The organism is Natronobacterium haloterrestre, from assembly GCF_900112205.1.
Lineage (GTDB): Archaea > Halobacteriota > Halobacteria > Halobacteriales > Natrialbaceae > Natronobacterium > Natronobacterium haloterrestre.
In genome coordinates, this window is sequence record NZ_FOKW01000005.1 from 113116 (window position 1) to 225434 (window position 112319).

The following is a 112319-nucleotide window of genomic DNA, read 5'->3' on the forward strand; positions in this document are numbered from 1 at the left end:
TCGAGAACGCCGCCGAGGACGGACCGGTCGAGGACGTCCGTGCCATCGACGGCGACCTCGTCGGGACCGACGCCGGCGTCTACCGCGTCCACGACGGCGCGCTCGACCACGCCGGCCTCACGGAGGTCCGCGACGTCGCCGCGGCCGGCGAGGGCGCGCCGCTGGCCGCGACCGACGAGGGGCTGTACAAGCTCGGCAACGGCTGGATGGAGATCTTCGAGGGGCCGTTCGACGCCGTCGCCGTCGATCCGCGCTCGAGTCCGAGGTCGATCGAACGCGCCCACGCGGTCGCCGGCGACCGACTCTACGCGTTCGAGGACGGCGAGTGGGCGGAAGCCGACGCGGGAGCGGAACGGATCGTCGGCGTCGCCTACGGGGATCGGGTCTACGCCGTCACCGAGGCGGGGACGGTCCGGGTCGCGGGGCCCGAGTCGGAAGCGCCGAATCACGAGGAAGGCGACACCGATAGCTGGCGCGACCGCTCGATCGGCGTCCGCGACGTGACCGGACTGGCAGTTCGCTGACGTCTCTCGACCGTCTCGGCCGCGCTCGCCGATTGGTCCGATCGGCGTCTGACGTAGAATTAATGGCCCGGGGCTCTCGAGGAAGGGACGTATGGCGGAACTATCACGTCGACGCCTGCTCGCCGGTACCGGGACCGTACTCGCCGGCGGACTCGCGGGCTGTTCGACAGAGGAGGGAGAGACCGAGGGTACGACCGACGGGGACGAGGACGGGAACGGAGACGACCCCGGAGAAGAACCCGGGGCGGAAACCGAAACCGGGACCGAAACCGAGACCGAGAACGGGAACGACGACTCGTCCGCCTCCGACGGAACGATCCTCGGCGACATCCGTATCGAAAACGTCGACGACGGGAGCCACACCGTCGACGTAGTCGTCGAGTTCGGCGACGAGATCGAACACTGGAGCACCCACGAACTCGAGTCGGCCGACGGCACCGAACTCGAGCGCGACTGGACGACGGAACCGGGCTCGTTCCGGGTGACGGCCCGCCTCGACGGCGACGACCCGGTCCAGGTCGATCCCGAGACGTGGAACCGGTCGCCCTGTCTCGGACTCGTCGTGCTGGTCGACCGCGACGGCGAGTTGACGGTACTCGCGGACGCGGACGGCGAGCACTGCGGCGACGACGGCGGCGATGGGGACGGGAGCCAGCCGTTCGACGGCGACGACTGACCTGCCGCCGGCTGTCACGCGTCTCGAGACCGACACGGCACGGGCCGGGGAACCGCACCCGCACGGGCCGGGGAACCGCGACGGAAGCCCCGTCGAACCGCCGTGGAAGAACGAAAACGGGTTTAGGTCCCGCGCTGTGGGACCGAGTATGATCGTCAGCGGATCCGCGTCGCAGGCGCTGGCCGCCGCGCTCGCGGACGAACTCGAGGTACCGCTCGCCGAAGTCGCGTACGACCGGTTTCCCGACGGCGAACTGCTCGCGGCCGCGCCCGGCGTCGCCGAGGCGGATCCGGACCGGGCGGTCGTCGTCGGCTCCACCGTCTCGAGCGACGCCCACCTCGAACTCCTCCAGTTGCAGGACGCCGTTCGCGAGGCCGGGGCCGACGAGGTCGTTACGGTCCTCCCGTACATGGGCTACGCGCGCCAGGACGAGGCCTTCGAGCCCGGTCACCCCGTCTCCGCGCGGGCGGTCGCCCGCGCCGTCTCGAGCGGGACCGATCGCGTGCTGACGGTCAACCCCCACGAAGAGGCCGTCTGCGAGTTCTTCGAACCGACGGCGACCGCCGTCGACGCCGCGGGTCGCCTCGCGGAGCCGCTGCCCGCGGATCTCACGGATCCCGTCTTTCTCTCTCCCGACGCGGGCGCGATCGGCCTCGCGGAGACGGTCCGCGACGCCTACGGCGAGGGCGAAGGCGAGGTCGACTACTTCGAGAAGACCCGCCACTCGGGCACCGAAGTCGAGATCACGCCCAGCGACGTCGACGTGGCCGGACGCGACGTCGTCGTCACCGACGACATCATCGCCACGGGATCGACGATGAGCGAGGCCGTCGGCGTCCTCGGCGAGCGCGACGTCGGCCGCGTGTTCGTCACCTGCGTCCACCCGCTGCTCGCCCGCGACGCGTACGCGAAGCTCTCGCGGGCCGGCGTCGAGGCGATCTACGGCACCGATACGATCGAACGCGGCTCGAGCGCCGTCTCGGTCGCGCCCGTCCTCGCGGACCGGCTGTGAGTCGCTCGAGCGGCCCGGACGGAGTCGGTAGTTGGGAACGGCCACGGGCACGGGCACGGGCACGGGCCTAAACCGTTAAGTGGTCACCGAACCCTGGCTCAAATACTGGCAGACACCGCCGTCTTCCCCCGAAAACAGTACCCCTCCCGCGACCGGCGGGCGATCGACGACCGAGCCGAACAGTCGGTCGGATCGGGACGGACAAAAGCGAGGGATCGAATGCACGGGATCGTCCACAAGACCCTGAAGGAGTACGTCGTCGACCGGGCCGGTGAGGACGCCTGGGACGCCGTCGCCGAGCGGGCCGGCCTCGAGTCGACTCTCTACCTCCCGGTCTCGCGTTACGACGACGCCGACGTCGACGACGCCCTCGACGCCCTCTCGACGCTCGCCGACGAAGACAGGCGCCGGGTCGAACGCGACTTCGGTCGGACGCTCGCCCCGGAACTGCTCTCGACGTTCGACGCGCACGTCCCGACCGACGGCGACCTCGTCACGCTGCTGACGACGCTGGAGACGGCCTACGAGGAACTCGAGGCCGGGGTCGACGACGTCACGCTCCCCGACGTCGCCAGTCGCCGGACGGACGGAGGACCGGTGATCGTCACCTACCGATCGCCACGAGAGCGGGGGTACTGCTGGCTGGCCTACGGGATCCTCGAGGGGCTGGCCGCGACCCTCGACGCGGACGCGACCGTGACGAAGACCGACTGTGCCGACGGCCGCAGTGACGGTGACGGTGACGGTGGCGGTGGCGATGACGATGACAATGACGGCGACGGCAAGGACGAAACCGGAAGCGACGCCTGCCGGTTCCGGGTTTCAGTCGCGTAACGAGCGACGCCCCAGTACTGCCTGCTACTGCCGCCCGAACGCGACCAGCCCTGCGAGAACGGCCGCGAGCGCCGCGACCGAGACACCGACGCCGAACCCGGGGACTTCCTCGAGTTCGGCGAGCGGCAGGCTCCCGACGGTCACCGTCACGACGCGGTCGCCGACGGCGACCTCGTGGCGTCCCTCCTCCTCGAACCGGACCTCCCGAGTTATCGTCGCGGTCTCGCCGGTCCTGACGGCGACAGGTGCCTCAGCGACGACGCCATCGTGGGTGCGGACGGCGACGAACGCCGCGGCGGGCCGGTCGTCGGCCGGTTCGACCGTCGCCGTCACTGCGGCCGATTCGCCGGGGTCGATCTCCCGCGGCTCGAGGTCGAGGTCGGCGACGGCGACGCTCGAGGGCGCGCGCACGATGACGGTCGTCGTCTCGGAACCGACCCGGAGCTCGTACGTGCCGGGTTCGGGCGGCGTCCACGAGAGCCGTTCCGTGGCGCGCTCGCCCGTCTCGAGGCTCCCCTGGGCGCGGTCGACGGGCACGCCGTCGACCTGTAGCGTGGCGTCGTAGCTCCCCGCGCGGTCCCCGACGTTTGCGACCTCCACGGGGACGGCGACGGTCGTTCCGGCAGGGACGGCCGCGAGCCGACCCTCGTCGGTCTCCCAGCGCTCCCAGGGTTCGCCGTCGACCTCGAGCGGCGGGTCGGCGTGGCCGTAGTCGATCGCCGGTACCGGTTGGTCGAACGCCGCCTCGTGTTCGGCGCGGCTCCACGTCCCGGGAACGGCCTTGGTTTCCGCGTAGCGTTCGGCCGCCTCGCGGACCGACTCGTCGCCCGCCTCCTCGAGGGCCGCATAAAAGTCAGCTGCCGCGATCCGGTCGTTCGCCGCGCGGGCATTGAGCGTCCGGAAGACGTCCGTGAGTGTGCGGTCGCCGTCGGTCGCCACCCGGAGCCGTCGATCGATCTCGCCGTAGACGAGCGGCCCCTGTACGTAGTCGGTGTGGGGGTCGTCCCAGCTGCCGGGTTCCGCGAGGATCCCGTCGGCGTACGGCGACCGCTCGCCGCGCTCGAGGAAGCGTTCGAACTCCTCGAAGCCGATCAGTCCCGTCCCGAGGGCGACCTGTGCCGCGTGGTACTCCGCCTGGGCCTCGACGAGCCACGTTGCGTCGGTTGCCGTGGCGTCGGGCGAGCCGGCGTAGGCCTGTCGGACGTGGACGTACTCGTGGAGCCAGACGTTGTCGGGTTCGTCGAGGGGCGCGTCCGCGCGAACCCACGCGTCGGCGTCGCCGTACTGGAGGCCGCGCGAGCCCCAGTCGACGCCGGTCGGAGCCGCGACGACGAACGTCTCGTCGGGCCGTTCGCCGACCGCGAGGCGCTGACTGCCGGCCGCGAGCGTCTCGAGGACGTCGTCCGGCGCCTCCTGCAGGTCGGCCGCCGCGGGGACGACGAGCCGGAGGCGCTCGCCCTCGACGAGTCGCTCGTACTCGGTCACCTCGCCGAAGACGGCGACGTCGCCCCCGGTCGCCCCCGAACCGTCGACCGTCGCCGACGACTCGAGGCCGACCGGCTCGCTCCCCTGTGCGTAGACACGAAGCTGCGGGACCGGGACGATCGCCCAGTCGCCGGCGTCGACGAAGGAGTAGCCATCGTCGCGCTCGCTGACCGTCGGCGACTGGCGGTCGTCGTGGCCGGTCCGGTTCGCAGGTAATGTCACCAGAAGCGACGGTGCGGCCGTCTCGCCCGTCCAGCGGTACACACCGTCGGCGGTCGATTCGAACCCATCCGCCGACCGGACCGTCGCCTCCGCCGTCCCCTCGAGGTCGAGGTCGACCTCGACCTCGGAGACCGAGTCGGGCACCGAAAAGCGGATCTCGGCCTCGTAGGTCGGTTTCTTGGGTATCTGTCGCAGTTCCGTCGTGTAGGAAAGGACGTCGCTCGAGCCGGAAACCGACGGGGTCGAGGAGTCGGGGTCAGGGTCGGGGTCGGGGCCGACGTGTTCGAGTTGCTGTGTTCGATCCGTAGCGCCGACGCTTGCCCCTGGCGAGGCCGATCCGGTGCCGAGAACGACGCCGCCGATACCGGCAGGGAGAGACGCCACGAGCAGCGCGACCGCGAACACGACCCGGTAGTTCACGGACGTATACTCGAAACTGACCGTCAAGTCTCTTGTGGGGTTTGTCCGCCAGAGAAATCGATGGTGCCGATACGTCCGGCAGCCCGTCGATGGCCGGCAGGTGACGTCGTGGACCGTCACCGTCTATAAAAACGTGAACGACTCGAGGGGCGACGGCGCTCGAAAGGACCGGCATTCCCGGATCCGATCGGGAGTCGCGCAGTTATCCCGGTTTTCCGGCCGAGTGACCACGAGACCCGAAACTCGAGGAGAGAGGGACGGAGAAAGGGATAGCCGCTATCAGAGCCTTAAAAACGATCTTGAACCGTTCTACCCGGCGAAAGCGACCGAACGATCGTCGGCCCTTTTTCCCAGCCGTGAAACGTGACGATCATGACCGAAAAGCAGTCGAACCCGAATCGCGATCGAGCAGACTGGTCGTTCGATCACGGCGTCGGCCGCCGGACGTTTCTCGCCGCCGGCGGAGGCGTGAGTGCGACGCTACTCGCCGGTTGTAGCTCGGACTCGGGGAGCGAGTCGGCCGACGGCGACGACGAAACCGACGGATCCACGGAAACCGACGACGATGACGGTGCCGCGGGGACCTTCCGGTTGCTCATCAGCGACATGCCGGCCGACATCGGGGATTTCGACAGACTGGACGTTGCCCTCGACAGCGCCCGTATCTTCGATGGCGAGGGCGAGGACGCTGAAGAGGAAGACGATGAAAGTGACGACGCAAACGAAGGAGAAGACGAACGCGACGGGGAAGAGGTGGACGACGAGAACGAAGAGGAAAACGATACTGCGAACGGCGAGGAGGAAGAACGCGACACGGAGAAAGACGACACCGAGGACGCGGACGACGAGAAAGAGGAAACGGAAGACGACGAGGAGCGCGGGTTCTACGTCGTCGACCTCGAGGGCGCGACCGTGGACCTGACGCAGGTCGTCGGCGACAAGGCGATGCCGGTCGGCGAACTCGACCTGTCGGAAGGGACCTACCAAAAGATCGAACTCCACGTCGCGGACGTCGAAGGGATCGTCGACGGCGACGAAGCCAACGTGAAGGTCCCGTCCGAGAAACTACAGCTCACCAAGCCGTTCGAAGTCCGCGCCGGCGAGTCCGTCGACTTCGTGTTCGACATCAACGTGGTCAAGCGCGGGCAGGGGAACGACTACAACCTCACGCCCGTGATCTCGAAGAGCGGAATCAAGGGAGAGGACGTCGAGGTCGAAGAGGTACCCGAAGGCAGCGAGTCCGAGGCCGAAGACGGCGACGAGGAAGCCGGGGACGAAGGCGACGGCGACAACGACGAGGGCGACGAGGGCGACCAGGACGACGAGGACAACGAAGACAACGAAAACGAGGAAACCGACGAAAAAGGAAACGAATCGGAGACGGAAGACGGCGAAGGGAACGACGGAACCTGACGTCAGTCGCCTCGAGTCTCGCAAGCCAAACGCCGTAACCGCACCGGCATCGGGCACTCGAGCTTTTCTCACCTCGTTCGCTCTGCGAGCGAACCGCTCGGCGCAAAAATCTGGACCAAAAAACCGCCGCAGTTCACTCGTCGGTGATCAGTCCGACGCTTCGGCGGCCGCCAGCGGCTCGACCGCGATTTCCATCGTCACGCCGTCGACATCCCACTCCTTGCGGTGGCCGTCGTCGTCCTCGACCGCGCGGAGTTCGTCCGCACGGACCTCCTCCCGGATCAGGTCCTCGCGCTCGGCAACCAGGTCGGCGACGCGGTCGTCGTCGATCTCGAGGTCCAGCGCGATCCGTTCCTCGACGTCGAGTTCGAGGTCCTTTCGCATCTCCTGGACGCGGCGGATGACCTCGCGGGCGTAGCCCTCGCTCTCGATATCCTCGGTCAGCGAGGCGTCGACGTAGGCGACGCCGCGGTCGTCGCCGTTCAGCCCGAACGCGGTGCCGGCGATGTCCGCGGGCGTCTCGGTGACGAACGAGACCATCGACTCCTCGATCGACTCGCCTTCCTCGAGGACGTCGGAGACGGCCTCCTCGAGCAGGTCGAGGTCCGGCTCGTCGATCCGGGCCTCGTTTAACGCGTTCATCACCTGTCCGGCGCGGTCGCCGAAGGCAGGGCCGAGTTCGCTCATGTCCGCCTCGGCGCTGTACTGGAGTTCCTCCCAGCGGTCCTCCGCGGAGACGAGTTCGATCTCGCGGGCGTTGAGCCGTTCGGCGAGCAGGTCGGTGTGGCGCTCGACGGCCTCGGCGACGCGGTCGTCGTCGGCCGCGACGACGACCCGCGGGACGGGCCAGCGAAGCTTGCGACCGGCCTGCTGGCGGGCGTTCGCGCCCGCCTCCTCGATCGCCCGCAGGAAGGCGACGTCCTCCTCGAGTTGTTCGTCGACCCAGTACTCCTCGATCTCGGGCCAGTCACACATGTGGACCGTGTCGTGTTCGGCGTCGCCGGTCAGCGTGCCGTAGATCTCGTCGGTGATGAACGGCGCGTACGGCGCGAGCAGGGCGACCGTCTCCCGCAACACCCGGTAGATCGTCGCGTAGGCGGCCTCCTTGGAGGCGCTGTCTTCCTCCTCCCACATGCGCTCGCGGACGGCCTGGACGTAGAACCGGGAGACGTCCTCGACGACGAACTCGATGAGGGCGTCGACGGCCTTGTCCTGGCGGCGGTCCTCGAAGTGCTCGGTCATCTCGGCCTTCGTGGACTGCAGCCGGGCGAGCACCCACTCGTCGATCAACTCGAGGTCCCCGTCCACGTCCTCGAGCGTCGTCTCCTGGGGATCGAAGTCGTCCAGCCGCATGTACGGCAGCGGGAACCGGAAGACGTTCCACAGCGTCCGGAGGTGGTCCTCCATCGTCTGCATGCCGTCCCAGGAGAACCGCATGTCGTCGCCCTGCGGGTTGTTCGACAGCAGGAACAGCCGCATGACGTCCCGGCCGTGGCGGTCGATCGCCTCGTGGGGGTCGATGAGGATGTCCTTGGACTTGCTCATCGCGCGGCCGTCGGGCATCAGCGCGTGGCCGTGCATCAGGACCTCCTCGTAGGGGATCTCGCCGAGCGCGGCCGTCCCCATCCCGAGCTGGGACCAGAACCAGCCACGCGTCTGGTCGTGGGCCTCGAGGATGAAGTCCGCGGGCCAGAGTTCCTCGAACTTGCTGTCGTCCTCGGGGAAGTCGAGCGTCCCCCACGACGCCACGGAGGAGTCGAGCCAGACGTCGAAGACGTCGGGAACGCGGGTGTAGGTCGTGCCGTCCTCGGTGATCGTCAGGTCGTCGACGGTGTCCTTGTGGAGGTCGACCTCGTCGGGGTCGACGTCCTGGTCGACCCGTTCGGCGAGTTCCTCGCGGTCGCCGATGACGATGCGGTCCTCGTCGTCGTCACGGCCCTCGGGGGTCCAGACGGGAAGCGGGATACCCCAGTAGCGCTGCCGGGAGACGTTCCAGTCCGGCGCTTCCTCGACGAAGTCACGGAAGCGGTTATCGCGGGCCCAGTCGGGGTGCCACTCGCTGTCCTCGATGTTCTCGAGCAGTTCGTCCTTGACGTCGGTGATCGTGATGAACCACTGGTCGGTGACGATCTGGATGATCCCCGTGTCACAGCGCCAGCAGTGGCCGTAGCTGTGGTGGACGGTGCCCGACGCGAGCAACGCGCCGTTGTCCTCGAGGTCGGCGATGATCTCGTCGTCGGCCTCTTTGACGAACTGGCCCTCGTACTTGCCGGCCTCGTCGGTGTAGACGCCGTCGCTGCCGACGGGACAGAAGATGGGGAACCCGAGTTCGCGGCCGCGCTCGAAGTCCTCCTCACCGTGGCCCGGTGCGGAGTGAACGAGCCCCGTACCGTCGCCGCCCGTGTCGACGTAGTCGGCGGCGTAGACCTCGCCCGCGCCCTCGTGGTCGGGGTGGTCGGGGACCTCCTCGGCGAGCGGGTGGTCGTACGACCAGCCGATCAGTTCCTCGCCGGTCAGTTCCTCGACGATCTCGTAGTCCTCGTACCGACCTTCTTTGAGGACCTCCTCGTGTTTGGCCTCGGCGACGTACAGCAGTTCCTCCTCACCATCTTTCTCCGCGCGGACGCCGACGTAATCGCCCTCCTCGTCGACGGCGACGAAGGTGTTCGCGGGGATCGTCCACGGCGTGGTGGTCCAGATGACGATCGAGCCCTCGCGGTCGGCGAGGTCGAACTTGACGTAGACGGAAGGGTCCTCGACGTCCTCGTACTCGACTTCGTTGTTCGCGATGGCCGTCTCACACCGGGGACACTGCGAGATCGAGCGATGGCCCTTCTCGACCAGGCCCCGCTCGGCAGCCTTCGAGAAGCCCCACCAGGCGGCCTCCATGTACTCCGGACGGACCGTCTTGTACGGATCCGACCAGTCCATCCAGACGCCGAAGTCCTGGAAGTCCTCCTGCAGGCCCTCGAGTTGCTCTTCGGCGTACTCCTTGCAGGCCTCGATGAAGTTCTCCTCGCCGTACTCCTCGATGTCCTTCTTGTTCTCGAAGCCGAGTTGCTCCTCGACGCGGGTCTCGATGGGGAGCCCGTGCATGTCGTAGCCCGGCCGATCGGTGACGTCGTACCCCTGCATTCGGAAGAACCGGAGGTAGACGTCCTTCAGCGTCTTGTTCCAGGTGGTCCCCATGTGGGCCGACCCGGAGGTGTACGGCGGCCCGTCGACGAAGAAGAACGATTCACCGTCGGAGCGGTGCTCGACCGTCTGCTCGTAGGCGTCGACGTCGTCCCAGTAGTCGAAGACCCGCTGCTCTAGAGCGTGCGGATCGTACTGGTCGTCGACCTCGCCGAATCTGCTCATAGGTGACGTGATTCGCTCCGAGACTAAAGGAGAATCGGTCCGTGCGCTCTCGAGTGGCACGTGCGCTCGCCGCGACCGTCACCGCGGCAGCCGTCAGGCGGACCCTGTCGACGGTACCGAAAGCGAGAGTGCAAGCGCCACCCCGGCGACGGCCGCCAGCAGGAGAAACGCCTCGTCGAAGTAACCGGCGTCCGCCAGCGCCCCCACGACCGTCGGGCTCCCGGCCCCGATCAGCATGTAACCGGTCCGCAACGATCCCAGGCCGGTCCCCTGGACGTCCTCGGGCAGGGCGTTCGTGAGATACGTGAGCGTGATCGTCCCGTAGCCGAGGACGCCGCTGGCGAGCGCGGTGATCGCGGTCAGCGCGGCGAGGCCCTCGACGAGCGGAAGCAACGCCATCGCGGCCGTGATCGCGAGGAGGACGACCGGCAGCGAGCGGCGCAGCCCGCGGGCGTCGTACGCTGACCCGGCCAGCGGCTTCACGAGCGTCCCGAGCGCGAAGAAGCCGCCGAACAGCACCGTCGCGGTCGTCGGCGCGATCCCCTTCGCCTCGACGAGATACGTGGGGTAAAAGCCCGTAAACGCCTGCCAGACGCAGTATCCGAGCGTCTGAATTCCCGCGACGGTCAGGACCGCCCGCCCTCGCAGGGCACCGCCGATCCTGCGAAGGGTCTCGAGGAAGCCGGGCCCGCTCCCGTTCGAGGGCGACGCGGACCCGCCGCTCGCGCCGTCGCCCGGCACGGTGAGGTGGATACCGACGGTCGCGAGGAGAAACAGCGGGATCGCGGCGGCAAAGCCCAGTTCCCAGGCGAGCGCGACCGCGAGCGCGCCGGCAAGCGGGGGCAGGAGGGTGTTGCCGAGATCCCCCGCGGCCATCGTCAGTCCGATCGCGGTCCCGCCGTGGTCGGGGTAGTTCGTCGTGAGGATCGTGAACCGGGCGACGCCGTACAGCGCGGTCGCGAAGCCAAACAGGATCGTCGCCGCGAACAGTACCGGGACCGAGCCCGCGACGACGACGAACGTCAGCGCGACCGCCGAGACGCCGGTGCTCGCGACGAGGACGCGGCCGCCGCCGATCCGATCGTCGAGGACACCGCCGGGGAGCTGTCCGAGCGCGTACGCCACCCAGAGCGCGGTGATGAGCAGTCCCGAACGCGTCAGGTCGAGGCCGTAGGCGGCGCGCAGTTGGGGCAAGACGGCGGGGTAGATCATCCGGACCCCGAGCGAGAGGAACCAGCCGCCGGCGACGGCGACGAGGATCGGTCCCCGGCCCTCGCTCCAGAGTTCGGCCCCGAGGCGGCGAAGTCGCCTGGCCCGGTCGGCGACGTGCGTCGGTATCGGCGTCGACATCGATGCGTCGGTACTCGCGCTCCGACCGCATTGTATGCACCGGTGGCGGAAGTTCGCGTTCGCGTTCGCGTTTGCCGGTCCCGGTTCCCAACTCCCCGGGCCGGGGATCGCTCGAGAACGGCGGAAACGCACCGCGTCAGCCTACGTCGGATTCCGGTCGGGAGAGCGCAGACCACGGTACCTCGAATCGGCGGCCCCTCGCGAACGCTCGGGTGGACGAAGCGGCGGTTCGACTCGAGGGGAAAGCTGTGCGGAAAATCGAGTACGGGCTCGCGGTCGTTGCCCGGACCTTACCGGAGCGCGACGACCCGTGCGAGGATCTTCTGGTAGGCGATCCCGTAGACGCCGGCGTAGAGCATGACGCCGCCGATGGCGGCGAGCCACAGCGCGACCATCAGTTCGCCGGAGCCGTAGTGCTGCAGGCTGGTGTACTCCGCGAGTGCCCCACCCGCCGTAAGCAGCGCCGCGGCGGCGGTATAGAGGAGTACGGACAGCGATTCGACGAGGAGTTCTGACGACATTATGCGGTCAGAGACGCTCGGCGAAGGTAAATTTATCCCCTCGAGCGGGGAGCAACGTCACTCCGGCGGAATCGTCATTCGAATCGAACCGACCCACATAAACGCCTCCGAGCCCTGGCGTCGTCCGTGTCTCCGCGCGACTCCGATCCCGACTCGAGGGGGAGCGGCCGACCGGCCGACCCGGCCTTCCCCGACGACCAGGGACTCGAACTCGAGCCCGACTGCACACGGTGTCCGGCGCTCGTCGACGCCCGCGAGCGCATCTCGTGGGGGAACGGCCCCGAGGACGCGAGCATCGTCGTCGTCGGCGAAGCGCCCGGTTACGGGAACCCGGACGCCGACCGCTGGAAGGGCGGCAACTGGACGGGGAAGGCCTACACCTCGCGTCACTCCGGCCGGCGGATCCGGCGACTACTCGAGCGCGTCGGCTTCGGGGACGACGCCTACTACACGAACGCGGTGAAGTGTTTCCCGAGCGAGCCGCGCAGCGTCCCGAAATCGGCGAGCGGGGAAACCGCGAGCCACGACCCCGACGATCCGACGACGAACCGGGAGCCGACACCCGAGGAGCGCGCGAACTGTCGACCGCACCTGCTACGGGAACTCGAGATCCTCGACCCAGCGACCGTCCTCGCGACGGGGAAACACGCGACGAAGACGGTGCTCGCGGCGGAACGAGCGGCGGGCGAGGACGGCGAGGACGGCCCGCAACTCGAGGGGTTCGTCGATAGCGTCCTCGAGCCGATTCGCTGCGACGCGCTGGGCGTCCACCTCGTGCCCGTGCTCCACCCCTCGTACCAGGACGTCTGGATCGGCCGCCTCGGTTACGAACCGGCGGAGTACCGGGCCGCGATCCGGGACGCCCTCGAGGAGACGACGGAACGGGCAGAAGAGTCGTCGTAGCCGTCCCTACGCGACGGCCGAAACGAGGGTGTAGAGCAGCGCGAAGAACGTAAACCACAGCAGCGTCCGGACGAACAGCATGCTGTAGACGTCCGGCACCGGTACCATCGCGTGGAACCGGCGCTCGGCCTCGAGAAACGCACGAACGGCGGCTTTACTGCGATCGATCACGGTGCTAGTTGCTTTCGGACCGGTAATGAACGTGTCGAGGGCGGGGCGTTCGGCCGGCAGGCCGCCGTCGCGAGCGAGCCACGTAGCTGCCCCAGTCGCCGCGCAACCGACGGGGACGGGACCGATTCCCCGCGCGAGCGGATAAAGCGGGTAACCTTCTTACGCCGAGCCGACACACACTCGCGTATGAGTACGATCTTCAGCCAGATCGTCGAGGGTGAGATCCCCGCACGCGTCGTGTACGAGGACGAGAACACGCTTGCGTTCCTGGACGCGAACCCGCTCGCGCCCGGGCATACGCTGGTGATCCCGAAAGACGAGTACGAACGGCTGGACGACGTCCCCGAGGACGTCGCCGAGGACCTCTACGCGACGATCCACCGGATGGTCCCGGCCGTCGAGGAGGCGGTCGACGCCGACGCGACGACCGTCGCGTTCAACAACGGCGAGGCCGCCGGCCAGGAGGTGCCCCACGTCCACTGCCACATCGTCCCCCGGTTCGAGGGCGACGGCGGCGGCCCGATCCACGCGGTCGCGGGCGACCGTCCCGACCTCGAGGACGACGAACTCGACGATATCGCCGCGGATATCGAATCTCGAGCCTGAACGCAGCCGCTCGAGTCAGGCCAAGAGAAGACGCCGATCGGCGCCGAGCGAACTCGAGTCTGCGCCGTGACCGTTTTGTCCCCTCGCTGCGAGCACCGAGTATACGATGCCCCTCGCGAGCCTCGTCGCCCGCTTTCGCAGCCACCCTATCGCCACAACCCTCGAGCTCGGCAGCGTCGTCGTCTGTCTCGCGCTGTTCGTGACTACCTTCGCCCTGCTTCTGAGTGGCGCGCCGGCGACGGGAGCGGCCGGCGCGCGGACCGGCACGGCAGAGACCGCCTGGCTCGCGGTCGTCGGCGTGGGGGCGGTCTTCGTCCTGTTCTGGACGGCACTGGTGCCCCTGTACGAGCGGCTGGTTTACTGACCTTACAGCACCGTGCCGAGCAACAGATCCCCGTAGAACAGGCCGACGACGAGCCCGAGGAACACCGGCACCAGGAACGGCGTTCCCGGCGAGATCCAGACCGTCTCCGTCTCCGGATCGGCGACGACCGCGAGCCCCTCGCGGAGTTCCGCGGGCGTCGTTCCGTAGGCCGTCCCCTCGATGTCCTCGAGGAAGGCGTCGGCTCCCCAGGGATCGTCGTAGTCGTGGTCGTAATCGCCGTCCTCGCTATCGGCGTCCACGTCGGGAGTCGGCTCGCCCTCGAGGGCTGTCTCGCTACCGCCGTCGCTTCGCACCTCGGCGGTGACCGCACCGTCGGTCGGCGGGTTCGGCTCCTCGGGCAGGGTCGCCGGATCCCGGTAGTGCCCGGCGTTTTCCCGGAGTTCGGTGAGCGAAAGCCCCCGCCACCGGAGGTACATCCGCAGGGCGTCCAGGTCGAGACCGCCACGGGAGACCCCCTCGGGCGTCTCGAGCAGGCGGCCGTGTCGCTCCGGCAGTCGGTCGACGGCAACGGGCCAGCCGACGAACATCACGGGCGCGATCCGGCCCGCGGCCGCGTTCCGGACCGCGAGCGCGATCGGGATCAGTATCGCGACGAGGACGGCGTTCGTCAGGATCGTAAACGAAAACGACCCGATCGGCGTCGTCGCGACGGGAAAGGTAACGGATCCGACCGTATACGCCGGGAACGTCGGAAAGAGAAGCGCAAGCGCGAGCAGGGCTTTCGCGTCGGCCCCGCCGAAACCGCCGAACCACCAGAAGAGGTAGGCGATGGGGACGACCAGCCCCAGGCTGATCGCCGCCGGGACGAGGAACTCGTGGCTCCAGGCGTAGCCGCCGGCCGCTCGAGCGATGCGAGCCTCCCAGGCGAGCAGGGCGCCCCCGAGCAACGCGAGCGGGATCCAGACCCCGCTCGAGACGCGCCTGGTCTCGATGTCCCGGATCGCGACCCAGGCGAAGACGGGGAGCGCGACGAGTCGCAGGAGGTCCGGTCCCGTAGCCGAGACGAACGCGAGTGTCACGTCTCTCACTCTCGAACGCGGGGGTGTTATCCTTTCGGCCTCGCCCTCGCCCTCGCCATCGACTACGAGTTCGACTTCGCCCTCGCTCAGCGCGGAGTAGTCGAACTCGAAAAGCAGACGACGATCGGGAACGGAAAAACGGTAGAGCTACCGCTTCGAGACCGGGCGAGCGATAAAAAGCGGTGCGCGTCAGTTTAAATGACGCGGTTCTGCAGGTAGTCGAGGTGCTTCGCGTTGTAGACGATCTTGACCTCGTCGGTTTCGGCGGAGCCGATGCAGGTCAGGCGGACGTTCTTCTCCTCGACCTCCTCGTCGCTGAGGATCTGCTGCATGTCCATGTCGATCTCGCCCTCTTTGACGATGGCCGCACAGTTCGCACAGGCACCTGCGCGGCAGGAGAAGGGCCAGTCGTAGCCCTGAGCCTCGGCAGCCTCGAGGATGTACTCGCCCTCGTTGACCTCGAGCGTGCCGTAGTCCTCGTCGCCGAGGCCGGCGTCGGCCGCCTTCTCGAAGAGGTCGTCGTCGTCCATGTCCCAGCCCTGGTCGTCCAGCACTTCGTAGTTGAGGTATTCTACCGTGGGCATCATTTGGCGGTTCGAGGCCCGTACTGGTATAGCTTGCTGTTCAGTCTTCAATCGTTTTTAACACAAAATCGGCGTTTGAACGGCCTCAGCTGCCAACGGACACCAAATGACGGGTTGGGGTTCGATGACACGCGGCGAACGGTCACGTCGGCGCGCTCAGAAGCCAAAGATCGGCACGAACTGGAACGTGAGGTACGCGCCGACCGTCGAGATGATCGGGACCACGTTCTGCATCAGGATGACGCGGGCCGTCGTCGACGGATCGAACAGGTCCGAGGCCTTCGGGATGTCCTCGGGTTCCTCCTCGCCGATTTCGGGCGAGCGTTCCCCCTCCTCTTCGACGGTAAGCGCGCCGACCGAGACGCGGGTCTCCTCCTCCCCGCGGGCAGCCTCGGAGATGGTCGTCGTCCGGGTCGCTCGTCCCCAGCCGAGACCGACGATGCTCATCGTCGCGATGACGACGAAACTCGCCGGGATCCCGATCGACGAGAGGAAGATGACGATCCCCGAACTGATGACCGCGACGACGATCGCCGCCGTCAGCGGGAGGTTCGTGATGTCGTTGCCAAGCGTATCGAGCGTTCGTCGTGCGATCGTGAAACAGCCGACCGCGACGGCCGCCGACCCGATGAGGATCAACACCAGCATATCGGGATCGATCCCGTAGATCAGCTCCGGCCCGCTCGAGGCCTCCATTCCGAGCAGCGCCAGCATGTCAACGTCGGCGCCGTAGATCGGTGCGATCGCGTTGGCGATGTTGCTCGTGCCGGACGAAAAGGCCATCAGACAGCCGATCGCGACGACGACGAACGCGCCGGTGACCTCCCGGCGGTCGGCGTTCGGTCCGAACTGGAGTCGGGGGACGAGCCCGGAGCGATCGACGGAGATCATCCGTTCGCCGTCGCGGCTCCCCTCGATGGCGACCCACTCGTTGATCCGCGGGTAGAAGTACCGGCCGACGACGCCGGCGACCCAGAAGCCGAGGATCGGCGCGACGATCCACCAGACGACGATTTCACCGAGAACGTCCCAGGCGAGTTCGCCGGTCGCGAGCCCGAGCGCGGCGATGGCACCGACGGCGGTCATCGACGTCGAGGCCGGGACGCCGGCGTAGTTGCCGACGAACAGCGCACCTCCGATGAAAAAGAGGACCGCGACGTTCGAACGGAGAGTGAAGATCTCGGTGGAGTGGACGAGGTCCTCCCCGAGGGTCGTCACGACCTCCGGACCGATCGTCACCGCCCCCACGAAGAAGAAGATCGACATCAACCCGGCTGCCATCAACTTCGTGATGACGTTCGCACCGACGGCCGGTCCGAACGCGGGTCCCGTGGTCGCGCCGCCGATGTTGTAACCGACGAAGATCGCAACCAGAAGCCCTACGATAAGGAGTACTTCAGTCACAGGTGGAACTCACGCGAGCGGACCGTAAAAATGGCTCCGTTCGCTCACAGCAGGGGTCCCCGGTGAACCTCCGCGCTCGAGTCCGCGGCCGACTCCGGGCTGGGACCACAGTCACCCGGTCGATGTCCTCTCGAGGCCCGTGTGGTGGCGTACCAGGCCGAAGGTCTCCCGTCGCCGTACGTAACAAAGGATTTCAACTGAGCCCACCGTACGTTCCAGTATCATGTATGGCAGCTGGGAGTCTTGTTCCTGTGGGGAAAGCGTGCGACGAGACGGGCCGGCGACCGCGCCGACTCGAGCCGGGCGAACCGTGAGCCGACCGACCGCCTCTGGGGCGAGCGTGACGGGTGAGCGGCGACGATGCTGAACCCGGTTCGTGTCGACGCGGCGGTCGACCTCGCCTACGGTGCCTTGATCGCGCTCTCGATCGTGCTGATCGCCCTTCTCGAGACCGACATCGGACTCGCGTTCGGGATCGGCGTGTTCGTGTCCTACGTCGTCCACGTCACCTGGAAGATGGCGCGGTTCGACCCGGACTGGATGACCCGGGCGGTCGAAGAGACGGTCGGTGAGACCGTCGAAGAGACCGTCGAGGAGCAGGTCGAGGGCGTCCAGGCCCAGGTCGACGAAACGGTCGAACAGACGGTCGAGGAAACCGTCGGCGAGACCGTCGAGAAACAGGTCGAGGAGGTCCAGGCCCAGGTCGAGGAGACCGTCGAAGAGACCGTCGAGAAGCAGGTCGACGAGGTCCAGACCCAGGTCGAGGAAACCGTCGAGGAGACGGTCGGCGAGACCGTCGAGGAGCAGGTCGAGGGCGTCCAGGCCCAAGTCGAGGCCGTCGAGGAACGCGTCGATCGCCGGCCTCGAGAGGATGAGGTCGAAGAGATCGTCGAGGAGTCGGTCGAAGAAGAGGGAACGGAGGGAACGGAGGGAACGGAAGAAACGGAAGAAACGGACTCGTAGCGGCCGCGGATCAGCGGACGATCGTCACCGGCACCGGCGCGCGTTTCGATACCGTTTCGGCGACGTTTCCGACGAGGAACCGGCGCGTTGCCCGGTTCCAGTCCGCACCGTGGCTGCCGAGGACGATCGCATCGTAGTCGTCGGCGCGGTCGATGATGTTCCGGGCCGGGTGGCCGATCCCGACGACCGTCTCGATTTCGCGGTCCCGGTCCGCCGCAACTTCGCGGGCGCGTTCGATCACCGGTTCGGCACGGTCGTCGGCCGCCTTCTCGAGGTCGTCCTCGAGCGACAGGCCGACAGCGTCGCCCATCATCATCGACGGGACGCCGACGATGTGAAGCACGGTGATCTCGGCGTCGGGGTAGTTCTCGAGGGCGTACTCGAGGGCGTGTTCGGCGTGGTCGGAGTCGTCCATCGGGACGAGGACGCGGGAGATCATGGGTCTGGATCGTGAGGGAGTTCGTCGGCCAGTGACGTAAGTCCTCAGCCACCCAGTCGGGAGAGGCCTCAGGCGATGCCCGGCAGGACGGTGAAGAAGCCGTAGGCCAGGATCGTCGACATGGAGGGGCCGATGATCCACATCGAGACGTACTTGACGATCGCTCGAGGGTTGAAGAGGTCGTCCCCGCGGAGCACCTCGTCCGCCTCCGGCTGGCCGATCCTGGGGGCGGTCTCGCCGACCTTCTCCTCGGAGACGATGGCTCCCAGTTCGATCTCCGCGTTACCCACGTCGCGGGTGACCGCCTCGCGGACCGTCACGGGGCGGGTCGCTCGCCCCCAGCCGATGCCGACGATCGTCATCACCGTCGCCATCACGAGGCTGATCGGGATGCCGGCCCACGAGAGGATCGTCGTGATCGTCGAGGCGGTGACCATGACGAAAAGCGCCGCGAGCAGCGGGATATCGCTCAGTTCCCCGCCGACGGAGTCCATCGTCCGGCGGGCGATGGTGAACCCGCCGAGGCCGATCGCGAGCGTGGCGACGATGATCGCGGTGTCCGCCCCCAGCCCGTCGACGGTCCCGACCAGCGGCGCGGCGGCGTTGGGCACGTTGCTCGCGCCGGCGCTGAAGGCCATGTAACAGCCGATGACGAAGACCGCGATCGTGGTGCCGAACTCCTGGCGGGTCGTGTTCGGGCCGAGCGCGGGCGTCGGGACCGTGCCCCGGCGCTCGAGTCGAAGCAGCGGTCCCTCGGACTTCTCGATGTCGACCCGTCGGTTGACCCAGGGATAGATGTAGCGACCGATCAGCACGCCGATCCAGAGGCCGATGACCGGGGTGACGATCCACCAGGTGACGATCCCCGCGACCGTGGCGTAGTTGAGAGTGCCCGTGGCCAGTCCCAGCCCGGCGATCGCGCCGACCGTCGTCATCGACGTCGGGACGGGGACGCCGAAGACGTTGGCGACGAGCATCCCCAGGCCGATGAAAAAGAGGACGGCGACGCCGGCCGACAGCGTGAGATCGACCGTGACGATCCCCTCGCTGAGCGTCTCCATCACGTTCCGGCCGACGGTCCACCCGCCGAAGAAGACGAAGAAGGTCATCACCGCCGCAGCGGTCGTCTTCGTGACGATTCCGGCACCGACCGAGGGGCCCCACGTGATCCCCGTCGAGGAACCGCCGATGTTGAACCCGACGAAAATCGAAGCCGCGACCCCGACCAACAACACCGTTTCGACCATCGGCGGATGGTATACCGCCGTTCGTAAATAAACATGGGACTCAGGTACACTATCAGTCCGACGGGAAGGCGATGCCGGTCGCCCCGCCCACGTCGACGGGCGCTCGTCGACGGTGGGAAACTGATTCCGGGTTCGGGTTCGGGTTCGGGACCGGAAACGCCGCGAACGACGGGCGGACCCCACTGACCGACGGTCAGAGCCCGAAGATCGGCACGAACTGGAAGGTCGCGTACGCGCCGACCGTCGCGATGGCCGGGACGACGTTCTGCATGAGGACGACGCGGGCCGTCGTCGCCGGATCGAAGAGGTCCGACGCTTTCGGGATCCGCTCGGGTTCCGCCTCCTCGCCGATCGGCGGGAGTTCCTCGCCCTCCCGGTCGTCTGACAGTGAGCCGACAGAAACCGGCGCCGACTCCTCGCCGCGGACGGCGTCGCCGACCGTCATCGGTCGGGTCGCCCGACCCCAGCCGAGGCCGATGATACTCATCGTCGCGATGATGACGAAACTCGCCGGGATGCCGATCGCGGAGAGGAAGATGACCAGCGTGGCGCTGACCGTCGCGGTGATGATCGCCGCCGTCAGCGGGAGTTCGGTGAGTTCGTTGCCCATCGTCTCGAGGGTCCGGCGCGCGATCGTGAACGTCCCGATACCGACCGCGAAACAGCCGATGACGATCGCGGGGTTCATCTCGAGTTCGCCGCTGCCGACCAGCGGCGCGACCGCGTTCGCGATGTTCGAGGTGCCCGAACTGTAGGCCATCAGACAGCCGATCACGATCACCATCACGACGCCCCCGGCTTCGCGAACGTTCGTGGTGTCGCTCAGGGCCGGTACCGGAACGATCCCCGAACGATCGACCTCGAAGAGCGGGCCCTCGCTTCGCTCCAGCGCGATCCGTCGATTGAGTTCGGCGTAGAAGTACCGACCGATGATCAGCGAGACCCAGAAGCCGATGAACGGCGAGACGATCCACCAGATCGCGATCTCGCCCATGACCGCCCAGTTGAGTTCGCCGGTCGCGAGGCCCAGCCCCGCGATCGACCCGACGGCCGTCATCGACGTCGACGCGGGCACGCCGAAGAAGTTCCCGATGAACAGCGCGACCCCGATAAAAAAGAGAACGCCGACGCTCGCCTCGAGCGTGAAGACGCCGGGATCGCGAACGAGTTCCCGCCCGAGGGTGTCGACGACCCGCCGACCGATCGTCCACGCGCCGACGAAGAAGAACACCGTCATCAGGCCGCCGGCCAGGGTCTTCGAGATCGCGTCGGCACCGACGGCGGGCCCGAACGCGGGGCCGGTCGTCGCGCCGCCGATGTTGTAGCCGACGAAGACGGCGACGAGGATCCCGGTGAGAAGCAGCGTCGTAGTCATCCGTGGAGGGGTGAAGTACACCGGTGTTCGTGCTGTCCGACGGCGGGCGGCTTTACGGCTCCCGGCCGGCGAGTTCGTTTCGTCGACTCCACTCCGGGGTGGTCCCCGGCGTCGTCTCGCGTCGGCCGGGACGCTCGAGTCGCGGTCGTTCGGCCCCCAGCGGGACGCCGATCCAGGGTCGGGTATCGTCGCCCGCCCGATCGCGCGTCGATCGGCGACCGTCGAACGCTGCCGGGTTCACCCGTCGGACGTCTCTTCCCTCTCATCTGTCACCGTTCCCTCGAGTAGTTCCTCGATCTCGTCCTCGCGCGGCCGCCGATCGATCCGTTGATCGACGGTCTCGATCCGTTCTTGAACCGCGTCGACCTGTTCGCCGACCGTCTCTTCGACCGCCTCCTCGACCGTCCGGGTCATCCAGTCCGGGTCGAACCGGGCCATCTTCCAGGCGACGTGTAACGCGTACGAAACCAGCACGCCCAGTCCGAACGCGAGTCCGACCAGCGTTCCGACAGAGACGATCAGGAGGATCGAGACGAAAATCAGGACGCCGTAACCGAGGTCGATGATCGCATCGACGCGACGCGGGTTCATCGTTCGGTCACCCCTCCGAGACGATCGCGATCGTGGGACCGCGTTGGGTTCGGTCGATCCCCTTACTCATGACGCAGTGGCAGTTCATCGGACCGCGTAAAATCAGTTTGGGACGCTGTCGTCACTGTCTTCCGGCGACGAACTCCGTCGTTCGGGACGGGTTCGTCGCGACTCCTCGCCGGTCGACGGCCCGTGATCCGACGGAGGGAGATTCGTCGACCCCCGCCGGGCGGGCGTGCCGCCACGACGAGAACCTCCCTCGAGCGAACGCCGTTCAAACGCCCCAGAAGAACGCGATCCCGAGCACGGTCACGACCGACAGCAACAACTGTAGCGGCGCGCCGATCCGGAAGTAGTCGCCGAACCGGTAGCCGCCGGGACCGTAGACGAACAGGTTCGTCTGGTAGCCGATCGGCCCCAGGAACGCGGTGCTCGCCGCGAACGTCACCGCCAGCACGAACGCGAAGGGGTTCGCGCCGATCCCCGACGCGGCGGCGGCCGCGACCGGGATCAGAAGGACGACGCTCGCGTTGTTGCTGATGACCTCCGTGAGCAGGCCGGTCATGATGTAAAACAGCCACAGCACGACCAGCGTCGGCAGGAACCCCGCCGTCGAGACGACGAGCCACGCGATGTAGGCCGCCGCGCCCGATCCCTCGAGGGCGATCCCGAGCGGGATCACGCCCGCAAGCAGGAAAATGACGTCCCACTCGACGGCGTCGTAGAGTTCGTTCGGGTGGAGCACGCCGGTGACGACCATCGCGACCACGCCCGCCAGCGCCGACAGCACGATCGGATAGATCTCGAGCGCCGCGACGGCCACGACGCCGATCATGATGGCGACGGCGATCGGCGCCTTGTCGGCGCGGTACTCGGGCCGGGGCGGTTCCCGGGCGACGATCACGTCGTCGCGCCGGGAGAGCCGATCCAGTGCGTCGGGCGGGGCCTGGACGAGCAGGGTGTCGCCGACCTCGAGTCGCCGGCCGACGATCCGGTCGGTGACGAGTTCGCCGCGGTGGCGGAGGCCGAGGACGGCGGCGCCGAACTCCTCGCGGAACCGCTCGAGGTCGAGGCGTTCGCCGACGAGTCGGGAGTCGAGCGAGACGACCAGTTCGGTGACGATGCCGTCCTCGTCGCCGTTCCTCCCGGGGCTACCGCCGTTCGAAAGCTCCGATGCGGCCGTCAGTCGGCCGACGAGTTCGGCGCCGGGAACGTCCTCGAGAGCCTCGATCGCGTCCCGGTCGGTCCGGACGACGGGTACGTCCCCCTCCCGGAGGCGGGTCTTGCGCCGGGGTGCGACCGAGCGGTCGTCGTCCCGGACCACCTGGACGACGTCGACGTCCGGCCCGAACGCGTCCGTGGCCTCGCCGACGGTTTCACCGACGAGCGGGGAGCCGGGGACCACCGCGACGTCGGCGACGTAGTTGCCGAGGTCGTACTCCTCGAGGTAGTCCGCCCGGGCGGGAACCCGCTCGGGTAGGAGGTAGTGGCCGACGAAGATCAGGTACAGCGAGCCGACGACCACGACGACGATCCCCAGTTGCGTGAACTCGAACATCGAGAACGCGCCGAGTTCGGGGTACTCGTCGCCAAGGCGTGCGCTGATGTCGCTCGCGAGCAGGTTCGTCGATGTGCCGATCAGCGTGAGCATGCCGCCGACCTGGGAGGCGTACGACAGCGGGATGAGGAGCTTCGAGGGCGAGGTGTTGCCCCGGTGTGCGACGTCGGTGACGACGGGGACGAGCAGGGCGACGACCGGCGTGTTGTTGAGAAAGCCGGAGACGGGGCTGGTTACGACCGTCGTCGCGAACAGCTGTTTCCGGACGCTGTCGCCGGCGTAAGACGCCATGCGGCGGCCGAGTTCCTGGACGAGCCCCGTCCGGGCGACCCCGCCGCTCAGGATCAACATCGCGAGCACCGTGATCGTTGCCTCGTTCGAGAAGCCAGAGACGCCGGTCGCCGGATCGACGCCGGTCCAGGGCTCGAGCACGACGAGGACGACGATCAGCAGGATCGCGGTGACGTCGATCGGGAGCCGCTCGGTGAGAAACAGGACCAAGGCGACGAGGACGACGCCGAAGACGACCAGGGCGTCGGTCGTCAGTTCCGGCCGCGTCGCCGCTTCCTGAGCCAGGACAGCACGAACCGCCATCGACTCGTTCGACACTGGCGGGACATGTAATAATTCTGCACGAAAGTCGAACAGTGTCGAACCGATGGGGGTTCCGGGATCGTCGCCTTTACTCGCGTCGGCCGCGCTCACTCGAGTATGAGTCAGGAAGACCCGGATGCGGATGCGGACGCGGACGCGGACGTATACGTGAACGCGGACGCGGACGCCGACGTGGGCATCGGCGAGGAGTTCGACGTCATCCCCGCCGTCGACGTGAAATCGGGGGAGGTCGTCCAGCTCGTCCAGGGCGAACGCGGCACCGAGAAGACGTACGGCGATCCGGTCGAGGCCGCCCGGCGGTGGGTCGAGGCGGGCGCGGAGACGCTGCACCTGATCGACTTGGACGGCGCGTTCGAGGGCGAACGCGAGAACGCCGACGCCATCGACGCGGTCGTCGACGCCGTCGACGTCCCGGTGCAACTGGGCGGGGGCATCCGGACCGCCGCGGACGCCGTCGATCTGCTCGAGCGCGGCGTCGATCGCGTCATTCTGGGCACCGCGGCGGTCGAAACGCCCGAGATCGTCGCCGAGATCAGCGACGACCACCCCGGGAGCGTCGTCGTCAGTCTCGACGCGAAAGAGGGCGAGGTCGTCGTCGAGGGCTGGACCGAGGGCGCGGGGATCTCGCCCGTCGAGGCCGCCGAGCGGTACGAGGACCTCGGGGCCGCGGCGATCCTCTTTACCAACGTCGACGTCGAGGGGAAACTCGAGGGCGTCGCGACCGACCCCGTCCGGGAACTGGTCGAGGCGACCGACGTACCGGTGATCGCCAGCGGCGGCGTCGCGACCCTGGAGGACGTGCGAGCGCTCGCGGACGCGGGCGCTGCCGCCGTCGTCGTCGGGAGCGCACTGTACGAGGGGGCGTTTACGCTGGGGGAGGCGCGGGCCGCGCTCGAGGACTAGACGCGACGGGCCGCCGCCCTCGTCGGAGACGAACGCCTTCTTACGCCCGTAGCCCGTACCCGCGGTCGTGCACCCGCGAGATCGCGACCGGGTCGTGCTCGCCGCGGTCGTCTTCGCCGTGCTCTTCTCGCAGCTGTTGCTGTATCCGGGGATCGCGACGCTGGTCGACGCGCTGGGGGCCGACGCGACGACCTCGCCGTTCGCCGAGACCAGCCTCGACGCGAGCATGTGGTTCCTCGTCGCCGAGTTCGGCGCGTACGTCGCCTTCGTCGGCGTCTGGGGGGCCGCAAGCGACGTGGTCGGGCGACGGACGCCGTTCATCGTCGCCGGGGCCGTCGCCGGTGCGGCCGGCTACGCGACGCTCGCAGCCGTTCCGACGATCGGAACGATCCCGTTCGAGGGCGTCCTCCTGTTGCGGGTCCTCCAGGGGGCGACGACCATCGGCGCGTTCTCGCTGACGATGACCATGCTGATGGACCTGGGCGGCGGCCACGGCCGAAACATGGGCGCGGCCGGGATCGCCATCGGCCTCGGGGCCGCACTCGGCGCGCCGGTCGGCGGCCAGCTGACCGAACGCCACGCGCTCGCCCCGCTTCTCGCCGCCGCGACGCTGCTGCTCTGTGTCGGCGCGCTCGTGACCGTCGTCGAGGACCGCTCCCCGGACCGTCGCCGTAGCGCCCGGGCGCTGCTCGAGGGCGTGCGTCGGCGGCCGACGCTGTCGATCCCCTACGCCTTCGGCTTCGTCGACCGGATGACTGCCGGCTTCTTCGCACTGGTCGGAACGCTGTACTTCCAGGAGACGTTCGGGCTCGGTGCCGGGGCGACCGGCCTCCTCCTGGCGTGTTTCTTCGCGCCGTTCGCCCTGTTACAGTACCCGATGGGGGCGCTGTCGGACCGGATCGGGCGAACGATCCCGATCGTCGTCGGCTCGCTGTGTTACGGGCTCGGCATCCTCGCCGTCGGTGCAGCCCCGACCGTGGGGATCGTGGCCGTCGCGATGATCCTCGTCGGCGTCCTCGGCGCCCTGGTCTCGCCGGCGACGATGGCGCTCGTGACCGACCTCGCCGACGAAGCCGAGCGCGGGGTCGCGATGGCCGGGTTCAACCTCGCGGGGAGCCTCGGCTTCCTCGGCGGGTTCCTCGTCGGCGGCACCGTCGCCGGCAGCTACGGCTACCACCTCGCTTTCCTCGCCGTCGGCGGCCTCGAGATCGGGATCGCGATCGTCGCGGTTCCTGCCTTCCTCCGGCTGTCCCTCGAGAGGGGGACGGGCGGCCGGAATCCGAAGACTGGGTCCTGAGCCGATCGGTTCGGCGACCGATAACTCGGTTACGTACTGCTATTGTCGTCTCGGTTGACATCCAATACGTGTTCGTGGCGAAACGAGGGGTAATCCTTGGTATGAGTGCGCATATCGACGTACAGATGGAGGGTGGCAATTTTTATGTATTCGCCCCTAACAGCAGAGCGATGACACGAGACAACGCGATTTCGCGCCGAACGGCGATGAAGATGACCGGTGCGGCCGCCGCGACCGCACTCGTCGCCGGCTGTAGCAACGACGAGGGCGGCGACGGCAGCGACGATGGCGGCGACGACGGCGGCGACGGCGGCTCCGACGGGTACGAGATCGAGCCCGGCACGATGATCGAACTCAACGCCCAGACCGCCGGCTGGGAAGGCATCGCGCCCAGTCAGATCGAGGGCGAGCAGAACCCGACCCTGATCCTGCAGGAAGGCGAAGACTACGAGATCGGCTGGCCCAACGAGTCCGACGGCTCCACCCACAACATCGAGATCCGCGACGACGGCGGCGACGTCGTCGACGACCTCTCGACCGAAGAGGACAACGAGCCCAGCGAGGACCAGGTCCTCGAGTTCACGGCCAGCAGCGAGATGGCCAGCTACGTCTGCAACCCCCACGAGACCACGATGATCGGGGACCTCGTCGTCGAATAACGCCGGTCATCGACCCGTTCTTTGCGGCTTTTTCGCCCGCCCCCGAAATCGCGTGAGCCACCGGTCCGTCGGTGATCGCGTCGTCTCCTCCCGTTTTGACGGTTTTCGAACTCGAGTCGGTCACAGCGGCCGCGTTCGACGGTCCGCCGTCGCAGCTACTGTCGCCATCACAACTCCCATACCCTCTCGCCGCGCAGTTGAACGTATCAGGTGGTTTGTGTGACCGACAAACGCGAATACACGGGCGACTACCCCGACAAGAAGTTGTACATACCCGGCCCGACCGAAGTCCGCGAGGACGTCATCGAGGAGATGAGCCAGCCGATGTTCGGCCACCGGATGGACCGGATGACCGACCTCTACACGACCATCGTCGAGGACACCAGGGAGTTCCTCGGCACCGACAACGACGTGATCGTGCTGACGGGGTCGGGAACCGAGTTCTGGGAGGCGTCGACGCTCAACCTCGTCGACGAGAACATCCTCGTCCCGACCTGCGGGAGCTTCAGCGAGCGCCACGCCAACGTGGCCGAGCGACTGGGCAAAACCGTCGACCGACTCGAGTACGAGTGGGGCCAGGCGATCAAACCCGAGGACATCCGCGAGGCCATAGAGACGAGCGACAAACACTACGACGTGGTCGCGACCGTGATGAACGAGTCCTCGACCGGCGTCCGGAACCCGATCGAGGAGATCGGCGACGTCGTCGCCGAGTACCCCGACACGTACTTCGTCGTCGACGCGGTGTCGTCGCTCGGCGGGGACTACGTCGATATCGACGAGCACAACATCGACGTCATCTTCGCCTCGAGCCAGAAGGCATTCGCCATGCCGCCGGGGCTGGCGATCTGTGTCGTCAGCGACGAGGCTTACGAGCGCGAACTCGAGAAGGAGTCGGCGTCGTGGTACGGCGGCTTCCAGCGGTGTCTCGACTATTACGACCGGAAGGGCCAGACCCACTCCACGCCCGCGATTCCGATCATGCTGGCCTACCGCAAGCAGATGAAGTACATGCTCGAGGAGGGCCACGAAGCGCGCGACGAGCGCCACCGCGAGATGGCCGAGTACACGCGCGAGTGGGCACGCGAGCACTTCGATACCTTCCCCGAGGAAGGGTACGAATCCCAGACCGTGAGCTGTATCGAGAACACGCAGGGGATCGACGTCGCCGAGACCATCGAGGCCGTCTCCGAACAGTACGACTACGTCTTCTCGAACGGCTACGGATCGCAACTCGGCGAGAAGACGTTCCGCATCGGTCACATGGGCGAACACGACCTCGAGTCGATCAAGGCACTGACCGACGCTATCGAGGACGTCGCCGGACTCTGATCGGTCGGCTGTACGCTTCGTCCACCCGTTCGAGCTTCTTCTCGACGTTTCGTGAGGAACTGGTCGGCCGTATCGTCGCACTGACCGTCTTTCCCGCTCGAGCGACTCGAGTGACTCGAGCACACTTTCGGCCCCAGTACCGAGTATAGACATCGTCGCCACCGCCGAGTGACGACGGCGTCCGCGACGAAACGATCGACAACTGTATCGAATTGTATAATCAGTTCGTTATATTGAGAAACGATGACGTGGTAATGATTACGTGGTCAGATAGGCTCTCTATAGCAAAAATTAATCCATGTTCCATGGTAGCATGTATCCATTCCTACCAGAGATGTGAAATGTTTTTATAGCCCGATACCGTATTTCGAATCGAGACAGGTAGCTCCCCGTCACGGGGCGCCACTCAGCACCCATGAGACAGCAACCACGCACCCCACGGACCAGCATCGTCAGCGAACCACCCTCGGCGTCGGCGACGATCGGCGGCGGAGTCGCGTTCGTCGCGCTCGTCATCGCCCTGCTCTGGGCGGTCAGTTACCCCGTCCTGGCGGCCTCCATCGCTCTGGTCGGCGCGGCCGCGGTCGGCGTCGTCCGCACCGGCGGACGCGCCCTCGCCCGTCGCCTCCACGGACGGATCACCGAACTCTCGATTCCCGGCGTCGCGACCGTCCGGATCAGCGTCTCCCCGAACTGATCGCGGTCGACGACCGCGGTCGTCCGTCTCCATCCATCCCTTCCATCCATCCCATCCATCTCCTGCCGTTTTCAGTACGTCACAGCGACCAGCGAACCGCCCGAGCACTCACGACGGGGTCGAAAATCGACGACGCCAGCGCTGCTGACCTCGAGAAGACGGTGAAAACGGAGTTCGATCGGGAGTCGTTACTGGATGTGGCCTTCTTCCCGGAGCTGGTCGGCCTCGCTCTTCTCGTAGCGCCAGGTGATGTCGGCCTTCTCGTCCTGCCAGTCCCAGGGCTCGACGAGGACGACGTCGTCTTCACGGATCCAGATTCGCTTTTGCATCTTGCCGGGAATGCGCGCAGTGCGTTCTTTCCCGTCGGCACAGCGTACTTTGACCCGATTCGCCCCGAGCATGTCGGTAACGGTCGCGAACACCTCGTCGTCGTCCGGCATTCGGAGGTTCTTCCGACCGTCGTTACCGTCCTCGCTCATGGCCCGGGGTTCGCGTTCGAACGGTTTAACCCTTTATCGATTTCGCCGGCCGAATCGCCGGCTGTCGCTGGCAAACGCTAGCTCGCTCTCTCTCGGGATCGAGAGTCGACGGAGACGGCCGACGACCGCCCGGAAGCCCGCCAACACCGAATCCCGGACTTCCGGAAGGCTCCCCGATTCCGGACGGAAGCCGGGAAACCACGCCGTTTATTTCCCTGCCCTGACCACTCGAGCGTATGCTGGACAAGCTCGGTCCGTTCGGACTCGTCGGTATCCTGGTGTTGCTGGCCGGAATCGGACTCATCGCGTACGCGAACTACGTGATCGCAGCCGGCATCGCGCTCGTACTGGTCGGCCTCGGACTGGTCGTAAAGTCGCTGGTCTCGAGCGTGCTCCAGAGCTTCGGAATGATGTAGCGCCCCCACGACCCGTTTTGCTGCTCCGACGCCTCGAGTCCGCGGCCTGACGGCTCTCTTTCAGATATCGAACGTCAGCGCGAAGTTCGCGAACTTGGCCGCCGTCGCCGCCGTGGTCATCAGTTCGACGACGTCCGCGTCCGTGTAGCCGAGTCGTTTCAGCTCGTCGAACTCTTCTTCGGTCACGTCGGCCGGCGACTGGACGCTTTTGACGCCGAACTCGATCGCCACGCGCTCGGCCTCCGGAAGTTCGTCCTTGCGGTTCTCGAAGTCCGCGGCCACGTTGAACCGCTCCGGATCCAGCTCCTCGAGTTCGGCGCTGGTCGTGTGCCACGCGATGCAGATCGACGCGCCGCGCTCGTGGGCGACGGCCGCCCCGAGCAGTTCCTTGAACCCGCGGCTCAGTTCCCCGTCGGCGAACACCTGTCCCTCCTCGGCCCACCAAATTTTGAACGTCTCGGGGTGGTGTGCGAGGACGCCGGTGAAGGAGAATCCCCAGTCCTCCTGGCCGTCGTACTTCTCGGGAACCTCCTCGTCCTCGAGCGCGCCGAGGATCGCTTCGGCACGTTCCATGTTCGCCTTCGCGGCTTCGGGGGCGTCCTCGAGGATTTCCTGGACGCGTGCGGGGCTTTTCGGTTCGACGCGCGGACCGGTCGCGTGCGGGTTGTCGATCGCCATACGGCCGTCATTTGGCGGGAGTCGACGTAAACCGGGCGTCCGCGGTGGTGCCGGCCGCGATCCGCGACGCCACCGAACGCGGATATCGGGTCACGACCCCGGAGAGGACGCTCCAGCGGCGCTCTCGAGGAGAGAAGACGAGTACGGGAAAGCTGCAAGTATCACCGTCCGGCCTGACAACGGATGAGGACCGCTGGAACGCCTTCAGACCTCGTTGTCGCCCGCCCGGTGTTCGCTGATCAACTGGTCGACCATCGCCGCCTTCCGGTCGCGGCGGCGCTCCTCCGCCCGCTCGTGCCAGTCGTCGATCACCGCCTCGACGTCCTCCTCGCGGGCCACGGCGAGTTCGTCGACCTCCTGCATCGCCACGTCGTCGGCCGGCCCGACCGGGATCTCGGCGTCGAAGAGGATCTCGTCGGCGATGTCGGAGAGCCCGCCGTTCTTCAGGATCACGCGGGGTTCGAAACCGGCGAGGAGTTCCGCCGTCGACCGACCCGCGCCGCTGGCGTCCCGCAGGTAGACCACGTCGCCCGGCGCGATGCCGTACTGCTCGTCGGCCTCCCGGATCGCGCCCTTGGTGAACTTCTCGACCACCTTGACCGGGACCAGCCCCTCCTTCTCGGCGGAGACGTCGCTGAAGTTCGAGTGATCAAGTTTCCAGAGGGCCTTCATCCGATCGACCTTCTTCTCGAGTTCCTCGACCTCCTCGCGGGCCTCGTCGCGTTCGTACTCGAGGCGCTCGGCCTTCCGCCGGTAGCGGGTCACCTCGCGGTTGCGCCGGACCTCCTTGCGCTCCTCGCGGCGGGCCTGCTCGAGTTCGGACTCGAGTTCGTCGATGCGGTCGTCCTTCTCCTCGAGACGGCCCTCGAGGGTCTCGACGTGGGACTGGAGCCGCTCGACCTGCTGCTCGAGGTCCTTGATCCGGCGTTCGTCGGCGGTGAGTTCGCGCGGTTCGTGCTCGGTCGTCTCCTCCTCGCCGCCGTCGTCGTCCTCGAGGTCGGCGAGGACGGCCTCGACGCTCTCCTCGCCGGCGACGACGCGGGCGGTGACCTCCCCCCGGTCGACCCCCGGCGGGAGCTTCGCGGCGATGCGCTCGAACTGGTCCTCGTGGGCGTCGACCGCGTACAGGGCCGCGGCCATCGCGTCGCGCTGGTGGTCGTCGTCGTAGCTGTGGTCGCGGGTCCGGTGTTGCTTCTCGTCGACGGGGAGATCCGTCTCGGGCGTCCAGCCCGCGGCGTCGAAGCTCCGGCGGAACTTCTCGACGGTCTCGGGCATCGGCGTCACGTCGGCCGCGACGACGATGGGCCGCCCGCGCTCGACGATCCACTCGATCACCTCGGCGGTGTCGCTGGTCCGGGAACTCCAGACGTCTAACACCTCGCCCTCGAGGCCGACGATGGCGACCGCCGTCGTCGTCCCGGGATCGATGCCGACGACGACGTGGTCGCGGCGCTTCGCGAGCGGCCGGAACTCGATCCCGTCGCGGCGCCGTCGTTCGATCTCGACGCGAACGTCGCCCGACCGGTTGCGCGAGACCGGGATGTCCTGCGGGCGGGCCTCGACCGTGAACACGGCGTTGGCGAACCCGCCGTAGGCCTCGCGGACCTCCCGCTCGTACTCTAAGTTCGCGTCCTCGAGTTCGGACTCGACCTCGCGGGCCCGCTTTTTTACGGAGCCGTGGATGCGGCGGGTGTAGCGGTCCTCGCTCCAGCCGCCGCTGCCGGTCGAGCGGCCCCGGGCGACCTTGACCTCGGTGGTGTCGGTGAACGCGGAGACCTCGTGGCCGACGTTGTGGGCCGCCAGGCGGGCCGCGGCCTCGGCCTCCCGCATCGGCTCCTTCCCGTAGGGGATTCCGTGGCGCTTGGCGACGCGGGAGAGGGGTTCGGGCTGTTCGGCCCCCGTCACCTGGACGAGTCTGGTCCCCGCGGGCAACGAGCCCAGAAAGTGGATCAGTTCGTCCTTGTCCGCCGCCAGCTCGTACATGTTGTCCGTGGCGACGATCGCCGGCTCCTCGTCGTCGATGAGTCGCCTGAGTTTCCGGTGGGAGACGACGTCCCGGGCGAGGTCGTCGCCGTCGTACCGGACCAGGGCGTAGGAAGGGGCGTCGCCCCGCACGTCGCCGCTCTGGACGTCGACACCGAAGACGACTGCATCGAGGGCACTCGTTCGCGTACTCACGGACGGGCCTAGGGGCGAGTCGGCTATAAATCCGGCGCGGGTCCACAACGGAAGCGACTGCCCGGGCCCGACCCCGGCGCTTGCCAGCCCCGAGGGTTTGAGCGGACGCGACGTCGCTCGGGTATGGGGGGCGTCTACAGCTGTCGGTCCTGTAACGCCCATTTCAAGGCGACCCGGCGACAGTGTTCCGTCTGCGGGACGGCCGGGATGGAGACCGACCGGGAGACGTGCGTGAGCTGTGGCACGACCCTCGCTGATTCTCCGGTCCAGCAGTGTCCGCGCTGTGGCTCGAGCGACGTCGAACTGATCGCCAGGGAGTGAGCCGGCGATGGGGATCACCCCTCGCCCGTCGTCACGAACCGCACCTGGACCGCGACCCGCTCGTCCGCGTGCCCGTTGATGTTCGTGTCCAGCGTCGAGATCAACTCCTCGTCGTACACCCCCGGCGGGCCGCCGACCTCGATCACGACGACGTCGATCTGCTCGGTCGCGTCGAGCGACGCGTCGAACGGCGCGCCGCCGTTTCGTACCTCCACGGTCAACTCGAGCAGCGTCGCCTCGTCGTGTTCGGCAAGGACGGCTTCGGCCTCCTGGGTCGCCGTCTCCTCGAACGAGGAGACCTGATAGGAGGTGAACGTGACCCCGGCCAGGAACATCGACAGCAGGACGATGACGGCGACGAAGACGGCGATCTGTTTGACGAACTGTCGCTGTGCCGCCGAGATCTCGAACCAGCTTCCGGGACGGTAGCCCAGATACCGCAGCGTCACGAGCCCTGCGAGGTTCACGCTCAGCAGGTTCACCAGCACGAGCACCGTCGATCCGAGCGCCGCGACCGGTAACCCCCACGCGATGGCGATGCCGGCAGCGGCCATCGGCGGCACCAGCGCGGCCGCGATCATCACGCCGACGATCGCGATCGAGAACCCCGTCGCGAGGCTGAGCACGCCCGCCGCGCCGGCACCCAGCGCGACGGGAAGCAGGAGTAGCTCGGGGGCGATCCGTTCTGACACCTCGTCGATCTCGGTGATCTCGATCCCCGGCGGCACGAGCAGGGTCGATTGGATGAGCCAGGCAACGACGGCCGCGGCGGCGATCCCGCCGGCGACGCCGATGAACTGGTAGCGCATCCCCGTCGCGAACACGTCCCGGTCGTTGACGACCGTGCCGATCGAGGTGCTCAGCGCCGGCCCGATCAGCGGCGCGATCACCATCGAGCCGACGACGACCGCCGGCGAGTCGAGCAGGAGCCCCACCGTCGCCACGACGGCGCTGATCAGCGTCATCGCCAGGAAGACGCTGAACGTCGGCGTCAGCTCGTTCGCCTGGGTGAGCAACTCCTGTCGGGAGATCTGCTCCTCCTCGACGCTCTCGGTGGCGTACTCCTCCTGGAGTTCGTCGAACTGTCTGGAGGCGACGGTCTCGGCGTCGACGACGACGGTGTAGGACTCCTCCTCGACCCCGACGTCCCGCAGCGAATCCAGAACCGGCTCGACGGCGTTCGTCGGTACCGGGAAGAAGACGACGGCGTCGTAATCCCGGCTGCTGGTCTCGTCGGTCACGACGTAGTCGATCCCCTCCTCGTCCAGCGACTCGAGGACCGCCCGGCGCTTCCCGGTCGGGATCGTGACCTGGATGTGACGCATCCCGGGCACGTACGCTCTCCAGGCGAAAACCGTCTGTGTCGGAAACTGCGGGTCCGCCCGAACGCGAGCGGCGACGCTCCGCCGTCGCCGGACCGGTCAGTCGTCCTCGTGCTCCGGGAACGGAATCTCGAGTTTCTGGCCGTCCTGGGGTACGAGGACCTCGCCGTCGAAGGTCTCACGGGCCTCCGCGAGGTGGCCGTCGACGCCGCCCGTGTACCGCGAGGAGATGTGGACCAGGGCGAGCCGTTTCGCGCCGGCCCGGCTGGCGATTTCGGCCGCGCCGCGGGCCGTCGAGTGGGCCGTCTCGCCGGCCCGGTCCGCGCGGTCGTCGGCGAACGTGGCGTCGTGGATCAACAGATCCGGCTCGTCGGCGACCTCGATCGTCCGCACCGTCGGGCGGGTGTCGCCCGTGTAGACGATCGACCGGCCCGGCCGCGGATCGCCGACGACCTGGTCGGGTTCGACGACGGTTCCGTCCTCGAGTTCGACGGGTTCGCCCTCGTGGAGCCTCGAGAACTTCGGGCCCACCGGCACGCCGAGTTCCTCGGCGCGCTCGCGGTCGAACCGGCCCTTGCGGTCGTCCTCGACGAGCGCGTAGCCGACCGAGCGGGCGTCGTGGTCGGTCTCGAACGCCCGGACTTCGTAGTCGTCGGCCCGATAGGCCACGTCGCCGTCACCGACCTCGCTGATCCGGACGGGGAAGTCGGGGCGGTTGCCGAGGGCGTTGACCAGCCCCTTGAGCTGGCGACGGGTGCCCTGGGGGGTGTGGATCGCGAGCGGCTCCTCGCGGTCGTTGAAGTCCATCGTCTGGAGGAGCCCGGGGATTCCGAGGACGTGATCCCCGTGGAGATGCGTGACGAACAGATGGGAGACGGAAAAACCCGTACCGAACCGCATCATCTGACGCTGGGTCCCCTCGCCGGCGTCGAACAGCAGCTCTTCCCCTTCGCGGGAGACGTGGATCCCGCTCGGATTCCGCTCCGTCGTCGGGACGGCCCCGCTGGTACCCAGAAACGTCACGCGTAGTGGCATCGGTACACCCTCGACGGGCCGGGGCTAAACCGGCTTCGATCGCCGGTCATCGGCCGCGTGACACCGGCCCCGGTGAACCCGAAAGGCCGGGCGACACAAGCGACGCCGCAGTAAGGTCCGACTATGCGAATTAAGCGCCCGGAACCGCTCGGCATTCTGCGAACGGAGGGGGCGTTTTACGTCGTTGCAGTTCGTACCTGCGGCACCGACAGCGACGGCCGAATCGGTACCGGCGGCACGGTCGTACGGTCGTGCCCCGGCCGACGACGGCGAGCGCGTCGACCGCGACCCAGTCAATGAGCACGAGATCGACTTTCGGCACGGCAAAGCGGATCGTCGCCATCTTGATCGCGATCGCGATCGTCCTCGCCGCGGGGATCGTCGTCGGGCAGGCCCCCGCGATCTTCGGCGTCGAGGAGTCCCCGACGGCGTCGATCACCTTCGAGGACCAGGAGGCGAACGGCACCGTCGTCACGATCGACGAGGTGAGCCTCTCGGACGGCGGATTCGTCGTCATCAGCAGCGGCGACGAGACGCTTGCCGTCTCCGATCGCCTCGAGGCCGGCACCCACGAGAACGTGACCGTCGAAAGCGAAGACGGGGAGCTGGTCGGACAGCTCACCGCGACGGTCCACCGGGATACGACCGAGGACGACCGCTACGCCTACGAGGAGACCGACGGCGAGGAGGACCGACCGTACCTCGCCGACGGGTTCCCCGTCAGCGACACGGCGACGGTGACCACGCCCGGCGGGGGCGACCCGCTCGCCGAGTCGTTCACCGTCGACTCCCTCGAGGTGCCGACGACGGCGACGACCAACGAGACGATCGAGGTCGTCGCCGAGGTCGAGAACCCGACCGAACTCGACGCCCAGCAACGCGTCGAGTTACGCATCGACGGTCGCGTACTCGAGTACCAGGTGCTCGACCTCTCCGCCGGCGAGTCGACGAACGTGACCTTCGCGTTCGACACCCGCGGCACCGCACCCGGCGAGCGAACGGTCGGGATCTACACCGACGCCGACGGCGAACTCGAGACCGTCGAGTTCGAGTTCCATACCGACCCGTCGGTGTCGGTCACCGACGCCGACGAGGACAACGTGACGACCGACGTCGCGACGCCGGCCGACGGCTTCGTCGCGGTCGTCGACGCCGCGGACAACGTCACCGAGGGCGGCGACCTCGTCGTCGGGCCCGGGGACGTCCTCGGTACGAGCGAGGCCCTCGGGCCTGGCGAACACGAGAACGTGACGGTACCGTTCGACGAGAACGCGACCGTCGACGAGGACGACGAACTGGCGGCGGTCCTCTACGAGGGCGATCCGGACGACCTCGAGGGGGCGTCGGCGGTCGAACGCGACGGCGAGCCGGTGGTGACGCCGTTTACGATCGCCGGCGGCGAACTGCCCGCGGAGGCCGTCGGGGAGGACGGGTCGGACGGCGGGCTCGGTAACGAAACCGACGACACCGTCGAGGTCGAGGCCGAAGCGGCCGACGGCGGCTCGTAGTCACAACCGACCGATTCTTACCCGCCCCGTTCCTACCGGCGACCGATGGACGCGCCGCTGTGGACCGACACGTACGCCCCCGAGCTGTCCGAGCTACCGCAGGACGACGCTCGCGAGTACCTCGAGCAGGCCGTCGACGAGCCGATGAACCTCCTCCTGCAGGGGCCGCCCGGGAGCGGCAAGACCGCGGCGGCGCGTGCGCTGGCCGAGGAAGCCCACGTCGATCCCGACAACGACCTCGTCGAGATCAACGTCGCCGACTTCTTCGGCCGGACGAAAACGGAGATCAAGAACGACCCCCGGTTCGAGCAGTTCCTCGTCGGCCGGTCGTCGATGTCCAAACGCGACATGATCAACCGCGTCCTCAAGGAGTCGGCCAGCTACTCCTCGGTCTCCGGCGAGTACAAGACGATCCTGCTCGACAACGCCGAGGACGTCCGCGAGGACTTCCAGCAGGCCCTGCGCCGGATCATGGAGCAACACCACAGGACGACCCAGTTCGTCATCGCGACCCGCCAGCCGACGAAGCTCATCCCGCCGATCCGCTCGCGGTGTTTCCCCGTCTCCTTCCGCTCGCCGACCAGCGACGAGATCGAGACCGTCCTGATACGGATCCTCGAGGCGGAAGACGTCGAGTACGACGAGGACGGCCTCGAGTTCGTCGCCGGCTACGCCGACGGCAACCTCCGGCGGGCGATCCTCGCGGCCCAGACGACCGTCGAGGACGAAGGCGAGTTGACGATGACTGCGGCCTACGAGACCATCGGCGAGGTCGGCATCGACGATCGGATCGAGTCGATGCTCGACGACGCCGAGGCCGGCGAGTTCACGGACGCCCGGTCGACGCTGGACGACCTCCTGATCGACGAGGGGCTCGACGGCGGGGAGGTCCTCGATGCGGTCCTCAGGGTCGCCCGCAAGCGATACCAGGGCGAGCGGCTCGCGCGGATCCACCGGCTCGCGGGCGACGTCGAATTCGAGATGCACGAGGGGACGAGCGACCGGATCCACGTCTCGCGGCTGCTCGCCGAACTCGGACGGGACGACTGAAATTCTCGTCGCGGCGATACACCGACCCATTCCTATATCGGCCGTTTTCGACGCTCAATCGTGCTCTCTCCGACGATCGACCGACGTCTCGAGACGAAAAGTCAGCCGCCCGACCTAACAGTGCGGCCGTTACCACTATCAGGCGGTATTACACTGGTACTACTACATGAACGTGGCACGACTCCTTCTTCCCGGACGCGTCCGGCGGAGCTACACCGCGAAGCTGGGGGCGATCTTCGCCCTCGTGATCGCGGTCACCGTCGCGTTCGGCGGGGCAGTCTACCTGGAGATCACGGCTGCCATCGCCGAGGCGAACGCCGGCGGGGACGGGAACGTGGGGGAGGTCGCGGTTTCCGCGATCCTGGGACTGATCGTACTGACGGTAATCAACCTCGGACTGGTCGCGTCGACGGTCGGGGGGAACACCGCCGCCTCGCTGTCCTCGTTGTCGAAGAAGGCGAACCGGATGAGCGAGGAGGAACTCGACGTCGACCTCGAGACCCGCCGTAACGACGAGATCGGCGACCTCTACGACTCCTTCGCCGAGATGCGCGACTCGCTGCGCGAGTCGATCGAGACCGCCGAGCGGGAGCGCGAACGCGCCGAGGAAGCCCTCGAGGAAGCCGAGACCGAGCGCGAACGCGCCGAAGCGGCCCGCGAGGAGGTCGAACGCGAGCGCGAACGCCTCGAGGAGATCAACAGCAATCTCGAGCGGGAGGCCGAGCGGTTCAGCGGCGTGATGGCCGACTGCGCCGACGGCGACTTCACGCGGCGACTCGAGGCCCGCAGCGACAACGACGCGATGGTGGCGATCGCGGAGTCGTTCAACGAGATGATGGACGGGATCGAGGAACTGGTCGGCCGGATCGACGGCTTCGCGGAGAACGTCTCCGAGAGTAGCCAGGAGGTGCGAGCAAATGCCGAGCACGTGATGGACGCAAGCGAGGACGTCAACCGGACGATCCAGGAGATCTCCAACGGCGCGAACCGCCAGACGGAGAACATCCAGGAGATCGCCCGCGAGATGGACGACATCTCCGCGACGACCGAACAGATGGCCGCGAGCGCGACCGGCGTCGCCGAGACCTCCCAGGAGGCCGCAAGCGCCGGCGAGAAGGGCCGCGAGACCGCGGAGAAGGCCATCACCGAGATGAACGAGGTCGAGGCCCAGACCGAGGAGGCCGTCGAAGCCATCGAGGCGCTCTACGAGGAGACCCAGGAGATCGGCGAGATCACCGAACTGATCGCCGACATCGCCGAGCAGACGAACCTGCTCGCGCTGAACGCCTCGATCGAGGCCGCCCACGCGAACGCCGACGGCGACGGCTTCGCGGTCGTCGCCAGCGAGGTGAAGTCGCTGGCCGAGGAGACGAAGGAGGCGACCGACGAGATCGACGATCTGATCGGGCGCATCCAGGAACAGTCCCAGGAGACCGTCGAGGACATCCGGACGACCAGCGACCGGATCTCGCGGGGCGTCGACACCGTCGAGGAGACCGTCGACTCCCTCGAGCGGATCGTCGAGGCCGTCGAGGAGGCAAACGCCGGCATCCAGGAGATCAACGAGTCGACGGACACCCAGGCCCGTTCGGCCCAGCAGGTCGTGAACATGATCGACGACGTCGCCGCGGTCTCCGAGGAGACGGCCGCGGAAGCCGACAGCGTCGCGAACGCCGCGGAGACGCAGGCCGAATCCGTCCGGGACGTCTTCGAGCGGGTCGACGACCTCGCGGACGAGTCCGACGCCCTGCTCGAGATCCTGCAGGACGCGACGGTCTCGCGGAGCGGAACCGACGATCGAACCGCACGGACCATCGCGGGTGATGCGGCATGATCGACCTCCCGGTCTGGTTCGCGATCGGTGCCCTCGGCATGTTCGTCGGGACCGTGGCGTTCGTCTGGGGCGGCCTCTCGGCCAGTGAGGGGTACGTGCGGTACTACGCCACCCTGGCGGCGATCAGCCTGATCGCGACCGTCGCGTACGCGGTGATGGCCCTCGAGATCGGCTGGTACACGGTCGACGGCCGCGAGGTGTTCATTCCCCGGTACATCGACTGGATCCTCACGACCCCGCTGTTGCTCGCGTTCCTCGGATTGCTCGCGGATGCCGACCGGGATACCCTCCTCAAGGTCGTCGGCGTCAACACCGTCGTGATGGTCGCGGGCTTTGCGGGGGCCGTCCTCTCGGGCACCGAGCGGTTCGCGCTCTTTGCCGTCGGCGGCCTCGCGTACGTGGGACTCGTCTACCTGGTCGTCGGCCCGATGACGGCACAGGCCGCCGGGCAGGACGACGGCATCGAGTCGCTGTTTACCAGCCTGCGGAACCTCACGATCATCCTCTGGTCGGTGTATCCGGTCATCTGGCTGCTCAGCCCCGCCGGGTTCGCGCTGCTCACCCCCGGCGTGGACGTAATGCTGATCACCTACCTCGACCTCCTGACGAAGGTCGGGTTCGGCCTGATCGCGCTCAACGCGAGTACGGTCATCGAGGCCGAATACGAGACGACGGGGATCGAAGCCGGCGCCGAACAGCCAGCCTGAGCGCGGAGCCGAGCCTACTTTTTTCGCGGTCCGTCCCGAGTAGCCGGTATGCCGACCGTCCTCGAGACCTACATCGAGAACCGGTTTCGCGTCCAGCCGAACCACGCGAACAACAACGACACGCTCCACGGCGGGAACCTGATGAAGTGGCTCGACGAGGTCGCCGCGATGTCCGCGATGCGCTTCGCCGGCGAGACCTGCGTCACCGCGCAGGTGAACGAACTCGACTTCGAGCGGCCGATCGGGATCGGCGACACGGCGTTGATCGAGGCTTACGTCTACGATTCCGGCCGGACGAGCGTCCACGTCGCCCTGCGGGCCTGGCGGGAGGAACCCCGCAGCGGCGAGGCCGAGAAGACCACCGAATCCTCGTTCACCTTCGTCGCGATCGACGAGGACGGGTCGCCGGTCTCGGTTCCGGACCTTTCCGTCGAGACCGACGAGGGCCGAGAACTGCGCGACCGGGCGCTCGAGGCGGAGTACTGACCACTACGGGCGCGGTCACGATTCACCAACGTCATCGAACCGCCGAAGAACGTTTTCCGGAACGGGGTTGACGTACTCGAACGGCTCGTCCACGCACAGTTGTTCGAAATCCCTGTCAGTCGTCACGAGAGCGTCTACGTCGGCCCGTCGAGCCAGCGCGACGTAGAAACAGTCGTACACGTCGTGGTTCTTCTCCGCGCTGATTTCGTAGGCTTCGAGAACCGCCTCGTCGTCTACGTCGACGAACTCGAGCGGATACTGCAAGAACGACGAAACGGCGTTTCTCGCCTCGTACGATTCGAACCCGAGATCTTCGAGAACCCACTGGATCCGAAGCGGGAGATAACCGAAGACGACCAGGGTATCACCGCCCGTAAGCGCCGATGCGATCTCCTCAGTAACGTACGGATAACCGGGGTGGTCGTCGACTAACTGGATAGCGAGAGCGTTGAGGTCCGGAAGAATTCGTTTCGAGGCCATCTACCGTCCACCGAACGTCGCATCTCCGGCGTCTCGGAACGCCTCTTCACCCCACTCTTCATCTCGAGTTAACGTCTCGAGTTCAGGGAGATCCCGGACGAGTCGGATATCACCGCCATCACGGACGACCCGGAACTCGGTTCCGTCTTCGAGGTTGAGATCGTCTCGTAGCTCTTTCGGGATCGTTAGTCGTCCACGATGGTTGAGACGCGCCGTTCCGTACTCCTCGTCGGCGTGGTCCTCGGACGTACTCACGGGTGATCACCCTTGTACGTGGTGAAGGGATCGATCACCATAAAATTCTGGGAGTGGATCGTGGTGAGCGATACGAAGCGATAACTACCGTTCTTCGGAGAGCACCAGTACGTGCCGCGTCAGCGACCGGTGGACGCGTCGCTCGAACGCCGCCTCGAGTTCCCACCCCGCTTCCCGAGCCTCCGAGGCCCACGAGCGGTCGGCGACGACGACCGCCCGCGGAGCCACGCGCCGCGCTTCCGATAGCGCCCCGGCAACGAGGTCCTCGAGCCGGTGGGTGTCGATCTTCGACTGCCGGCCGTAGGGCGCGTCGAAGACGACGCCGTCGACCGCGTCGTCGGCGAGCGGAAGGCGCGTCGCGTCGCCGCGGCCGACGGACCAGCCCCCCCGCTCGACGCCGATCGGCGAGGGTTCGTCGACCTCGAGGAAAGCCCGCAGGTTCTCGCGGGCACCCTCGGCCATCTTTCGCTGGGCGTCGGTACCGATCACGTCCGCGCCGACGAGGCCGGCCTCCACGAGCACGCCGCCGGTGCCACACATCGGATCGAGGACGGTCGCGCCGGGCCGTGCGCCGGCGACGTTGGCGATCGCGCGGGCCAGCAGGGGATCCATGCTCCCCGGCTGGAAGAAGGGTTTGTCCGTCGGCGCGCGCTCGCCGAAGTCCCGGACGCTCTCGGCCGCGAGCCAGCCGAGGGCACAGACCGAGACGTCCTCGCCCCGTTCGGACTCGGCGTCGTCGGCCTCGCTCTCGAGGACGCCGTCGTCCGCGTCGTCCGTGAGTCGGCCCTCCGAGAACGTCGCCCGCAACAGGTGGTCGGGGTCCTCGAGGTCCACGGAGAACCCGCGGTCGACCAGAACCTGACCGAGTTCCCGCTCCGCTCGTTCCGTACTGATCCCCGTCGAACCGTGGACGTCCGTCGCCCGCACCGCGACCGGGCCCTCCCGGTCGATCGGCGCGGCCTCGAGCAGCGTCCGCGCGCTCTCGAGGTCGGCATCGGTCCGCCCGAGGAGGTCGCTCGCCCGGTGTGTGTAGGCGAGTCCGCGGACACGGTCGGGGACGACGGCGTTCGCGACGGCGAGCCCGGGTGCGATCCGCTCGAGGCCGGTCGCGGCGCTTCTCGCCTCGCAGGCCGCGAACGCGTCGTCCTCGCCGCCGAGCTCCAGCAGGTACACGCCCGTTGCTCGTCGGGGCTCGAGTATCAGCCTGCCGTTTTCTCAGCGGGGCGCACGACCGGTTTGATAAATCAATCCCTTGCACCCGCTAAGCCGACCGATATCGGGCCCTGCGCCGGATATCGGCCAGGGAATAAAGCGGACATATCAGTCCGCGGCACCAACCTTTATAAACCTTAAATACGTCTTTTTAAGCGACTAATGACGGATCCGAAGGACACCATCAACATCGAAAACGTGGTGGCGTCGACCGGCATCGGCCAGGAACTCGACCTCCAGAGCGTCGCGATGGACCTCGAGGGGGCCGACTACGACCCGGAGCAGTTCCCCGGTCTCGTCTACCGTACCCAGAATCCCAAGTCCGCCGCCCTGATCTTCCGTTCGGGGAAGATCGTCTGTACCGGCGCGAAAAGCACCGACGACGTCCACGAGAGCCTGCGCATCGTCTTCGACAAGCTCCGTGAACTCCAGATCCAGGTCAACGAGGACCCCGAGATCGTCGTCCAGAACATCGTCACGTCGGCGGACCTCGGCCGCAACCTCAACCTGAACGCGATCGCGATCGGTCTCGGCCTCGAGAACATCGAGTACGAGCCCGAACAGTTCCCCGGCCTCGTCTATCGGCTCGACGAGCCCGAGGTCGTGGCACTGCTGTTCGGCTCCGGGAAGCTCGTCATCACCGGCGGCAAGAAGCCCGAAGACGCCGAACACGCCGTCGACAAGATCGTCTCCCGACTCGAGGACCTCGGCCTGCTCGAGTAACGGGACTCACTCGCCGCTTCGATCGCCGTCCCTCGAGCGACGGTGTCGGCTCGGTCGGGCCCGATCCGCGGGTTCTCGGCCACGTCTCGTCGTCGTCCACGGCCGCGCCCACGTCCGTCCGTTTTCGTCCGTGTTCCGGTTCCAGCCCGGCTTCGGGGTCGCCTCACAACGCCGCTCCTATCCTCGGTGACCGACGGCCGGCGCTCGCGGCGATCCGGGACCATCACGCCGCAGGATTCGCCGGCCGGTGGTTGACGGGACTGGGGAACGAAGACGGGAAAAATGCAACCGCTCTTCCTCCTGGCGGGCGCTGCGGTGCTCGTCGCCGTGATCGTGGACATCCTGTGGACGACGCTGTGGGTCGACGGCGGCTCCGGACCCCTGTCCGGTCGACTGACGACGATCGTCTGGCGCGGGCTGCGACGCGTCAGCCGCGACGACTCACGGGTACTCGGCCTCGCGGGACCCCTGATCCTCGCGCTCACGCTCGCGATGTGGATCGCCCTGCTGTGGCTCGGCTGGACGTTGCTTTTCGCCGGCGGCACGACCGCGCTCGTCAGCACCCAGACCGACCAGCCCGCGACCTGGTCCGGCCGGATTTACTACGTCGCCTACACGATGTTCACGAACGGGAACGGCGACTACACGCCCACCAGTTCGACCTGGGAGATCGCCAGTTCGTTCACGACGGCGACGGGGATGGCGTTCGTCACCCTGGGCGTCTCCTACGTCCTCGCGGTGCTCGGGGCCGTCTCCGAGAAGCGATCGTTCGCCAGCGACGTCACCGGCCTCGGCGACCGCAGCGAACGATTCGTCCGCACGGGGTGGGCCGACGGAACCGGCGACGCGGACGGCGACCGCAATCCCACCCGCGGCCTCGAGCTCCCCCTCGAGTCGATGGCCACCCAACTCTCGCTGCTCGCGGAACAGCACAAGTCCTACCCGATCCTCCACTACTATCACAGCGAGAGCGATGGCGAAGCCTCGGCGATGGCCGTGGCGATCCTCGACGACGCCCTGACGCTGCACCGCCACGGAATCCCCGACGGCCGGGGACTCGATCCCGCGCTGATCGAGACCGCGCGAGCGAGCGCGGACAGCTACCTCGAGACCCTCGACGAGGCGTTCATCGACCCGGCCCCGGAGGAGCCACCCGAACCGGACCTCGACCGACTCCGGGAAGCGGGGATTCCGACCGTCCCGGACGACGAGTTCGAAACAGCACTCGAGGAGTTGAGCGACCGCCGCCGGAAGCTCCGCGGGATCGTGGAGGCCGATGCCTGGGAGTGGCCGCCGACGAGCGGCGACGTCGAGGGGGGAATCAGGGAAGAGGTCGCCCGGTAATCGTCCGTTACTCGACGGTCCGTGGCTCGTTACTCGGCGCTCGTCACTCGATCGACGCGAGGTACGCCCGACCGTCCTCGGTGATTCCGAACACGTCGGTGGAGATCCGACGGACGTGTCCCCGGGACTGTAACGCGTCGCACCGCTGGGTGACCGTGATCGGGTGAGCGTCCAGTTCCGCGGCCAACTGGGTCGCCCGCGCTGGGCCACGCTCCTCGAGGGCCGCCAGAAGCGCCCGATCCGAGCAACGCACCATTCGTGGGTGAAGCTACCACACCACACTGGGATATAGTGGTTTCCCCAACCCTCGCGCGCCGAGGAGTCACTCCGACGCCGGAAACGACGCTCCGATCGGGGGACGGCGAAACCGCCGAACGAACGAAACGGCCGGCGATTCGCTCGAACTTCGGACCGATCATACCGAGTTTTCGACCGTTTATCCGGGCCTAATTCGCCGATACTGGCCCGAATCCTCCGTGACCGTCGAAACGGGTTGGCGACTTTAACCGTACCCAGGGCGTGGCACTCGAGTACATGCCGACCCATCCCGACCGTACGTGGCGGCAGTCCCCCGGAGCCCGGACCGGATCGAACCGAGCGAACGCGGCCCCCCGCAGTCCCGGCGGCCACGCGCTCTCGCGTGGCACGCTCGAACGAGTCCTCGAGAACGACCGCCGGCGAGCGACCCTGGAGACGCTCCTCGAGGCCGGCGAGTCGCTCTCGCTGGGGACGCTGGTCGGCCGACTCGCGGACGCCGAGGGCGACGCGACGACGGTGAGTACGGTCCACGAACGCCGCCAGCGCGTTCACGTCTCGCTGTGTCGCACGCACCTTCCCCTGCTCGAGTCCCACGGGCTCGTGGCCTACGATCGGGAGCGAGGCCTGGTCTCGCCCGGCGACCGACTGTCCGCGGTCAAGACGAAACTCGAGGCGGCGCTCGAGGCGACCGACGGCCGGTGAGGGACGGCCGATCCGTTTGACACAGGTGTTAGTACTGAACGCATCGTCGGTCGACCGGCCGAGTCGGAGACAGTCAGAGGCACGGATTCCGACTCGGCACCCCTGTTACCGGACCGAATCGGATCGTTAGGCGTCCCGGCCGAACCCTTTCTCCCGTCTCCGTCGTAGTCGAATCGTCCGCCGACGGTAGTAACAGAGCCCACTCCGGCACTCGAGGACGAGTCTTCGAAAAAGAACGACCGAACGGAATCGTACCCGACTCCGGCTTACTCGACCAGCCGCTCGATCTCGGTCACCAGCACGTCGCTCGCGCCGACCTTCTTGACCTCCGTGATCGTCTCGAAGACGTCGCTCTCGTCGACGACCGCGTGGACCGCAACCTTGCCGTCGCCGTTCTCGTCCGCGATGTCCATCACCGTCGGGCCGCCCATCCCCGGGATCACGTCCCGTACCTGATCGAGGCGGTCCTCGGGGACGTTCATCATCAGGTACCGCTTCCCTTCGGCCTGCTTGACCGAGGCCAGCGCGGTCCTGACCTCCTCGATCTTCGGGTCTTCGAGGGCGTCCTCCCGGGCGAAGAGGCGGACGGAACTCGAGAGGACCTCCTCGACGACCGCGAGTCGGTTCATCTTCAGCGTCGTCCCGGTGCTCGTGATGTCGACGATGGCGTCGGCCATCTCGACGTGGGGCGTGAGTTCGGTCGCCCCCGTCACTTCGACGACGTCCGGTTCGGGGTCGACGCCCGTCTCCGCGAAGAAGTCCCGCGTGATGTTCGGGAACTCGGTGGCGACGGTCTTGCCGGCCAGGTTCTCGACCGCCGTAATGTCGCCGTCCTCGGGCGCGGCGAGGACGAGTCGACAGCGGCCGAACTCGAGATCGAGCAGTTCGGCGACGTCGTCGACGCGGGCCTCCCGGACCTGATCGTAGCCGGTGATCCCCGCGTCCGCCGCGCCGTCGGCGACGTACTCCGGGATGTCAGCCGCGCGGGCGAACAGCACGGAGACGTCGGGATCGACGGTATCCGCGTAGAGCTTTCGATCCGCACCGTTCTCGAGATGGAGCCCCGCCCGCTCTAGGAGGTCGATCGTCGGCTCGTGCAGGCGGCCCTTGTTGGGAACGGCGATACGCATTGTGCGTCCGTTCGGGCCGGTGCGGGAACTGTTTTTCTATGTCGCTCGCGTCGGTTCCGACGGCGTCCGCGAGCGGACGGCCGCTCGAGCAAGGCGAGCAGGAAGCTCGTCCGCCGTCCGCGGAACGACCTCAGAGCGAGAGGTCCGCCCGCCGGAGCAGTTGCGCGTTGATCGCCACGATCACCGTGCTCGCGGACATCAACACCGCGCCGACCGCCGGGGAGAGCAAGACGCCGATCGGCGCGAGCACGCCCGCGGCCAGCGGCAGGGCGAAGACGTTGTAGCCGGCAGCCCAGGCGATGTTCTCCTGCATCTTCCGGTAGCTCTTCGCGCTCAGCCGGACGAGACGTGCGACGTCCCGCGGGTCGTTCTCGACGAGCACCACGTCAGCCGACTCGACGGCGACGTCGGTCCCCGAACCGATAGCGATCCCGACGTCCGCCCGGGTCAGCGCCGGCGCGTCGTTGACGCCGTCGCCGACCATCGCCACCAGGTGACCCCGGTCCTGAAGCTCCACGATCTTCTCGTCTTTGTCCTCCGGCAGCACTTCCGCGAAGACGGTGTCGATCCCGAGGTCGTCCGCGACGCTTCGGGCTACGTCCCGGTCGTCGCCGGTCAGCATCGCCACCTCGACGCCCATCCCGTGAAGCGCGTCGACCGCCTCGTAGCTCGCGTCGCGGATCACGTCCGCCAGCGCGATCGCGCCGACGACCTGCTCGTCACGGAGGACGTAGACGACCCCCTCGCCGCGCTCACCGGCGTCGTCCGCGAACCGCTCGAGGGCGTCTCCCGGGTCGATCTCGAGGTGACGAAGGAGGTTCGGACCGCCGACCGAGACCGTGTGACCGTCGCGATCGGTCGTATTAGCGGCCGCTCGGTCCCGGCCGGCGTCGCCGACGACGGCCGGCGGAGCCTCGCCTTCGATCGTCGCCCGGACCCCTCGCCCCTCGAGGGCCTCGAACCCACGCACGTCGGGGACCGAGAGCCCGCGGTCGCGTGCCTCCTCGCGGATCGCCTGCGCGATCACGTGTTCGGAGTCGCCCTCCGCGGCGGCCGCGAGGGTCACGACGTCGTCCGGGTCCGGGTCCGGGTCCGGGTCCCGGTCCTCGAGCGCCGTCACGTCGACGACGCCCTGTTCCCCCTCGGTGAGGGTCCCGGTCTTGTCGAAGACGACCGTGTCGAGCTCGCGGGCCCGTTCCATCGCGATCCGGTCGCGTACGAGGATGCCGTTTCGTGCGGCCATCGAGGTGTTGATCGCGACCACGAGCGGGACGGCCAGCCCGAGCGCGTGCGGGCAGGCGATGACGAGGACGGTGACGACCCGTTCGACCACTGGCAGGCCGAATCCGACGGCGACGGTCCAGGCGACGGCCGTCACCGCCGCGACGCCGACCGCGGCGTAGAAGAGCCAGCCAGCCGCTCGGTCGGCCAGCACCTGGGTCCGGGAGCGGCTCTCCTGGGCCTCCTCGACGAGCCGCATGATCCCCGACAGCGTCGTCTCGTCGCCGGTCGCCGAGATTCGAACTCGGAGGCTGCCCTCCCGGTTGGTCGTTCCGCCGATGACCTCGTCGCCCGGTTCCTTCCCGACGGGTTTCGACTCGCCGGTGACCATCGCCTCGTTGACCTTCGACTCCCCCGTCTCGACCACGCCGTCCGCGGGGACGTTCGCCCCGGGCCGGACGAGCACGAGGTCGCCCTCCTCGAGCACGTCGACGGGGACCTCTTCCGTCTCGCCGCCCTCCGAAACCCGTTCGGCCGTATCCGGCAGCAGTTCCGCGAGTTCGTCCAGCGCGCCCGACGCGCGCCTGACGGATCGCATCTCGATCCAGTGGCCGAGCAGGAAGATGACGATCAGCGTCACGAGTTCCCAGAAGAACGGCTCGCCGATCCCCGACAGGGCGGCCGCGAGGCTGTAGACGAACGCGACGGCGATCGCGAGCGAAATCAGCAACATCATCCCCGGTTCGCGGTTTCTGGCCTCGACCGCGCCCATTCGGAGGAAGGGCACGCCGCCGTATGCGAAGACGATTACGCCGAAAACGGGACCGACGAACTCGCTGCCCGAAAACTCGAGGGCGGCGTAGCCGAACCACTCCTGGATCATCGGGCTGTAGTACAGCACCGGGAGCGCGAGGACGAAACAGACGAAGAACCGGCGTTTGAACAGTTCCTCGTGGTCCGAGTGGTCGACGTGGGCACCGTCGTCGCCGTCGCCGTCGCCGTCCCCGTCCCCGTCCCCGTCCCCGTGGTCGTGTTCGGCCCCCTCTCCTCGCTCGCGGCCGTGATCGCGGTCCTCGTCGGGCTCCCCCAACTGGCGGTCCGCCTCCGCCGTCCCCTCGAGCCCCGTCGAAGGGGCGGCACCCGATTCCGGGACCTCCCGGTAGCAGCGACAGACGCGACAGCACGAACAGTACGCGTCGGTCGGACTTCGCCCCTCGTCACGGTCCGTCCTCGTCGACCGCGGCGAGGCGTCGGGGGCGGAATCGACGTCGACCATAGCGTGTGAGTACGACCCACGCCGTCATAGTCCTCATCCATGCACCGTCCCAACGCCCGCCGGGAGGACGGCGAACCGGTTCGGCCGAGCGTAGCGTCGGCGGGCACGAAAAGCGTAACACGTAGGGAACCGTCGAGCGAAAGCCGAACGGGACCGTGGATCGAAGGACGCTCGACAGGATGGTAGCCGCCGTCGTCGCCGGAATCCTCCTCCTGGGTGCCGGCGCGGCCTGGCAGACCTACCGACAGGCCCAGGCTCACGCCGGCATGATGGGCGGCCACGGCGGGACGATGCACGGCGTCCACCCGGTCTGGTACCTGCTGGGGGCCGTGCTCGCCGGGGGAATCGTCGCCGGCGCGTACGCGCTCGGTCGGGAGCAACTCGTCGGCGGGACCGAACCCGAAGCCGAAGCCGGACCCCCGACCGCGGGGAGCGAAAGAGACGACTCTCCAGCCGCTGGCGGTCACGGAAGCGGCGACGACGGAACCGGGAGCAGTGACGGGCAGCGGGCCGAAGCCACCTCGAGCGCGACGGCCGTTCTCGAGGTGCTCCCGGAGGACGAGCGCCGCGTCCTCGGGCCGGTCGTCGACTCGCCGGGGCTGACGCAGATCGAACTCCGCGACCGGGCCGATTTCTCGAAGAGCAAGGTCAGCCAGACCGTCACCGACCTCGAGAAGCGGGGACTCCTCTATCGCGAGAAACAGGGCCGTACGTATCGGGTGTACCCGAGCGACGACCTCGAGGGTGACGGATAGGGTCCACGGAGCAGACGACGACTCGAGGTTTTTGACGCGCGAGCGCCAACGACGGGTATGGCGATCGAACACGGCGACCTGACCGTCTCCTGGCTCGGCTACGCGACGGCGCGCATCGAGGCGTCGGACGGCACCGTGGTCTACACCGATCCCGGCCGCTACGGCACGCTCGACGGCACCTGGGCACAGCAGTATGGCGGCGCGTCCCACCCGAGCAGCGACCCCTACGACGCCCGGGACGGCGACCTCGTGGTCGTCACCCACGACCACCACTACGACGACGACGGGATCGAACGCGTCGCGAGCGAGGACGCGACGCTCGTCGTCTACGAGGACGTCTCCGCCGAGCGGATCACCGCGGGCGGCCGCGACGTCGTCCCGCGCGAGGACCTCCCCTACGACGTCCGCCGGGTCGCGTACGGCGACGAACTCACCGTCGCGGGCGTCGACGTGGAGGTCGTCCCCGCGTACAACCACCCCGACGGCCCGAACGCGCCCGGCGGCGACCCGATCCACCCCGAGGGGTTCGGCTGTGGCTTTCGCCTGACCGTCGACGGCGTCCCCTGCTTCTGGACCGGCGACTCGGACGTCATCGACGCCCACGACGACCTCGAGGTCTCGCTGTTCCTGCCCTCGATCGCACAGAACTTCACGATGGACCGCCACGCCGCCGCCGACCTCGCCGAACGGCTCGCGCCCGACCTCGTCGTCCCGATCCACTACAACACGTTCCCCGACCTCGAGGCCGACTCGAGGGCGTTCGCGGGGGACGTGGCGAGCCGTGGGGTGCCGGTCGTCCTCGACGAAGATTGAGTTTCGGAAACGATCAGAACGCTCTAAAAACGTTGTCGAACGATCTCGTCCCGTATTTGTATCTTCGTTCACGCCCAGATCGACAAATCTACCCGGGCCGTAGGGACGAACGAGGTGAGAGGAGATGCGTACCCAACTCTACCGACTCGGACTGGCCGCGCTCGTCGCCGTCGCGCTGCTGGGTGGCGCGGCGCTCGCGAGCGCCGACGATGGGACCGCCGACGCGAACGGACTCGAGTGGACCGACGCCCACGACTGGATGAGCGACCACGCGGGCGAGCACGGCAGCCACCACGAGGGTGCCCACCAGCACGGCACACACCACGCCGGCGACCACGACCCCGGTGTCCATCACGGCGAGCAACACGAAGGTCAGCACCAGCACGACCACGAAGCCGCCGGGGCGTGTCACTGATCGGCACTGAGACGGGCGACCGGGCGGGAGAAAGCGGTACCCGCCCTCTCGAGATCCGTTTTCGAGGGCTCGAGCGGTAGACTACTCGATCGTCGGCGGGTAGCCCGCCGTACCGGGGCGGTTTCGTTCGTCTCCTCGGGGGACGACGACGGTAGCAGCGAACGTCGTCAGCCCGTCACGCGATCGGAGACCCACACGAACGGCCGGAACGGCAGGAAGACGTAGTCCTCGTGGGGGTCCCACTTCATGAACGCCAGGCTGTTCGAGACGACCGAGACGCTCGAGAACGCCATCGCCAGCCCGGCGAGCGCGGGGTTCAACAGCCCGATCGACGCGATCGGGATCAGCGTCGCGTTGTAGGCGAGCGCCCAGAACAGGTTCTGGCGCACCTTCGAGATGGTCGCGTCGGCGACTCGCATCGCCTTCAGCACGTCTGCGGGATCGTCCCGCATCAGCGTGATGTCGGCGCTCTCGATGGCGACGTCGGTCCCCGAACCGATCGCGACGCCGACGTGCGCGGTCGTCAGCGCCGGCGCGTCGTTGACGCCGTCGCCGACCATGATCGCGCGGCTCCCGTCCGCCTGGATCGCGTCGATCTCGTCGGCCTTGTCCTCGGGCAGCACCTCGGCGTGGACGTTCTCGGGATCGATCCCGAGCCGGTCACCGATCGCCCGGCCGGTGCGTTCGTTGTCGCCGGTCAGCATCAACACGTCGTAGCCGCGATCCTGGAGTTCGGCGACGGTCTCCCTGGCGCTGTCCCGGACCGTGTCGGCGGTGGCGACGACGCCCAGCAACTCGTACGCTCGCGGTTCCTGCCCGTCATCGCTTTCGGCTTCCGCGGTGCCAGACGCCGCGCTCTCCAGCGCGACCAGCATCGCGGTCTTCCCCTCCGACTCGAGGCGTTCCATCGTCGCCTCGACGGGCGCGGGATCGACGCCGTTGTCCGCCATCAGTTTGCGGTTGCCGACCAGCACCTCGCCGTCCGAGAGCGTCGCGCGGATGCCGTGGCCCGGGACGTTCTCGAACTCGGTCGGCTCCTCGAGGTCGACGCCGCGCTCCTCGGCCCCCTCGACGATGGCCTGTGCGAGCGGGTGCTCGGAGCCGGATTCGGCGCTGGCCGCGACCGAGAGCAGGAGGTCGTCGTCGACGGCCCGTTCCCGTTCCCGTTCCCGTTCCTCTGTCTCGCGATCAGCGAGCACGCCACCGTCGGGTGCCGGCGTACTGCCGTCGGACCCGCCGTCCGTCTCGAGGGCCTCGTCGACCGGCACGACGTCGGTCAGTCGCATGTCGCCGTGGGTCAGCGTCCCCGTCTTGTCGAAGACGACCGTGTCGATGCCGCGGGCCTTCTCGAGGATGTCGGCACCCTTGTAGAGGACGCCGTTTTTCGCCGACAGCGTCGAGCCGACCATCGTCGCCATGGGGGTCGCCAGCCCCAGCGCGCAGGGACAGGCGATCAGGATCGCCGAGGCGAGCACGATCACGGAGAACTCGAAGACGGGCACGCCACCGAGTTCCGGACCGATCGGCCCACCCCCGACGGGCTGGAGTACCGGGATCCACCCGCCCAGCGACGAGGCGATCGGGTACAGCGCGTCGTGGAAGAAGAACCACAGGACCGACCAGACGACGGCGTTGACGATCACCGCGGGCACGAAGTAGGCGCTGACCGTGTCGACCAGCCGCTGGACGTCGGGCTGGCGCGCCTGGGCCTCTTTCACCCGTGCGACGATCTGCTGGATTGCCGTCTCTTCGCCGACGTTGGTCGCCTCGACGTAGAGGACGCCGTTCTCGTTGATCGTCGAGCCGACGACCTCGTCGCCCTCGCCTTTCTCGACGGGGACCGACTCGCCGGTGACCATCGACTCGTCGACCGCGCTCTGGCCGTCGACGACGACGCCGTCGGTCGGGATCTTCTCGCCGGGCCGGACCTTCATCACGTCGCCGGGTTCGACCTCCTCGAGGGGGACGACGCGTTCCTCGCCAGGGACGGCGTCGCCGTCCGCCGGAGGCGTCTCCCACTCGACGACGGTCGCCTCCTCGGCCTGCATCTCGAGCAGTTCACGCAGCGCCGAACTCGCGCGGGCCTTCGAGCGGGCCTCGAGCCAGACGCCCAGGTAGATGAACCACAGGATGAAGGCGACGGCCTCGAAGTACAGTCCCTCGCTGGCGATGAGATCGAAGAGCACCGCCGTGCTGTAGACGTATCCGACGGAGGTGCCAAGCGCGACGAGCGTGTCCATGTTCGCCTGGTGGTTGTTGACCAGGGACTTGTACGCGCCCGCGATGAAGTGCCGGCCGAGCGTGGCCATCAGCGCCGTGGCGAAGAGGAACTCGACCCAGTCGAACCACTCGGGCAGGAACTCGACGGCGAACATCTCGGCCATCACGAGCAGGAACGGCGCGGCGAGGAGGCCGCCGACGATCGTCCACCGGCGCTTCGTCCGGAGTTCGCGCTGGACGGCGCTCTCCCGCTGTTCGGTCAGTTCGTCGCCGTCGTCGCCGGCGCGTTCGGGTTCGAACCCCGCGTCCTCGATGGCGTCGTAGATCGCCGCCAGCGAGGTGTCCTGGGGGTTGAACTCCACCGTTCCCTCTTCGGTCGCGTAGTTGACCGTCGCCGAGAGCACGCCCGGGATGTCCTCGATGGCGTCCTCGTTCGTCCGGGCGCAGGTCGAACACGACATGCCGGCGATCTCGACCGTCGTCTTCGTCCGGTCGGGTTCGTAGCCGGCGTCCTCGATCGTCGCGTAGATCTCCGACAGCGAGACCTCGTCGGGATCGTACTCGACGGTCCCCTCGTCGGTCGCGAAGTTCACGTCGACGGCCTCGACCCCCTCGAGGTCGCCGACGGCCTCCTCGACCGTCCCGGAACACGTCGCACACGACATCCCGGAGATGGCGATGGTAGATTTCACGGTGTGATCACTCGACTGGGACTACGGGCTGACGTTTCAAGCGGTTTGTCACTAACGGATCGTGGCTCTTGCGCGCCTCGAGTTCAGAATAAAAACTGCATCTGGCACTCGAACCAGTAAAAGAAAGAAATAACGCTCCAGCGACGAACGAACGGGATCGAAGCCGACGGCCGCCGATCCGGGTTGCGGATCGGAATCAGGGCAGCGACGAACTCGAGTCCGGCGGTGCGGCCTCGGCCCCGGCCCCGGCTCCCGCCAGTTGATCGGCGAACAGCAACTCGAGGAGTTCGGGCGTAATGTAGGCCTCGACGAACGCGGCGAGTACCAGCAGGAGCCACCCGAACACGGCGAAGGCAAGGGTCCGGTAGAGGTACGGTTTCGTGACGAACGCGTCCCGGGAGCCGAACACTCGTTCGCCGAACCGGTAGAGCAGGCGAAAGCCGACGCCGGCCGCGATGAACAGCGCGGGCAGTTCGAAGATCCCGTGGGGCGCGAGTCCGGCGACGATGTAGCCAGCGCCGATCTCGCCACCGACCGCCGCGGCGACGTTGCCGACGACGATCCCGTTGAACACCATCAGGAACGCCGTCAGGAGCCCCAGCGACAGCGCGCCGACGATCGACAGCAGAAACGGCTGCGAGTTGTTTCGAATGAAGAAGCTGGCGGTCAACTGGAACTCCTCGTCCTCGAGTTCGGGGAATAGCCCTTCCTCGAGCAACTCGGCGATGAGTTCGAGCAGATTGACCCCGGCAAGCAGGAGAACGACGCCGACGACCGTCCCGAACGCGAAGAGGGCGACCGAGAACCGGACGTACCGCCGGTGCTCGAGCCAGCCCGCGGACAGCCCCTCGAGGAGCGTCGTGTGCCCGAGCCGGGGCGAGACCGCGAGCGCGGCGAACACGACGCCGAGGCCGGCGACCCCGGCGACGGGAACGAGGTCGTCGTGGGCGGCGAACGTGAACGCGGCCGTCGCGAACGACGCCACCGCGAGCGCGACGGCGAGCAGCGACCAGTTCCGGACGGCGTCCGGACCGGGGTCGGGGCCCGATCCCGACGGGTCGAAGCCGGGATCGGACGTCGGCGGCTCCGACCCCTCGGGGTCGTCGTCGCGAAGGTCGACCTTGATCCGGGTCTCCCCGGACCGACGAACCGTATCGGCGTCCGTCGCTGCCCCCGGACCGGCGCTCGAGTCGTCGATCGGTTCGCGCTCCGGGCCGAACTCGAAGTCGCCGGCGGGGTCACTGTCGCGGTCGTCGCCCTCCGCGTCGCGCGTCCCGTCGCGGCCGCCGTTCATGCCACACGATTGGGGAAATACAAGGATAAATCCGCCGCCTACTGTCACGATCGGAGGCGAGTTCGCAGGGTTCGACCGGATCCGCGGGGGGCTCCCGACGGACCGATCACGCGGGGTACGCCGGCCGGCCCACGACGTCGAACGCCGTTCCACGCGAAACGAAGGGGCTGTCCTGGAGCGCCACGGCGGGAATTCCCGGGCGCGACGGCTGTCGACGGCGCGACTCGGCCTCGAGTTCCGGACGGGTCGAGCAACCCGGACGGCCACCAGACACGCCGCCGACCCGATTCGACACTATAAGGCGGTGCGACGAGAAAATCCCGACCGATGACCACGCTGGCACTCACCGGCGGACGGGTGCTCCGCCCCGACGCGACGGTGATCCGTGCGGACGTACTGATCGACCGGGACCGCGGCGAGATCCTCGAAATCGGCTCCGACCTCGGGGGCGACGCCGCGGAGACACTGAACGCCTCGGACTCGCTCGTGACGCCCGGCTTCGTCAACGGCCACTGTCACGTCGCGATGAGCCTGCTCCGCGGGTATGCCGACGACAAACCGCTGGACGCCTGGCTGCGCGAGGACATCTGGCCCGCGGAGGGCGAACTGACCGCCGAGGACGTCCGCGTCGGCGCGGAACTCGGCCTGCTCGAGATGATCAAGTCCGGGACGACGGCCTTCGCCGATATGTACTTCCACGTCCCGGAGATCGCCGCCGCCGTCGAGGAGGCCGGCCTCCGCGCCCGCCTCGGCCACGGCGTCGTCACCGTCGCAAAGGACGAGGAGGGGGCCCACGAGGACATGGAGACGAGCCTCGAGATCGCCGAGGAGTACGACGGCGCGGCCGACGGCCGGATCTCGACGGCGTTCATGCCCCACTCGCTGACGACCGTCGGCGCGGAGTACCTGGAGGAGTACGTCCCGAAAGCTCGCGAGCTCGGCGTGCCGATCCACTATCACGCCAACGAGACCGAAGACGAGGTGACGCCGATCGTCGAAGAGGAGGGCGTCCGGCCGCTTGCCTACGCTGCCGAGAGGGGGATGCTCGAGGCCGAGGACTTCGTCGCCCACGGCGTCCACGTCGACGAGAGCGAGATCGGCCTGCTCGCCGAGGCCGGCACCGGCGTGATCCACTGTCCGGCCTCGAACATGAAACTGGCAAGCGGGATGGCTCCCGTCCAGCGGATGCGCGAGGCGGGCGTCACCGTCGGACTCGGCACCGACGGCGCGGCCTCGAACAACGATCTCTCGATGCTCGACGAGGCTCGGGACGCGGCCATGCTCGGCAAACTCGCCGCCGACGACGCCGCCGCCGTACCGGCCGAGGCCGTCGCCGAACTGCTGACTGCAGGCAGCGCCGACGCCCTCGGCCTCGAGTCGGGGCGGGTCGAGGAGGGCGCGCCGGCCGACCTGGCGGTGCTCGACCTCGAAAAAGCACACCTCACGCCCCGCCACGACCTCGTGAGTCACCTGGCCTACGCCGCGGCCGCGGCCGACGTTCGCCACACGATCTGTGACGGGCAGGTGCTCATGCGCGACCGCGAGGTGCTGACTCTCGATGAGTCGGCGGTCCGGGAACGCGCGCTCGAGGCGGCAGAGGACCTGGCTGCCCGGGTGGACACGACCGAGTGAGCACGCTTCCCCGTCCCATCGTAAACGAAAATCAAACGTTCAGACGTTTTTATAAACTCTTAGAACGGATTTCAATCGGCGTTGACGGATCGAAATTGGGGGTAACTGCCGACCGGGTTTATGCTCCGATCGGTGAACCTTCAGCGTGGATGAAGCGTTATCGACTGCTCGCAACGGCGCTTGCGATCGTCATGGTCCTGTCCGTCCTGGCCCCCGCCGGGACGGTCGCGGCGGACTCGCATGACGATCCCGCCCTCGTGGTATCGGACGACGGTGTGGTCACCGTCACGGCAAACGAAACTCCGGTCGAGAACGCCACCGTCGAGGTGGAACTGGTCGACGACGCGGACGAGAACGCCTCGTACGCGGGCACCGGGACGTACACGACCGACGACGACGGCGAAGTCGAACTTCCCGAGCCCGACGAAACCGTCGAGGTGAACGTCACCGCGTCGACGGACGACGCAACGGTCTCGACGACGACCGAACTCGAAGGCGATACCGTCGAGGACCTCTCGATCGACGTCGAGCAGGACGACGACGAGGTCGAAATCGAAGTCACCGACAGCGATGACGAGGACGTCGAAAACGTCACCATCGACGTCTCGCTGACCGACGACGAGAACGCCTCCTACGCCGGTACTGGCGAATACGTCGCCGAGGACGGCGAACTCGAGCTCCCCGCGCCGAACGAGACCGTCGAAGTGACGATTACCGCGACCCTCGAGGACGTCTCCGCTACCGAGACCGTCGAACTCGGGGCCGACAGCATCGACGGGCTCTCGATCGACGTCGAACAGGACGACGACGAGGTCGAAGTAGAGATTACGGATGGCGACGGCGAAGACGTCGAGAACGCAACTGTCGACGTCGCACTCGCGAACGACGACGGGAACACGTCGTACGCCGGGACCGGCGAGTACACGACCGGCGACGACGGCGAGGTCGAACTGCCCGCCCCCGAGGAGCCGGTCGAAGTGACGATCACCGCGACGCTCGAGGACGAGTCGGCCGAAACGACGGTGACGCTCGAGGGCGACGACGGCGAGGCTGAGCCGTTCGGCGCGCTCGTCTCGGCGTTCGTCTTCGACCAGCAAAACGAGACGGACGGCGGCATCGGCCAGGCGGTCTCGAGTTTCGTCCTCGAGAACAACCCCGGGAATGGACCCGATGACGACGAACGCGGCCCGCCGGAGCACGCCGGTCCGAACGGTGACGAGGACTCCGAACGCGGCCCGCCGGAGGACGTCGGCCCGGACGGTGACGAGGACTCCGAACGTGGCCCGCCGGAGCACGCCGGTCCGAACGGTGACGACGACGATGAGGACGAGGAAGACGAGGAAGACGCGGAGGAGAACGAGGTCGAAGAGGACGAAGAAAACGACGATGAGGAGGACGAAGAAGACGAAGACGAAGACGATGACGATGAGGAAGACGAAGACGATGAAGACGACGAAGATCAGCAAGGTCCGCCGGACCACGCCGGTCCGTAATCCGAAATAGGGCCACGCTATCGTGCGCCTACGGGCCGCCGTCGCCCGACGGACCGGATCGAATCGCTGTCAGAGGCACGAAACGTCGTCCGTCGCCGACGCCGGCGAAGCCGCCGGCCCCGAACCGAACCGGGTCGACGGCCACCCACAGCTCACCCACCGACGCCGCGTCGTTTTCCCGTTTTCCGGTAGTCGAACGACGGGTAGCGGTCGCTCCGCGCAGGCTTTCGTCGGCCGAGACGACGGAGGAGAGGACCGTGAGTCGGCCTCTGCCCGTCCCCATACCTATCTCAGTCACGTTCACGTCCACGGCAACGTCTACGTCCACCATCCGCCGACCGGCCGTCGGTTCGCTTCGGTAGCGTTTTGGCTCCGGTCACACTCAGTCCACCCATGACCGAGAGCGAGGCCGAACGCGGGAGTGCCTACCCGCCGATCAGCGAACAGCTAGACGACGTCGAGGCCGCCCGCGAGGAGGGCCGACGCAAGATGGACTGGGCCGCCCAGCACATGCCCATTCTCGAGGCCGTCCGCGAAGAGTTCGTCGACGACCAGCCGTTCGAGGGCGAGCGCATCGGGATGGCGATGCACGTCGAGGCGAAGACGGCGATGCTCGTCGAGACGCTCGCGGAGGGCGGTGCCGAAGTCGCCGTAACGGGTTGCAACCCGCTCTCGACCCACGACGACGTCTCCGCGGCGCTCGACGCCCACGAGTCGATTACCAGCTACGCGAAACGCGGCGTCGACGACGAGGAGTACTACGACGCCATCGAGGCCGTCATCGCCCACGAGCCGACGATCACGGTCGACGACGGGATGGACCTCGTCGCCGCGATCCACGAGGACTACCCCGAACTGATCGACGGCATCGTCGGCGGCGCGGAAGAGACCACGACCGGCGTCCACCGCCTGCGCGCGATGGACGACGACGACGCGCTCGAGTACCCCGTCTTCGCCGTCAACGACACGCCGATGAAACGGCTGTTCGACAACGTCCACGGCACCGGCGAGTCCTCGCTGGCCTCCATCGCGATGACGACGAACCTCTCGTGGGCCGGTAAGAACGTCGTCGTCGCCGGCTTCGGCTACTGTGGCAAGGGCGTCGCGAAGAAGGCTGCCGGCCAGAACGCGAACGTCATCGTCACCGAGGTCGAACCCCGCCGCGCCCTCGAGGCCCACATGGAGGGCTACGAGGTCATGCCGATGGACGAGGCCGCCGAGGTCGGCGACGTCTTCCTCACCACGACGGGCAACCGCGACGTCATCGTCGAGGAGCACTTCGAGAAGATGGACGACGGGGTCCTCCTGGCGAACGCGGGCCACTTCGACATCGAGATCGATCTGGACGCGCTCGAGGACCTCGCGGTCGACCGCTACGAGGCCCGCGACGGCGTCGAGGCCTACGAGATGGAAGACGGTCGCCGACTGAACGTCATCGCCGAGGGCCGACTCGTGAACCTCGCCGCGCCCATCTCGCTCGGCCACCCCGTCGAGGTCATGGACCAGAGCTTCGGTATCCAGGCCGTCTGCGTGCGCGAGATGCTCGAGAACGGCGACGAGTACGAACCCGGCGTCCACGAGGTGCCCGACGAACTCGACCGCGAGATCGCGGAGATCAAACTCGAGGCCGAAGGCGTCGAGTACGACTCCCTGACGGATACCCAGCGCGAGTACATGGACTCCTGGGATCACGGGACGTAACGACGAAAACGGCTCGCGAACGAGTCCGGGGCGAGCCGCGACGGGCTCGAGAACGGTCCGAAAGCGAACTAGCGAACGGTAGCGGACTATTCTTCCGACCCGGTTTGTCCTTGCTCGAGCGCGTCGACGGCGAACACGAGCGACCCGTCCTCGAGGCCGTCGACGCGGACGGTCGCCTCGAAATCGGCACCGTCAGGTCGCCGCCCCGTCGCCGTCCCGCTCCAGCGCCAGCCGTCCTCGACGGTCGGGATCGCGGTCTCCTCGAGGCGGCCGACCGCGGACGGCGCGAACAGGTCCTGCCACGGACGGCCGGAGAGGGCGTCCCGATCCGCGCCGAACTGGACCGCGAACGCGCGGTTCGCGAACTCGACCGTCCCGTCGGGAGCGACGATCGCGATCGCGTCGCCGGCGAGTTCGAGCCCCGAGAACGACCGTTTCGACAGCACGGAGAGACGTCGTCGCTCGGCGAGCCGCGGGAGACGATGGGAAAGCCGGTCGCGTAGCCGCGCCGGATCGGCGGCGGCCACGACGTCCGTCCAGCGGTACTCGCTCGCCGCGTCCCGTGCCTCGGCGGCCCGGTCCGGCGCCGTCGTCGCGAACAGCACCGGCACCGTCCCGCGGCGCCGAACGCGCTCGAGGACGGCCGTCGGCTCGGCGGACGCGAGCGGATACTGACAGACGAGACAGTCGACGCCGTCGATGGACTCGGCGGCCGCAAGCGAGGGCGTGGTTCGGAGGTGGACTCGCTCCTCGCGGTCGGGGCCGTACTCGGCGTCGGGATCGTCCGTCCGGTGTGCCTCGAGCGGCTCGATCGACTCGACGAACGCCTCGGTACCGAGGGCGAGCACCTCGAGGGATTCCGAAGCGACGCGCTGATCGCGGAACGTGCCGGTTATCGAGGGGGATGTCATCGGTGGTGTCGTGGCAACGCAGTGCTCGTAGGCCGGGGCGCGGGACTGGCGGGCGCTCGCTTACGCCGCCTCATGGACGGTTCCGTCGACCGAGATGGTACCGTCCCCCCGAACTTCGACCGAGTGTCCTGCGTACTCGAAAGTGACGGCGGCGAACGCGTCCGAGTCGTCCCGGAACAGCTGGTCGAGGGCCTCGGGGTCGACCGCCTCGTACAGCGGATCGAGTTCGAGCGGGTCGGTGCCGGTCGTGCTTGCGAGCGCATCGATGACGCGGAGACTGGGCGAGTCGTTGTGGTGATCCAGAGCAGATTCTACCATCTTACTCCAACGAAGGCGAGGAAGGGGCATTTTCCTGTTTACTATATGCGTTCGGTCGTCGGCCTGCGGACGCTACATGTATAGCCCCGGACCCGGTCCGACCGACGTCGAGTGCACGACGGCGAGAGAGCGTTCCCGCCGCCGGATACCGGTTGCGGTCGGTCCGGCGGTCGAGAACGCACCCAACATATAATCGCTGACACTGTGTATTGCGGGTATGTGCCACAGTTCGACCCCGCCCCTCGCGATCGGTGCCGGATGGCGGCTCCGTAACGACCGATCCGCACGATCCGGTCGGTTCGGCCGGGACGGGTGGTGGCTCGCGGCGACTGTCGCCCTCGCGGCGTTCGCGGTCATCGGTGGCCTCGAGTCGACGCCGGCCGTCGACCCCCTCCGGTTCGGCCCCGTCGCGATCGGTTCGGCCCTCCCGTTTCCCGCGCTCCCGGCGGTGCTCGGGCTCGCCGCCGGCGGCAACGATCGACTCGGCCCCGTCGAGCGCCTCACTGACGACGTCAGAACGGTCGCCGGCGCGCTCGAGGACGCCGAGAGCGTCGCGGACGCGGACCGGCGATTTCCGGCTGTCGACGCCGAACTCGAGCGGGACGACGAACTCGGCGAGCTGTCGGCGGCGGTCGACGACCTCGCGGCCGTCCTCGACGAACGGGTCGAGCAACTGGCCGCGAACGAACGCTCCGGGGAGGCGCTCGACCGGATCGCGTCCGATGCCGACCTCGAGCCCGAAGAGACGATCCGGCGGCTCCTCGAGATCGGTCGCGAACGGCTGGGCGTCGAGGCAGGGTTCGTCGCGCGACGGAATCCCGACCGGAGCCGCTACGAGGTACTGATCGCGGAGGGAAGCGAGGTCGTTCTCGAGGGCGCACACGCGCCGATCGAACGGGAACACGGCGGACGGGAAGACACCGGCGATTCAGGCGATTGCACCGACGGGACCGTCGAATTCACCGACGGTTCCGGGGCCGAACTCGAGGTCTCCGACGGGGCCCACCCCATCTGCGGAGCCTGGGCCGACCGGGGCGTCGAGTGGGCCGCCGGCGGACGGATCGACGTCGACGGGGAGCCCTACGGGACAGTCTGTTTCGTCGATCGCGAGCCACGCGAAGCGCCGTTTACCGGGATCGAACGGACGTTCGTCGACCGCGTTCGGCGGCGGTTGAGCCACGTCCTCGAGCGCCGGGAGTACGAGCGGGAGCTTCGGCTCAAGACCCGGGCGCTCGATTCGGCACCGATCGGCGTCACGATCACGGACCCCGACGAGCCGGACAATCCCATCGTCTACGCCAACGAGGAGTTCGAGCGGCTAACGGGGTACTCGCCGGCGGAGTACCTCGGGCGGAACTGCCGGTTCCTCCAGGGGGAGGGGACCGATCCCGAACGGGCCGCCGAGCTACGTGATGCCGTCGAGGCCGCGGAACAGACGACCGTCGAACTTCGCAACTATCGGGCGGACGGGACGCCGTTCTGGAACCGGGTGACGGTCACCCCGCTCGAGGACGACGCGGGGGCGGTCACCCACTTCATCGGGTTCCACGAGGACGTCACCGAGCGCAAGCGCCGCGACCGCGAGCTCCGCGAGCGGGAACAGGAGCTGTCGGCGCTGATGGACAACGTCCCCGGGATGGTCTACCGGTGTCGAAACGAGCCCGACTGGCCGTTCGAGTTCGTCAGCGGTGGTGCCGAGGAGATCACCGGCTACGAGCCCGCGGAACTGGTCGACGGCGACGTCAACTGGGGACGGGACGTCCTGGTCGGGAACCGGGACGATCTCTGGGACGACGTCCAGCGTGCGCTCGAGAACCGGGAGCCCTACCGGGTGACGTACCGGATCGAGACCGCCGACGGCGAGCGCCGGTGGCTGAGCGAACAGGGGCGTGGCGTGTTCGACGAGGACGGCCAACTCGCGCACCTCGAGGGGGCAATCGTCGACATCACCGAGCAGGTCGAGAACGAACGGGCGCTCGAGCGGACCCGCGGACTGCTCGAGCAGGCCCAGCGGATCGCCGGCGTGGGCGGCTGGGAACTCGACGTCCGGGAGGACGAACACGAGGTAACGTGGACCGAGGAGACGGCACGGATCCACGGGCTCCAGCCCGGGACCGTCACCGACCTCGAGCGGGGGTTCGAGGGCCTGCTCGACTACTACCACCCGGACGATCGACCGAAACTCGAGGCGGCGATCGAACGGGCCATCGAGGACGGCGAGCCCTACGACCTCGAACTGCGGCTGATCCGGGCCGACGGCGAACAGCGGTGGGTGCGGACGATCGGGGAGCCGATCGCCGACTGCGGGCGACAGTCCGCGGCACGGACGGGATCGGACGGGGACGATCGCGACGACGGTGCGCCCGAGGGTGTAGACGGGGACGTCGACATCGACGCCGTTCGCGGCTCCATTCAGGACATCACCGAGCAGAAGGAACGCGAGCAGGACTTAGAGCGAACGCGGGCCTTCCTCGAGCGGATCCAGACGATGGCCGACATCGGCGGCTGGGAGCTCGACATGCGGACGGATCCGCCGACGCCGACCTGGACGGACGAACTGTTCCGGCTCCACGGGATGCCCGACGACGAGGAGCCCGACCTCTGGGAGGCGATCGACAGATACCACCCGGACGACCGGGAGACGGTACGCGAAGCCCTCGAGTCGGCCATCGAGAGCGAGACCATCTACGACCTCGAGGCGCGGATACAGCCGGAGCCGGACGAGATCAGGTGGGTCCGCGGGTTCGGCGAGCCGATCTTCGAGGACGGCGAACTCGTCAAGTACCAGGGTGCGCTCCAGGACATCACCGACCGGAAGGAACGGGAACTCGCCCTCGAGTCGCTCCACGAAGTGGCCAGGGGGCTGCTCGGTACGGAGACGGTCGGGGACGTCGCGGAGACGGTCGTCGACGCCACCGACGACCTCCTCGACGCGCCGGGCGTCGCCCTCTACGTGCTCGATGCCGAGGTCAACCGGCTCGTCCCGATCGCACGCACCGAGGCGTTCGAACGGCTCTCGAGCGACGACCCGTCGGCTGCCGTCGGGAACGGCGATTCGGTCCTCTGGAACGCCTTCGTCACGGGGGTACAGACCGTCGTCGACGACGCGGTCGCGTTCGACCGCTCCGAGGCCTTCGAGACGGGCGTCGAGAGCGCCGTCGTCGTCCCCATCGGCGACCACGGCGTGTTCGCGGTCGCCTCCGACGGGGAGCCGATCGACGTCGAGGCCCGGCGGCTGATCGAGACCCTGGGCGCGACGACCGAAGCCGCGCTCGACCGCCTCGAGAGCGAGGCCAACCTGCGGGAACGCGACGCGGAACTCGAGGCGCGCAACCGCCGGCTGCGACGCCAGATCACGATCAACGAGACCATCAGACGGATCAACCAGTCGCTGATCGGCGCGACGAGTCGGGCCGAGATCGAACGCACCGTCCCCGAGCAACTGGTCGCGGTCGAAGAGGTTGCGTTTGCCTGGATCGGCCGGTCGGGACCGGACGGCGAGTCCCTCGAACCCCGCGGGTGGGCCGGCGACGGCGAGGAGTACCTCGATCTCGTTTCGCTCGATGCGGCGGGGGCCGGCGACGCGGACGGGGACGGATCGATCCCCCCGGCCGTCAGAACCGCCAGCAACGAGGAGACGACCGTCGTCGAGAACGTCGTCGAGGACCTCCAGCGCGAATCCTGGCGCAAGCGCGCCCTCGAGGCCGGGTTCCAGTCGGTCGTCAGCGTCCCGCTGGCCGTCGAGGAGTACTCCTACGGCGTCCTGACCGTGTACGCGACCGAGCCCGACGCGTTCACCGGCCTCGAGCGGACGGTGTTCGGTGAACTCGGCGAGGCCATCGCGAACGCGATCACGGCGACGAAGACCCGCGAGGCGCTGCACGCCGAGACGGTCGTCGAACTCACCCTCGAGATCCCCGATTCGACCGACGTCCTCTCCCGGATCGCGTCGCTGACCGACGCCCGGGTCGAGTACGAGGGGCTCGGTACCCACTCCGACTCCGACTCCGACTCCGACTCCGACTCCGGCGACGACGCGCTACTGTTCTTCGAGACCCGCGGGGCCGACCCCGACGCGGTCGCAGCGGTCCTCGAGGACCTCGTGTCGGTGTCGGAGTATCGGTTGCTCAGTGCCGACACGAACGGGGATAACGGGGGAGAAAACGAAGATAAAGACGAAGACGAAGACGAAAACGAAAACGAGGAGGCAACCTGTCGATTCGAAGCACTCGTTACCGGCCCCGTCATCGCCTCGTGGCTGGTCCGTCACGGCGGCAGCCCCCGGTCGATCGTCGCCGACGGCGCGGAGACCGTCGTCACCGTCGACGTCCCCGCCGGCACCGACGTCCGCGAGTTCGTCGAGACGTTCGCCGACCACACCGGCGACGCGGACCTCCGGCGTCGTCGCCACGTCGAACGCGCACTCCAGACTCGCCGGGAACTCGTCACCTCGCTGTTCGACGCCTTGACCGACCGCCAGCTCGAGGTCCTCCGGACGGCCTACTTCGCGGGTTTCTTCGAGTGGCCCCGGGAGAGTACCGGCCAGGAGGTCGCCGAGGCGCTGGGGGTGAGCCAGCCGACGGTCAACCGCCACCTCCGGATCGGCCAGCAACGCCTGTTACGACAGCTGTTTGAAGACGGTGCGGTCGCGGTCGGCGAGTAGCGAGCTCTCGCCGCCCGCGGGTGTTGACGAGCGTGACGGACGATCCGCTACAGAGCCGGCCCCATCGCCCGACACAGGAACGCCCAAAAGGCCAGTTCCCGTAGGGACGTGCATGGAAACCCCCTCGACGTCGACGTCCTCCTACCAGCGCGACGACGGGCCGGTACGGGCGACGCTCGTCGGCATCGGTCTGACCGTGTTCGGACTCCTCATGGCCAACGTCTTGACGACGCCGGCGTTCCTGTTCGATCCCGCCCTGCTCGAGGGGCTCGGGAACGGTTCGATCGCGGGCCGGACCCTCGCGCTGATCCTGAACTTCGTCGGGATGTTCCTGGCCGGCCTGCTCTACCTGCTGGCGACCGGCCGTGGGTTGGCGTGGATCGACCTGCGGATTCCGTCCCGACGCGACTGGAAGTACATCGTCGCCGGCGGCGTCGGCAGCCTCGTCTTCCTGTTCGCGTTCAACATCGTCACGACCCTGCTCGAGGTGTCGGCCGCCGAAAGCCAGATAATGGAGATCATCGGGGGAGACCAGACGATGATCCTGATCATGATCGTCGTCGTCTTCCTGTTCAACGCGCCGGCCGAGGAGTTCCTCTTCCGGAACGTGATACAGAAGCGGTTGTACGCCGCGTTCACCCGAATGCAGGCGGTCGTCGTGGCGAGTGTCATCTTCGCGCTCGTCCACTTCCCCATGTACGTCGCCTTCGCCGACTCCCTCCTCTCGACGCTTGCGTCCCTGACGGTGATGTTCGGCGGCGCGCTCATTTTCGGCTACGTCTACGCGAAGACGGACAACCTCCTGGTCCCGACGGCCGCCCACGCGGTGCTCAACGCCTTCCAGTTCACCGTCCTCTATCTCGCCATCGAGTACGGCATCGAGGAAGTGCAGGCCGAACCGGCGACGCTGGCCGAGGTCGCCGACGCGGTCTGGACCGTCGCTGTAGCCCTGGCATAGCCCTCGAGTCCCCGACCGCTGTCCGTTCCTTTATTATTCGGCGCCGGTGAGAGAGGTGTATGTCCCACGCGAAGGGCGACCGCCGCGAGCGGGAACTCGTCAACGAACTCGACGAGGCCGGCTTCGCGGTGATGCGAGCGCCTGCAAGCGGCTCCGCGACGGAACGCGAACTCCCAGACGTACTCGCCGGCGACGGCGAGACGTTCTACGCCATCGAGGCGAAATCGAGTTCGGGCGACCCCATCTACCTCTCCGGCGAGGAGGTCGAGGCACTGACCTACTTCGCGCAGAACTTCGGCGCGAAACCGCGCATCGGCGTCCGGTTCGACCGCGAGGACTGGTACTTCTTCCACCCCGCGGACCTCCACGTCACCGACGGCGGCAACTACCGGGTCAAGAAGGAGACCGCCCTGGCCGACGGCACCGACTTCCCCGAGTTCGTCGGCGACAGCGAGAAGGTCACTCTCGAGGAGGTCGGCGAGGACGGGGACGACGGCCACGACGAGGACGTCCTCAGGGTTCTGAACGCCGTGAAACAGGGGACGATGGAGATCGAGGAGGGGGCCGACCTGCTCGAGTGACTAACTATCGTCGAGCGTAGTCGACGACGTTACAGCGGTCGTCGACCACGAGTTCGAGGCGGTCTTCCTCGAACTCGAAGCCGAGTTCGAGACGCGGCGGCTCTTCGAGAAGCGCCGCGTCAGGGTCGAGCAACGGGGTGAGCTCCCAGATGTACGTCGTTCGGGGATCGAGACCGACGTCGAACAGCGTCGCGACGACGACAGGGTGACCGATCAGTACGATTCCCGCGTTCAGATGTGTCACGTCGCCACACTCCCGACACTCGAACGTGACGTCCAGATCCGGATTGTGAGCGACCGGTTCGCGTGCCGACGCCGCGGTAAGCATTGCTTCGACCCGCCCTCGACACAGTTTGCAGAGGCCGCGATTCAACGCCTGGACGCGCAGTCGGAGATGATCGTTGATCGCACGCGGGACCGCTGGCGACTCGTGGCTCGCGAGAACGACGGGCGGGACCGGCAGCCGAAAAATAAGGCTCTCACAGGCCTCACACTCGAGGATACAGTGACCGTCCTCGTACCGGATCGTCACGGCCTCGTCACAGAATAGGCAGGAGCCGGCTTCGATGGTCTCGGCCTCGAGACGGTCAGCAGCCGTGTAACGTCCGGAGAGGACTGCTCCGATCACGTCTCGACCGGCAAACGTGAGGGCGTAGCCGCTGTCGACGGTCCGGACGAATGCCGGCGTCAGCCTGTCGAGGTGGTAACTGAACTTCCCCGAGTCGCGGGTGTCGACCCGTTTGAACAGGTCAGAAAACGCGAGTGTGTCCGACTCGGCCTCCCAGAGCCGCTGGAGAATCTCGAGTCGGAGTTCGTGTGCCAATAGCTCGAAGACATCCTCGAGTTCGCTCGCTACCGGACCGTGTTCCGACACGGCGGAGAACACGTCGCGGAAGCTCATTAAGAGTTCTGGAGCGAGTCTACGCGGCAAAAGTGTCAATAGTTCAACTTAAATGCAGCTCAGATGACACTTATCGTCGATCAGGGCCGAGATGTCGCCATGGATTCGATCTCGAATTATCTGCGGGCGGTATTGTATGGGAGCCGAAATGATCGTCCGCGAGCGCTCTGGCGCGGGCTGGTTCCGTTTCTGGTCATGCTCGGACTGACGTTCGTCGGGATGACGGTGTACGTCTCAGTTGTGGGGTCGGTCGTCCGGGCCTGGGACCTGCCCTTCACCAGAAGCCACGACCTGTTCGTAGTGGGACTCATCGCGCTGGGGAGTTTCGGAGCGGCATTCCGGCTGGCAAAGCGTATCGATCGCCGGGAGTACGTGGAGTACGGACTCGAGAACTCGTGCTCCTGGTGGACCGATCTCGTCGGCGGACTCCTGATCGGGTTCGGGATGGCTGCGATTCCGTCGATCGTCGGCGTCGCGCTTGGCTACGGAGAGGTGACAGAGGTTTTTCGAGCCGCCGCCGGCACCGGCGTAGTGGTACTGGGCGCGTTCTCGCTGTTCGGACTGCTCGTCAACGTCGTCGGCGAAGAACTCCTTTTTCGGAGCGTCATGCTCCAGAACTTCGCCGAGGGGATGGCTACCCGGTCGTACCCGACGACGGGCGCAGTGACGGTCGCCCTCGTGGGCAGTAGCGTCGTGTTCGGTCTGTATCATATCGTCTTCCAGGGCGGTGGCGGGTACGAGGGCCGCAGTCTCGCGCTCGTGATCTCGAGTGCGCTGTTCGGCCTCGTCTGGGGGATCGCGTACATGGGCACCGGAAAGATAGCACTCCCGCTCGGGATGCACCTCGGATACAACGTGACGAATGGACTCGTGCTCTCTATCCCGCCGATGGCCGCGGATGCCACACTTCCGACGTTGGTCGTGGTCGGAGCGATCGAGGAATGGTTCTGGGAGTCGTACGCACTCGTTGCCCTCCGAACGATCGTCGTACTCGGGTTGCTCTTCACGTGGCTCCTGGCCGTTCACGGACGCGTTCGAATCGTTGAGGACATCGCTGACCCCGGCACTACTGGCAGAGCCTCACCGAAAGCGACCGACACCGCCGGTTCGGCTGGCGACGACGATTGATCAGACGGTCGGGGCCGCCTCGAGGTCCTCGACCGAAATCGCCTCGTACCGGACGACCGCGTCGAACGCCTCGAGCGGGAACCGATCGCCGCTCGTGATCCCCCGCGCCTCCCGGTCTTCGAGTTCGTTCGCGACGAAGCGGGTGGCCACGAGCGCCAGTCGACCCTCGCCGTCCTCGATTTTCGCCTGTGCCTCAGCCAGCAACAGCGCCGCCGTGAAGACGTCGAAGACGTAGTGTGCCAGCCGCTTTGCCGACAGCTGTGCGTAGTCGGCGTCCTCGCCCGCGAGCGTCACCAGCGCCGTCTCGAGGTCGTGGAACTCGGCCTCGACCGTCTCGGCGGCGTCGGTAAGCGCCGGGTGGGTGACCGACGCGAGTCGCTCTTCGACGGCCTCTCGGAACGGTTCGTGGGCGTCCTCGCGCTCGAGGGCCCGGAGCACGTCCAGCGAGAGGATGTTCTCGGTGCCTTCCCAGATCGGCAGGACCTGGGCCTCCCGCAGGAGACGGTTGGTGACGAAGTCGTCGACGTAGCCGTTGCCGCCCTGGATCTCCATCGCGTAGGAGGCGGTGTCGACGGCCATCCGCGCGGTGCGGAGTTTGGCGACGGGGATCAGCAGGCGCATGAGCCGGTAGGCGTCCTCGGCGTCCGCTTCCGTATCCGCGCCCCGTTCGGCACGTTCCCGCTCGGAGAAGAGCCGCGCGGCCTCGAAGACGAACGCCGTCGCGGCCTCGTGATCGACGGCCATGTCCACCAGGTCCTCGCGCATCAGCGGGTACTGGTCGATCGTCTCGCCGAACGCCTCCCGGTTCGCGGCGTGGATCTTGCTCTCGAGCAGCGCCCGGCCCATGATCCCGCAAGAGGCCGCGGCGTTCGACAGCCGCTCTAAGTTCAGCATCTCGGTCATCTCCTTGAAGCCGCGTTCCTCCTCGCCGACGAGGTAGGCCTTCGCGCCCTCGAGTTCGACCTCCCCGGTCGGGACGGAGATCGTCCCGAGTTTGTCCTTGAGCCGCCGATAGCGTTGCTCGTTGACCGCGTCGGGGTCGAGGGGGCCGTTCTCGAGTCGGTCGCCCTTGGTCCACGGGCCGTCCGCCGCGTCTGGATCGGCGTGGGGAACGAGGAACATCGAGAGGCCGTCGGTCCCCTCGGGTGCGCCTTCGGTGCGGGCCAGCGCGAGCGTCCCCTCGGCGTCGATGTTCGAGCAGAACCACTTCTCGCCCGTGAGCCGCCAGCGGTCGGCCTCCTCGTCGTACTCCGCACGGGTCTCGGTCGCGCCGACGTCGCTGCCGCCTTGCTTCTCGGTGAGGAACATCGCGCCCTCGATCACTTCCTCGTAGTCGCGGCTGGTCAGTGCCTCGTAGTAGTCCGCGAGCGAGCCGTCGTCGAACTTCTCGAGGACGAGCGCCGCGCCCGCGGTCATCGCGACCGGGCAGTCGAAGCCGGGGTCCGCATACGAGAGCAAATACTGCATCGCGAGGTTGTGTGCGAGCGGCATCGGCTCGTCGCGACCCGGCGGAGCCTCGAACGCGTCGGCGACGATCCCGCGATCGTACGCGAGACGCTCGGTCTCGAGCAGTTCCGCGGGGTACCGGACGCGGTTCACGACGTCGCCGTGTTTGTCGTAGCTCTCGAGTTCGGGGCCGTGGTCGTCGACGTAGTCGGCGTTGTCGGCGATCGTGTGGCCGACGACGTCGCCGAACTCGGCGAGTCGTGGTTCGGCCCACTCGAACTCGTCGGCGGCGTAGATCCGCCGGAGTTCGCGCCGGATAGCGCGATCGAGGTCCCAGTAGTTGACGTGCCGTCCCTCCTCGAACTCGCCGTAGTCGATGGCCGAACTCATACCGTGGTAATCCCCCACGAACGTCGATAAAACCGGGGTAAACAAACGGCCCGTCGGTGTTCGTCCGTTTCTCCGCGCGGTCGACCGCCCCGCTCCATGCGGGAAACTCTCATGATCCCCGGCGTCGTCTGCTCCCCTATGACTTCGGACGACCGAACGACCGTCGAAGACGTCATGTCGACCCCGCTCGAGACGATCGCGGCGGACGCGACGGTGATGGAAGCGACCAGTCGGATGCGGGAGAAGGACATCAACGCGCTCGTGGTCCGGACCACCCCGCGGGCGATAATCAGCAGTACTGACGTGCTCGATGCCGTCTCGGAAGGGAAAGACCCCACGAGCCTCGAGGTCGCGGACGTGATGACGACCGACGTCGAGACCGCCGCGCCGGACCTCTACATGGAGGAGGTCGCCGCGATGATGACCACCTACGGGATCAAACACCTCCCGGTCGTCGACGACGACTACGTGGGGATGGTCTCCTCGACGGACGTCACCGCGCACCTCTCGTAGGCGCGGCTACCGCTTGCCGTCCGTGTCCGCGGCCTTCTCGAGTCGCGTCCGCGGGAAGACGTAGACCTTCAGCGACGAGGGGACGACGCCGTTGGGTTCGACGTTTGCATGCGGGTAGACCGCGCCGACGACCGGCACGTCGGGGTCGTAGTCCTCGTTCGTCCAGTAGTCGGCGACGGTCCGGTCGGCCGCCGGGATCTCGACCGCGTCGGCCCGGTACTCCGAGACGTCGACGACGGTGAGCCGATCGCCCGTCTCGCGGTCGACGACGGTATCGCCCGGGTAGATCGCGTGCTCGTCGCAGTAGGCCGGTTCGATCGCCTCGTCCTCGTCGACGAACACCGGCGCGTCGCAGTCGTGACACTCTAGCGCGATTTCGCCCGGCGGCGGCGTGCGTCCTTCGGTGATCTCGATGGCGACGCGACGGACGTGCTTGCACCGACCGCCGCGGAAGACGTGGTCGGGACAGGTACAGCGTCCGGCCTCGAGGTCGACGAGATAGGTGTTGTCGCTGGCGGATTCGACCTCGTAGAGTCCGTCGCCCAGCGGGAGCACCGACATCGGTTCGGTGCGGGCCCGAAGCGATCGCTGCTCGAGGCGGTCGACGTCGGGAGACGATACGGGAAGCGGTGCTTTCGGTGATGCTTTTGTTTTCATGGATGCATCGGGGTGCTCGCAGTCGGTCGGCGGGCTATTCGACTTCACTAGGCACTCGAGCCCTATAACGGCCCCGCCGGGTGTTAGCGGGACTGTCCGTCCGGAATTCCGACCTGATTCGATCGGAACGCTCCGGATCGCCTCGGGAAGTTCTAAAGGGAGGACTCCGTTGACTCGGGTATGGGACTGCTGGACGGACTCCGGGCCGCCCTCGGCCTCCGTGCCGAAGCCGACGCGAGCCGCGACGCCGACCCCGACGACCTGTTCGGGATGAGCACCGCCTACCTGACGATGGAGGCTGAACTCGGCTACGAGTCGGCCGACGTCGGCGCGCTCTGTTTCTCCGGCGTCGACTCCCACAGCTTCCGGGAAACCGTCGACGAGGTCGAAGCCATCCTCGAGGCCGGACAGGACGAGACCGGCACCGCGTTCTCGGTCTCCGAGGACGACCACGGCTACCACTGGGTCGTCCTCGAGGACGACGACCCCGAGGACCTGATCACGAGCATGCACTTCGCCGCGGACACGTTCATCGAGCACGGCTACGGCTCGCGACTGCTCGCGGCGGTCTTCGCCTACAGGGGCCGTGACGGCCCTGCCTACTGGATCTACTCGTTCCGCCGAGGCGCGTACTACCCCTTCGCGCCTCGGTCCGGCCGGGAACGGGACTCCAGCGCGGAGTTCAAACTCGAGTCGGCGCTTGACGGCGAACTCGAGATCGAACGCGACAAGGAGTACTGGTACCCGCTGTGGCCGAGCGCGAGCGGGACGCATCCCTGGGAGTGAGAGGGAACCAAATTCTTTTGGAAGAGCTCGTATTACCCTGGGACCGGAAGGAGGAAGTACGGCAGGACGCCGACGCCACATCATCATCGCTGCGCCATACACAGCGGTCTTCGGTGCCTGCCGGGTTTTCCCCCTTCCGTTCCCCCTTCCGAACGACGTCCCCTCGAGCCCCGCGGCTCCGCAGTGGCCCGACGACCCCGTACGACGCCGGAGATCCGTTCCATTATACCGATCCGACGAGTAGCCCCGCGCAGTGACGACCTGGGACCAGCACAAGGGCGACGCGCACAATGCGGGCGTCCGTCGCGACCTCGAGGGACCGCTCCGGGTCGAGTCCGCCTGGACCGCCGACCTCGCCGGGGCCGTCGGCTCGCCGGTTCTCGACCGCGAGGCCGTCTTCGTCGGCACCGAGCGCGGGAACTGGTACGCGCTCGAGCGCGAGAGCGGTCGTCGCCGGTGGGTCTTCGAGACGTCCGGCGGTCCGGCCGCGACGCCGGTCGTGGCGCGCAACCGGGTCTACGTCGCCACCGCGGACGGGACCGTCCACGCGCTCGAGGCCGCGACCGGCGACGAAGCCTGGGCCGCGGCGCTGCCCGGCGCGGACTCGAGTTCGCTCACCGTCGCCGACGGGCGGCTGTACGTCGGCCACACGGCGGGTGCGTCCGCGATCGCGCTCGCGCTCGAGAGCGGCGCCGGTAGCGTGCTCGAGGAGCCCGAAGACGGGACCGCCGAGCCGGGTGAGATCCGCTGGACTCACGAAACCGACGCGCCGGTCGTCGGCCGCCCGGCGGTAGGCGACGGGGACGACGGCCAAAACCGGTTCGGCGAGCCCGAAAACGCGAACTCGCTCCCGGACCCGACCGCGGACCCGACCGCGGACCCGAGTTCGGGCACCGAACCCGACGTCGACCTCGAGACCGGGTTCGACACCGACTTCGACCGCGGTTCGGCGGCGTCCCGCGTGTTCGTCGCCGACGAAGACGGGACCGTCCACGCGCTCGAGGCCGCGACCGGCGACGAAGAGTGGACCGCCCCGACCGACGGGGTCGCGACCGGCGGGCCGACGGTCGCCGACGGGCTGGTCTACGTCGCCGGCGACGACGGCACGCTGCTCGCGCTGGACGCCGACTCCGGCCGGGCGTGGTTCTCCTACGACATCGATGCCGCCTTCACCGGTTCGGCGACGGTGCTGCCCGACGTGGATACGACGTTCGTCGGCGCGACCGACGGCTACCTCCACGTCACCGACACGTCGTTCGGCCGGCGCAAACTGCGTGGCTGGCTCTTCTCGAAGAAGGGCGTCGAGTTGGACGGGCCAGTCCGCGGGAGCCCGGTCGTCGTCGGCGACGTCGTCTGTGTCGGCGACGAGACCGGCTCGCTGTACGGACTCGACACGGCCGACGACTGCACCCACCTCTGGCACTTCGACACCGGGACCGCCGTGACGGCGACCCCCGCGGTCGGCGACCGACAGCTGTTCGTCGGCACCGAGGACGGCCGCTTTCACTGCCTGACCTGGAGCGACGACGACCGGTGACCGTAGTCAGCCCTGGACCCGAGCCCGGTCTCGACGACCGCCGATCCGCGCCTCTTCCTCCCTAAACCCGTTGACCGCCTCAGGACGATCAGCGCGCCCTCCGGCACTTTCACTTTCACTTCCCTGTTAACGAGGGTTTATGGGGGGTCCGGCACAACGACGGAGTATGCCCGAAGCAGATCTCGAGGAACTCCCCGGCGTCGGACCGGCAACAGCAGACAAACTCCAGGACGCAGGCTTCGACTCCTTCCAGAGTCTCGCCGTCGCCTCGCCCTCCGAACTGTCGAACACGGCCGACGTCGGCGAGTCCACCGCCGCGGACATCGTCAACGCCGCCCGCGACGCCGCCGACGTCGGCGGCTTCGAGACCGGTTCGACCGTACTCGAGCGGCGAAACAAGATCGGCAAACTCTCCTGGCATATCGACGAGGTCGACGAACTCCTCGGCGGTGGGATCGAGACCCAGTCGATCACCGAAGTGTACGGCGAGTTCGGGTCCGGCAAGTCCCAGGTGACCCACCAGATGGCCGTCAACGTCCAGCTTCCCAAGGAGGTCGGCGGCCTCCACGGCAGCGCGATGTTCATCGACAGCGAGGACACGTTCCGTCCCGAGCGGATCGACGACATGGTTCGGGGTCTTCCGGACGACGTCATCGAGGCCACCCTCGAGGACCGCGACATCGAGGGGTCGGCCGACGACGAGGAAGCGCTCGACGAACTCGTCGACGCCATCCTCGAGAAGATCCACGTCGCGAAGGCGTTCAACTCCAACCACCAGATGCTGCTGGCCGAGAAGGCCCAGGAACTCGCGAGCGAACACGAGGACTCGGAGTACCCCATCCGCCTGCTCTGTGTCGACTCCCTGACGGCCCACTTCCGCGCCGAGTACGTCGGCCGTGGCGAACTCGCGGACCGCCAGCAGAAGCTCAACAAGCACCTCCACGACCTCGACAAGGTCGGCAACCTCTACAACGCGGCCGTGATCGTCACGAACCAGGTCGCCTCGAACCCCGACTCGTTCTTCGGCGACCCGACGCAGCCGATCGGGGGGAACATCCTCGGCCACAAGTCGACGTTCCGCATCTACCTGCGCAAGTCCAAGGGTGACAAGCGGATCGTCCGCCTGGTCGACGCACCGAACCTCGCCGACGGCGAGGCGGTCATGCGCGTCCAGGACGAGGGACTGAAGCCGGAGTAACGCGCCTCGAGGCGGAGGTTCACGGCCCTTACCGTTCGAGCGCGAGCCCCTCGAGCGCCGCCCGTCGTTTCTCGGCGACGCTTTCGATCCGCTCTTTCTTGTCCTCCGGATCCTCGAGCCCGTCGAGCCAGTAGAGCGCGCTATAGAAAGCCACGAGCCGGCCGATTTCCTCCTCCGCGAGCAGTCCGAGGTCGTCGGCCGCGGACTCGTAGATTACCGGCGGGTCGACTCGAGTCGTGACCCGCTCGTACCCTCCGTCCGCGATCAACTCGTCGAGGTGGTCGTAGGCCCGTAGCTCCTCGGCGAACGCGCGGCGAAGTCGACGGGTGGCGTCCCGCTCGCGTTTCCAGTAGAGCAGGTAGGAGCCGGTGGCGGTGGCGATTGCGCCGATGATCGCCCCCAGCACGAAGCCGATGGCGGTCTCGACCATGCACGGACGTGCGCCGCCACGGGGGTAAGCGTGTGCCCGGCGACGGCCGTCGAGCGGGGAGCACCGAAACGGAACGGAAGAACAGCGAACGGCGGACCCGGGAGCCGACGTCGGCTAGTCCTCGGTCGTCGTCTTGTCGACGTCGAGTTCGCCCCGGTGGATCTCCGCGCCGTCCTGGGCGACCTTTTCCGCCAGGACGGCACACTTGACCCGCATCGGTGAGATGTCGACCCCGAGCATGTCGATGACGTCGTCACGGTCCATCTCGAGCAGTTCCTCGACGGTCTTGCCCTGGAGTTCCTTCGAGAGCATGCTCGCCGAGGCCTGGCTGATCGCACAGCCGTCGCCGGAGAAGGCGACCTGCTTGATGGTCTCCTCGTCGTCGCTTTCGCCGTCTTCCTCGAGTTTTACGTCGATCCGAATCTCGTCGCCGCACATCGGGTTCTCGCCGACGTGGGTGAAGGTGGGATCCTCGAGTTCCCCGTAGTTACGGGGGTTCTTGTAGTGGTCGAGGATCTGCTGTCGGTACATGTCCGAGCCCAGTCCCATTGGTATCTGCGAATAGATCGGTGAGTTGTAAAAGGGTTCCGGGGCCGGCGGCGTGCAGATACCGAAATCGGTTACGTCACCCTCTCTTCGATCGGGAGCGTACGAAAAACCGCAACGAGTGCTGTTGCTCGAGACGAAATCGGGAACCGGTTGTATCTCGGCGTGTGTCGAACGGTTGGTGGCCGATGCCGCTACGTCGACCCCTGGTCGGTCGGGGGGTTGAGGTAGCAGGCGTCGACGATGACGAGCACGCCGACGGTCGCAGCGACCAGCAGCGCCTGCGCCATCGAGAGGCTCGCCACGCCGGCGACGACCAGTGCAACCGCGAAAGCGACCGGCACGATTCCGAGCAACAGATCGTACCGGTCGGCCGCGGCGAGAACATCGACCAGGGCGTCGAACGGGTCCCGTTGGGGACGGCCGATACGTTTCTCGTGCATACGTTCTCACCTCGGCGTCGCGTTCGTACGAACAGAAGCGGCAAAAACCTACCGCAAGTTTGTTGTTGTTTTACACGGTCGACCGGCGGTCATCGGTCGCCCCGGACCTCCGCGTCGAACCGGTCGACGTACTCCCGGACGAACGACGCGCGCTCGTCGGCGAGTTCGCGGCCGACGTCGGTGTACATCCGGTCGGGCAGGTCGAGGATCTTCTCGTGGATGTGACCGTACTGGCTCTCGCCGTCCGAATCGGTCCCCGACGTGGCGTCCGGAACGGCGTCCGGCCCGTGGATCGGGGATCCCATCTCGCCGCCGTAGGAGAACACGCGGGCGATCCCGACCGCCCCGAGCGCATCGAGGTTGTCGGCGTCGGACAGCAGTTTCGCCTCGAGCGTCCCGGGTTCTGGATCGGTCGAGTACCGGTGTGCGGCGACGCAGTGCCGAACGCGGTCGACGACGTCGGGGTCGGCTCCCAGGTCCTCGAGGATCCGTTCGGCCTCGTTCGCCCCCCAGGCCCCGTGGTCGTCGATCTCGCCGCGATCCTCCTTCGACCGGCCGACGTCGTGGAGGAGGACGGCGAGTTTCAGGACGCGGTCGTCGACGTCGGCGGAAGAACGCCGTTCGACGAGCGTCTCCGCGAGGGTCTCCACGCGGCGCACGTGGGTCCAGTCGTGTGCGGGAGGAGCGTCTTCGAAGTACGGGCGGGCACGGCGTCTGACCTGCTCGAGCATGGCGACGGCGTGTTTCGCCGAACGAGGAATAAATGAACCGTTCCGTTTCGTTCCGATCCGTCCCGTCGTCGGTTCAGTCGTTCACCGACGCCGAGTCCCCGCGGTCGCCGGTGTCGGGCTCGTCGTCACGCTGGCGCTCGAGCCTTCGGTAGCCGTCGACCAGTTGCTCGGGGATCGCGCCTGCGTTCGCGTACAGCGAGTCGAAGACGACCGCGATCTCCTCGAACCGCGACCCTCGGGACGCCCGGAACGGTCTCCCCTCCCACCGGACGTAGTCCTCGCTCTCGAGCATCGGGAGGTGCGTATGCCGGAGTTGGACCTGCAGGTAGTCGTGGTCGACCGAAAGCCGAGGATTTACCGCAGCTTCCGGCAACGGGACCGACTCCTCGTCGGAGACGTCCATGAGCGCGTCGACGAGCTGCCGACGCGGTTCCGCTGCGAGGGCCGTGAACGCACGGTTCCATCGGCGAACGACCCGTTCGGGGTCCCGCTCCCGGTCGAGAGACATACCCGACTATGCCAGAAACACTGTAATAAAAATTAGTGTAGGTATGGGCCGTTCGACGAGCGTCGCCCGCTCCGCGGGCCTACGCGAACAGCTGCCGTGCGTCGTCCAGCGCCGCGACCAGCTTGTCGACCTCCTCGCGCGTGTTGTAGACGTAGAACGAGGCTCGCGTCGATGCCGGAACGCCGAGCTTGTCGTGCAGCGGCTGGGTGCAGTGGTCCCCCGCCCGGACCGCGACCGTGTGATCGTTCAGGATCGAGGTCAGGTCGTGGGCGTGCACGCCCTCGAGGTTGAAGCTGACGAGGCCGCCACGATCCGAACCGGCCTCGGGGCCGTAGATCTCGACGTCGCCCTCGGCGTCGAGGCGGTCGTAGGCGTAGGCAGCGAGTTCCTGCTCGTGGGCCCGGATACGGTCCATCCCGATGTCCTCGAGCCAGTCGACCGCCGCGTGGAGGCCGACCGCTTCCGCGATCGGGGGCGTCCCGGGTTCGAACTTCCAGGGGAGTTCACCCCAGGTCGACTCCTCGAAGGTGACCTTGCGGATCATGCCGCCGCCGTAGAGGTACGGCTCCATGTCCTCGAGCAGCTCCTGTTTGCCGTAGAGAACGCCGATCCCCGTGGGGCCGGCCATCTTGTGCCCCGAGAAGGCGTAGAAGTCGGCACCGATCTCTTCCACGTCGACCGGCCGGTTGGGGACGGCCTGTGCACCGTCGATGAAAGAGAGCGCGCCGTGTTCGTGGGCCAGATCGGTGAGTTCGCCCACCGGGTTGACGGTGCCGAGCGTGTTCGAGACGTGGACCGCCGAGACGATCTCGGTGTCGTCGGTGATCAGGTCGCGGGCATGGTCCATGTCGAGCCGGCCCGAGTCGTCGATCCGGATGTACTTCACGTCCGCGCCGGTGCGCTTGCCGATCTGTTGCCAGGTCACAAGCGAGGCGTGGTGTTCCATCTCCGTGAGGACGATCTCGTCGCCGGGCTCGAGTTCGTTCAGGCCCCAGGAGTAGGCGAGCAGGTTCTCGCTCTCGGTCGTGTTCTTGGTGAAGATGACCTCCTCGCGGCCGTCCGCGTTGATGAACTCGGCAACGCGGTCGTGGGCCTCCTCGTAGGCGATCGAGGCCTCCTGGCTCAGGTGGTGGATCCCCCGGTGGACGTTCGCGTTGTACTGACGGTAGTAGTCGCTCATCGCGTCGACGACCGGATCGGGCGTCTGGGTCGTCGCGGCGTTGTCGAGGTAGACGACCTGCTGGCCGTCGAACTCCCGCTGTAGGATGGGGAACTGCTGGCGGATCCCCTCGACGTCGAGCGACTCGAGGTCCTGGGAACTCATTACGTGACTAGCAAGTACCGCACACAAAACACTCCTTCGGTTCCGCCGGATCCCGTCGCTATCGCGGACGGCTGACGGTGTAAGCCGGCCCCGAACGCAACAGTGGTCGAAACCGATTTCGGTTTCTGTTTCGGTTTCGGTTTCTTCCTCGGTCGTGGGCGATCAGGCCGACACCTCGAGAATCCGCGCCCCACAGTCCTCGCAAGTGATCGCGTACACCTGGTGGGATCGACAGCAGGACTCGACCGTTTCCTCGTCGAGCGAGATCGACCCCTCACAGTCCGGACACCGGTCGACGAACGCCCGGAGCCCGCTCGCCAGTTGGCTCCGGTTCTCGAGCGCGAATCGATCCCAGTCCGGCAGTCGATCCTCGAGCACCCGGGCTCCGGCCAGGTCCGCGAGCGCGGCGGCCCCCGACTCCCACCGGGCGACCATACGGCCGTCGACGCGGGCGATCGCATGCTCGTCCGACTCCTCGAGGGCGAGGGAGTCGGGTTCGACTTCGAGGAAGCGCGCGACCTGTCGTTCGCGGTCGCCGTCCCGCAGTGCCTCGAGGTGGGCGTGCCAGTCCGTCTCGACGTCGTCCGTGAGACAGAGGTCGTCCTCGGGCCCGTCGCCGTCGAGTTCCTCGCAGGGGACGACGATCCCGTGCTCGCGGAACTGCCGTTCGGGATCGACAGGGTCGGGACCGTCGACGTCGTCCGGCGCGGCCGCGTCCTCGGCCCCGTCGTCGGCCTCGAGCGCCGTCCCGCCGGGTTCGGGGCCGGAGGCCGGCGCCTTGTCGAACTTCGCGAGCAGCCAGTCGGGGAAGTACCGCTTCGTCAGGGTCGGCGTCCCGGGAACCAGGTAACCCCGGAAGTAGATCGCGGCGAGCGAGACCGCGAGGACTGCGGGCGCTGCTGGAAGCGAGATGGCCGCGACCCCGAGCGCGAGAACCGTGGCGATCGCGACGTTGACCGCCGTGCAGGGGACACACCGGTTTTCGCCCGTGTACTCGGGCTGGCGCAGTCGCTCGAGCGGACTCGATTCGTTCGACCGGTCCCGGTTCGACCGTTCGGACTCCATACCCGGGGAGACCAGAGCGGGCGGCAAAAAGGTACGGCCCGTGACGTGTTCGACGCTCGCGGGCGTCAGTACAGCCGCAATAGCTGCGCGTGCAGCGTCGCCCCCACCTCGAGGACGTTCGCCTCGTCGACGAACCCCTCCTCGACGGCGAGTTCGACCGAGCGGGTGCCGACGATGTTTGCCACGTCGGCCCGCGCGAGGCTGTCGACGACGGCGTCCTCGTCGACCTCGTCGCCCCCGTAGAACTCCTCGGTGACGGTCAGCGAGACGGACTCGGACTCGAAGGTCTCGCCGAGTACCTCGGTGTCACAGACGGCGACGAGCAGCCCCTCCTGGGTCTCCCGTTCCTTGAGGATCATCGCTACTCGAGTTCGAACTCGCGGTCGCGCTCGGTGCGCTTCTCGCCGGTTCGCCGGCCGGGGTCCGCGAGGTCATCGAGCGGTTCCTCGCCGGCTTCGCCGAACGGGGCCTGTCCGCCGGGGCCTCCAGCGCCGCCGGCACCGCCTGCGCCAGCGCCGCCAGCCTGCCCACGGCCGTCCATGCGATCCTCCATGATCCGCTGTTCGGCCTGTTCGAGCATCTCGTTTGCCTCCTCGGCGATCTCCTCGGCCTCGTCGTACTCGCCGAGTTCCTCGAGGATCTCGGCTTTCTCCTCGAGGACCTTCGCGTTGCGCAGGCCGAGCCGGATCGCGTTGTCGATGCAGTGTAAGGCCTCCTCGGCCAGGCCACGCTCCGAGAGGAAGAACGCGCGGTTGAACCAGCCCTCGGCGAACCGCTCGTCGATCTCGACGGCTCGCTCGGCGTGTTCCAGGGCCTGGGCTGTCTCGCCGAACTCCCAGAGCGCGTACGCGAGGTTCGTCTCCGCGGTCGCGGCGTGTTCGCTCGAGTCGTCGATGCGCAGGGCCTCGCGGTGGGCCCCGATCGCCTCGTCGTACTCCTCGAGTTCGGCGTGGGCGACGCCCTTGTTGACCCACGCCTCCTGTTCGACGCGGTCGTCGTCGGCGAAGGAGGCAGCCCGCTCGAAGGCCTCGGTGGCCTGCTCGTAGCGGTTGATCTGCATGTAGTTCAGGCCGACGTCGATGAGTTCGTTCGCGTCGACGTCCTCGTGGTCGATGGTGTGCTCGTCGAGCGTGTCCGTCACCACCCGGGAGTCGACGGGGTCGACCTTCGACGGGTCGACGCCGAGTTCGGGCGGGTCGAGGTCGAACTCGTCGTACGGATCGTCGAACCCCTCCCCTTCGGAGAAGCTGTGATCGCGGTCGTCCGCTGGGTCGGTCATCGGAGAAATTTGGCGACGCGGACTGTTAAGGTCTGCGACCCGCGAAGCGCCGCCGGCGGGGCGGGCTCACGCCCGGCCGCCGAGCCGCCTGGTGAGCGACCGGACCGACTGGGTGACCTCCGCGGGGTGGGGCAGCCCCAGGCGGTAGCGGACCCGGTCCTGGCGCTTGAACGGCTCGAACGCCGCCGGCTCCCTCAACTCCCAGATCTCGGCCGGAACGTACGACGGTCGTGCGTGGCGTTCGAGGACGGCGTTGGCCGCCCGGCGGCCGGCCTCGTTGGCCGACTCCATGGAGGCGAGATCGGAGTTCGTCCGGACGTAGTCCGCGGCGAGCGTGAGGTTCAGGACGCCGACGTCGGCCGGCGGGCGGTTCCGCAGGGAGCCGGCGGTGTTGATCAGCAGCGGCGAGCGGTTCTCGACGCGGTCGCCGTCGCCCGGGTCGTCGACCTCGACGATCGACGGATCGAGGAACCAGTCGACGAGCAGGTCGTCCGACAGCGTCGTCCCGGTGACGTTCAGGTGGGCCTTCAACTGCGCCCAGACCTCCGTCGCGATCTCCTCGCGGGTGCACTGCCGCGCCGGTTTCCCGTAGACGATCCCGGGCGTGTCCCAGTCGGAGGCGATCGCCGAGAGGACCCCCGCTACCTCGTCGGGGCCACGCTCCCCGACGTCGTACTCGTGGTCGCGCCAGAACTGCCGCTGGGAGATCGACGTCAGCGCCCACGGCGAGTCCGCGTAGACCTGGTGGCCCCGCGTCAACTCGACGTCCTCCGAGAGGTAGAACTGGATCCCGTTCATCCAGGCGGTGTCGAGCCGCTCGATGCGACCCAGTTCGGGGGCCGCCCGCGCGAGTTCGGGCGTGACGAACTCGGGGGCCACCTCGACCGGCACCGCGAGGACGAACTCGTCGGCGACGACCCGCTCGCCGTCTGCCAGCGTCGCTCCGGTGATCCGGCGACCGTCGAACTCGAGGGCGCGAACCGCCGCGTTCGCCCGGAGGTCGACGCCCAGCCCCTCGAGGTAGCGCACCCAGGGGTCGATCCAGGCGACGCTCGTCGGCGCGTTCAGGACCTGTTCGGTCGGTTGCGTGGGATCGAGCTGGCCGAACAGTAGTTGGAGGTAGATCGTCCCGATCGTCCGTGCGCTGCCGACCTGCGGGCGCAGCGCCACCAGCGCCTGCGTGGCGTAGGCCAGCCGGTCGCGGAACTCCTGAGAGCGGTTCTCGGCGTCGATGAACTCCCACCAGGAGACGTCGTCGAGTTCGTCCTCCCGGCGGTCGTCGCAGGCGGTCAGCAGGTACAGCAGCCGCTCGAGGAGGAAGCGGACGTCCTCCCGGGGCAGGTCCTCCGCGAACGCCGGCCGCAGCGCCTCGAGCCACCCCCGGAGGGTGTCGGGTGTGCTGGTTTCGGCGACCTGGGGCGGGCCGTCGACGTTCGCGATCAGGGTCGCGCTGGTTTCGACGAGGTTGTCGGCGACGGTCCCCCCGCTCTCGCCGTCCGGGATCCGTTCCATCGTGTTGGTCACGTGCCGGTAGAACGCCGGGAAGAAGCGAAAGCCGTGTTCTCCGTGCAGCGGCGGTGCGTCGATCGATTCGGCGGTCGGCTCCGTTCCGCCGCTCGTGTCGGCGATCGGCATCGACCTGGCCTTGCCGCCGAACCGATCGTTCGCCTCGAGGACGGTCACGTCGAACCCGCGCTCGGCGAGTTCGTGGGCCGCAGTGAGGCCGCCGATTCCGCCGCCGACGACGGCAACGTCGGACTCTATCATTAGCGTAGGCACGGCTTCGTCGGATATAATGGACTCCCCTAACGATAGTTAGCAGCCGACGTTCGACGGCGGCCCTCGGCCAGCGGCGACCGTCACCGTTGAGTGATCCGCCCGCGAACCTCCGACCATGCGACTGTTCGTCAGCGTCGACCTCCCCGACGAACTCGCCGACCCCGTCGCCGACCTCCAGGCGGAGTTCGACGACGCGAGCGGCCTGAACTTCACCGATCCCGAACAGGCTCACGTCACCCTGAAGTTCCTCGGCGACGTCGAGGCGGATCGCCTGCCCGACCTCGAGCGGGAACTCGCGGCCGCCGTCGAGGACGCGGACGTCGACACCTTCACCGCGCGGTTCGGCGGCCTGGGGGTCTTCCCGACCCTCGAGTACATCAGCGTCCTCTGGCTCGGGACTGAGACCGGCGGCGACGAACTGACGGCGCTGCACGAGGCGCTCGAGGAGCGGACGACCGCGATGGGGTTCGACGAGGAGGATCACGACTTTACCCCCCACGTCACCCTCGCCCGAATGGAACACGCCGGCGGGAAGGAACTGGTCCAGGAACTCGTCCGGGAGCGCGATCCGACCGTCGGCGAGATGACGGTCGAGGACGTGCGACTGACCGAGAGCACGCTCACAGACGAGGGGCCAGTGTACTCGACGGTCGAGCGGTTCCCGCTCGGTTGATGAGGGCCGACCGGGTGTCGAGCCCGGAAACGGAAACGAAAATAGAGACTCTCGAGCCCTGAACCGCCCCTCGAGACGCGTTACGACTCCGGCAGGGCCACCCTCGAGAGATGGACAAGATTTTAAGCCAGCACGGGCTACGTCCGGCTACTATGGGTAAGAAATCGAAGGGCAAGAAAAAGCGTCTTGCCAAACTCGAGAACCAGAACAGCCGCGTTCCGGCCTGGGTCATGATGAAGACCGACATGGAGGTCCAGCGGAACCCGAAGCGACGCAACTGGCGACGTAGCGACACCGACGAATAACGATGAGTGCAAGTGATTTCGAGGAACGCGTCGTAACCGTTCCGCTGCGAGACGTCAAGAAAGGGGCCAACCACGAGGCCGCGGACCTCGCGATGCGACTCGTCCGCGAACACCTCGCGAAGCACTTCGCGGTCGACGAGGACGCCATCCGCCTGGACCCCTCGATCAACGAGGCAGTCTGGTCGAACGGCCGATCCAACCCGCCGCGAAAGCTCCGTGTCCGCGCGGCCCGCTTCGACGAAGAAGGTGAGGCCGTCGTCGAGGCCGAGGTCGCCGACTAAACTTGCAACGCCTCGCCTTCGCCGGGTCGGCCTACGTCGGCGTCTTCGCCCGCGCGACCGACTCGTGCGTGCTCGTTCGCCGCGACGTCGACGACGACGTCGTCGCCGACCTGACCGACGAACTCGAGGTGTCGGCCGTCCGGACGACCGTCGGCGGCTCCTCGACGGTCGGCGCCCTAGCGACGGGTAACGAGAACGGCCTCCTCGTCAGTTCGCGGATCCTCGACTACGAGCGCGAACAGCTCGAAGAGGCTGTCGACCTCCCCGTCGCCGAACTGCCCGGCAGCATCAACGCCGCCGGCAACGTCGTCCTCGCGAACGACTACGGGGCCTACGTCCACCCGGACCTGCCCCGCGAGGCGATTCGGATCGTCAAGGAGACGCTGGACGTGCCGGTCGAACGTGGCGACCTGGCGGGCGTCCGCACCGTCGGAACCGCCGCGGTCGCGACCAACGCCGGGGTGCTCTGTCACCCGAAGGCGACCGACGAGGAACTGGACGTTCTAGAGGACGCCCTCGACGTCCGGGCCGACGTCGGCACCGTCAACTACGGCGCGCCGCTCGTCGGCTCCGGACTGGTCGCCAACGACGCCGGCTACGTCGTCGGCGAAGACACGACCGGACCGGAACTGGGCCGGATCGAGGACGCGCTGGGCTACCTCGAGTAGTTCGGGCGACGCGACCCCCGTTCGTGCCGTCAACGGCGCGGCCGTCGACAGTCGGCTGTCGACTATCGACCGTCGATATCGCCACGGCCGTCACGGCACCGTGTTTTCCGGGTCGTGGACGCCCGGTTCCGTTCTACCCGCTCGAGTGTTCGACGCTCGCGGAGCGACGTCGCCGCGTTCCCGTCGCGTTCCTGTCGCGTTCCCGTCGCGTTCTCCGTTTCGGGCTGTTCCTTGCAGACAGAGCGCTCGAGTCGCGAGCGTTGTCCCGCCTGTGGCTCGCTACCGTGACCGAGCGACCGGCTACCGTGAGTGTTTCAGTGTCCCAAACCGTTCCGGTTTCGGAACGTTTGTGGCCGCCCGTCGGAAATAGCGGTCGTGAGCCGCGCTCGACTCTTCGCCTCTCTCTGTGGACTCGTCTTCCTCCTCAACCTGGCCAGAATTATCTTTGCGCCGCTTCTCAACGTCATCATTGGGGAGTTCGCGATCGGGGAGGCGACCGCCGGGCTCCTCGTTACCCTCGCGTGGGTCGGCAGCGCGTCGCCGCGCCTGCCCACGGGGTGGCTCCTGACGAAAGTGCCGCGACACTACGTCGTGCTCGGGTCCGGGTCGATCCTCGCGGTCGCCTCCGCGTTCGCCGCGACCGCAGTGTCGATCCGCCATCTCATGGTCGGCGCGTTCCTGATGGGGATCGCCTCCGGCGTCTACTTCGTCTCCGCGAACCCGTTCCTGAGCGAACTGTTCCCGGATCGCGTCGGTCGCGTCATGGGGATCCACGGCGCGGCCAGCCAGATCGCCGCGGTGATCGCCGCGCCGCTTGTCACGGTCACGGTCGCCATCGTCGCCGACTGGCGGCTGTCGCTGTGGCTGATCGCCGCCCTCGCGGCCGCGGTCACGGGCTATACCGGTCTCGAGGCGAAACGAACAGAGTTGCCGCGGGCCGGCGAGGACGACCGCAACTTCGTCGCCGGCGCGCTCTCGGAGTGGCGGATCATCGTCACGACGCTCGCGATCGTCGGCATCGCCTCGTTCGTCTGGCAGGGCGTGTTCAACTTCTACGAACTCTACATGCAGTCGAAGGGCCACTCCGACCGGATGGCCGGGACGATGCTCACCATCGTCTTCGCCGCGGGCATCCCCGCGTTCTACTTCGGGGGCGACCTCGCCGACAGGCTCCCCCGGGTGCCGTACCTGCTCGGAGTCGTCGGGGCCTTCTCGGCGACCCTGCTTGCACTGACCGCAGTCGAAGGACTGGCCGGCGTGATCGTCCTCTCCGGCGTCCTCGGGTTCGTCATTCACGCGCTGTTTCCGGCCACGGACACGTTCCTCCTCGACACGCTGCCGGATTCGACGCGGGGCAGCGCCTACGCCGTGTTCAGTTCGATGTGGATGCTCACGCAGGCGCTCGGCTCGTTCGTGCTGGGACTGTTCATCGAGGGCGGGTACACCTACGATCTTGTGTTCCGGACCGCGGCCGTCTTCCTGGCCACGCTGGTCGTCGGTCTCCTGTTCCTCGAGCGGGCGGATCGGCTTCCGGTCTGATCGCCTAGCGAATCCGGAACCGATCCGGCTCGTCCTCGGAAAGCGTCGCCTCCTCGCGGAGTTTCACGATCCGTCCCGTCGGGGTCGACTCGAGTTCCGCGTCGGCGGCGACGCCCTCGAGGGTGCCGAGCAACTGCGCCCGCGGCGGCTTCTGGGCCGCGCCGCAGTCGTAGATCGTGAGCAGGCCGCGCTCGTCGTCCTCGCGGTCGCGCTCGTAGACGACGATGTGGGCGTGGTTGGGGAGCCGCCATTCGCCGTCGTCGAGGGGTGGGAGATGGTTCATGGAGTCCTCACTGCGGTTCGAACCGGTGGAGCACGACCTCGCTGTCGTCGTCCCACTCGAAGTTCTCGTGGGCGCGCTCGAGCAGTCGACGATACCCCTCGAGGTCCTCCATTCCCTCGGCCCGTGCGTCCTCGTCGGTGAGGTCGCCGAGCGTGCGGTCGGTCACCTCCCGCACCTCGAACGTGGTATCCTCGATGGTGAACGTGTCGCCCTCGTCGGCGTACTGCTGGCCGCGGTGGATCTGGGTGACCTCGCCCTCGAGGGCCTGTCGTTTCATGCGGTCGTTCGGGAGGAGCGTGCCGGGATCGATGTCGGCCATGGAGGCCCGTACGGGCTCCCGGGCAAAACCGTTTCTCGTCCCGTGGCTTGGTTCCCGTCTCCGACCCCCTCACACTCAGGGGGTGCGATGGCCGCGTTCGGGCCGACCGGCGGCCCTGACACGACTGATTTCGGTCGTTCCGGCCGACCCAGGGTCGACTCCCGGCCGAAAATACGGAAGGGAAGATTCTTCCGACTGCCTGCCGGAGGAACAGCCATGAGTCAGTTTACGGTGACCGGTCAGTTCAAGACCCGCGACGGCTACGCGGAGTTCGAAACGACGGTCGACGCCGAAAACGAGAACGTCGCCCGCGAACACGCCCTCTCCCAGCTCGGGAGCCAGCACGGGCTCAAACGCACCGAGATCGACCTCGAGGAGGTCGACGCACAATGAGCCAGCAGCAACTCCAGCAACTCTCCCAGGAACTCCAGGAGATCCAGGAAGAGATCGAAGCCCTCGAGGCGAACGTCGAGTCGCTCCAACAGGAGAAAATCGAGGTCGACGAGGCTATCGAAGCCCTCGAGACCTTAGAGACCGGCTCGACGGTCCAGGTCCCGATCGGCGGCGGTGCCTACCTCCGCGCGACGGTCGAGGACATCGACGAGGCGATCGTCGACCTCGGGGCCGACTACGCCGCGGAGTTCGAGCAGGACGACGCCGTCGACGCCCTCGAGAACAAGAAGGAGCACCTCGACGACCGGATCGACGAGGTCAACGAGGAGATCGCGGAGCTCGAAAGCGAGAGCGAAAAGCTCGAGCAGCAGGCCCAGCAGCTCCAGCAGCAGGCGATGCAACAGCAGATGCAGGGAATGGGCGGCGGTCCCGAAGGGGACGAGTAACGGACATCGGTCGTCCGGCGGCGGACGCCGCGTAACGTGAACGCAGCCACGAACGCGAACGCGAAACGGAAAACACGAAGACCGGACCGCGGTCGGACGTCCGGAGCCGGCATCGCCACTTCTATCACCGTCGACCGCGATTGGTCAGGTATCCACCCCCGTCGGTGCCGTTCGACGGTCGATTTCGATCCATCGAGACCGTCACGGTTACCGCACTGTGACTGTCCCTATCACTGCCACAGCCATCCATAGCCATGTTCGATAACCTGAAGAAGAAGCTCGGAAGCTTCCGAGAAGACGCGGAAGAAGCCGCCGAAGAGAACGTCGAGGAGGTCGATCCCGAGGAGGACGACGTCGAACTCGAAGAGACAGCGCCGGAGCCGGAGGCGGAGCCGGAACGAGAACTCGAGGACTCCCCCGAAGGAGACGTCGGCCCCGAAGAGACGGAGGCGGTGGCCGAAGCGGAGGCCGCTTCCGACCCCGGTCCCGGTTCCGGTCCCGACGCCGCATCCCCGCCGGAGGCGGGCGTTGGCGACCGACTCGAGGAATCCGACGCGGAACCGGCCGCTCTCGAGGGCGAGGACGAGGACGACGAAGCCGCCGCCGACGACGAGGAACCCGACGAACCCCAGGAGGAGTCCAACTCGACCGGCTTCGGCCGCAAGGCAAAGTCCCTGGTCAAGGGCAAGTTCGTCATCGAGGAGGAAGACCTCGAGGACCCCCTCTACGAACTCGAGATGGCGCTGCTCTCGAGCGACGTCGAGATGAACGTCGCCCAGGAGATCCTCGACAACATCCGCGACGAACTCGTCGGCGAGACGCGGACGTTCACCACCTCGACGGGAGAGGTCGTCGAGGACGCCCTGCGGGAGGCTATCTACGACGTGATCAGCGTCGGCCAGTTCGACTTCGACGAGCGCATCGCCATCGAGGACAAGCCCGTCACCATCGTCTTCACCGGCGTCAACGGCGTCGGCAAGACGACCACGATCGCGAAGATGAGCCGCTACTTCGAGGAGCGGGGCTACTCGACGGTGATGGCCAACGGCGACACCTACCGCGCCGGGGCCAACGAGCAGATCCAGGAGCACGCCGACGCCCTGGACACGAAGTGCATCAGCCACGAGCAGGGCGGCGATCCCGCGGCCGTGCTCTACGACGCCGTCGAGTACGCCGAGGCGAACGACGTCGACGTCGTGCTCGGCGACACCGCCGGCCGTCTGCACACCGACGAGGGCCTGATGGACCAACTCGAGAAGATCGACCGCGTCGTCGATCCCGACATGACCCTGTTCGTCGACGAGGCGGTGGCGGGCCAGGACGCCGTCAACCGCGCCCGCGAGTTCAACGAGGCCGCCGAGATCGACGGTGCGATCCTGACGAAAGCCGACGCCGACTCCAACGGCGGCGCGGCGATCTCGATCGCCCACGTAACGGGCAAGCCGATCCTCTTCCTGGGAGTCGGGCAGGGGTACGACCACCTCGAGCGGTTCGATCCCGACGAGATGGTCGATAGACTGCTCGAGGACGACGAGTAGTCGCGGTTCGGCGGTAGCCGACGGTAGTCGGTCGTGGGACGATCGCTTGAATTTTCTCACCCATAGTGAATGAAATCAAGGATAACCCTCGTATAGGGATATGTGGAACCGTACCGTGTGGAGTGGAAACGAGCGACAAGTAGTCGAGACCGGTCGGGACGACGAGACCACAGTCCCCGGACGTGGTGCGTTGCCGGGGCTGTCCTGGTTGCTGAGACGTCGAACCGCACGAGAACGAGATTCGATTACAGCAACGATGCCAGGGAACATCAACCGACGGACGTACGTCAAGGGATTGGGTGCAACAGGGACTGCTGGATTGCTCGCCGGCTGTATCGGCGAGGAAGAGGACGTCATCGAGGAGTCCGAGGACGGTGACGACGAGGACGAAGACGCGGAGGCAGCGGGTACGGATCCCGACGAGCGGGAGGTCATGCTCGGGATCCTCCAGCCGGAAACCGGCGACCTCGGTGAACTCGGGACGCCGATCGCGGACGCCGCGGAGTTGCCGGCCCTTCAACTCGAGAACGAGGGGAGCCCGGTCACGGTAGCCGTCCAGCGGGAGGACACGCAGACGGAGTCGGAGGCGGGCATCAGCCGCGCCGAAGACCTCGTCGCCGCCGGCGTCCCGTCCTTTACGGGCGCCGCGGCGTCGGACGTGACGATCCCCGTCGCCGAGAGCGTCGCGATCCCCGAACAGGTCGTGATGTGCTCGCCGGCCAGCACGTCGCCACTGATCACCGACCTCGACGGCGACTACGTCTTCCGAACGGCGCCAAGCGACGCGCTCCAGGGCCAGGTGATGGCCGAGGTCGCCTTCGAGGAACGCGGCTGGGAGAGCGCAGCCTCGTTCCACCTCAACGACGACTACGGCCAGGCGCTCTCCGAGGTGTTCGTCGACTCCTTCGAGGAGCTCGGCGGCGAGGTGACCAACGAGGTGGCGTTCGAACCGGAACAGCCGTCGTACACCTCCGGGCTCGAGGACGTCCTGAGCGACGAGCCGGACGTGCTCATCGTGATCGCGTTCCCCGTCAGCGGGATCCAGATCTTCCGGGACTTCTACGGGGAGTTCAGCGACGAGTTACCGATCATGGTCACGGACGGGCTGATCGAGGACGGCCTTCCGGAGGACGTCGACAACCCGATGGACAACGTCATGGGAACGGCACCGGCCGCCGACGGTCCGGAGGCCGACGCGTTCGCGGAACTGTACGAGGAGGAGTACGGCTCCGGCCCGGGCGTGTTCAACGCCCACGCCTACGACGCCAGCGCGGTCCAGATCCTGGCGAACCTCCGGGCGGGCGAGAACGACGGCGACGCGATCAGCAGCCAGATGCGCGAGGTCGCCAACCCCGGCGGCGAGGTGGTCGGGCCGTCGAACTTCGCCGAGGGCGTCGAACTCGCGGCCGACGGCGCGGAGGTCGAGTACCAGGGCGCCTCGAGCACGGTCGACTTCGACGAGAACGGGGACATGGAGAGCGTCTCGTACGACATCTTCGAGTTCGGCGACTTCGAGATCGAGGCCGTCGAACGCATCGAGTTCGAGGCCTGAGACGACGGCTCAGCCGCCCAGGAAGTCCCGCCGAACCTGTTCGTCGGCAAGGAGCGCGTCGCCGTCGTCCTCGTATCGGTTCTCGCCCTGGACGAGCACGTAGCCCCGGTCACAGCGGCGCAACGCCTCTTTGGCGTTCTGCTCGACGATCAAGACCGCGGTATCGTCGTCGTTGATTGCGTCCACCCGGTCGAACATGTCCTCGACCAGGTCAGGCGCGAGTCCCGCCGAGGGCTCGTCGAGCAACAGCAGATCCGGATCGAGCATCAGCGCCCGGCCCATCGCGACCATCTGCTGTTGGCCCCCGCTCATGCTCCCGACCGTCTGGTCCTGGCGCTCCTCGAGGATCGGGAACCGGTTGAAGACCTCTGCGATCGCGTCTTCGGGCACCTCGTCCAGGATGTACGCGCCCATCTCGAGGTTCTCACGGACCGAGAGCGACGAGAAGATGTTGTCGTTCTGGGGGACGTACCCGATCCCGTGGGTGATGATGTCCTCGGGCCGAAGACCGCTGATTTCGCGGCCCTGGAACTCGATTCGTCCGCCCATGTACGTCGTCAGGCCGAAGACCGACTTCATCACGGTCGACTTCCCGGCCCCGTTCGGGCCGACGATGGCGACGTACTCGCCCTCGTCGACCTGGAGGTCGACGTTGTGAAGCACCTGCAGATCCCCGTAGCCGGCGTCCAGACCGTCGACGACCAGCATCAGACCTCACCCCCGAGGTAGGCCTCGATGACGCGTTCGTTCGACTGAATGTCCGCCGGCGTACCCTCCGCCAGTACCGATCCCTGGTGCATGACGATCACGTGCTCGCAGTTCTCCATGATGACGTCCATGTCGTGTTCGACGATCAGGAACGTGTAGCCCTCGTCGGTCAGGTCGTGGATCCGCTCGAGCAGTTTCCCCTCGAGCGTCGGGTTGACGCCCGCCATCGGTTCGTCCAGCAGCAACATCTCGGGGTCGGTCAGCAGCGCCCGCGACAGTTCGAGCAGTTTCCGCTGGCCGCCCGAAAGGTTCCCCGCCTCCTCGTGGGCGAGGTGGTCGATCTCGAACAGTTCGAGCGTCTCCCAGACCCGCTCGAGGAGATCCCGCTCCTCCTCGACGACGCGACGGCGGGCGACCGGCAGGACCGACCGCCACAGCGCCTCGCCGCGCTGTCCTTTGAACGCCAGCAGCATGTTCTCGAGGACGGTCATCTCGCCGAGTTCGCGGGTGATCTGGAACGTCCGGACCAGCCCCCGTTCGGCGACCTGATGGGGTTGCAGGCCGGTAATGTCCTCGCCTTCGAAGTAGACGTGCCCGGAGTCGGGCGCGTGAACGCCGGTGATCAGGTTGAACGTCGTCGACTTCCCGGCCCCGTTCGGGCCGATCAGCCCGGTGATGCTGCCCCGTTCGACGGCGAAACTCGCGCCGTCGACGGCGAGGATCCCGCCGAACGTTTTCGTCAGGTTCGAAATGCGAAGCGGGTGGGTCGCCTCGCTTTCGGCGGCCCCGTCGGCCCCGCTCACCTCGACGTCACTCATCGTCGTCACCCCCGTCGACGCTCGAGGGGCCGTCCGTCGGCCGTTCGGCCCGCAGATCGAGCGGCGACGCCGGTTCGTCGCGGTGGCCGAGCAACCCGTCCGGCCGGTAGATCATCAGGAGGATCAGGATGACCCCGAACAGGACGAATCGCAGGTTCGCGAGTTGGCCGACGGTGTAGCCGACGAGCGGCAACGGATCGAACGAGCCGAGGGCGACGACCGCGTCGTAGATCGTCGTGGGCCGGGGCAGATCGATCACCTGGTTGATGATCCGCTGGACGTAGGGCGGCCCCTCGAACAGAACCCCGGCGAACACGAGCGCGCCGACGACGCTGCCCGTGTTCGAGCCCGATCCGCCGATGATCAGGGCGATGAAGATGTAGAACGTGATGATCGGGAGGAAGGCGTCGGGGTCGACGTAGCCGTTGCGGCCCTGCCAGAAGATGCCGGCAAGCCCCATGATCGCACAGCCGAGCACGAACACCTTGATCTTCACCAGATCGGTGTTCTTGCCCAGCGACTTCGTCGCGAGTTCGTCCTCCCGGATCCCCTTGAGCAGACGACCGAACGGCGAGTTCGCCGTCCGGACCGACAGCACGAAGACGACCGCCACCAGCCCGACGAGCACCGACGTGTAGATCGCCGACTCGACGACCGTCCGCTCGATGCCGAGCCGGTTCGTCACGGTCAGCACCTGGACCCCGACGAAGGTGGCCCCCTGAGCCGGGTCACCGCCCTCGTAGAGGACCCAGCGCGGGATCGCGTGCTCGAGCAGGGGGAAGTTGATCCCTCGGCCGCCGCCGGTTCCCAACTGACGGCCGAAGGCGTCGACGTCGGCCAGGGCCCCGGAGTTGATCGTGAGCCGGATCACCTCGGCGAAGGCAAGCGTCACGATGGCGAAGTAGTCGGCCCGGATGCGCAACGCGGGCAGGACGACGATCAACCCGACCAGTCCCGCCAGGGCCACGCCGACGGGGATGCCGACCCACATCGGGAGGCCGAGGCCGGGCGTCGTCGTCCCCTCCGTCGGGGCCGTCAGGATCGCCATCCCGTACGCGCCGACGGCCATGAAGCCCGCGACGCCGATGTTGAACAGGCCCGTGTACCCCCAGTGGAGGTTGAGCGCGAGGACGACCAGCGCGTAGGCCGCCGCGAGGAACGTCACCGTCTGTAGCTGGCGGAAGACGCCGCCGAACCCGAGCCCCGTCAGCAGCCCGAGGGCCGTGATCAGCACGTAGATACCGATCGTGGTGAGGACGATGTAGCCGAGGTCGACCTGCCACCGGGGCCGTGACTCCGTGACGGCGGCCGCGCCCTCGAGCGGCGACGCCGGGGCCGCGCCGGAGCCGTCGGTGGCGGGTCGGTCGGGGTCCGTATCGGGGTCGTCAACCGTCATGCCGTCTCGACACCCCCGAACAGCCCCTGCGGGCGGAAGATGAGGATCAGGATCATCAACATGAACGCGGCCACGCGGGTGAGATCACCCGAGATCCAGACGAGCATCACGTTGTCCGCCAGGCCGATGATGAGCCCGCCCGTGATCGCGCCGTAGATCGACCCGATCCCGCCGAGGATGACCGCGGCGAAGATCAAAAGCAGGAGGAACCAGCCCGTGTTGAAGTTCAGCGTCTCCTGCTCTAAGACGATCAGGTAGCCGGCGACGCCGGTCAGCCCCGCGCCGATGACCCACGTCGCCAGGATGACCCGTTCGGTCGGGATGCCGGTGATCAGCGCCAGGTCCCTGTTGTCGGCCATCGCCCGCATCGCCGTCCCGAGTTTCGTGTACTGCAACAGCACGTGTAATCCGACCATCAGGACGACCGCGGAGCCGACCATGATGAGTTCGTGGACGACCACTCCGTCCGTCCAGAACAGCAGCGGGTGGTCGATCGACGGCGAACTGCGGACGACCCCGCGGGTCCGTTCGCCGTACAGGAACACGATGAGGTATCGCAACACCAGCGCGACCCCCACGCTCGCGATCAGCAGCGGGATGCCGCCCGAATCGCGCATTCGCCTGTAGACCAGCCTGTCGATCGCCAGCGCCACGAGGATCGTCACGAGGGCCGCGATCACCAGCCCGGCGACGATGGCCAGCGGTTCGGCGTAGACGTGCACGTCGAGTGCCCGCGCCGAGGTACTCCGGTCGGCGTTCAACAGCAGCCGGGAACCCAGATCCGCGGCCCCGAGCCCGCCGATCACCCAGACGGCCGTCCAGCCGGAGAACGCACCCGTCGTGACCAGATCGCCGTGCGAGAAGTTCGCGAACCGAAGGATGCTGTAGGTCATGGACAACCCGACCGCGGCGAGTCCGACGATCAGCCCGTCGACGAGCCCACGCCAGAGGAACGTCGTCAGCGTCGACGCACCGAGGTCGCCGACCGCGAGCCGCCTGAGGAGGTCCAGGATCAGTACCCCGACACCAGCAAGCAGGAGCACGCCGAACCACTGCTCCCACGTGAAGTCCGTTACATCCCCCATACGGTTGTGTTATCCATAACGGTGAATAAATAGCTCACGCTATGTGATATCAGTTCCCATAATTCAGGCGATCGTCACGTCGGGTAACGCGACGTCCGAAAGCGACGGGTCGGTCGGGTGTGGCGTTACGCGTCGAGCACCTCGGCGAGTCCCTCGAGTCCTTCGGCGACGAGGTCCGGTTCCGGCCCGAACGGCTCCCACGGGCGGTCCTGCCGATCGAGCCAGACCCCCTGCATCCCCGCGTGGACCGCTCCCTGGACGTCGAACCACAGCGCCGAGACGTGGGCGATCCGGTCGATCGGCGTCCCCGTCCGGCCGGCGGCGTGGCGATAGAGGTCGGAGTCGGGCTTGAACGTCGCCACCTCGTGGGCGCTGATCGCGTCCGTGACGTAGTCGCCGATTCCGGCCCCGTCGATCATCGACGCGAGCATCTCCGGCGACCCGTTCGAGAGGACGTAGAGGTCGTAGCCGGCCTCGTCGAGGCGCTCGAGGGTCGGGCGGACGTCCGCGAACGGCTCGAGGTCGTGGTAGACCGAGAGGATCTCCGCGCGGTCGTCGGGCGTCGTCTCGATGCCGTGGACCGCGAGGGCGTACTCGAGGGCGCGGCGGTTGACCTCGTAGAACGACTCGTAGCGGTCGAGGGCGTTGCCGACGAGGGTGTACTCCATCGCGCGTTGCCGCCAGGTGTTCGACACGGACGGCGTGTCGACGTCGGCGACGGCCTCGTGGTCGACGAGCGCGGTCTCGACGGAGTCGACGTCGACGAGGGTGCTGTAGGAGTCGAACGTGACCGTGGTGACGCGATCCGGGTCGAAGGACATACTCGTCGTTCGACGGCGGACGGCAAGAAACTGAGCCAGGGGGCGATCTGGCCGAAACTACGGCAGTGGAGGCGGTGCGGGCGGGGACGCTCGGAGCCGACCGAAGCCGCTTAGTAACCGACCGCCGCCACCTCGAGTATGCCTCGGAACGCCGCGGAGCCGTCGAACTGGCGGACGTACCTCGTCACCCAGGAATCGGTCTCGAACGGGCGGTCGACCCTCGAGATCGTCCGCGAAGCGATCGCGGGCGGGATCGACGTCGTCCAGCTACGGGAGAAGGAAACCGACGCCCGCTGGCGGTACGAACTCGGCCTCGAGCTACGGGAGCTAACCGCCGAGGCGGGCGTCGACCTGATCGTCAACGACCGGGTCGACATCGCCGAGGCGATCGACGCCGACGGCGTCCACGTCGGCCAGTCGGACCTCCCCGTGGCGGTCGCCCGCGACCTGCTCGGTCCCGAGGCGATCGTGGGCTGTTCGGCCGCGACCGTCGAACAGGCCCGCGAGGCCGAGGCGGCGGGCGCGGACTACCTCGGCGTCGGCACGATCTACGGCACCACCTCGAAGGACGTCGCGGAGTACAAGGACGGCGTCGGCCCCGAGCGAGTCGCCGAGATCACCGACGCGGTGTCGATCCCGGTCGTCGGGATCGGCGGGATCACTGCCGAGAACGCGGGGCCGGTCGTCGAGGCCGGTGCGATCGGCGTCTCCGTCATCTCCGAGATCACGGCTGCCCCGGAGCCGCGGGCCGCGACGGAGTCGCTCGTCGAGGCCGTCGAAACCGCGAAGGACGTGGGGGGCGGAGACACGACGCGATGACCGACACCGAAATCGACGTGACCGGCGCGGAACTCGCGGAATCGCTCGCGGCCGTCGCCGAGGCCGAGCCGCTGATCCAGGCGCTGACCAACGAGGTGACGATGAACGACGTGGCGAACCTGATCCTCCACTGGAGCGCCCTGCCGGTGATGGCCGACTCGCCCGGCGACGCAGGGGAGATGGCCGGGGCGGCGAGCGCCGTCCTCGTCAACACCGGACAGGTACCCGAGGGAAAGATCGACGCGATGCACGAGGCCGTCGAGACGGCCAACGAGCGCGGGATTCCGGTCGTCCTCGATCCCGTCGGCGTCGGCTCGACCCCGACCCGCGAGTCGGTCGCCGAAGGGCTGCTCTCGGCGGCCGAGTTCTCGATCATCAAGGGTAACTACGGGGAGATCAGCGCCCTCGCGGGCGTCGAGGCCCAGGTCAGGGGCGTCGAATCCGTCGGCGACTACGACGAGATCGAGCGGGCGGCCCGCTCGCTGTCCGACTCCACGGGCGCGATCGTCGTCGCCTCGGGCGTCGAGGACGTCGTCGCCGACGCCGACAGCGCCTATCGGCTCGCGGCCGGCCACGAAATGCTCGGCGAGGTCGTCGGCACCGGCTGCATGCTCGGGGCGACCCTCGCCGCGTTCGGGGGAGCCGTCGGCGACGAACACGCGGCGGCACTGCACGGAACGCTCGCGTTCGGCCTCGCGGGCGAACGCGCCGCCGAGATGGATTACACGGGACCGGCGAGCTACCGGGCGAACTTCCACGACACCGTGTACGGGTTCGCCGCCGCCACGGCGGACGGCGACCGTGACCTCGAGTTCGACCTCGAGCACCGCGTCGAACGGATCGTCTAACCCGCTCGAGACCCCGTTTTTCCTCCGCCAGGAGAAGCCGACCCGCCGAAGGCTCGGCCGCCACTTGCCAGTGCAGGCTCAATCGGTTCCTCCGGGAGGGCGCTACCGGTGAGTACGCGACAGAGATGGCGGGCGTCGGCATCCCGGTGACGTGACGCCCGACCGCTTCTCGGCGCTGCGCTGTGAGGGCGACCCCTGACTCGCTCGAGCGCCGCGCAACGCGACTCCGCCGCGACCGCACTCCACGGCACCGAATCCGCGATCGCGGCACCAGCCAACCACATCACCGGAAACAGCCATGAATACGAGTCTCGAGGCGGAGTACTGGGTCGTCGACGACGACGGCGAACTGGTACCGCCCGAAACACTGCTCGAACTCTCGGATCGGATCGATCCGGAGTTCGTCGAACCGATGATCGAACTGAAGACGACGCCTTGCGCGACGATGGCGGAACTGCGCGCGGAGTTTCGCGACCTGCTGGGCGCCGTCGTCGAGGCCGCCCGCGAACGGGACAAGCGGCTCGTCCCGCTGGCGACGCCGCTGCACGCCACGCCGTCGGAGATCCCCTACCGGGACAAGCGCGGCACCGACCTCCAGCGCCGGATCGTCGGTCCGACCTTCGACGACGCCCGCGTCTGTGCGGGGACCCACTTCCACTTCGAACGGGCGGAATCGAGCGACCGCGTCGCCGATCAGCTCAACGCCCTGACCGCGGTCGATCCCGCGTTCACACTCGTCAACAGCGCGTCCCACTACCGCGGAGAGCAGATCCTCGAGTGCGCCCGCCCGTATCTCTACCGGCGGTCGTGTTACGACGCCTGTCCCGAGCAAGGACAGCTGTGGCCCTACGTCGAAAGCGTCGACGAGTGGGAGCGCCGGCTCGAGTCCGCCTACGACCGGTTCCGCGAGCGCGCGCTCGAGCGCGGCGTCGATCCCGCGGCGTTCGACGACGAGTTCGATCCCTACGACACGGTCTGGACGCCGGTCCGACTCCGGGAAGAAGTACCGACCGTGGAGTGGCGATCGCCCGACGCGGCACTGCCCGGGCAGACGTTCCGGCTGGCGGAGACGGTCCGTTCGATCGTCGACCGGGCGGCGACCGCCGGCACGGTCGTCGACGTCGAGGACGGCCGGCGCGTGGGCGTGGGCATGGGCGTGAGCGGCGAGGGACCCGTCCAGCTCCCCGCGTTCGAGACCGTCGAGGAGATCACCGACGCGGCGATTCGGGACGGAATGGCCGACGACGGCGTCCGCAGCTACCTGCGCGACCTCGGCTTCTCACCGGAGGCGTACGATCCGCTCGCGAACCGGCTCCCCGATTCCCGGCTCACGAAACCGGAGGCCAAGCGGCTCCGGCTCGAGGCGGCGAGCGAACTCGAGCGGGAGGTCGGCAAGCGTCCTGCTCGAGCCTGACGGCGGATCGACTCCTGCGGTCTGCTGTGACGATTTCCCGGCCCGACCGCAGGCGTCGGACCCTCGCGGTCGGCCGCAACGACTCATACGGATTGCTGTAACTGTTTACCGGTACAACCGCAGGACGGTCGCGGTTGCACCGGTAATGACTTACAGCAGTCCGTATCAATAGCCCGTCTCAGTACCGCTCCCGGTCGACGACCTCGAGCGTCTCGTCTACAGTACACTCGAGGGCCTCCCCGTCCAGTTCGACGGCGGTCGTGACCCGCCACGGGTCGGTCGCTTCGACCGTCGTTCGCCGATCCGTCGCGGCGAACTCCACCTCCCAGATCGGAGTGTCCATGAGGTCGAGACCCCGTCGCCGACAGAACGCGATCACCTCGCTCTCGCCGAGCAGGAACTCGCCGGTCGTGAGCGTGTCCTTGTTTCCACAGTGCGAGCAGCCGCGCCGAACGATCGTCGATCGGAGGTTGCCGCGCGGATATCCCGTCGTTTCCGGCTCCAGAAACTCCGCATCGACCCCGCCGCCACAGAGCGGACACGTTCCCTGCGCGAACGCGAACCGTTGCTGACGGTTGTACGCCGCGACCCGCTCGAGGAGCCGATCGTCCGGGCCGTTCAGGATCCCGGGGGGTGTGAGATTGTAATCGTACAGGTACTCGCAGTCGGCACACTGGATGGCGAAGATGGCGTTGCGGTACTGTGCCCGGATCGACCCGCCACAGTGATGACAGGACTGCTCGAGATCGAACGGCTCGACGGTCGCCTCCCCGGCGACGGACCAGGCCCGGATCGTCCGGACCATCGTCGTCCCCTCCGGCCGGAGGCGAAACCCCTCCTCGTCGGTGGCCGCCATCTCGGATACCGGTTGCGCGTCGTCGGCCCCTGCCTCGGCACGGGGATCGACCCGCTCGACGAAGGTGCCCACGAGTTGCTGGAGGTGGTAGTTGAAGCGACTGCTCTCGACGGAGCCGTCGGTCCGTTCGCGGAGTTCCGAGAACGGCAGGACCGGCGGCGGTCCGCGTCCACCGCGGGCTTCGCTCAGTGTGTGAAGGATCTTCGCTCTGACCTCGTTTCCGAGCAGTGCGAGCGCCTCGTCGGGCGGCAGCGATCCGTACGTTCGCTCCGCCGAGCGTTCGGTCATGCGTTCGGATAGCACGGGCGTCGTTGAATCCGTTCGGGTAGGTTCCAACTGGGGGGCAGGACGTGCGATCCCCTCGTGAGAGGATCCGGACCGTCGGACGTCGACTACGGTGTCGACTGGGCCTCGACCGGCTTCTCGGTGACCTCCGGGTAGGACGTTACTCCCGCGTAGTCGACGAGTTCACGGCCGAGTCGGCGGGTACGCTCCCGGAGGTCGTCGTCGATCAGTTCGCCGTCGGCGAACCGCTCGTGGGAGTCGGGAATCCCGACCTGGTGGGGGAGCGTCCACGCGCCGAGCGCCCGGGCGACCGACCGGAGATGCTCGAGCGCCGGCGTCGGGAACGAGCCGCCGGCGACGGCCGCGAGTCCGACGGTCGTTTCCTCGAACTCGTCCGCGCCGCAGTAATCGAGCGCCGTCTTGAGCGGCGAGCTAAACGTTCCGTGGTACATCGGCGTGCCGAGGACGACCCCGTCCGCACGGTCGACGTGCCGCCTGAGTTCCGGGGCATCACCCGCGTCGGGGCGGTGCGGTTCGAACGTCGGCAGGTCGTACTCCCGCAGGTCGACGAGCGTCGTCTCCGCACCTGCGCGTTCGGCGGCCGCGAGCGCTTCGCGAACGATAACTCGAGTACCGCTGTCGGGTGCCAGACTGCCGCAGAGACCGACGATATATACGTCGTCTTTCATTTTCGTGCGTCGTACAGTACTGCTGGCAGCCACTTAGGTTCTTTCTGAACCCAGTTATTGTATAAGATATTATAATTAGACAGAAACGGCGGATGTGGGAGGATGGGGTTCCGATTTCCCCGCCATCACTACGGTTTCGACGCGAAAGAGACGACCATCGAGTCTCCGAATTCGCCGAAATGATAGATAACATACAAAGTATCACTTGTGAAAGTCGCGATACAAAAATCAGCTTTCGAAAAATACCATCAAAGTGGTAACTGTAGTCGGGTGCGATGGCCGTCCCTCGGAACGTCCGCTGGACGTACTACCTCTATCGGGCGACCACGTCGTCCGGGTTCGTCGTCCCGATCAGCGTCCTCTACCTCCTCGATCGCGGATACGGCCTCGAGTTCGTCGCGCTCGCACAGGCGACGTTCTCCATCACGCTCGTCGCCACGCAGGTTCCGTCGGGCTACCTCGCCGACCGGATCGGTCGTCGCTCGACTCTCGTACTGGGAACGGTTCTGCGCACCGTCGGGCTGGCAGGCTACCTGCTCGTCGATTTCGCCGCCGGCTACCTCGCGTTGAAGGTGTTCGTCGGCTCAGCGTGGGCGTTTCGCTCCGGGACGGCCGACGCCTGGCTCTACGAACTGCTGGCGGTCTACGGCGAACCGGACGAGTTCGCCCGCCTCGAGGGACGGGGCAGCACGCTGCTTTTCACGACGTCGGCAGCGGGCGCGGTGATCGGCGGCGTCCTGTACGGGGCGGGCCCGGAACTCCCGTTTCTCGTCAACGCCGCGCTGGCCGCGCTCGGGCTTCCGCTGCTCGTGGCGTTGCCGACTACCGGAGAGGGGGCCGGTTCGGCGACGGATCGCCCCGACCCTGCCCCTGACCCGGGCTGCGACCACGATCCCGACCACGAACCCAACCGACACCGACTCCGGGACGGACTCCGGTCGCTCCGGCGGGAGTTCGCCCGTCCCGCAGTGGGATGGGTCGTCGTCTACACCGGGTTGCTCTTCCTGCTCTTCGACCTCTCGCGTACGTTCGAACAGCCCGCGCTCGAGGCTGTCGGCCTCCCAGTCGCCGGGCTGGGCGTGCTGTACGCCGGGTTCAAACTCGTGTCGGCGGGCGCCGCCTCGACCGTCGGCTGGCTCCAGGATCGACTCGGCACGCGACGAACGCTGGCGCTGGCCGCGCCGGTACTGGGAGCAGCCTACGTCGCCCCCCTGTTCGTTCCGGCCGCGATCGTTCCGGCGCTGTTCCTCTACCGGAGTTCGCGAGCCGTGCTCCGACCGATCCGAAACCAGTATCTCAACGACCGACTGGGCGATACGGACCGCGCGACGGTCCTTTCCGGCGTGTCCATGGTGTCGTCCCTCGCGGCGGCGGCCGCAAGGGTCGTCGGGGGCGAACTCGCCGCGATCGCAGGCCCGATCCGATTTCTCGCGTTCGCCGGCGTTACCCTCGCGCTCGCGGCGGGCACCCTCTGGCTGGCCGTCTCGCCGGCACGAGGTGCAGGCGACTCGAGCGACCGAGAGTCCGAGCGAAGGATCGCCGCCGACGGTGGGGACTGACGCCGACCGTCGATGATAACGGCAATCGCGGCATAACTGACAAGGACCGGACGTCGGTAACAGGGACCAGTGCGAGCACGACGCGACCTGTTGACGACGTTCCTCGTCGGCATCGCCGGCTGTCTCGAGCCGCCAGTGACCGGCACGCCACCCACACACCCGCAGGGGAGTTTCGAGTTCGACTTCCGAACGGTCGACGGAGCCGAACTGGTCCGAATCACGGCGACGAACCTGAGCGGCGAGCCGTCGAATCTGCGGGTTCGGATCGGCGATACGGTCGCCTACGTCGACGGACGATACGGCGAACGGTACGTCGCCAGTCGCGAGTACGTCGACGAGTGGGACGACGGAATCGACTCCGGCGACGCTCTCGAGTTGACGACCGGAGACGCGCTCCCCGAGAACGGACGGCTCGTGATCGAAGTCGAACACGACGAGAACGACGAGTTCGTCACCATCGGGGAGACACGGATATCAGAGAGCGCTTTTACCACGGCACATCGCAAAACGGAGTTCTGAACGTCCCTGTCTCCCGTGTTCGACGGGCTCACGGGCACGATGGGATTTGAACCACGCCGTCGGCTCGCTTCGCTCGCCGCCGTCTGGTTCGAACCCATCTCAGTATCTCGCCGTCGCTCACGAGTTGTTCGCGATAACAACGGGCACGATGGGATTTGAACCACGGTCGCAGCAAGCTGTTCCCTGATTCAAATCCCCGTGCCGTTACTGCTCACGTTGTTCGCAGATAACGGGCACGATGGGATTTGAACCCACGACCGTCGGATTAGAAGTCCGACGCTCTATCCGGACTGAGCTACGTGCCCTCGTGTAGGAATGGACGACGGAATAGTATAAGCGGTGTGGATTGCACCTTCTCGGACGGTCTGCTGTAACGGGTTTCCGGTCCGACTGCAGGCGTTTGCGGTCGAACCGACAATGCGTTGCAGGAGTCCGTATCAGCCGTGGAACCGGTACAGCGACGTGACGTACGGAAGCCGGTTCGCCAGCCAGATTGCGACCGGCAACCCGATGATCGTCATCGCGAGCAGCGCCGCGAGGTTCGCCCAGAGGAAACTGAGCCACCAGCCGACGAACACGAAGTAGAGTGCACGCACCGGAAGCGAGTGCTGGGTATTTCCATCGCTGGCCTCGAGGCGCGCGTACGATTCCCCTGGCCCCTGTCGCGAACGGGGTTCCTGGAGCGTGAGCACCGTCGGCACGAGGTTGATCAGTTTGATCCCGATCGGCGCGAGGATCACCGTCACGTTCAGCGCCCACGCGATGTTGACGACGATCGGCGTTAGCCACCAGCCGACGAAGACGAACCAGATCGCACGAACGAGAACCGACCGCTGTGTCATACTAGATCTGGGGAGCGTCGGGGAATAGGCGTGTCGGTACGAGCGGGAGCGATTCGGCCTCGATCGAGGGGATCGATCTCGAGTCGTGAACCGATTAGAGCCCGAGGAAGCGCAGGAACAGTCCCACGAGCAGAATGCCGGCACCGATGAAGGCCCCGACGAGCGGCGGCAGGATCGGAATCGGAATCACGATCAGGAGGAGGCCGACCACGATCAGTGGCGTGGAGAGGCGCATACCGATCGGTCCACGTCCAGTCATAAAGCGGCGGGGGAAGGGAATCGCTGTTGTGGAATCGGTGCCGGAGTCGGGATATCCGGTCGACCTGGATCCGGTTCCGATTCCGGGTCTGTGCCCAGTTCCGATTCCGGATCCAGGTCCGGACCGGGGTCAGAATAGCTGCTCACCGATAGAGGGCCGAATTAGCACCACTATAAGAAAACCCCGGACGCGCCGACGGTCCCGGCATGCAAACCGTAATTCTCGCCGCGGGGCGAGGCACGCGAATGCGACCGCTCACGGAAACGACGCCGAAACCGATGCTCCCGGTCGCCGGGAAGCCGCTGGTGGCCCGCACCGTCGAGGCCGCGGCCGCGGCCGGTGCGGACGAGATCGTTCTCGTCGTCGGCTACGAAGGCGGCGCCGTCCGCGAGTATTTCGGCCAACGGCACGCGGGAACGCCGATCCGATACGCGACGCAGTCCGAGCGGGAGGGAACCGCCGGCGCAGTTGCGGCCGCGAGCGAGCACCTCGAGGGGCCGTTCGCCGTGATCAACGGCGACATCGTCTTCGACCGGGAGTCGCTCGCCGACCTCTACGCGGCCGCCCCGGCGGTCGGTTCGATCCGCGTCGACGACCCGTCGAACTACGGCGTGTTCGACGTCGAGGACGGGACCGTCACCGACGTCGTCGAGAAGCCGTCGGACCCGCCCGGTCGACTCGCGAACGCGGGTGCGTACGCCTTCCCCCAGGAGGCGCTCGAGTACCTCGATGTCCCCCGCAGCGAGCGCGGCGAGTACGAACTCACGGACGTCCTCGAGCGCGTTCTCGCGGGGACCGACGTCGGCCACGTCGAGTTCGATCGGTGGCTCGACGTCGGCCGGCCGTGGGAACTGCTCGAGGCGAACGAACTCGCACTCGAGTCGATAGAGACCGATATCCGCGGCGACGTCGCGTCGGACGCCGAACTCGAGGGGTCGGTCGTCGTCGAGGAGGGCGCGACCGTCCGGTCGGGGGTCGTCGTCGAGGGACCGGCGCTGCTCCGGTCGGGGGCGACCGTCGGCCCGAACGCCTACGTTCGTGGGGCGACGGTCCTCGGCGAAGACGTCTCGGTCGGCCACGGCGTCGAGATCAAGAACAGCGTCGTGATGGCGGGGACGAGCGTCGGCCACCTCTCGTACGTCGGGGACAGCGTCCTCGGCCGGAACGTCAACGTCGGGGCGGGGACGAACGTCGCGAACCTGCGTCACGACGAGGAACCGGTCCGGATGACCGTCAAGGGCGAGCGCGTCTCGACCGGCCGGCGGAAGTTCGGCGTCGTGCTCGGCGACGACGTCAAGACGGGGATCGATACGAGCCTGAACGCCGGTGTGATGCTCTCGGCGGGTGAGACCACGAAACCGGGTGCCGTCGTCATGCAGGATCGGTAGGGAGACGGGGGACGGCGCCGGGTCCTCGAGACGACCGCGGATCGCCCGGCACGCCGAACGACCCCGGAACCGGCGCTTAACGACTGTATAGTAATCGGCCCGTCCGCTCGAGGGGCGGTATGTTCGGAACGAGCGGTATCAGAGGAACCGTCGGCGAGGACGTGACCGCCGATCTCGCGCTCGACGTGGGTCGGGCCCTCGCCTCCGACGGCTACGAGCAGGTGGTCGTGGGACGGGACGTTCGCGAGAGCGGTATCGTCATGTTCGACGCCCTGACTGCCGGACTCCGGGAGTGCGGGGCCGACGTGCTCGAGGTCGGCGTCGCCTCGACCCCGACGGTCGCGAGGGCCGTTCCGCGGACCGGCGCTGACGCGGGCGTCGTCGTGACGGCGTCGCACAACCCGCCGACGGACAACGGAATCAAACTCTGGTCCGCGGACGGCAAGGCGTTCGACCCCGACCAGCGGGAGTCGATCGCGACGCGAATCGAACGGGACGCGTACGACCTGCAGCCCTGGGACGGCCACGGCTCGAGCGCGCCGCTGACGGACGCGGTCGATCGGCACGCGGCGGCGCTGGTCGAGTCCGTCACGATCGACGACCCGCCGAGCGTCGTCGTCGACGTCGGGAACGGGACGGGCGAAATCACCGCCCGCGCCCTCGACGAACTCGGCTGCGACGTCGTGACGCTGAACGGCCAGCAGGACGGATCGTTCCCGGGGCGGCCGAGCGAACCGACGCGCGAGACGCTGGCCACGCTGTCGTCGTGTGTCGCCGTGACCGACGCGCAACTCGGGATCGCACACGACGGCGACGCGGACCGGATGCACGCCGTCGACGGGACCGGTACCTTCGTCCCGAAGGACGTGCTCTTCGCGCTGTTCGCGCGGGAAGCCGCGGAAGCAGCGGAAGCCGCGGAAGCAGCGGAAACCGGCGACGGCGACGTCGTCGCCGCACCGGTCGGTACGAGCGTGACGGTCGACGACGAGGTGGCGGCCGCAGGCGGAAGCGTGAGTCGAACGCCGGTCGGCGACGTCCACGTCGCCGAGCGTGCGGCCCGTTCGGACGCCGTCTTCGGCGGCGAACCGAGCGGAGCGTGGATCTGGCCCGAGGAGATCCCCTGTCCCGACGGGCCGCTGGCCGCCTGCAAGCTCGTCGAACTCGTCGCGGAGCGGGGACCGCTCTCCGAGCTCGTCGCGGACGTCGACAGCTACCCCATCCGCCGGCGATCAGTCGAGGTCGCCGACAAGGAGGCGGTGATAGAGCGGGTCCGCGAACGCGTCCGTGATCGGTACGAGGACGAAGACGAGGACGAGGATCAGAGGGCGGAGATCGATACGCGCGACGGCGTCTACGTCGACCTCGAGAACGGCTGGCTCCTCCTCCGGGCGAGCGGAACCGAACCGGTCGTCAGGCTCACCGTCGAGGCCCGAACCGAGCGACAGGTCGAACGACTGGAGGGTGACGCAGTCGGTATCCTCCAGCGCGCGATCGAACGGTTCCCGTCCGAGAATCGGGGCGAGAGCGGCTCGAGCGCGGGTTTAACGGACCGATAATGAAGTGAGTTCGAGCGCAGGCCGGACCTGGCGTGGACTCTCGTGTCGTACAGCCCTCGCTGCCCGGGAATCCGGCAGCGATCGACACCGAATATCAGCGAGCACTTTCGAATCGATGAGTCGGACACATCGCCGAGACGAGACCGTATCGACTACGACTACTGGAAACACCGCGGCGAACGGATCGAGCGGCCTGGAGACGCTGGTCGTCGGCATCGACGCCGGCTGTCTCCCCGTCTTCGAGCGGCTGTTCGAGGCCGGTTGCGTGCCGACCATCGAACGGCTCTGTTCGGAGGGGGCGACCGCGCCGCTCGAGTCGCAGATCCCCCCGTGGACGCCCAGCGCCTGGCCGTCGATCTACACCGGCGTCAACCCGGGGAAACACGGCGCGATCGGCTTCGTCGGCTACGACGGCTACGACTGGCACGTGACGAGCAACGACGACGTCCGCGAGCACCCGCTGTGGACGCTGCTCGATCGCCACGGTCGCTCGAGCGTCGTCGTCAACGCTCCCGTCACCCACCCGCCCGACGAGTTCGACGGCGCGGTGATTCCGGGGTTTCTGGGGCCGGAGGATCCGCCCTGCCACCCCGACGGACTGCTGGACGACGTGCGCGCGGCGATCGGCGACTACCGCGTCTACCCGTGTTACTCGCGGGACGACTCGCTGTCGGACGCCGAGAAACTCGACGAGTACGAGACCCTGGTCCGGATGCGAGGCGAGGCGTTCCGGTATCTCGTCGGCGAGTTCGATCCCGACTTCGGCTTCGTCCAGTTCCAGAAGACGGACACCGTCTTCCACGAGTTCGACGGCGACGCGGACGCGGTCAGACGCGTCTACGAAGCGACCGACGACCAGATCGCCGAGATACTGGACGCGTGCGACCCGGATCGGGTGTTCCTGGTCAGCGACCACGGGATGGGGCCCTACGACGGCTACGAGTTCCGGATCAACGAGTTCCTCCGCGACGAGGGCTTCCTCGAGACGACGACCGACGGGAAGGGGATGCCCTCGTGGACGCCGATGCGCAGACGGCTCCGCGAAGGCGAGGAGTGTGACACCTGGGAGCCCGGCGCTGCGGCGCGGGCCGCTTCGGTCGCCGCCCGGTTCGGCGTCACCGCCAGCCGGATCAGGAGCGCCCTCGAGCGGGTCGGCCTCGCCGAGTTCGCGATCGAACACGCACCGTCGGGGATCTCCCGGACGGCGAACGAACAGGTCGATTTCGCCGAATCGACGGCCTACGTCCGGGCACGAACCGAACTCGGCGTCCGGATCAACCTCGAGGGACGGGACCCGCAAGGGACCGTTCCGCCCGAGGAGTACGAACGGGTCCGGGACGAACTCGTTCGGACGCTTCGGTCCGTCGAAACCCCCGAGGGGGAACCGTTCTTCGAGACGGTCGCGCCCCGCGAGCAGTACTTCCACGGGGATCGGCTCGAGGAGACCGTCGACGTCGTCACGATCCCGGCGGGCTTCGAGCACGCGCTCACCGAGCAACTCGGCGGCGACGGTGACGGCTACTTCGGTCCGGCCGAGCCCTGGAACCACAAACTCGAGGGCGTCTTCGTGGCGACGGGCGACGGGGTCGACGAGGACGCCGCGATCGACCGCGCCCACGTGTTCGACGTCGCGCCGACCGTCATGTCGGCCATGGGGGTGCCCCCCAGCGACCGGATGGACGGCGGCGTCGTGCCCGTCGTCGATCCGGTCGAGCCCGTCACCTACCCCGCCTACGACGCGACGGGAGACGACCGGGACCGGGCCGGTCCGGGCGAGGACGTGACGGAGCGACTGGCCGACCTCGGATACGTCGACTGAACCGGGCGAGCAGGGGCGTCGTCGATCGTTCGAGCGGATGCAAGGGTCGTTATCCCCGCTATAAGTATAGGCCGACCCGACGACGCCGACGGTACCGACACCTCGATGGGATTCATCGCAGACGTTCGTCTCGGTCACGACGAGCTGCCGTTAGTGCCGACCATGAAGCGACAGCCGGACGTGACGCTGAGACGTGAGTACGAGAGCGCAACGGACGGAAGCCGGGTGCTTTTCGTCTCCGCCTTCGGCGACGGGTACGCGAGCCTCGAGGAGACGCTGGCCGACGACCCCACCGTCTCGGAGCCGACGTGCGTCGCGACGTTCGGACACCGGGCGATCTACCGGCTCGCGGTCGAGACGGGTCTGGCGATCCTGCCCGACTGGTGTGCCGAACACGGACTGTACGTCTTCACGGTCACGAGCGACAGAACCGGGTGGGTCGCCCGGATCCATCTTCCGGATCGCGACGCGCTGGCCGCGATCAGACGACGGTATCGGGAGCGCGGCGTCTCGTTTCGCGTGGACAGGCTCCACGACTCGTCCGCCGCCGACGACGGAACCTACTTTCTCACCGATCACCAGCGCGACCTCCTCCTGATGGCGTACGAGGCCGGCTACTTCGACATCCCGCGGCGGGTCACCCAGGACGAACTCGCCGAACGGCTCGAGGTCAGCGACTCGGCGGTGTCCCAGCAACTCCGGCGCGCGATCTCGACACTGATCGCCGCCACGCTCGAGAACGGTCGGCCGGTCGACGATCCGGTCTGAGCGGGACGGTCGTCGGGCACCTTCGTTTCCGTATCTGCTCCAGCACCCTCATTATACGAGTGATAACCGCCTCCGTCGACGGCTCGGGCCCATCGAGGCCGATTCGGTATCAACCCTTTCGAATCGCACAACAGTTCTCGAGCGACGAATCGGGAAGAAATCGTCAGTTATCGTACCGGATATCCGACTTAAAGGCTTGCTATCCGAACCCCTAGTTACTGGCCCCCCTTACTGCTTCAAATAAAGTGACTATCAATGACGGACGGAAGCGACATTGACGATTCGGAGGGCGGACGATCTACAGGGGGGAATGCGACCGACGGTTCTGCTCACGAAGCGCCGACCGGAAAGGGACGGTCCAGGCGAACGTTCCTGCGCGGCGTCGGTGTCGCGAGCGCCGCAACGGTCGGACTCGCGACGGTCGGGAGCGATCCGGCGGCCGCGTTCCATGGGGAGTACGATACCGTCGTCGACGTCGTCGAGGCCGGGGCCGACAACACCGGCGGGGAGTCGATCACGCCGGTCCTCGAGGACCTCCGGGCCGACAACACGGCGTTCGTCTTCCCCGAGGGGCGGTACTACATGGATTCGCAGTTCCGGTTTACCGGGTTCGACAACGTCGGGTTCTTCGGGCAGGACGCGACGCTCGTTCCCGCGGATTACCACGCGTTCGACGGCCCGCAGTTCCGGCTGTTCCGTCTCGGGGTCTCCTACAGTCCGGGGCGCAGGCTCCGGTTCGAAGGGTTCGACGTCGACCAGACCGCGTCCGACACGGGAATCAGGACCATCGAAGCGACCGTCGCACGGCACCTCGAGGTCCGCGACGTCACGATCCACGGGGAACACGACAGCGGAACCTGGGGCCCCGGGATGTTCGCGGTCAGCGATCCCGACGGGCAGGGCGTCGTCGAGCGGTTCCGCGCGCCGGACGGCGGTCTCCACGCCGACTGGACGCCGAACGCGGGGAACATGTGGCGCGGTCCGATCGGCATCGAGGCGAACACCAACGTCGGCCACCTCGAGTTCAGGGACTGCGAACTCGGCGGCTTCCCCGACAACGGGCTGTACGCGGTCAACGACGAGGGGACGATCGTCGTCGACGGCGGTCGGTTCGTAAACAGCAACGGCGCGAGCGTCCGCCTCGGCGGCGAGGGGAGCGAGATCAGGGGCGCGACCGTGGCGGTCGATCGTACCCGATCGTACGACGACAGTCAGCGGGGCATCCGACTCGAGCGGGGGACCGACCTCCAGGTGACGGACGTCGATATCTCGATCACCTCGCCGAAGCCGACGAGCCACGCGATTTCGGTGATGAACTCCTGTCAGTCCTCGCGGATCGAGGAGACCTCGATCGAGATCCGCGGCGACCGGGTGAACCACGGGATCGTCGTCTCGCCGGAGGCCGGCGAGACGTACATCGGGGGCGGCGGCGTCGTCCACGAGGCCGGCGGCGGCTACCCGCTCTGGATCACGGATACGGACAGGCGAGATCGGGTCCTCGTCGAACTCTTCGACGTCTCCGGCGAGGCCGGGGTCACCTCGGCCGGCTTCCGCGACGGGATCCGGTGTGAGCGGGACAACTGCCG

110 protein-coding genes and 1 tRNA gene (2 of these 111 only partly in view) are annotated in these 112319 nt (G+C 67.4%); 57 read left to right on the forward strand and 54 right to left on the reverse strand.

Features of this window, described 5'->3' with window-relative positions:
• The 4 genes from BM113_RS11265 to BM113_RS11280 form a co-directional block, all read left to right on the forward strand.
• Positions 1-524 carry the 3' portion of an HVO_0234 family beta-propeller protein gene (locus tag BM113_RS11265; RefSeq protein ID WP_089788056.1) on the forward strand. It extends 379 nt beyond the left edge of the window, so only the last 524 of its 903 coding nucleotides appear in the window; its start codon lies off the left edge, out of view; its stop codon occupies positions 522-524.
• A 91-nt stretch (positions 525-615) separates the two neighbouring features.
• Positions 616-1200 (forward strand): hypothetical protein, encoded by a 585-nt coding sequence (locus BM113_RS11270; RefSeq protein ID WP_089788058.1) that lies wholly within the window; start codon positions 616-618, stop codon positions 1198-1200.
• A 148-nt stretch (positions 1201-1348) separates the two neighbouring features.
• Positions 1349-2212, forward strand: coding sequence for a ribose-phosphate diphosphokinase (gene prs / locus BM113_RS11275; protein WP_089788060.1), 864 nt, complete (start codon positions 1349-1351; stop codon positions 2210-2212).
• 219 nt (positions 2213-2431) lie between these two features.
• Positions 2432-3046: a heme NO-binding domain-containing protein gene (locus BM113_RS11280; protein WP_089788061.1), complete on the forward strand. Its 615-nt coding sequence runs from the start codon at positions 2432-2434 to the stop codon at positions 3044-3046.
• Between the two features lie 24 nt (positions 3047-3070).
• Here BM113_RS11280 and BM113_RS11285 read toward each other — a convergent pair whose 3' ends face one another.
• Positions 3071-5173, reverse strand: a complete 2103-nt coding sequence (locus BM113_RS11285; RefSeq protein WP_177209151.1) for a CARDB domain-containing protein — start codon at positions 5171-5173, stop codon at positions 3071-3073.
• Between the two features lie 372 nt (positions 5174-5545).
• On the opposite strand from BM113_RS11285, the gene BM113_RS11290 reads away from it, so the two are divergent.
• On the forward strand, positions 5546-6586 hold the full coding sequence (locus tag BM113_RS11290; protein WP_089788349.1) for a DUF4382 domain-containing protein: 1041 nt from the start codon (positions 5546-5548) through the stop codon (positions 6584-6586).
• A gap of 147 nt (positions 6587-6733) precedes the next feature.
• Here the strand turns inward: BM113_RS11290 and ileS are convergent, their stop codons facing one another.
• The 3 genes from ileS to BM113_RS11305 form a co-directional block, all read right to left on the reverse strand.
• Positions 6734-9946, reverse strand: coding sequence for an isoleucine--tRNA ligase (ileS, locus tag BM113_RS11295; protein WP_089788065.1), 3213 nt, complete (start codon positions 9944-9946; stop codon positions 6734-6736).
• Between the two features lie 93 nt (positions 9947-10039).
• A complete protein-coding gene (locus tag BM113_RS11300) occupies positions 10040-11296 on the reverse strand; it encodes an MFS transporter (RefSeq protein WP_089788067.1) in 1257 nt (418 codons plus the stop codon).
• 290 nt (positions 11297-11586) lie between these two features.
• The gene (locus tag BM113_RS11305) at positions 11587-11817 is read right to left on the reverse strand and encodes a DUF8151 family protein (protein ID WP_089788069.1); all 231 of its coding nucleotides are present in this window, start codon (positions 11815-11817) and stop codon (positions 11587-11589) included.
• Positions 11818-11943: 126 nt separating this feature from the next.
• Here BM113_RS11305 and BM113_RS11310 point away from each other — a divergent pair, with 126 nt between their 5' ends.
• A complete protein-coding gene (locus BM113_RS11310) occupies positions 11944-12720 on the forward strand; it encodes a uracil-DNA glycosylase (protein ID WP_089788071.1) in 777 nt (258 codons plus the stop codon).
• A 6-nt stretch (positions 12721-12726) separates the two neighbouring features.
• On the opposite strand, the gene BM113_RS22310 is transcribed toward BM113_RS11310, so the two are convergent.
• Positions 12727-12891, reverse strand: a complete 165-nt coding sequence (locus BM113_RS22310; protein WP_177209152.1) for a hypothetical protein — start codon at positions 12889-12891, stop codon at positions 12727-12729.
• A 186-nt stretch (positions 12892-13077) separates the two neighbouring features.
• On the opposite strand from BM113_RS22310, the gene BM113_RS11315 reads away from it, so the two are divergent.
• Both BM113_RS11315 and BM113_RS11320 read left to right on the forward strand, forming a co-directional pair.
• The gene (locus BM113_RS11315) at positions 13078-13497 is read left to right on the forward strand and encodes an HIT family protein (protein ID WP_089788072.1); all 420 of its coding nucleotides are present in this window, start codon (positions 13078-13080) and stop codon (positions 13495-13497) included.
• Between the two features lie 106 nt (positions 13498-13603).
• The gene (locus BM113_RS11320) at positions 13604-13861 is read left to right on the forward strand and encodes a hypothetical protein (RefSeq protein ID WP_089788074.1); all 258 of its coding nucleotides are present in this window, start codon (positions 13604-13606) and stop codon (positions 13859-13861) included.
• A gap of 2 nt (positions 13862-13863) precedes the next feature.
• Here BM113_RS11320 and BM113_RS11325 read toward each other — a convergent pair whose 3' ends face one another.
• The 3 genes from BM113_RS11325 to BM113_RS11335 all read right to left on the reverse strand — a co-directional run bounded on the left by BM113_RS11325 (position 13864) and on the right by BM113_RS11335 (position 16889).
• The gene (locus tag BM113_RS11325) at positions 13864-14901 is read right to left on the reverse strand and encodes a prepilin peptidase (RefSeq protein WP_089788076.1); all 1038 of its coding nucleotides are present in this window, start codon (positions 14899-14901) and stop codon (positions 13864-13866) included.
• Positions 14902-15095: 194 nt separating this feature from the next.
• Positions 15096-15485, reverse strand: a complete 390-nt coding sequence (fer, locus tag BM113_RS11330) for a ferredoxin Fer (RefSeq protein ID WP_089788350.1) — start codon at positions 15483-15485, stop codon at positions 15096-15098.
• A 156-nt stretch (positions 15486-15641) separates the two neighbouring features.
• On the reverse strand, positions 15642-16889 hold the full coding sequence (locus BM113_RS11335) for an inorganic phosphate transporter (RefSeq protein WP_089788078.1): 1248 nt from the start codon (positions 16887-16889) through the stop codon (positions 15642-15644).
• Positions 16890-17249: 360 nt separating this feature from the next.
• On the opposite strand from BM113_RS11335, the gene BM113_RS11340 reads away from it, so the two are divergent.
• On the forward strand, positions 17250-17852 hold the full coding sequence (locus BM113_RS11340; RefSeq protein WP_089788080.1) for a hypothetical protein: 603 nt from the start codon (positions 17250-17252) through the stop codon (positions 17850-17852).
• 10 nt (positions 17853-17862) lie between these two features.
• On the opposite strand, the gene BM113_RS11345 is transcribed toward BM113_RS11340, so the two are convergent.
• The 5 genes from BM113_RS11345 to BM113_RS11370 all read right to left on the reverse strand — a co-directional run bounded on the left by BM113_RS11345 (position 17863) and on the right by BM113_RS11370 (position 23656).
• Positions 17863-18291 carry a universal stress protein gene (locus BM113_RS11345; protein WP_089788082.1) on the reverse strand — a complete coding sequence of 143 codons (429 nt, stop codon included), beginning with the start codon at positions 18289-18291 and terminating at the stop codon, positions 17863-17865.
• A 68-nt stretch (positions 18292-18359) separates the two neighbouring features.
• The gene (locus tag BM113_RS11350; RefSeq protein WP_089788084.1) at positions 18360-19538 is read right to left on the reverse strand and encodes an inorganic phosphate transporter; all 1179 of its coding nucleotides are present in this window, start codon (positions 19536-19538) and stop codon (positions 18360-18362) included.
• A gap of 193 nt (positions 19539-19731) precedes the next feature.
• Positions 19732-20913 (reverse strand): inorganic phosphate transporter, encoded by a 1182-nt coding sequence (locus BM113_RS11355; protein ID WP_089788086.1) that lies wholly within the window; start codon positions 20911-20913, stop codon positions 19732-19734.
• A gap of 237 nt (positions 20914-21150) precedes the next feature.
• Positions 21151-21504, reverse strand: a complete 354-nt coding sequence (locus tag BM113_RS11365) for a hypothetical protein (RefSeq protein ID WP_089788089.1) — start codon at positions 21502-21504, stop codon at positions 21151-21153.
• Positions 21505-21778: 274 nt separating this feature from the next.
• Entirely contained in the window at positions 21779-23656 is a 1878-nt protein-coding gene (locus BM113_RS11370) for an SLC13 family permease (protein WP_089788351.1), read from the reverse strand.
• A gap of 117 nt (positions 23657-23773) precedes the next feature.
• Between BM113_RS11370 and hisA the strand changes: the two genes are divergently transcribed.
• The 5 genes from hisA to BM113_RS11395 all read left to right on the forward strand — a co-directional run bounded on the left by hisA (position 23774) and on the right by BM113_RS11395 (position 28565).
• Complete coding sequence (gene hisA, locus BM113_RS11375) at positions 23774-24580, forward strand: 1-(5-phosphoribosyl)-5-[(5-phosphoribosylamino)methylideneamino]imidazole-4-carboxamide isomerase (protein WP_245758031.1); 807 nt, start codon at positions 23774-23776, stop codon at positions 24578-24580.
• Between the two features lie 67 nt (positions 24581-24647).
• Positions 24648-25877: an MFS transporter gene (locus tag BM113_RS11380; RefSeq protein WP_089788091.1), complete on the forward strand. Its 1230-nt coding sequence runs from the start codon at positions 24648-24650 to the stop codon at positions 25875-25877.
• A 170-nt stretch (positions 25878-26047) separates the two neighbouring features.
• Positions 26048-26536, forward strand: a complete 489-nt coding sequence (locus BM113_RS11385) for a plastocyanin/azurin family copper-binding protein (protein WP_089788093.1) — start codon at positions 26048-26050, stop codon at positions 26534-26536.
• 219 nt (positions 26537-26755) lie between these two features.
• Positions 26756-27868, forward strand: coding sequence for a pyridoxal-phosphate-dependent aminotransferase family protein (locus BM113_RS11390; RefSeq protein WP_089788095.1), 1113 nt, complete (start codon positions 26756-26758; stop codon positions 27866-27868).
• A 415-nt stretch (positions 27869-28283) separates the two neighbouring features.
• Positions 28284-28565 (forward strand): hypothetical protein, encoded by a 282-nt coding sequence (locus tag BM113_RS11395; protein WP_089788097.1) that lies wholly within the window; start codon positions 28284-28286, stop codon positions 28563-28565.
• 188 nt (positions 28566-28753) lie between these two features.
• On the opposite strand, the gene eif1A is transcribed toward BM113_RS11395, so the two are convergent.
• Complete coding sequence (gene eif1A, locus BM113_RS11400) at positions 28754-29044, reverse strand: translation initiation factor eIF-1A (protein WP_007141441.1); 291 nt, start codon at positions 29042-29044, stop codon at positions 28754-28756.
• Positions 29045-29280: 236 nt separating this feature from the next.
• On the opposite strand from eif1A, the gene BM113_RS11405 reads away from it, so the two are divergent.
• Positions 29281-29460 (forward strand): DUF7470 family protein, encoded by a 180-nt coding sequence (locus tag BM113_RS11405; protein WP_007141440.1) that lies wholly within the window; start codon positions 29281-29283, stop codon positions 29458-29460.
• Between the two features lie 60 nt (positions 29461-29520).
• Here BM113_RS11405 and BM113_RS11410 read toward each other — a convergent pair whose 3' ends face one another.
• Both BM113_RS11410 and BM113_RS11415 read right to left on the reverse strand, forming a co-directional pair.
• The gene (locus BM113_RS11410; RefSeq protein ID WP_089788099.1) at positions 29521-30138 is read right to left on the reverse strand and encodes a carboxymuconolactone decarboxylase family protein; all 618 of its coding nucleotides are present in this window, start codon (positions 30136-30138) and stop codon (positions 29521-29523) included.
• Between the two features lie 204 nt (positions 30139-30342).
• Positions 30343-32316, reverse strand: a complete 1974-nt coding sequence (locus BM113_RS11415; RefSeq protein ID WP_089788101.1) for a DUF460 domain-containing protein — start codon at positions 32314-32316, stop codon at positions 30343-30345.
• A 123-nt stretch (positions 32317-32439) separates the two neighbouring features.
• Between BM113_RS11415 and BM113_RS11420 the strand changes: the two genes are divergently transcribed.
• Positions 32440-32637 carry a hypothetical protein gene (locus BM113_RS11420; RefSeq protein ID WP_007141437.1) on the forward strand — a complete coding sequence of 66 codons (198 nt, stop codon included), beginning with the start codon at positions 32440-32442 and terminating at the stop codon, positions 32635-32637.
• Between the two features lie 14 nt (positions 32638-32651).
• On the opposite strand, the gene BM113_RS11425 is transcribed toward BM113_RS11420, so the two are convergent.
• Together BM113_RS11425 and rnz are read right to left on the reverse strand one after the other, a co-directional pair.
• Entirely contained in the window at positions 32652-33962 is a 1311-nt protein-coding gene (locus BM113_RS11425) for a TIGR00341 family protein (RefSeq protein WP_089788103.1), read from the reverse strand.
• A gap of 96 nt (positions 33963-34058) precedes the next feature.
• Positions 34059-34994, reverse strand: coding sequence for a ribonuclease Z (gene rnz / locus BM113_RS11430; protein ID WP_089788105.1), 936 nt, complete (start codon positions 34992-34994; stop codon positions 34059-34061).
• Positions 34995-35290: 296 nt separating this feature from the next.
• On the opposite strand from rnz, the gene BM113_RS11435 reads away from it, so the two are divergent.
• The 5 genes from BM113_RS11435 to BM113_RS11455 all read left to right on the forward strand — a co-directional run bounded on the left by BM113_RS11435 (position 35291) and on the right by BM113_RS11455 (position 40579).
• On the forward strand, positions 35291-36502 hold the full coding sequence (locus BM113_RS11435) for a DUF7282 domain-containing protein (RefSeq protein WP_089788108.1): 1212 nt from the start codon (positions 35291-35293) through the stop codon (positions 36500-36502).
• A gap of 45 nt (positions 36503-36547) precedes the next feature.
• Positions 36548-37552: an AAA family ATPase gene (locus BM113_RS11440; RefSeq protein ID WP_089788110.1), complete on the forward strand. Its 1005-nt coding sequence runs from the start codon at positions 36548-36550 to the stop codon at positions 37550-37552.
• Between the two features lie 166 nt (positions 37553-37718).
• Positions 37719-39386: a methyl-accepting chemotaxis protein gene (locus tag BM113_RS11445; protein WP_089788112.1), complete on the forward strand. Its 1668-nt coding sequence runs from the start codon at positions 37719-37721 to the stop codon at positions 39384-39386.
• Positions 39383-40093 carry a bacteriorhodopsin gene (locus tag BM113_RS11450; RefSeq protein ID WP_089788114.1) on the forward strand — a complete coding sequence of 237 codons (711 nt, stop codon included), beginning with the start codon at positions 39383-39385 and terminating at the stop codon, positions 40091-40093. The genes BM113_RS11445 and BM113_RS11450 overlap by 4 nt, the downstream gene beginning before the upstream one ends.
• 48 nt (positions 40094-40141) lie before the next feature.
• A complete protein-coding gene (locus BM113_RS11455) occupies positions 40142-40579 on the forward strand; it encodes an acyl-CoA thioesterase (RefSeq protein ID WP_089788116.1) in 438 nt (145 codons plus the stop codon).
• Between the two features lie 15 nt (positions 40580-40594).
• On the opposite strand, the gene BM113_RS11460 is transcribed toward BM113_RS11455, so the two are convergent.
• The 3 genes from BM113_RS11460 to BM113_RS11470 form a co-directional block, all read right to left on the reverse strand.
• On the reverse strand, positions 40595-41059 hold the full coding sequence (locus tag BM113_RS11460) for a type II toxin-antitoxin system VapC family toxin (RefSeq protein ID WP_089788118.1): 465 nt from the start codon (positions 41057-41059) through the stop codon (positions 40595-40597).
• The gene (locus BM113_RS11465) at positions 41060-41314 is read right to left on the reverse strand and encodes an AbrB/MazE/SpoVT family DNA-binding domain-containing protein (RefSeq protein ID WP_089788120.1); all 255 of its coding nucleotides are present in this window, start codon (positions 41312-41314) and stop codon (positions 41060-41062) included.
• 84 nt (positions 41315-41398) lie between these two features.
• On the reverse strand, positions 41399-42487 hold the full coding sequence (locus BM113_RS11470; RefSeq protein WP_089788123.1) for a methyltransferase domain-containing protein: 1089 nt from the start codon (positions 42485-42487) through the stop codon (positions 41399-41401).
• Positions 42488-42688: 201 nt separating this feature from the next.
• Here BM113_RS11470 and BM113_RS11475 point away from each other — a divergent pair, with 201 nt between their 5' ends.
• Positions 42689-43249 carry a TATA-box-binding protein gene (locus tag BM113_RS11475; protein WP_006671604.1) on the forward strand — a complete coding sequence of 187 codons (561 nt, stop codon included), beginning with the start codon at positions 42689-42691 and terminating at the stop codon, positions 43247-43249.
• 282 nt (positions 43250-43531) lie between these two features.
• Entirely contained in the window at positions 43532-44593 is a 1062-nt protein-coding gene (locus BM113_RS11480) for a potassium channel family protein (protein WP_089788125.1), read from the forward strand.
• A gap of 43 nt (positions 44594-44636) precedes the next feature.
• Here BM113_RS11480 and BM113_RS11485 read toward each other — a convergent pair whose 3' ends face one another.
• Positions 44637-44849, reverse strand: coding sequence for a helix-turn-helix domain-containing protein (locus BM113_RS11485; RefSeq protein WP_177209153.1), 213 nt, complete (start codon positions 44847-44849; stop codon positions 44637-44639).
• Positions 44850-45112: 263 nt separating this feature from the next.
• Here BM113_RS11485 and BM113_RS11490 point away from each other — a divergent pair, with 263 nt between their 5' ends.
• Positions 45113-45553, forward strand: coding sequence for a DUF7344 domain-containing protein (locus BM113_RS11490; RefSeq protein ID WP_245758032.1), 441 nt, complete (start codon positions 45113-45115; stop codon positions 45551-45553).
• A gap of 266 nt (positions 45554-45819) precedes the next feature.
• On the opposite strand, the gene hisG is transcribed toward BM113_RS11490, so the two are convergent.
• Positions 45820-46683 carry an ATP phosphoribosyltransferase gene (hisG, locus tag BM113_RS11495; protein ID WP_089788127.1) on the reverse strand — a complete coding sequence of 288 codons (864 nt, stop codon included), beginning with the start codon at positions 46681-46683 and terminating at the stop codon, positions 45820-45822.
• 130 nt (positions 46684-46813) lie between these two features.
• Positions 46814-49180, reverse strand: coding sequence for a heavy metal translocating P-type ATPase (locus BM113_RS11500; RefSeq protein ID WP_089788129.1), 2367 nt, complete (start codon positions 49178-49180; stop codon positions 46814-46816).
• A gap of 179 nt (positions 49181-49359) precedes the next feature.
• Here BM113_RS11500 and BM113_RS11505 point away from each other — a divergent pair, with 179 nt between their 5' ends.
• The 3 genes from BM113_RS11505 (at position 49360) to BM113_RS11515 (ending at position 51163) form a co-directional block, all read left to right on the forward strand.
• Positions 49360-49935: a helix-turn-helix transcriptional regulator gene (locus BM113_RS11505; RefSeq protein ID WP_089788130.1), complete on the forward strand. Its 576-nt coding sequence runs from the start codon at positions 49360-49362 to the stop codon at positions 49933-49935.
• A gap of 57 nt (positions 49936-49992) precedes the next feature.
• Positions 49993-50748: an MBL fold metallo-hydrolase gene (locus BM113_RS11510; RefSeq protein ID WP_089788132.1), complete on the forward strand. Its 756-nt coding sequence runs from the start codon at positions 49993-49995 to the stop codon at positions 50746-50748.
• Positions 50749-50872: 124 nt separating this feature from the next.
• A complete protein-coding gene (locus BM113_RS11515; protein ID WP_089788134.1) occupies positions 50873-51163 on the forward strand; it encodes a hypothetical protein in 291 nt (96 codons plus the stop codon).
• A 167-nt stretch (positions 51164-51330) separates the two neighbouring features.
• On the opposite strand, the gene BM113_RS11520 is transcribed toward BM113_RS11515, so the two are convergent.
• Both BM113_RS11520 and BM113_RS11525 read right to left on the reverse strand, forming a co-directional pair.
• Positions 51331-54075 (reverse strand): heavy metal translocating P-type ATPase, encoded by a 2745-nt coding sequence (locus BM113_RS11520; RefSeq protein WP_281244015.1) that lies wholly within the window; start codon positions 54073-54075, stop codon positions 51331-51333.
• Positions 54076-54271: 196 nt separating this feature from the next.
• The gene (locus BM113_RS11525; protein WP_089788137.1) at positions 54272-55369 is read right to left on the reverse strand and encodes a stage II sporulation protein M; all 1098 of its coding nucleotides are present in this window, start codon (positions 55367-55369) and stop codon (positions 54272-54274) included.
• A 327-nt stretch (positions 55370-55696) separates the two neighbouring features.
• Here BM113_RS11525 and BM113_RS11530 point away from each other — a divergent pair, with 327 nt between their 5' ends.
• Both BM113_RS11530 and BM113_RS11535 read left to right on the forward strand, forming a co-directional pair.
• A complete protein-coding gene (locus BM113_RS11530) occupies positions 55697-57001 on the forward strand; it encodes an amidohydrolase (RefSeq protein WP_089788138.1) in 1305 nt (434 codons plus the stop codon).
• Positions 57002-57150: 149 nt separating this feature from the next.
• Positions 57151-58494, forward strand: coding sequence for a hypothetical protein (locus BM113_RS11535; protein ID WP_089788139.1), 1344 nt, complete (start codon positions 57151-57153; stop codon positions 58492-58494).
• 28 nt (positions 58495-58522) lie between these two features.
• On the opposite strand, the gene BM113_RS11540 is transcribed toward BM113_RS11535, so the two are convergent.
• Positions 58523-58825, reverse strand: a complete 303-nt coding sequence (locus BM113_RS11540) for a hypothetical protein (RefSeq protein WP_089788141.1) — start codon at positions 58823-58825, stop codon at positions 58523-58525.
• A 62-nt stretch (positions 58826-58887) separates the two neighbouring features.
• On the opposite strand from BM113_RS11540, the gene BM113_RS11545 reads away from it, so the two are divergent.
• Positions 58888-60195, forward strand: coding sequence for an adenosylhomocysteinase (locus tag BM113_RS11545; protein ID WP_089788143.1), 1308 nt, complete (start codon positions 58888-58890; stop codon positions 60193-60195).
• Positions 60196-60281: 86 nt separating this feature from the next.
• Here BM113_RS11545 and BM113_RS11550 read toward each other — a convergent pair whose 3' ends face one another.
• Complete coding sequence (locus tag BM113_RS11550) at positions 60282-61106, reverse strand: PAS domain-containing protein (protein ID WP_089788145.1); 825 nt, start codon at positions 61104-61106, stop codon at positions 60282-60284.
• 60 nt (positions 61107-61166) lie between these two features.
• Entirely contained in the window at positions 61167-61424 is a 258-nt protein-coding gene (locus BM113_RS11555; protein WP_089788147.1) for a DdfA family disk-determining factor, read from the reverse strand.
• Positions 61425-61641: 217 nt separating this feature from the next.
• Between BM113_RS11555 and BM113_RS11560 the strand changes: the two genes are divergently transcribed.
• From BM113_RS11560 to hjc, 3 genes are all read left to right on the forward strand, one after another.
• Positions 61642-66087 carry a PAS domain-containing protein gene (locus BM113_RS11560; RefSeq protein ID WP_089788149.1) on the forward strand — a complete coding sequence of 1482 codons (4446 nt, stop codon included), beginning with the start codon at positions 61642-61644 and terminating at the stop codon, positions 66085-66087.
• A 112-nt stretch (positions 66088-66199) separates the two neighbouring features.
• On the forward strand, positions 66200-67045 hold the full coding sequence (locus tag BM113_RS11565; protein ID WP_089788151.1) for a CPBP family intramembrane glutamic endopeptidase: 846 nt from the start codon (positions 66200-66202) through the stop codon (positions 67043-67045).
• A gap of 59 nt (positions 67046-67104) precedes the next feature.
• Positions 67105-67626 (forward strand): Holliday junction resolvase Hjc, encoded by a 522-nt coding sequence (gene hjc / locus BM113_RS11570; RefSeq protein ID WP_089788153.1) that lies wholly within the window; start codon positions 67105-67107, stop codon positions 67624-67626.
• Between the two features lie 4 nt (positions 67627-67630).
• Here hjc and BM113_RS11575 read toward each other — a convergent pair whose 3' ends face one another.
• The gene (locus BM113_RS11575) at positions 67631-68527 is read right to left on the reverse strand and encodes a winged helix-turn-helix domain-containing protein (RefSeq protein WP_089788155.1); all 897 of its coding nucleotides are present in this window, start codon (positions 68525-68527) and stop codon (positions 67631-67633) included.
• A gap of 99 nt (positions 68528-68626) precedes the next feature.
• Between BM113_RS11575 and BM113_RS11580 the strand changes: the two genes are divergently transcribed.
• The gene (locus BM113_RS11580; RefSeq protein WP_245758033.1) at positions 68627-69655 is read left to right on the forward strand and encodes a CPBP family intramembrane glutamic endopeptidase; all 1029 of its coding nucleotides are present in this window, start codon (positions 68627-68629) and stop codon (positions 69653-69655) included.
• On the opposite strand, the gene BM113_RS11585 is transcribed toward BM113_RS11580, so the two are convergent.
• Entirely contained in the window at positions 69656-71491 is a 1836-nt protein-coding gene (locus BM113_RS11585) for an acyl-CoA dehydrogenase family protein (RefSeq protein ID WP_089788158.1), read from the reverse strand.
• 138 nt (positions 71492-71629) lie between these two features.
• Here BM113_RS11585 and BM113_RS11590 point away from each other — a divergent pair, with 138 nt between their 5' ends.
• Entirely contained in the window at positions 71630-72004 is a 375-nt protein-coding gene (locus BM113_RS11590; RefSeq protein ID WP_177209154.1) for a CBS domain-containing protein, read from the forward strand.
• Between the two features lie 6 nt (positions 72005-72010).
• Here the strand turns inward: BM113_RS11590 and BM113_RS11595 are convergent, their stop codons facing one another.
• Positions 72011-72661 carry an SWIM zinc finger family protein gene (locus BM113_RS11595; RefSeq protein WP_089788161.1) on the reverse strand — a complete coding sequence of 217 codons (651 nt, stop codon included), beginning with the start codon at positions 72659-72661 and terminating at the stop codon, positions 72011-72013.
• Between the two features lie 180 nt (positions 72662-72841).
• Between BM113_RS11595 and pspAB the strand changes: the two genes are divergently transcribed.
• The 3 genes from pspAB (at position 72842) to radA (ending at position 76182) form a co-directional block, all read left to right on the forward strand.
• On the forward strand, positions 72842-73447 hold the full coding sequence (gene pspAB, locus BM113_RS11600) for a PspA-associated protein PspAB (protein ID WP_089788163.1): 606 nt from the start codon (positions 72842-72844) through the stop codon (positions 73445-73447).
• 253 nt (positions 73448-73700) lie between these two features.
• Positions 73701-74984 carry an outer membrane protein assembly factor BamB family protein gene (locus BM113_RS11605; RefSeq protein ID WP_089788165.1) on the forward strand — a complete coding sequence of 428 codons (1284 nt, stop codon included), beginning with the start codon at positions 73701-73703 and terminating at the stop codon, positions 74982-74984.
• Between the two features lie 166 nt (positions 74985-75150).
• Complete coding sequence (gene radA / locus BM113_RS11610) at positions 75151-76182, forward strand: DNA repair and recombination protein RadA (RefSeq protein WP_089788167.1); 1032 nt, start codon at positions 75151-75153, stop codon at positions 76180-76182.
• 28 nt (positions 76183-76210) lie between these two features.
• Here radA and BM113_RS11615 read toward each other — a convergent pair whose 3' ends face one another.
• The 10 genes from BM113_RS11615 to BM113_RS11660 form a co-directional block, all read right to left on the reverse strand.
• The gene (locus BM113_RS11615) at positions 76211-76612 is read right to left on the reverse strand and encodes a hypothetical protein (RefSeq protein ID WP_089788169.1); all 402 of its coding nucleotides are present in this window, start codon (positions 76610-76612) and stop codon (positions 76211-76213) included.
• A 114-nt stretch (positions 76613-76726) separates the two neighbouring features.
• Positions 76727-77161, reverse strand: a complete 435-nt coding sequence (sufU, locus tag BM113_RS11620) for a Fe-S cluster assembly sulfur transfer protein SufU (protein WP_089788171.1) — start codon at positions 77159-77161, stop codon at positions 76727-76729.
• 191 nt (positions 77162-77352) lie between these two features.
• Positions 77353-77601 carry a DUF8015 family protein gene (locus BM113_RS11625; RefSeq protein WP_089788172.1) on the reverse strand — a complete coding sequence of 83 codons (249 nt, stop codon included), beginning with the start codon at positions 77599-77601 and terminating at the stop codon, positions 77353-77355.
• An 89-nt stretch (positions 77602-77690) separates the two neighbouring features.
• Entirely contained in the window at positions 77691-78332 is a 642-nt protein-coding gene (locus BM113_RS11630) for an HD domain-containing protein (RefSeq protein WP_089788174.1), read from the reverse strand.
• A 73-nt stretch (positions 78333-78405) separates the two neighbouring features.
• Positions 78406-78840, reverse strand: a complete 435-nt coding sequence (locus tag BM113_RS11635; RefSeq protein ID WP_089788176.1) for a hypothetical protein — start codon at positions 78838-78840, stop codon at positions 78406-78408.
• A gap of 79 nt (positions 78841-78919) precedes the next feature.
• A complete protein-coding gene (locus tag BM113_RS11640) occupies positions 78920-80164 on the reverse strand; it encodes an aminotransferase class V-fold PLP-dependent enzyme (protein WP_089788178.1) in 1245 nt (414 codons plus the stop codon).
• Between the two features lie 162 nt (positions 80165-80326).
• Positions 80327-81229: a DUF8054 domain-containing protein gene (locus BM113_RS11645; RefSeq protein WP_089788179.1), complete on the reverse strand. Its 903-nt coding sequence runs from the start codon at positions 81227-81229 to the stop codon at positions 80327-80329.
• A 65-nt stretch (positions 81230-81294) separates the two neighbouring features.
• Positions 81295-81588 carry a DUF424 domain-containing protein gene (locus BM113_RS11650; protein WP_089788181.1) on the reverse strand — a complete coding sequence of 98 codons (294 nt, stop codon included), beginning with the start codon at positions 81586-81588 and terminating at the stop codon, positions 81295-81297.
• 2 nt (positions 81589-81590) lie between these two features.
• Positions 81591-82508 (reverse strand): tetratricopeptide repeat protein, encoded by a 918-nt coding sequence (locus BM113_RS11655; protein ID WP_089788183.1) that lies wholly within the window; start codon positions 82506-82508, stop codon positions 81591-81593.
• 66 nt (positions 82509-82574) lie between these two features.
• Entirely contained in the window at positions 82575-84275 is a 1701-nt protein-coding gene (locus tag BM113_RS11660) for a hydroxysqualene dehydroxylase (RefSeq protein WP_089788185.1), read from the reverse strand.
• A 127-nt stretch (positions 84276-84402) separates the two neighbouring features.
• Between BM113_RS11660 and thpR the strand changes: the two genes are divergently transcribed.
• The 5 genes from thpR to BM113_RS11685 all read left to right on the forward strand — a co-directional run bounded on the left by thpR (position 84403) and on the right by BM113_RS11685 (position 87753).
• Positions 84403-84960, forward strand: coding sequence for an RNA 2',3'-cyclic phosphodiesterase (gene thpR / locus BM113_RS11665; RefSeq protein ID WP_089788187.1), 558 nt, complete (start codon positions 84403-84405; stop codon positions 84958-84960).
• A 152-nt stretch (positions 84961-85112) separates the two neighbouring features.
• Positions 85113-85265 (forward strand): 50S ribosomal protein L39e, encoded by a 153-nt coding sequence (locus BM113_RS11670; protein ID WP_007141389.1) that lies wholly within the window; start codon positions 85113-85115, stop codon positions 85263-85265.
• Between the two features lie 2 nt (positions 85266-85267).
• Entirely contained in the window at positions 85268-85546 is a 279-nt protein-coding gene (locus BM113_RS11675) for a 50S ribosomal protein L31e (RefSeq protein ID WP_007141388.1), read from the forward strand.
• A 2-nt stretch (positions 85547-85548) separates the two neighbouring features.
• On the forward strand, positions 85549-86214 hold the full coding sequence (locus BM113_RS11680; RefSeq protein WP_089788189.1) for a translation initiation factor IF-6: 666 nt from the start codon (positions 85549-85551) through the stop codon (positions 86212-86214).
• Positions 86215-86589: 375 nt separating this feature from the next.
• Positions 86590-87753: an MFS transporter gene (locus BM113_RS11685; RefSeq protein ID WP_089788191.1), complete on the forward strand. Its 1164-nt coding sequence runs from the start codon at positions 86590-86592 to the stop codon at positions 87751-87753.
• A gap of 4 nt (positions 87754-87757) precedes the next feature.
• On the opposite strand, the gene BM113_RS11690 is transcribed toward BM113_RS11685, so the two are convergent.
• On the reverse strand, positions 87758-88036 hold the full coding sequence (locus BM113_RS11690) for a hypothetical protein (RefSeq protein WP_089788193.1): 279 nt from the start codon (positions 88034-88036) through the stop codon (positions 87758-87760).
• 7 nt (positions 88037-88043) lie between these two features.
• Positions 88044-88355 carry an ASCH domain-containing protein gene (locus BM113_RS11695; protein WP_089788194.1) on the reverse strand — a complete coding sequence of 104 codons (312 nt, stop codon included), beginning with the start codon at positions 88353-88355 and terminating at the stop codon, positions 88044-88046.
• A gap of 216 nt (positions 88356-88571) precedes the next feature.
• Here BM113_RS11695 and rpl18a point away from each other — a divergent pair, with 216 nt between their 5' ends.
• From rpl18a to BM113_RS11715, 4 genes are all read left to right on the forward strand, one after another.
• Positions 88572-88748: a 50S ribosomal protein L18Ae gene (gene rpl18a / locus BM113_RS11700; RefSeq protein ID WP_089788196.1), complete on the forward strand. Its 177-nt coding sequence runs from the start codon at positions 88572-88574 to the stop codon at positions 88746-88748.
• Positions 88745-89194, forward strand: coding sequence for a prefoldin subunit alpha (pfdA, locus tag BM113_RS11705; RefSeq protein ID WP_089788198.1), 450 nt, complete (start codon positions 88745-88747; stop codon positions 89192-89194). Before rpl18a ends, pfdA begins: the two co-directional genes overlap by 4 nt.
• A 254-nt stretch (positions 89195-89448) precedes the next feature.
• Positions 89449-90732 (forward strand): signal recognition particle-docking protein FtsY, encoded by a 1284-nt coding sequence (ftsY, locus tag BM113_RS11710; protein WP_089788200.1) that lies wholly within the window; start codon positions 89449-89451, stop codon positions 90730-90732.
• 256 nt (positions 90733-90988) lie between these two features.
• Positions 90989-92284 carry an ABC transporter substrate-binding protein gene (locus BM113_RS11715; protein ID WP_089788202.1) on the forward strand — a complete coding sequence of 432 codons (1296 nt, stop codon included), beginning with the start codon at positions 90989-90991 and terminating at the stop codon, positions 92282-92284.
• A 9-nt stretch (positions 92285-92293) separates the two neighbouring features.
• Here BM113_RS11715 and BM113_RS11720 read toward each other — a convergent pair whose 3' ends face one another.
• The 5 genes from BM113_RS11720 to BM113_RS11740 form a co-directional block, all read right to left on the reverse strand.
• On the reverse strand, positions 92294-92992 hold the full coding sequence (locus BM113_RS11720) for an ABC transporter ATP-binding protein (protein ID WP_007141379.1): 699 nt from the start codon (positions 92990-92992) through the stop codon (positions 92294-92296).
• Positions 92992-93810: an ABC transporter ATP-binding protein gene (locus tag BM113_RS11725; RefSeq protein ID WP_177209155.1), complete on the reverse strand. Its 819-nt coding sequence runs from the start codon at positions 93808-93810 to the stop codon at positions 92992-92994. Before BM113_RS11725 ends, BM113_RS11720 begins: the two co-directional genes overlap by 1 nt.
• A complete protein-coding gene (locus BM113_RS11730; protein ID WP_089788204.1) occupies positions 93803-95206 on the reverse strand; it encodes a branched-chain amino acid ABC transporter permease in 1404 nt (467 codons plus the stop codon). The genes BM113_RS11725 and BM113_RS11730 overlap by 8 nt, the downstream gene beginning before the upstream one ends.
• Complete coding sequence (locus BM113_RS11735) at positions 95203-96291, reverse strand: branched-chain amino acid ABC transporter permease (RefSeq protein ID WP_089788206.1); 1089 nt, start codon at positions 96289-96291, stop codon at positions 95203-95205. The genes BM113_RS11730 and BM113_RS11735 overlap by 4 nt, the downstream gene beginning before the upstream one ends.
• 125 nt (positions 96292-96416) lie before the next feature.
• Positions 96417-97112 carry a haloacid dehalogenase type II gene (locus BM113_RS11740; RefSeq protein WP_089788208.1) on the reverse strand — a complete coding sequence of 232 codons (696 nt, stop codon included), beginning with the start codon at positions 97110-97112 and terminating at the stop codon, positions 96417-96419.
• 138 nt (positions 97113-97250) lie between these two features.
• On the opposite strand from BM113_RS11740, the gene thiE reads away from it, so the two are divergent.
• The 3 genes from thiE to BM113_RS11755 all read left to right on the forward strand — a co-directional run bounded on the left by thiE (position 97251) and on the right by BM113_RS11755 (position 100193).
• Positions 97251-97931 (forward strand): thiamine phosphate synthase, encoded by a 681-nt coding sequence (gene thiE / locus BM113_RS11745; RefSeq protein WP_089788210.1) that lies wholly within the window; start codon positions 97251-97253, stop codon positions 97929-97931.
• Positions 97928-98779, forward strand: coding sequence for a hydroxyethylthiazole kinase (thiM, locus tag BM113_RS11750; protein ID WP_089788211.1), 852 nt, complete (start codon positions 97928-97930; stop codon positions 98777-98779). Before thiE ends, thiM begins: the two co-directional genes overlap by 4 nt.
• A gap of 298 nt (positions 98780-99077) precedes the next feature.
• Complete coding sequence (locus BM113_RS11755; protein ID WP_089788213.1) at positions 99078-100193, forward strand: glutamate-cysteine ligase family protein; 1116 nt, start codon at positions 99078-99080, stop codon at positions 100191-100193.
• A 178-nt stretch (positions 100194-100371) separates the two neighbouring features.
• On the opposite strand, the gene BM113_RS11760 is transcribed toward BM113_RS11755, so the two are convergent.
• Positions 100372-101337, reverse strand: coding sequence for a DUF7351 domain-containing protein (locus BM113_RS11760; RefSeq protein WP_089788215.1), 966 nt, complete (start codon positions 101335-101337; stop codon positions 100372-100374).
• A 104-nt stretch (positions 101338-101441) separates the two neighbouring features.
• Positions 101442-102023: an NADPH-dependent FMN reductase gene (locus BM113_RS11765; protein ID WP_089788217.1), complete on the reverse strand. Its 582-nt coding sequence runs from the start codon at positions 102021-102023 to the stop codon at positions 101442-101444.
• 275 nt (positions 102024-102298) lie between these two features.
• Here BM113_RS11765 and BM113_RS11770 point away from each other — a divergent pair, with 275 nt between their 5' ends.
• On the forward strand, positions 102299-103582 hold the full coding sequence (locus tag BM113_RS11770) for an MFS transporter (protein ID WP_089788218.1): 1284 nt from the start codon (positions 102299-102301) through the stop codon (positions 103580-103582).
• A 69-nt stretch (positions 103583-103651) separates the two neighbouring features.
• Positions 103652-104101 (forward strand): hypothetical protein, encoded by a 450-nt coding sequence (locus tag BM113_RS11775; RefSeq protein WP_089788220.1) that lies wholly within the window; start codon positions 103652-103654, stop codon positions 104099-104101.
• A 230-nt stretch (positions 104102-104331) separates the two neighbouring features.
• Here BM113_RS11775 and BM113_RS11780 read toward each other — a convergent pair.
• The 3 genes from BM113_RS11780 to BM113_RS22315 all read right to left on the reverse strand — a co-directional run bounded on the left by BM113_RS11780 (position 104332) and on the right by BM113_RS22315 (position 105178).
• Positions 104332-104406, reverse strand: a tRNA-Arg gene (locus BM113_RS11780).
• A gap of 132 nt (positions 104407-104538) precedes the next feature.
• Positions 104539-104943, reverse strand: a complete 405-nt coding sequence (locus BM113_RS11785; RefSeq protein ID WP_089788222.1) for a YccF domain-containing protein — start codon at positions 104941-104943, stop codon at positions 104539-104541.
• A gap of 94 nt (positions 104944-105037) precedes the next feature.
• Positions 105038-105178: a hypothetical protein gene (locus BM113_RS22315; protein ID WP_169317734.1), complete on the reverse strand. Its 141-nt coding sequence runs from the start codon at positions 105176-105178 to the stop codon at positions 105038-105040.
• Between the two features lie 230 nt (positions 105179-105408).
• Between BM113_RS22315 and glmU the strand changes: the two genes are divergently transcribed.
• From glmU to BM113_RS11810, 5 genes are all read left to right on the forward strand, one after another.
• Positions 105409-106590 (forward strand): bifunctional sugar-1-phosphate nucleotidylyltransferase/acetyltransferase, encoded by a 1182-nt coding sequence (gene glmU, locus BM113_RS11790; RefSeq protein WP_089788224.1) that lies wholly within the window; start codon positions 105409-105411, stop codon positions 106588-106590.
• A gap of 119 nt (positions 106591-106709) precedes the next feature.
• A complete protein-coding gene (gene glmM, locus BM113_RS11795; protein WP_089788226.1) occupies positions 106710-108146 on the forward strand; it encodes a phosphoglucosamine mutase in 1437 nt (478 codons plus the stop codon).
• Positions 108147-108261: 115 nt separating this feature from the next.
• Entirely contained in the window at positions 108262-109965 is a 1704-nt protein-coding gene (locus BM113_RS11800) for an alkaline phosphatase family protein (RefSeq protein WP_089788227.1), read from the forward strand.
• Between the two features lie 105 nt (positions 109966-110070).
• Positions 110071-110733 (forward strand): helix-turn-helix domain-containing protein, encoded by a 663-nt coding sequence (locus BM113_RS11805; RefSeq protein ID WP_089788229.1) that lies wholly within the window; start codon positions 110071-110073, stop codon positions 110731-110733.
• 255 nt (positions 110734-110988) lie between these two features.
• Positions 110989-112319, forward strand: the 5' portion of a protein-coding gene (locus BM113_RS11810; RefSeq protein ID WP_245758034.1) for a right-handed parallel beta-helix repeat-containing protein. 304 nt of this gene lie beyond the right edge of the window; 1331 of the gene's 1635 nt are visible here — the first part of the coding sequence; it begins with the start codon at positions 110989-110991; the stop codon falls past the right edge of the window.

Excerpts from the sequence above, each read along its gene's own strand:
- BM113_RS11270 (WP_089788058.1), top strand. The coding sequence starts at position 616 with ATGGCGGAACTATCACGTCGACGCCTGCTCGCCGGTACCGGGACCGTA.
- prs (WP_089788060.1), top strand. The coding sequence starts at position 1,349 with ATGATCGTCAGCGGATCCGCGTCGCAGGCGCTGGCCGCCGCGCTCGCG.
- BM113_RS11280 (WP_089788061.1), top strand. The coding sequence starts at position 2,432 with ATGCACGGGATCGTCCACAAGACCCTGAAGGAGTACGTCGTCGACCGG.
- BM113_RS11290 (WP_089788349.1), top strand. The coding sequence starts at position 5,546 with ATGACCGAAAAGCAGTCGAACCCGAATCGCGATCGAGCAGACTGGTCG.
- ileS (WP_089788065.1), bottom strand. The coding sequence starts at position 9,946 with ATGAGCAGATTCGGCGAGGTCGACGACCAGTACGATCCGCACGCTCTA.
- BM113_RS11300 (WP_089788067.1), bottom strand. The coding sequence starts at position 11,296 with ATGTCGACGCCGATACCGACGCACGTCGCCGACCGGGCCAGGCGACTT.
- BM113_RS11305 (WP_089788069.1), bottom strand. The coding sequence starts at position 11,817 with ATGTCGTCAGAACTCCTCGTCGAATCGCTGTCCGTACTCCTCTATACC.
- BM113_RS11315 (WP_089788072.1), top strand. The coding sequence starts at position 13,078 with ATGAGTACGATCTTCAGCCAGATCGTCGAGGGTGAGATCCCCGCACGC.
- BM113_RS11320 (WP_089788074.1), top strand. The coding sequence starts at position 13,604 with ATGCCCCTCGCGAGCCTCGTCGCCCGCTTTCGCAGCCACCCTATCGCC.
- fer (WP_089788350.1), bottom strand. The coding sequence starts at position 15,485 with ATGCCCACGGTAGAATACCTCAACTACGAAGTGCTGGACGACCAGGGC.
- BM113_RS11340 (WP_089788080.1), top strand. The coding sequence starts at position 17,250 with ATGCTGAACCCGGTTCGTGTCGACGCGGCGGTCGACCTCGCCTACGGT.
- BM113_RS11345 (WP_089788082.1), bottom strand. The coding sequence starts at position 18,291 with ATGATCTCCCGCGTCCTCGTCCCGATGGACGACTCCGACCACGCCGAA.
- BM113_RS11350 (WP_089788084.1), bottom strand. The coding sequence starts at position 19,538 with ATGGTCGAAACGGTGTTGTTGGTCGGGGTCGCGGCTTCGATTTTCGTC.
- BM113_RS11355 (WP_089788086.1), bottom strand. The coding sequence starts at position 20,913 with ATGACTACGACGCTGCTTCTCACCGGGATCCTCGTCGCCGTCTTCGTC.
- BM113_RS11365 (WP_089788089.1), bottom strand. The coding sequence starts at position 21,504 with ATGAACCCGCGTCGCGTCGATGCGATCATCGACCTCGGTTACGGCGTC.
- BM113_RS11370 (WP_089788351.1), bottom strand. The coding sequence starts at position 23,656 with ATGGCGGTTCGTGCTGTCCTGGCTCAGGAAGCGGCGACGCGGCCGGAA.
- hisA (WP_245758031.1), top strand. The coding sequence starts at position 23,774 with ATGAGTCAGGAAGACCCGGATGCGGATGCGGACGCGGACGCGGACGTA.
- BM113_RS11385 (WP_089788093.1), top strand. The coding sequence starts at position 26,048 with ATGACACGAGACAACGCGATTTCGCGCCGAACGGCGATGAAGATGACC.
- BM113_RS11395 (WP_089788097.1), top strand. The coding sequence starts at position 28,284 with ATGAGACAGCAACCACGCACCCCACGGACCAGCATCGTCAGCGAACCA.
- eif1A (WP_007141441.1), bottom strand. The coding sequence starts at position 29,044 with ATGAGCGAGGACGGTAACGACGGTCGGAAGAACCTCCGAATGCCGGAC.
- BM113_RS11405 (WP_007141440.1), top strand. The coding sequence starts at position 29,281 with ATGCTGGACAAGCTCGGTCCGTTCGGACTCGTCGGTATCCTGGTGTTG.
- BM113_RS11410 (WP_089788099.1), bottom strand. The coding sequence starts at position 30,138 with ATGGCGATCGACAACCCGCACGCGACCGGTCCGCGCGTCGAACCGAAA.
- BM113_RS11420 (WP_007141437.1), top strand. The coding sequence starts at position 32,440 with ATGGGGGGCGTCTACAGCTGTCGGTCCTGTAACGCCCATTTCAAGGCG.
- BM113_RS11425 (WP_089788103.1), bottom strand. The coding sequence starts at position 33,962 with ATGCGTCACATCCAGGTCACGATCCCGACCGGGAAGCGCCGGGCGGTC.
- rnz (WP_089788105.1), bottom strand. The coding sequence starts at position 34,994 with ATGCCACTACGCGTGACGTTTCTGGGTACCAGCGGGGCCGTCCCGACG.
- BM113_RS11435 (WP_089788108.1), top strand. The coding sequence starts at position 35,291 with ATGAGCACGAGATCGACTTTCGGCACGGCAAAGCGGATCGTCGCCATC.
- BM113_RS11440 (WP_089788110.1), top strand. The coding sequence starts at position 36,548 with ATGGACGCGCCGCTGTGGACCGACACGTACGCCCCCGAGCTGTCCGAG.
- BM113_RS11445 (WP_089788112.1), top strand. The coding sequence starts at position 37,719 with ATGAACGTGGCACGACTCCTTCTTCCCGGACGCGTCCGGCGGAGCTAC.
- BM113_RS11450 (WP_089788114.1), top strand. The coding sequence starts at position 39,383 with ATGATCGACCTCCCGGTCTGGTTCGCGATCGGTGCCCTCGGCATGTTC.
- BM113_RS11455 (WP_089788116.1), top strand. The coding sequence starts at position 40,142 with ATGCCGACCGTCCTCGAGACCTACATCGAGAACCGGTTTCGCGTCCAG.
- BM113_RS11460 (WP_089788118.1), bottom strand. The coding sequence starts at position 41,059 with ATGGCCTCGAAACGAATTCTTCCGGACCTCAACGCTCTCGCTATCCAG.
- BM113_RS11475 (WP_006671604.1), top strand. The coding sequence starts at position 42,689 with ATGACGGATCCGAAGGACACCATCAACATCGAAAACGTGGTGGCGTCG.
- BM113_RS11480 (WP_089788125.1), top strand. The coding sequence starts at position 43,532 with ATGCAACCGCTCTTCCTCCTGGCGGGCGCTGCGGTGCTCGTCGCCGTG.
- BM113_RS11485 (WP_177209153.1), bottom strand. The coding sequence starts at position 44,849 with ATGGTGCGTTGCTCGGATCGGGCGCTTCTGGCGGCCCTCGAGGAGCGT.
- hisG (WP_089788127.1), bottom strand. The coding sequence starts at position 46,683 with ATGCGTATCGCCGTTCCCAACAAGGGCCGCCTGCACGAGCCGACGATC.
- BM113_RS11500 (WP_089788129.1), bottom strand. The coding sequence starts at position 49,180 with ATGGTCGACGTCGATTCCGCCCCCGACGCCTCGCCGCGGTCGACGAGG.
- BM113_RS11505 (WP_089788130.1), top strand. The coding sequence starts at position 49,360 with ATGGTAGCCGCCGTCGTCGCCGGAATCCTCCTCCTGGGTGCCGGCGCG.
- BM113_RS11510 (WP_089788132.1), top strand. The coding sequence starts at position 49,993 with ATGGCGATCGAACACGGCGACCTGACCGTCTCCTGGCTCGGCTACGCG.
- BM113_RS11515 (WP_089788134.1), top strand. The coding sequence starts at position 50,873 with ATGCGTACCCAACTCTACCGACTCGGACTGGCCGCGCTCGTCGCCGTC.
- BM113_RS11525 (WP_089788137.1), bottom strand. The coding sequence starts at position 55,369 with ATGAACGGCGGCCGCGACGGGACGCGCGACGCGGAGGGCGACGACCGC.
- BM113_RS11530 (WP_089788138.1), top strand. The coding sequence starts at position 55,697 with ATGACCACGCTGGCACTCACCGGCGGACGGGTGCTCCGCCCCGACGCG.
- BM113_RS11535 (WP_089788139.1), top strand. The coding sequence starts at position 57,151 with ATGAAGCGTTATCGACTGCTCGCAACGGCGCTTGCGATCGTCATGGTC.
- BM113_RS11540 (WP_089788141.1), bottom strand. The coding sequence starts at position 58,825 with ATGGTGGACGTAGACGTTGCCGTGGACGTGAACGTGACTGAGATAGGT.
- BM113_RS11545 (WP_089788143.1), top strand. The coding sequence starts at position 58,888 with ATGACCGAGAGCGAGGCCGAACGCGGGAGTGCCTACCCGCCGATCAGC.
- BM113_RS11550 (WP_089788145.1), bottom strand. The coding sequence starts at position 61,106 with ATGACATCCCCCTCGATAACCGGCACGTTCCGCGATCAGCGCGTCGCT.
- BM113_RS11555 (WP_089788147.1), bottom strand. The coding sequence starts at position 61,424 with ATGGTAGAATCTGCTCTGGATCACCACAACGACTCGCCCAGTCTCCGC.
- BM113_RS11560 (WP_089788149.1), top strand. The coding sequence starts at position 61,642 with ATGTGCCACAGTTCGACCCCGCCCCTCGCGATCGGTGCCGGATGGCGG.
- BM113_RS11565 (WP_089788151.1), top strand. The coding sequence starts at position 66,200 with ATGGAAACCCCCTCGACGTCGACGTCCTCCTACCAGCGCGACGACGGG.
- hjc (WP_089788153.1), top strand. The coding sequence starts at position 67,105 with ATGTCCCACGCGAAGGGCGACCGCCGCGAGCGGGAACTCGTCAACGAA.
- BM113_RS11575 (WP_089788155.1), bottom strand. The coding sequence starts at position 68,527 with ATGAGCTTCCGCGACGTGTTCTCCGCCGTGTCGGAACACGGTCCGGTA.
- BM113_RS11580 (WP_245758033.1), top strand. The coding sequence starts at position 68,627 with ATGGATTCGATCTCGAATTATCTGCGGGCGGTATTGTATGGGAGCCGA.
- BM113_RS11585 (WP_089788158.1), bottom strand. The coding sequence starts at position 71,491 with ATGAGTTCGGCCATCGACTACGGCGAGTTCGAGGAGGGACGGCACGTC.
- BM113_RS11590 (WP_177209154.1), top strand. The coding sequence starts at position 71,630 with ATGACTTCGGACGACCGAACGACCGTCGAAGACGTCATGTCGACCCCG.
- BM113_RS11595 (WP_089788161.1), bottom strand. The coding sequence starts at position 72,661 with ATGAAAACAAAAGCATCACCGAAAGCACCGCTTCCCGTATCGTCTCCC.
- pspAB (WP_089788163.1), top strand. The coding sequence starts at position 72,842 with ATGGGACTGCTGGACGGACTCCGGGCCGCCCTCGGCCTCCGTGCCGAA.
- radA (WP_089788167.1), top strand. The coding sequence starts at position 75,151 with ATGCCCGAAGCAGATCTCGAGGAACTCCCCGGCGTCGGACCGGCAACA.
- BM113_RS11615 (WP_089788169.1), bottom strand. The coding sequence starts at position 76,612 with ATGGTCGAGACCGCCATCGGCTTCGTGCTGGGGGCGATCATCGGCGCA.
- sufU (WP_089788171.1), bottom strand. The coding sequence starts at position 77,161 with ATGGGACTGGGCTCGGACATGTACCGACAGCAGATCCTCGACCACTAC.
- BM113_RS11625 (WP_089788172.1), bottom strand. The coding sequence starts at position 77,601 with ATGCACGAGAAACGTATCGGCCGTCCCCAACGGGACCCGTTCGACGCC.
- BM113_RS11630 (WP_089788174.1), bottom strand. The coding sequence starts at position 78,332 with ATGCTCGAGCAGGTCAGACGCCGTGCCCGCCCGTACTTCGAAGACGCT.
- BM113_RS11635 (WP_089788176.1), bottom strand. The coding sequence starts at position 78,840 with ATGTCTCTCGACCGGGAGCGGGACCCCGAACGGGTCGTTCGCCGATGG.
- BM113_RS11640 (WP_089788178.1), bottom strand. The coding sequence starts at position 80,164 with ATGAGTTCCCAGGACCTCGAGTCGCTCGACGTCGAGGGGATCCGCCAG.
- BM113_RS11645 (WP_089788179.1), bottom strand. The coding sequence starts at position 81,229 with ATGGAGTCCGAACGGTCGAACCGGGACCGGTCGAACGAATCGAGTCCG.
- BM113_RS11650 (WP_089788181.1), bottom strand. The coding sequence starts at position 81,588 with ATGATCCTCAAGGAACGGGAGACCCAGGAGGGGCTGCTCGTCGCCGTC.
- BM113_RS11655 (WP_089788183.1), bottom strand. The coding sequence starts at position 82,508 with ATGACCGACCCAGCGGACGACCGCGATCACAGCTTCTCCGAAGGGGAG.
- BM113_RS11660 (WP_089788185.1), bottom strand. The coding sequence starts at position 84,275 with ATGATAGAGTCCGACGTTGCCGTCGTCGGCGGCGGAATCGGCGGCCTC.
- thpR (WP_089788187.1), top strand. The coding sequence starts at position 84,403 with ATGCGACTGTTCGTCAGCGTCGACCTCCCCGACGAACTCGCCGACCCC.
- BM113_RS11670 (WP_007141389.1), top strand. The coding sequence starts at position 85,113 with ATGGGTAAGAAATCGAAGGGCAAGAAAAAGCGTCTTGCCAAACTCGAG.
- BM113_RS11675 (WP_007141388.1), top strand. The coding sequence starts at position 85,268 with ATGAGTGCAAGTGATTTCGAGGAACGCGTCGTAACCGTTCCGCTGCGA.
- BM113_RS11690 (WP_089788193.1), bottom strand. The coding sequence starts at position 88,036 with ATGAACCATCTCCCACCCCTCGACGACGGCGAATGGCGGCTCCCCAAC.
- BM113_RS11695 (WP_089788194.1), bottom strand. The coding sequence starts at position 88,355 with ATGGCCGACATCGATCCCGGCACGCTCCTCCCGAACGACCGCATGAAA.
- rpl18a (WP_089788196.1), top strand. The coding sequence starts at position 88,572 with ATGAGTCAGTTTACGGTGACCGGTCAGTTCAAGACCCGCGACGGCTAC.
- pfdA (WP_089788198.1), top strand. The coding sequence starts at position 88,745 with ATGAGCCAGCAGCAACTCCAGCAACTCTCCCAGGAACTCCAGGAGATC.
- ftsY (WP_089788200.1), top strand. The coding sequence starts at position 89,449 with ATGTTCGATAACCTGAAGAAGAAGCTCGGAAGCTTCCGAGAAGACGCG.
- BM113_RS11715 (WP_089788202.1), top strand. The coding sequence starts at position 90,989 with ATGCCAGGGAACATCAACCGACGGACGTACGTCAAGGGATTGGGTGCA.
- BM113_RS11720 (WP_007141379.1), bottom strand. The coding sequence starts at position 92,992 with ATGCTGGTCGTCGACGGTCTGGACGCCGGCTACGGGGATCTGCAGGTG.
- BM113_RS11725 (WP_177209155.1), bottom strand. The coding sequence starts at position 93,810 with ATGAGTGACGTCGAGGTGAGCGGGGCCGACGGGGCCGCCGAAAGCGAG.
- BM113_RS11730 (WP_089788204.1), bottom strand. The coding sequence starts at position 95,206 with ATGACGGTTGACGACCCCGATACGGACCCCGACCGACCCGCCACCGAC.
- BM113_RS11735 (WP_089788206.1), bottom strand. The coding sequence starts at position 96,291 with ATGGGGGATGTAACGGACTTCACGTGGGAGCAGTGGTTCGGCGTGCTC.
- BM113_RS11740 (WP_089788208.1), bottom strand. The coding sequence starts at position 97,112 with ATGTCCTTCGACCCGGATCGCGTCACCACGGTCACGTTCGACTCCTAC.
- thiE (WP_089788210.1), top strand. The coding sequence starts at position 97,251 with ATGCCTCGGAACGCCGCGGAGCCGTCGAACTGGCGGACGTACCTCGTC.
- thiM (WP_089788211.1), top strand. The coding sequence starts at position 97,928 with ATGACCGACACCGAAATCGACGTGACCGGCGCGGAACTCGCGGAATCG.
- BM113_RS11755 (WP_089788213.1), top strand. The coding sequence starts at position 99,078 with ATGAATACGAGTCTCGAGGCGGAGTACTGGGTCGTCGACGACGACGGC.
- BM113_RS11760 (WP_089788215.1), bottom strand. The coding sequence starts at position 101,337 with ATGACCGAACGCTCGGCGGAGCGAACGTACGGATCGCTGCCGCCCGAC.
- BM113_RS11765 (WP_089788217.1), bottom strand. The coding sequence starts at position 102,023 with ATGAAAGACGACGTATATATCGTCGGTCTCTGCGGCAGTCTGGCACCC.
- BM113_RS11770 (WP_089788218.1), top strand. The coding sequence starts at position 102,299 with ATGGCCGTCCCTCGGAACGTCCGCTGGACGTACTACCTCTATCGGGCG.
- BM113_RS11785 (WP_089788222.1), bottom strand. The coding sequence starts at position 104,943 with ATGACACAGCGGTCGGTTCTCGTTCGTGCGATCTGGTTCGTCTTCGTC.
- BM113_RS22315 (WP_169317734.1), bottom strand. The coding sequence starts at position 105,178 with ATGCGCCTCTCCACGCCACTGATCGTGGTCGGCCTCCTCCTGATCGTG.
- glmU (WP_089788224.1), top strand. The coding sequence starts at position 105,409 with ATGCAAACCGTAATTCTCGCCGCGGGGCGAGGCACGCGAATGCGACCG.
- glmM (WP_089788226.1), top strand. The coding sequence starts at position 106,710 with ATGTTCGGAACGAGCGGTATCAGAGGAACCGTCGGCGAGGACGTGACC.
- BM113_RS11800 (WP_089788227.1), top strand. The coding sequence starts at position 108,262 with ATGAGTCGGACACATCGCCGAGACGAGACCGTATCGACTACGACTACT.
- BM113_RS11805 (WP_089788229.1), top strand. The coding sequence starts at position 110,071 with ATGGGATTCATCGCAGACGTTCGTCTCGGTCACGACGAGCTGCCGTTA.